Annotated in this window: 81 protein-coding genes, 1 tRNA gene and 1 riboswitch (2 of these 83 running past the window's edge); of the genes, 45 read left to right on the top strand and 37 right to left on the bottom strand. The window is 68.9% G+C overall.

Going from position 1 to position 115,343, the window contains the following annotated elements; all coding sequences use genetic code 11:
* Positions 1 to 997, bottom strand: the 5' portion of a protein-coding gene (locus tag V5F48_RS10260; RefSeq protein WP_394258607.1) for a GMC family oxidoreductase. The gene continues 674 nt to the left of window position 1, outside the view; only the first 997 of its 1,671 coding nucleotides appear in the window; it begins with the start codon at positions 995 to 997; the stop codon falls past the left edge of the window.
* Positions 998 to 1,799: 802 nt separating this feature from the next.
* Between V5F48_RS10260 and V5F48_RS10255 the strand changes: the two genes are divergently transcribed.
* From V5F48_RS10255 to pbpC, 9 genes are all read left to right on the top strand, one after another.
* On the top strand, positions 1,800 to 3,518 hold the full coding sequence (locus V5F48_RS10255; protein WP_394258606.1) for a SulP family inorganic anion transporter: 1,719 nt from the start codon (positions 1,800 to 1,802) through the stop codon (positions 3,516 to 3,518).
* Between the two features lie 224 nt (positions 3,519 to 3,742).
* Positions 3,743 to 4,717 carry a phosphate acetyltransferase gene (locus V5F48_RS10250; protein ID WP_394258642.1) on the top strand — a complete coding sequence of 325 codons (975 nt, stop codon included), beginning with the start codon at positions 3,743 to 3,745 and terminating at the stop codon, positions 4,715 to 4,717.
* Between the two features lie 2 nt (positions 4,718 to 4,719).
* Positions 4,720 to 5,931 carry an acetate/propionate family kinase gene (locus V5F48_RS10245; RefSeq protein WP_394258605.1) on the top strand — a complete coding sequence of 404 codons (1,212 nt, stop codon included), beginning with the start codon at positions 4,720 to 4,722 and terminating at the stop codon, positions 5,929 to 5,931.
* 112 nt (positions 5,932 to 6,043) lie between these two features.
* Positions 6,044 to 8,329 carry a DUF3141 domain-containing protein gene (locus tag V5F48_RS10240; protein ID WP_394258604.1) on the top strand — a complete coding sequence of 762 codons (2,286 nt, stop codon included), beginning with the start codon at positions 6,044 to 6,046 and terminating at the stop codon, positions 8,327 to 8,329.
* 26 nt (positions 8,330 to 8,355) lie between these two features.
* Positions 8,356 to 9,147, top strand: a complete 792-nt coding sequence (fabI, locus tag V5F48_RS10235) for an enoyl-ACP reductase FabI (protein WP_394258641.1) — start codon at positions 8,356 to 8,358, stop codon at positions 9,145 to 9,147.
* A gap of 108 nt (positions 9,148 to 9,255) precedes the next feature.
* The gene (locus V5F48_RS10230; protein WP_138401061.1) at positions 9,256 to 9,444 is read left to right on the top strand and encodes a hypothetical protein; all 189 of its coding nucleotides are present in this window, start codon (positions 9,256 to 9,258) and stop codon (positions 9,442 to 9,444) included.
* 227 nt (positions 9,445 to 9,671) lie between these two features.
* Complete coding sequence (locus tag V5F48_RS10225) at positions 9,672 to 10,277, top strand: glycosyltransferase (protein WP_394258603.1); 606 nt, start codon at positions 9,672 to 9,674, stop codon at positions 10,275 to 10,277.
* Between the two features lie 465 nt (positions 10,278 to 10,742).
* The gene (locus V5F48_RS10220; RefSeq protein WP_394258602.1) at positions 10,743 to 16,040 is read left to right on the top strand and encodes an alpha-2-macroglobulin family protein; all 5,298 of its coding nucleotides are present in this window, start codon (positions 10,743 to 10,745) and stop codon (positions 16,038 to 16,040) included.
* Positions 16,037 to 18,130: a penicillin-binding protein 1C gene (gene pbpC / locus V5F48_RS10215; RefSeq protein WP_394258601.1), complete on the top strand. Its 2,094-nt coding sequence runs from the start codon at positions 16,037 to 16,039 to the stop codon at positions 18,128 to 18,130. The genes V5F48_RS10220 and pbpC overlap by 4 nt, the downstream gene beginning before the upstream one ends.
* 117 nt (positions 18,131 to 18,247) lie before the next feature.
* Here the strand turns inward: pbpC and V5F48_RS10210 are convergent, their stop codons facing one another.
* Entirely contained in the window at positions 18,248 to 18,454 is a 207-nt protein-coding gene (locus tag V5F48_RS10210) for a hypothetical protein (protein WP_394110806.1), read from the bottom strand.
* Positions 18,455 to 18,692: 238 nt separating this feature from the next.
* On the opposite strand from V5F48_RS10210, the gene V5F48_RS10205 reads away from it, so the two are divergent.
* Positions 18,693 to 18,766: transfer RNA gene (locus tag V5F48_RS10205), tRNA-Gln, on the top strand.
* 1,240 nt (positions 18,767 to 20,006) lie between these two features.
* On the opposite strand, the gene V5F48_RS10200 is transcribed toward V5F48_RS10205, so the two are convergent.
* Positions 20,007 to 20,924, bottom strand: a complete 918-nt coding sequence (locus V5F48_RS10200) for an SDR family NAD(P)-dependent oxidoreductase (protein ID WP_394258600.1) — start codon at positions 20,922 to 20,924, stop codon at positions 20,007 to 20,009.
* Positions 20,925 to 21,111: 187 nt separating this feature from the next.
* On the opposite strand from V5F48_RS10200, the gene V5F48_RS10195 reads away from it, so the two are divergent.
* On the top strand, positions 21,112 to 22,263 hold the full coding sequence (locus V5F48_RS10195; protein WP_394258599.1) for a polysaccharide biosynthesis/export family protein: 1,152 nt from the start codon (positions 21,112 to 21,114) through the stop codon (positions 22,261 to 22,263).
* A gap of 13 nt (positions 22,264 to 22,276) precedes the next feature.
* Positions 22,277 to 23,614 carry a KpsE/RkpR family capsule polysaccharide export protein gene (locus tag V5F48_RS10190; protein WP_394258598.1) on the top strand — a complete coding sequence of 446 codons (1,338 nt, stop codon included), beginning with the start codon at positions 22,277 to 22,279 and terminating at the stop codon, positions 23,612 to 23,614.
* Between the two features lie 141 nt (positions 23,615 to 23,755).
* Here the strand turns inward: V5F48_RS10190 and V5F48_RS10185 are convergent, their stop codons facing one another.
* From V5F48_RS10185 to V5F48_RS10160, 6 genes are all read right to left on the bottom strand, one after another.
* A complete protein-coding gene (locus V5F48_RS10185) occupies positions 23,756 to 24,832 on the bottom strand; it encodes a hypothetical protein (RefSeq protein ID WP_394258597.1) in 1,077 nt (358 codons plus the stop codon).
* A gap of 12 nt (positions 24,833 to 24,844) precedes the next feature.
* On the bottom strand, positions 24,845 to 26,137 hold the full coding sequence (locus V5F48_RS10180; protein WP_394258596.1) for a KpsE/RkpR family capsule polysaccharide export protein: 1,293 nt from the start codon (positions 26,135 to 26,137) through the stop codon (positions 24,845 to 24,847).
* A gap of 1 nt (position 26,138) precedes the next feature.
* Complete coding sequence (locus V5F48_RS10175; RefSeq protein WP_394258595.1) at positions 26,139 to 26,954, bottom strand: class I SAM-dependent methyltransferase; 816 nt, start codon at positions 26,952 to 26,954, stop codon at positions 26,139 to 26,141.
* A gap of 38 nt (positions 26,955 to 26,992) precedes the next feature.
* Entirely contained in the window at positions 26,993 to 28,306 is a 1,314-nt protein-coding gene (locus V5F48_RS10170; RefSeq protein WP_394258594.1) for a glycosyltransferase family 4 protein, read from the bottom strand.
* Positions 28,231 to 29,226 (bottom strand): NAD-dependent epimerase/dehydratase family protein, encoded by a 996-nt coding sequence (locus V5F48_RS10165; protein ID WP_394258593.1) that lies wholly within the window; start codon positions 29,224 to 29,226, stop codon positions 28,231 to 28,233. The genes V5F48_RS10170 and V5F48_RS10165 overlap by 76 nt, the downstream gene beginning before the upstream one ends.
* Before the next feature lie 252 nt (positions 29,227 to 29,478).
* Positions 29,479 to 31,023 carry a glycosyltransferase family 4 protein gene (locus V5F48_RS10160; protein ID WP_394258592.1) on the bottom strand — a complete coding sequence of 515 codons (1,545 nt, stop codon included), beginning with the start codon at positions 31,021 to 31,023 and terminating at the stop codon, positions 29,479 to 29,481.
* 201 nt (positions 31,024 to 31,224) lie between these two features.
* Here V5F48_RS10160 and V5F48_RS10155 point away from each other — a divergent pair, with 201 nt between their 5' ends.
* The 3 genes from V5F48_RS10155 to V5F48_RS10145 are packed head-to-tail and all read left to right on the top strand — an operon-like array spanning position 31,225 to position 33,980.
* On the top strand, positions 31,225 to 32,505 hold the full coding sequence (locus V5F48_RS10155) for a KpsE/RkpR family capsule polysaccharide export protein (protein WP_394258591.1): 1,281 nt from the start codon (positions 31,225 to 31,227) through the stop codon (positions 32,503 to 32,505).
* A 9-nt stretch (positions 32,506 to 32,514) separates the two neighbouring features.
* Positions 32,515 to 33,171, top strand: a complete 657-nt coding sequence (locus tag V5F48_RS10150; protein ID WP_394258590.1) for an ABC transporter ATP-binding protein — start codon at positions 32,515 to 32,517, stop codon at positions 33,169 to 33,171.
* Positions 33,172 to 33,173: 2 nt separating this feature from the next.
* Positions 33,174 to 33,980, top strand: coding sequence for an ABC transporter permease (locus tag V5F48_RS10145; RefSeq protein ID WP_394258589.1), 807 nt, complete (start codon positions 33,174 to 33,176; stop codon positions 33,978 to 33,980).
* 42 nt (positions 33,981 to 34,022) lie between these two features.
* Here the strand turns inward: V5F48_RS10145 and V5F48_RS10140 are convergent, their stop codons facing one another.
* Together V5F48_RS10140 and V5F48_RS10135 are read right to left on the bottom strand one after the other, a co-directional pair.
* Positions 34,023 to 35,927 (bottom strand): glycosyltransferase family 2 protein, encoded by a 1,905-nt coding sequence (locus tag V5F48_RS10140; protein WP_394258588.1) that lies wholly within the window; start codon positions 35,925 to 35,927, stop codon positions 34,023 to 34,025.
* 28 nt (positions 35,928 to 35,955) lie between these two features.
* On the bottom strand, positions 35,956 to 37,113 hold the full coding sequence (locus V5F48_RS10135; protein ID WP_394258587.1) for a polysaccharide pyruvyl transferase family protein: 1,158 nt from the start codon (positions 37,111 to 37,113) through the stop codon (positions 35,956 to 35,958).
* A gap of 203 nt (positions 37,114 to 37,316) precedes the next feature.
* On the opposite strand from V5F48_RS10135, the gene V5F48_RS10130 reads away from it, so the two are divergent.
* The 4 genes from V5F48_RS10130 (at position 37,317) to V5F48_RS10115 (ending at position 49,520) form a co-directional block, all read left to right on the top strand.
* Positions 37,317 to 39,287: a glycosyltransferase family 2 protein gene (locus tag V5F48_RS10130; RefSeq protein ID WP_394258640.1), complete on the top strand. Its 1,971-nt coding sequence runs from the start codon at positions 37,317 to 37,319 to the stop codon at positions 39,285 to 39,287.
* A 32-nt stretch (positions 39,288 to 39,319) separates the two neighbouring features.
* On the top strand, positions 39,320 to 40,585 hold the full coding sequence (locus V5F48_RS10125; protein WP_394258586.1) for a glycosyltransferase: 1,266 nt from the start codon (positions 39,320 to 39,322) through the stop codon (positions 40,583 to 40,585).
* A gap of 236 nt (positions 40,586 to 40,821) precedes the next feature.
* Positions 40,822 to 48,192, top strand: a complete 7,371-nt coding sequence (locus tag V5F48_RS10120; RefSeq protein WP_394258585.1) for an SDR family NAD(P)-dependent oxidoreductase — start codon at positions 40,822 to 40,824, stop codon at positions 48,190 to 48,192.
* Positions 48,189 to 49,520: an aminotransferase class I/II-fold pyridoxal phosphate-dependent enzyme gene (locus tag V5F48_RS10115; RefSeq protein ID WP_394258584.1), complete on the top strand. Its 1,332-nt coding sequence runs from the start codon at positions 48,189 to 48,191 to the stop codon at positions 49,518 to 49,520. Before V5F48_RS10120 ends, V5F48_RS10115 begins: the two co-directional genes overlap by 4 nt.
* Here V5F48_RS10115 and V5F48_RS10110 read toward each other — a convergent pair.
* Both V5F48_RS10110 and V5F48_RS10105 read right to left on the bottom strand, forming a co-directional pair.
* The gene (locus V5F48_RS10110) at positions 49,471 to 50,694 is read right to left on the bottom strand and encodes a glycosyltransferase (protein WP_394258583.1); all 1,224 of its coding nucleotides are present in this window, start codon (positions 50,692 to 50,694) and stop codon (positions 49,471 to 49,473) included. The genes V5F48_RS10115 and V5F48_RS10110 overlap by 50 nt on opposite strands.
* Entirely contained in the window at positions 50,691 to 51,959 is a 1,269-nt protein-coding gene (locus V5F48_RS10105; RefSeq protein ID WP_394258639.1) for a glycosyltransferase, read from the bottom strand. The genes V5F48_RS10110 and V5F48_RS10105 overlap by 4 nt, the downstream gene beginning before the upstream one ends.
* On the opposite strand from V5F48_RS10105, the gene V5F48_RS10100 reads away from it, so the two are divergent.
* A complete protein-coding gene (locus tag V5F48_RS10100; protein WP_394258643.1) occupies positions 51,882 to 52,205 on the top strand; it encodes a hypothetical protein in 324 nt (107 codons plus the stop codon). The genes V5F48_RS10105 and V5F48_RS10100 overlap by 78 nt on opposite strands.
* A gap of 417 nt (positions 52,206 to 52,622) precedes the next feature.
* Here the strand turns inward: V5F48_RS10100 and V5F48_RS10095 are convergent, their stop codons facing one another.
* From V5F48_RS10095 to V5F48_RS10085, 3 genes are all read right to left on the bottom strand, one after another.
* Entirely contained in the window at positions 52,623 to 53,312 is a 690-nt protein-coding gene (locus V5F48_RS10095; RefSeq protein WP_394258582.1) for a fumarylacetoacetate hydrolase family protein, read from the bottom strand.
* 99 nt (positions 53,313 to 53,411) lie between these two features.
* Positions 53,412 to 53,864 carry a GNAT family acetyltransferase gene (locus V5F48_RS10090; protein ID WP_394258581.1) on the bottom strand — a complete coding sequence of 151 codons (453 nt, stop codon included), beginning with the start codon at positions 53,862 to 53,864 and terminating at the stop codon, positions 53,412 to 53,414.
* Positions 53,861 to 54,913: an L-threonylcarbamoyladenylate synthase gene (locus V5F48_RS10085; RefSeq protein WP_394258580.1), complete on the bottom strand. Its 1,053-nt coding sequence runs from the start codon at positions 54,911 to 54,913 to the stop codon at positions 53,861 to 53,863. Before V5F48_RS10085 ends, V5F48_RS10090 begins: the two co-directional genes overlap by 4 nt.
* Positions 54,914 to 55,064: 151 nt before the next feature.
* Here V5F48_RS10085 and V5F48_RS10080 point away from each other — a divergent pair, with 151 nt between their 5' ends.
* On the top strand, positions 55,065 to 56,855 hold the full coding sequence (locus tag V5F48_RS10080) for an acyl-CoA dehydrogenase (RefSeq protein ID WP_394258579.1): 1,791 nt from the start codon (positions 55,065 to 55,067) through the stop codon (positions 56,853 to 56,855).
* Positions 56,856 to 56,924: 69 nt separating this feature from the next.
* Here the strand turns inward: V5F48_RS10080 and V5F48_RS10075 are convergent, their stop codons facing one another.
* Positions 56,925 to 57,986 carry a hypothetical protein gene (locus V5F48_RS10075; protein ID WP_394258578.1) on the bottom strand — a complete coding sequence of 354 codons (1,062 nt, stop codon included), beginning with the start codon at positions 57,984 to 57,986 and terminating at the stop codon, positions 56,925 to 56,927.
* 20 nt (positions 57,987 to 58,006) lie between these two features.
* On the opposite strand from V5F48_RS10075, the gene V5F48_RS10070 reads away from it, so the two are divergent.
* From V5F48_RS10070 to V5F48_RS10055, 4 genes are all read left to right on the top strand, one after another.
* Positions 58,007 to 59,155: a Tim44 domain-containing protein gene (locus V5F48_RS10070; protein WP_394258577.1), complete on the top strand. Its 1,149-nt coding sequence runs from the start codon at positions 58,007 to 58,009 to the stop codon at positions 59,153 to 59,155.
* A 76-nt stretch (positions 59,156 to 59,231) separates the two neighbouring features.
* Positions 59,232 to 60,224 carry an ABC transporter ATP-binding protein gene (locus tag V5F48_RS10065; RefSeq protein ID WP_394258576.1) on the top strand — a complete coding sequence of 331 codons (993 nt, stop codon included), beginning with the start codon at positions 59,232 to 59,234 and terminating at the stop codon, positions 60,222 to 60,224.
* Positions 60,221 to 60,982 (top strand): ABC transporter permease, encoded by a 762-nt coding sequence (locus V5F48_RS10060; protein ID WP_394258575.1) that lies wholly within the window; start codon positions 60,221 to 60,223, stop codon positions 60,980 to 60,982. Before V5F48_RS10065 ends, V5F48_RS10060 begins: the two co-directional genes overlap by 4 nt.
* 38 nt (positions 60,983 to 61,020) lie before the next feature.
* Positions 61,021 to 61,479 carry a carboxymuconolactone decarboxylase family protein gene (locus tag V5F48_RS10055; protein ID WP_394258574.1) on the top strand — a complete coding sequence of 153 codons (459 nt, stop codon included), beginning with the start codon at positions 61,021 to 61,023 and terminating at the stop codon, positions 61,477 to 61,479.
* Between the two features lie 54 nt (positions 61,480 to 61,533).
* Here V5F48_RS10055 and V5F48_RS10050 read toward each other — a convergent pair whose 3' ends face one another.
* Both V5F48_RS10050 and V5F48_RS10045 read right to left on the bottom strand, forming a co-directional pair.
* Positions 61,534 to 63,012: an NAD-dependent succinate-semialdehyde dehydrogenase gene (locus tag V5F48_RS10050; RefSeq protein WP_394258573.1), complete on the bottom strand. Its 1,479-nt coding sequence runs from the start codon at positions 63,010 to 63,012 to the stop codon at positions 61,534 to 61,536.
* A 160-nt stretch (positions 63,013 to 63,172) separates the two neighbouring features.
* Complete coding sequence (locus V5F48_RS10045) at positions 63,173 to 63,394, bottom strand: hypothetical protein (protein WP_394110821.1); 222 nt, start codon at positions 63,392 to 63,394, stop codon at positions 63,173 to 63,175.
* A 200-nt stretch (positions 63,395 to 63,594) separates the two neighbouring features.
* On the opposite strand from V5F48_RS10045, the gene V5F48_RS10040 reads away from it, so the two are divergent.
* Positions 63,595 to 63,801: a hypothetical protein gene (locus tag V5F48_RS10040; RefSeq protein WP_394258572.1), complete on the top strand. Its 207-nt coding sequence runs from the start codon at positions 63,595 to 63,597 to the stop codon at positions 63,799 to 63,801.
* 12 nt (positions 63,802 to 63,813) lie between these two features.
* Here V5F48_RS10040 and V5F48_RS10035 read toward each other — a convergent pair whose 3' ends face one another.
* Positions 63,814 to 65,130, bottom strand: a complete 1,317-nt coding sequence (locus tag V5F48_RS10035) for a cobyrinate a,c-diamide synthase (protein WP_394258571.1) — start codon at positions 65,128 to 65,130, stop codon at positions 63,814 to 63,816.
* Positions 65,131 to 65,180: 50 nt separating this feature from the next.
* Here V5F48_RS10035 and V5F48_RS10030 point away from each other — a divergent pair, with 50 nt between their 5' ends.
* Positions 65,181 to 66,311 (top strand): cobalt-precorrin-5B (C(1))-methyltransferase, encoded by a 1,131-nt coding sequence (locus tag V5F48_RS10030; protein WP_394258570.1) that lies wholly within the window; start codon positions 65,181 to 65,183, stop codon positions 66,309 to 66,311.
* Between the two features lie 8 nt (positions 66,312 to 66,319).
* Here the strand turns inward: V5F48_RS10030 and cobM are convergent, their stop codons facing one another.
* The 3 genes from cobM to cbiE are packed head-to-tail and all read right to left on the bottom strand — an operon-like array spanning position 66,320 to position 68,885.
* A complete protein-coding gene (gene cobM, locus V5F48_RS10025) occupies positions 66,320 to 67,081 on the bottom strand; it encodes a precorrin-4 C(11)-methyltransferase (RefSeq protein ID WP_394258569.1) in 762 nt (253 codons plus the stop codon).
* On the bottom strand, positions 67,078 to 67,467 hold the full coding sequence (locus tag V5F48_RS10020) for a cobalamin biosynthesis protein (protein WP_394258568.1): 390 nt from the start codon (positions 67,465 to 67,467) through the stop codon (positions 67,078 to 67,080). Before V5F48_RS10020 ends, cobM begins: the two co-directional genes overlap by 4 nt.
* Positions 67,464 to 68,885: a precorrin-6y C5,15-methyltransferase (decarboxylating) subunit CbiE gene (gene cbiE, locus V5F48_RS10015; RefSeq protein WP_394258567.1), complete on the bottom strand. Its 1,422-nt coding sequence runs from the start codon at positions 68,883 to 68,885 to the stop codon at positions 67,464 to 67,466. The genes V5F48_RS10020 and cbiE overlap by 4 nt, the downstream gene beginning before the upstream one ends.
* Here cbiE and V5F48_RS10010 point away from each other — a divergent pair.
* On the top strand, positions 68,884 to 69,711 hold the full coding sequence (locus V5F48_RS10010) for a cobalt-precorrin-6A reductase (RefSeq protein WP_394258638.1): 828 nt from the start codon (positions 68,884 to 68,886) through the stop codon (positions 69,709 to 69,711). The two genes, cbiE and V5F48_RS10010, sit on opposite strands and share 2 nt — an antisense overlap.
* Here V5F48_RS10010 and V5F48_RS10005 read toward each other — a convergent pair.
* The 10 genes from V5F48_RS10005 to uraH form a co-directional block, all read right to left on the bottom strand.
* Complete coding sequence (locus V5F48_RS10005; protein WP_394258566.1) at positions 69,654 to 70,502, bottom strand: precorrin-3B C(17)-methyltransferase; 849 nt, start codon at positions 70,500 to 70,502, stop codon at positions 69,654 to 69,656. The genes V5F48_RS10010 and V5F48_RS10005 overlap by 58 nt on opposite strands.
* Positions 70,499 to 71,224 carry a precorrin-2 C(20)-methyltransferase gene (locus tag V5F48_RS10000; protein ID WP_394258565.1) on the bottom strand — a complete coding sequence of 242 codons (726 nt, stop codon included), beginning with the start codon at positions 71,222 to 71,224 and terminating at the stop codon, positions 70,499 to 70,501. The genes V5F48_RS10005 and V5F48_RS10000 overlap by 4 nt, the downstream gene beginning before the upstream one ends.
* Positions 71,221 to 71,856 (bottom strand): precorrin-8X methylmutase, encoded by a 636-nt coding sequence (locus tag V5F48_RS09995; protein ID WP_394258564.1) that lies wholly within the window; start codon positions 71,854 to 71,856, stop codon positions 71,221 to 71,223. Before V5F48_RS09995 ends, V5F48_RS10000 begins: the two co-directional genes overlap by 4 nt.
* 13 nt (positions 71,857 to 71,869) lie before the next feature.
* Entirely contained in the window at positions 71,870 to 73,174 is a 1,305-nt protein-coding gene (gene cobG, locus V5F48_RS09990) for a precorrin-3B synthase (protein WP_394258563.1), read from the bottom strand.
* Positions 73,171 to 76,536: a cobaltochelatase subunit CobN gene (cobN, locus tag V5F48_RS09985; RefSeq protein WP_394258562.1), complete on the bottom strand. Its 3,366-nt coding sequence runs from the start codon at positions 76,534 to 76,536 to the stop codon at positions 73,171 to 73,173. The genes cobG and cobN overlap by 4 nt, the downstream gene beginning before the upstream one ends.
* A gap of 12 nt (positions 76,537 to 76,548) precedes the next feature.
* Positions 76,549 to 77,586, bottom strand: a complete 1,038-nt coding sequence (gene cobW, locus V5F48_RS09980) for a cobalamin biosynthesis protein CobW (RefSeq protein ID WP_394258637.1) — start codon at positions 77,584 to 77,586, stop codon at positions 76,549 to 76,551.
* Positions 77,583 to 78,059 (bottom strand): DUF1636 family protein, encoded by a 477-nt coding sequence (locus V5F48_RS09975; RefSeq protein ID WP_394258561.1) that lies wholly within the window; start codon positions 78,057 to 78,059, stop codon positions 77,583 to 77,585. Before V5F48_RS09975 ends, cobW begins: the two co-directional genes overlap by 4 nt.
* Before the next feature lie 73 nt (positions 78,060 to 78,132).
* Positions 78,133 to 78,336, bottom strand: a riboswitch (cobalamin riboswitch).
* 163 nt (positions 78,337 to 78,499) lie between these two features.
* Positions 78,500 to 79,780, bottom strand: a complete 1,281-nt coding sequence (locus V5F48_RS09970; protein ID WP_394258560.1) for an allantoate amidohydrolase — start codon at positions 79,778 to 79,780, stop codon at positions 78,500 to 78,502.
* The gene (puuE, locus tag V5F48_RS09965) at positions 79,777 to 81,240 is read right to left on the bottom strand and encodes an allantoinase PuuE (protein ID WP_394258559.1); all 1,464 of its coding nucleotides are present in this window, start codon (positions 81,238 to 81,240) and stop codon (positions 79,777 to 79,779) included. The genes V5F48_RS09970 and puuE overlap by 4 nt, the downstream gene beginning before the upstream one ends.
* A 3-nt stretch (positions 81,241 to 81,243) precedes the next feature.
* Complete coding sequence (gene uraH / locus V5F48_RS09960) at positions 81,244 to 81,597, bottom strand: hydroxyisourate hydrolase (protein ID WP_394258558.1); 354 nt, start codon at positions 81,595 to 81,597, stop codon at positions 81,244 to 81,246.
* A gap of 373 nt (positions 81,598 to 81,970) precedes the next feature.
* Between uraH and V5F48_RS09955 the strand changes: the two genes are divergently transcribed.
* Positions 81,971 to 83,365: a nucleobase:cation symporter-2 family protein gene (locus V5F48_RS09955; RefSeq protein ID WP_394258557.1), complete on the top strand. Its 1,395-nt coding sequence runs from the start codon at positions 81,971 to 81,973 to the stop codon at positions 83,363 to 83,365.
* 56 nt (positions 83,366 to 83,421) lie between these two features.
* Here V5F48_RS09955 and V5F48_RS09950 read toward each other — a convergent pair whose 3' ends face one another.
* On the bottom strand, positions 83,422 to 84,348 hold the full coding sequence (locus V5F48_RS09950; protein WP_394258556.1) for a LysR family transcriptional regulator: 927 nt from the start codon (positions 84,346 to 84,348) through the stop codon (positions 83,422 to 83,424).
* A gap of 129 nt (positions 84,349 to 84,477) precedes the next feature.
* Here V5F48_RS09950 and V5F48_RS09945 point away from each other — a divergent pair, with 129 nt between their 5' ends.
* The 8 genes from V5F48_RS09945 to trxA all read left to right on the top strand — a co-directional run bounded on the left by V5F48_RS09945 (position 84,478) and on the right by trxA (position 99,368).
* Positions 84,478 to 85,701, top strand: coding sequence for a urate hydroxylase PuuD (locus V5F48_RS09945; protein WP_394258555.1), 1,224 nt, complete (start codon positions 84,478 to 84,480; stop codon positions 85,699 to 85,701).
* A gap of 87 nt (positions 85,702 to 85,788) precedes the next feature.
* Positions 85,789 to 87,030: a M20/M25/M40 family metallo-hydrolase gene (locus V5F48_RS09940; protein WP_394258554.1), complete on the top strand. Its 1,242-nt coding sequence runs from the start codon at positions 85,789 to 85,791 to the stop codon at positions 87,028 to 87,030.
* A 290-nt stretch (positions 87,031 to 87,320) separates the two neighbouring features.
* Positions 87,321 to 89,930 (top strand): PAS-domain containing protein, encoded by a 2,610-nt coding sequence (locus V5F48_RS09935; protein WP_394258553.1) that lies wholly within the window; start codon positions 87,321 to 87,323, stop codon positions 89,928 to 89,930.
* A complete protein-coding gene (gene tsaE / locus V5F48_RS09930) occupies positions 89,927 to 91,498 on the top strand; it encodes a tRNA (adenosine(37)-N6)-threonylcarbamoyltransferase complex ATPase subunit type 1 TsaE (protein WP_394258552.1) in 1,572 nt (523 codons plus the stop codon). The genes V5F48_RS09935 and tsaE overlap by 4 nt, the downstream gene beginning before the upstream one ends.
* Positions 91,499 to 91,590: 92 nt before the next feature.
* Positions 91,591 to 92,292: a nucleotidyltransferase family protein gene (locus V5F48_RS09925; protein WP_394258551.1), complete on the top strand. Its 702-nt coding sequence runs from the start codon at positions 91,591 to 91,593 to the stop codon at positions 92,290 to 92,292.
* A 121-nt stretch (positions 92,293 to 92,413) separates the two neighbouring features.
* Positions 92,414 to 95,461, top strand: coding sequence for a double-strand break repair protein AddB (addB, locus tag V5F48_RS09920; RefSeq protein ID WP_394258550.1), 3,048 nt, complete (start codon positions 92,414 to 92,416; stop codon positions 95,459 to 95,461).
* On the top strand, positions 95,458 to 98,961 hold the full coding sequence (gene addA / locus V5F48_RS09915; RefSeq protein WP_394258549.1) for a double-strand break repair helicase AddA: 3,504 nt from the start codon (positions 95,458 to 95,460) through the stop codon (positions 98,959 to 98,961). Before addB ends, addA begins: the two co-directional genes overlap by 4 nt.
* An 86-nt stretch (positions 98,962 to 99,047) precedes the next feature.
* Positions 99,048 to 99,368, top strand: coding sequence for a thioredoxin (gene trxA, locus V5F48_RS09910; RefSeq protein ID WP_282641562.1), 321 nt, complete (start codon positions 99,048 to 99,050; stop codon positions 99,366 to 99,368).
* Positions 99,369 to 99,500: 132 nt separating this feature from the next.
* Here the strand turns inward: trxA and V5F48_RS09905 are convergent, their stop codons facing one another.
* A complete protein-coding gene (locus V5F48_RS09905) occupies positions 99,501 to 99,842 on the bottom strand; it encodes a hypothetical protein (RefSeq protein ID WP_394258548.1) in 342 nt (113 codons plus the stop codon).
* A gap of 305 nt (positions 99,843 to 100,147) precedes the next feature.
* The gene (locus V5F48_RS09900) at positions 100,148 to 100,936 is read right to left on the bottom strand and encodes an SDR family NAD(P)-dependent oxidoreductase (protein WP_394258547.1); all 789 of its coding nucleotides are present in this window, start codon (positions 100,934 to 100,936) and stop codon (positions 100,148 to 100,150) included.
* Between the two features lie 236 nt (positions 100,937 to 101,172).
* On the opposite strand from V5F48_RS09900, the gene V5F48_RS09895 reads away from it, so the two are divergent.
* From V5F48_RS09895 to fhuF, 8 genes are all read left to right on the top strand, one after another.
* Positions 101,173 to 101,736 carry a sigma-70 family RNA polymerase sigma factor gene (locus V5F48_RS09895; protein ID WP_394258546.1) on the top strand — a complete coding sequence of 188 codons (564 nt, stop codon included), beginning with the start codon at positions 101,173 to 101,175 and terminating at the stop codon, positions 101,734 to 101,736.
* 462 nt (positions 101,737 to 102,198) lie between these two features.
* Positions 102,199 to 103,176, top strand: coding sequence for a FecR family protein (locus tag V5F48_RS09890; protein WP_394258545.1), 978 nt, complete (start codon positions 102,199 to 102,201; stop codon positions 103,174 to 103,176).
* A 179-nt stretch (positions 103,177 to 103,355) separates the two neighbouring features.
* Positions 103,356 to 105,914 carry a TonB-dependent siderophore receptor gene (locus tag V5F48_RS09885; RefSeq protein ID WP_394258544.1) on the top strand — a complete coding sequence of 853 codons (2,559 nt, stop codon included), beginning with the start codon at positions 103,356 to 103,358 and terminating at the stop codon, positions 105,912 to 105,914.
* Positions 105,908 to 106,714, top strand: a complete 807-nt coding sequence (locus V5F48_RS09880; RefSeq protein ID WP_394258543.1) for an ATP-binding cassette domain-containing protein — start codon at positions 105,908 to 105,910, stop codon at positions 106,712 to 106,714. The genes V5F48_RS09885 and V5F48_RS09880 overlap by 7 nt, the downstream gene beginning before the upstream one ends.
* Before the next feature lie 81 nt (positions 106,715 to 106,795).
* Complete coding sequence (locus tag V5F48_RS09875) at positions 106,796 to 107,548, top strand: sigma-70 family RNA polymerase sigma factor (protein ID WP_394258542.1); 753 nt, start codon at positions 106,796 to 106,798, stop codon at positions 107,546 to 107,548.
* Entirely contained in the window at positions 107,545 to 108,450 is a 906-nt protein-coding gene (locus V5F48_RS09870; protein ID WP_394258541.1) for an ABC transporter substrate-binding protein, read from the top strand. The genes V5F48_RS09875 and V5F48_RS09870 overlap by 4 nt, the downstream gene beginning before the upstream one ends.
* Entirely contained in the window at positions 108,437 to 110,431 is a 1,995-nt protein-coding gene (gene fhuB, locus V5F48_RS09865) for a Fe(3+)-hydroxamate ABC transporter permease FhuB (protein ID WP_394258540.1), read from the top strand. Before V5F48_RS09870 ends, fhuB begins: the two co-directional genes overlap by 14 nt.
* Positions 110,432 to 110,441: 10 nt before the next feature.
* Positions 110,442 to 111,197 carry a siderophore-iron reductase FhuF gene (gene fhuF / locus V5F48_RS09860; protein WP_394258539.1) on the top strand — a complete coding sequence of 252 codons (756 nt, stop codon included), beginning with the start codon at positions 110,442 to 110,444 and terminating at the stop codon, positions 111,195 to 111,197.
* A gap of 329 nt (positions 111,198 to 111,526) precedes the next feature.
* Here the strand turns inward: fhuF and V5F48_RS09855 are convergent, their stop codons facing one another.
* Positions 111,527 to 115,343 carry the 3' portion of an amino acid adenylation domain-containing protein gene (locus tag V5F48_RS09855; protein ID WP_394258538.1) on the bottom strand. It continues 296 nt past the right edge of the window, so only the last 3,817 of its 4,113 coding nucleotides appear in the window; its start codon lies off the right edge, out of view; its stop codon occupies positions 111,527 to 111,529.

Genomic DNA, 115,343 nt, shown 5'->3' with positions numbered 1-115,343 from the left:
TCAGCGCGCGGCGGGGCAGGGAATAATAGGTCTCGTTCAGGGTGCGGATGCCGGAGACCTTGTAGATGGCCCGCTGCTGCAGATGATCCTGCAGGTTGCGGCCCACCCCCGGCCGGTCGCGCACGGTCTCGATGCCGAGGGCCGAGAGCCATTCGCCGGGGCCGATGCCGGAGCGGTGCAGCACCTGGGTGGAGCCGATGGAGCCGGCGGAAAGAATCACCTCTCCGCGGGTGCGGGCCTCCATCAACCGGCCGTTCTGCAGGTAGCGCACGCCCACCGCCCGGCCGTTCTCGATGACGAGCCGATCCACCAGCACCCCTGTTTCCAGCCGCAGGTTGGGGCGGGACAGGGCGGGTTTCAGGAAGCCGCGGGCCGAGGACCAGCGCCGGCCGCGCTTCTGGTTGACGTGGAAATAGCCCACGCCCTCATTGTCGCCGGTGTTGAAATCGGGAACGGTGCGGATGCCCATCTCATCCGCCGCCTGCGCCACCTTGTCGAGCACCTCCCAGGCGATGCGGGGCGCCTCGATGCGCCAGCCGCCGCCGGTGCCGTGGATGTCGCTGGCGCCGAGGAAATGGTCTTCCAGCGTCTTGAAGGCGGGCAGCACATCGTCCCACCCCCAGCCCGTAAGGCCCAGCTGGCGCCAATGGTCATAATCCGCCGCCTGGCCGCGCATGGAGATCATGGCATTGATGGCGGAGCAGCCGCCGATCACCTTGCCGCGCGGATAGGCGAGCGAGCGGCCGTTCAGCCCCGGCTCGGGGTCGGTCCGGAACATCCAGTCCGCGCGCGGATTGCCGATGGCGAACAGATAACCCACCGGAATGTGGAACCAGATCCAGTTGTCGTGGCCGCCGGCTTCGAGAATCAGCACGCGTTTGCGCGCATCCGCCGACAGCCGGTTGGCGACGATGCAGCCGGCGGTGCCGGCACCCACGACGATATAGTCGTAATCCCCCTCCAGCGGTTCGGCGGCCGGTTCGTTCTGGCGCTGCATCTGGCGTTCCTCCTCGCGCTGGGTTTTGCCTTGATCCCAGCTTGCAGATTTGGACTCAAGGCCGAAAAATTCGGATCCATTGTGCAAAATTGTAGCTATTGGCGACGGATCCTGGTCCCATGGACTGGGACGACGCATGGATTGGATGAATTGCGCATCTTCCTTCAGCCGGCGCGCACCGGCCGGATGGCTGGGGGCGTGCTTTGGGGCTCGACGATATCACGGCGGGCCGCCGCGTCGCGGAGCCTGCCGTGGAGCCCAGGGAGGGGAGGGCGCGGGCCACGCCGTTGACGTGCTGCCGGAGAGCCGCCGGGAAGCCGCCGGGAAGCTTAGAGCGCAATCCGAGCAAATTGAACCAATTTGCTCGGTGAATCGCCCTCTCAACTTAAGGAAAGAGAACGCGTTATCCGATCAGATTGCGATGCAATCTGATCGGCGCGTGCTCTAGGGCCGGCGCTGCGCATCCCGCGACGGAAATCCGCCCCGTCCTCAGTTTGGGGGATGCGGCGGCTTCGGTGCTGGCGAAAGATGATCCCGCGCTGCACGAGACCTTCCGGGCAGCGTCGGCCGGGCCGCTTTCCCCGCACGCGGCCCGGCCGGGATTTTCCTCCAGGTTTGCCTTATGCCCCGCGCACCGGCGCGGGGCGCCCTTCCCGAGCGCCCTTCCCCGAGTCGCAAGTCAGTCGGCTATAAGGTCAGTCGGCTATCAGCCGTTCCCGTCCTCGGCTAGAGTGAAGGACGCCGTGTCCGCCCCGGGTCCCGGAGCGGCGCACGTCGAACCGGCAAGGCGAGGAGCGGGATCGTGCGTGAAGGCCTCAGGCACTGGGCCCCCGGGCTTGCCGCCCTGCTCGCCTATCGCCGGACGGATCTTGGCCCCGACCTCAGGGCGGGGCTCGCGGTGGCGGCGGTGGCGATCCCGGTGGGCATCGCCTATGCCGAGCTTGCCGGCTTCCGTCCGGAGGTTGGGCTCTATTCCAGCGTCTTCCCTCTTGTCGCCTATGCCATCTTCGGTTCGTCGCGCCAGCTGGTGCTGGGGCCGGATGCGGCCACCTGCGCCGTCATCGCCGCCGCCGTGGCGCCGCTGGCGGCTGGAGACGGGGCGGCCTATGCGGCGCTGTCGGCCCAATTGGCCCTGCTCACCGGCATCATCTGCATCCTTGCGCGGTTCCTGCGCCTCGGCGTGCTGGCCGATTTCCTCTCCAAGCCCATCCTCGTCGGCTTCATGAACGGCATCGCCATCACCATCGTGCTGGGCCAGCTCGCCAAGATGACGCGGATCGAGGGGGAGGGTGGTCATGTCCTGCATGCAACCTTCAACCTTGTCCTGCGTCTCGGCGAGACCCATCCGCCGACCTTGCTTGTTGCGCTTGGCGCGTTCGGCCTCATGATCGCGAGCGGGCGGCTTCTCCCGGCCTTTCCGGCGGCGGTGCTGGCCATGGCCGGCGCGGCGCTGGCGGTGTTCCTGCTCGGCCTCGACCTTTTTGGGGTGAAGACGCTGGGCGTGGTGCCGGCGGGCCTCCCGGGCGTCATGCTGGTGCAGCTTGATCCGGACGCCCTGGCCGCTTTGTTGCCGGCCGCCGGCGGCCTCGCCCTGGTGAGCTTCACCAGCATGATGCTCGCGTCCCGCTCCTTCGCCTCGAAGAACGGCTACGAGGTGGACCCGGACAAGGACTTCGCCGCCCTCGGCGCGGCCGATGTGGTTTCGGCCCTCACCCACGGCTTTGCCGTCAGTGGCGCGGATTCTCGTACCGCCATGGCCGATGCCGCCGGCGGGCGCACCCATGCCGCCGCCCTGTTCGCCGCCCTCGCGGTGGCGCTGGTGCTCATGTTCCTCACCACGCCGCTGCGCTACGTGCCGGTGGCGGCGCTGGGCGCGGTGCTGGTGATGGCGGGCCTCTCGCTGGTGGACCTTGCCACCCTGCGCCTCATCGCCCGCGCCGACCGGGCGGAGGCGGTCATCTCCATTCTTGCCACGCTGGGCGTGGTGGTGCTGGGGGCGACCCAGGGCATTCTGGTCGCGGTGGTGCTGGCCGTGCTGCGGTTTCTGCGCATGAGCGCACGCCCCCGGGTGGAAATCCTCGGCCGGGTGGCCGGCATGCCAGGCTTCCATGCCCTGTCGCGGCACCAAAGCGCCACCGCGCCCCACGGCCTCGTCATCTTCCGCTTCAACGGCCCGCTGGTGTTTTTCAATGCCGGGCATTTCCGCCACGCGCTGCTGGCGGCCACCAGCGCCGAAGAGGGGGCGCCGAAGGCGGTCATTCTCGACCTGCTACCGGTAACCGAGGTGGATGTGACCGGCCTTTTCACCTTGAAGGAGGTGTTCGAGGCCCTGAACCGGCGCGGCATTGCGCTCGTCGGCGCCGGCCGGCAGACCGAGTGGCGCAACTGGATGGTCACCCACGGCTTCAACCCGGATGGCATCGTCTTCCATCCCACCCTGCGCATGGCGGTCGAGGCGCTGGCGGCGGCGGATACGGACCAGTCCGGCAGCGATCAAGATGGCGATACGCAAGTGTCATAAATCCAAGGATTGATTTGTGTCATGGAAGACGAGTGCCTGAATTCGGCATAGGTTTTTGCACGAAATGGGCCTGAGCCTACCCCGGTAGAGGCATTCTTCTCCGCCCGTCTCGCGCCATGATCGCTGCGCGAGGGGAGATTGAGCCGCGGGTACCGGTGGGACGACAGGGAGAAACCTCGATGCCGTCCTCCATTGCCCTTGAGCCCATGTCTACCCTTGAGCCCATGTCTGCCCTTGAGCCTTTGTCGCCGCACGCCCAGTCGCCGCGCCACGAGAAGTACGATCGCCTCATCGCCGCCGCCCAGGCCTTGCCCACGCTGAGGGTGGCGGTGGCCCATCCGTGCGACGAGGCGGCCCTCAGCGCGGCGCTGGAGGCGGCCGAGCTTGGCCTTATCGAGCCGATCCTGGTCGGCCCGGCGGCGAAGATCGCGGCGGCAGCCCTGGCGGCCCGGCTGGATATTTCCGCTCTGCGGCAGGTCGGCGCCGCCCACAGCCACGAGGCCGCCGCCAAGGCGGTGGAACTGGTGCGCTGCGGCGAAGCCGACGCCCTGATGAAGGGTAGCCTGCACACGGACGAACTCATGGGCGCCGTGGTCGCCCGCGACACCGGCCTGCGCACCGCGCGCCGCATCAGCCACTGCTTCCTCATGGACGTGCCGGGCCATCCGGACGCGCTGATCATCACCGACGCGGCCATCAACATCGCCCCGTCGCTGGAAGACAAGCGCCATATCGTCCAGAACGCCATCGACCTGGCCCATGCGCTGAAGTTCGATGAGGCGCGCGTCGCCGTGCTCTCGGCCATGGAGACGGTGAACCCCGACGTGCCCTCCACCATCGAGGCTGCGGCCCTGTGCAAGATGGCGGATCGCGGCCAGATCACCGGCGGCATCGTGGACGGGCCGCTGGCCCTCGACAACGCCATCGACCTCGGCTCGGCGGCCATCAAGCACATCGTCTCGCCGGTGGCGGGGCGGGCCAACATCCTGGTGGTGCCGGATCTGGAAGCCGGCAACATGCTGGCGAAAAGCCTGACCTTCCTCGCCGGCGCCGATGCCGCGGGGATCGTGCTCGGCGCCCGCGTTCCCATCATCCTGACCAGCCGGGCGGATTCCAGGTCCACGCGGCTGGCCTCCTGCGCGGTGGCGGCCCTGCTTGCCGCGGCCCAGCGCGCGGTGACCAAGGCCGTGGAGGTCTGAGCATGGCGAAGGTGCAGCTTGTCCTCAATGCCGGCTCCTCCAGCCTCAAGTTCCAGGTGTTCGTGGACGATGGCGCGGATGTGCCGAACCGGCTCTATCGCGGCCTGTTCGAGGGCCTCGGCACCGATCCGCACTTCAAGGTGAAGGATCACGACGGGAGGGTGGTGGGGGAGGAACGCTGGCCCCACGCCGCCACCTACGGGTTCGAGGAGGCGCTGGCCTACCTCTCGGATTGGCTCGCGGACCATCGCGGCGGCCACCAGCTTGCGGCCGTGGGCCATCGCGTGGTGCATGGCGGGCCGAACTACAGCCATGCGGTGCGCCTGACGCCGGAGATCATCGCCGAGCTGGATCAGCTTTCCCCACTCGCGCCGCTGCACCAGCCGCGCAGCCTCGAGCCCATCCGCATCATCGCCCGGCGGATGCCGGGCCTGCCGCAGGTGGCGGCCTTCGACACCGCCTTCCACCGCACCCAGCCGGAGATCGCCCAGGCCTTCGCCATCCCGCAGTCCCTCACCGACGCGGGGGTGAAGCGCTACGGCTTCCACGGCCTGTCCTATGCCTATCTCGCCACCCAGTTTCCCCACGTGGACGAGCGCCTGGTGCACGGCAGGGTGGTGGCGGCGCACCTCGGCTCGGGCGCGAGCCTCGGTGCCATGGAGGCCTCGAAGAGCATCGCCACCACCATGGGCTTTTCCGCCCTGGACGGGCTGGTGATGGGCACGCGCTGCGGCACCATCGATGCCGGCGTCGTGTTCTATCTCCAGCGCGAGCTGGGCATGACCGCGTCGGAGGCGGAGCATTTCCTTTATACGAAATGCGGCCTGCTCGGCGTTTCCGGCATCTCCAACGACATGCGCGAACTGCGCGAGAAGGCCGAGGCGGAGCCGAGCGCGCAGTGGGCCATCGACCTGTTCGTCTATCGCATCAACCGGGAGTTGGGCTCGCTGGTGGCGGCGCTGGGCGGCATCGACGCCCTCGTCTTCACCGCCGGCATCGGCGAGAACGACGCCGCCACCCGCGCCGAGGTGATCGCGGCCGCCCGCTGGGCCGGCTTCGAGCTGGACCCGGAGGCCAACCGCTCCGGCGCGACCCGCATCACCAGGGGCAGCGGCCCGCAGGCCTATGTGATCCCCACCGACGAGGAGTGGACCATCGTGCGCGAGATGCGCGCGGTGCTGGCGCAGGACCGGCAGGCCGCCGGAGAGATCTGAGCGTTTTCGAGCGAGGCGGGGACCCGGCTCGTGGGAAGAGGGCGCGTTAGGACAATGGCCTGGAGCCGTTTCGCGGTTCAATGAAACGCGAGCGTGCTCGAAGGAGACGCACATGAACCCGTTGGACATGATGAAGGTGTACGGCCGGGTGGCGGAAATCTACCGCCTGCGCCTCGGCGAGGCTGTGTCGGCCTATGGCACGGCCATGCGCGGCGCGGCGAGCGCGTTTACCGCCGCCGGCCGCCCGCAGGATCCGGCGAGCGCGTGGCGCGACACCGTCTCCTACACGTTCGATGCGGCCCAGCGGTCCCTCATCTTCTGGGACACCATGCGCCAGCGCGGCAACAACTGGATCGCCCACGAGAAGGCCGGCAAGCCGCCGCTGCTCGCCTTCGCCTATGAGACGATCGCGGATGCGCGCACCTTTGCGCGCCCGGCCAACTACGCCCTGGTGCGCATCCTGCCGCCCGAGGGGGTGACGCTGGATCCCGACAAGCGGCCGTTCCTGATCATCGATCCGCGCGCCGGCCACGGGCCGGGCATCGGCGGCTTCAAGGCGGATTCGGAAGTGGGCTTCGCGCTCAAGGCCGGGCACGCCGTCTACATGGTCATCTTCTTCCCCGAGCCGGTGCCGGGGCAGACGCTGGCGGACGTGTCGCTGGCGGAGACCGAGTTCGTGCGCATCGTGCGCGAGCGCCATCCCACCCGCGGCAAGCCGGTGGTGATGGGCAATTGCCAGGGCGGCTGGGCCGCCATGCTGGTGGCCGCACTTGATCCCGAAAATGTGGGGCCCATCGTGGTGAATGGGGCGCCCATGTCCTACTGGGCCGGCAACGATGCCGAAAACCCCATGCGCTACGCCGGCGGCGTGCTGGGCGGCGCGTGGACGGCCTCACTCGCCGCGGACCTCGGCGGAGGTGTCTTCGACGGCGCCTATCTGGTGGACAATTTCGAGTATCTGAACCCGGCCAACACCTATTTCGGTAAGTATTACAACCTCTATTCCCGCATCGACTCGGAGCCGCCGCGCTTCCTGGAGTTCGAGCGCTGGTGGGGCGGCTACTTCCTGATGAACCGGGAAGAGATCAAGTGGATCGTGGAGAACCTGTTCGTCGGTAACAGGTTGGCCGCCGGCAAGGCGGAATGGGCGCCGGGCAGGACCTTCGACCTCAAGGCGGTGCGCTCGCCCATCATCGTCTTCGCCTCGCTGGGCGACAACATCACCCCGCCGCAGCAGGCCATCAACTGGGTGGCCGACCTTTATCCCACCACCCAGGCCCTGAAGGACGCGGGGCAGGTGATCGTCGGTCTGATGCACCAGAGCGTCGGCCATCTCGGCATCTTCGTTTCCGGTGCGGTGGCCAAGCGCGAGCATGCGCAGATTGTGGACCTTCTCGAATATGTGGAGGCGCTGCCCCCCGGCCTCTATGGCATGACCATCGAGGAGGATCATTCCGGCGCCGAGGTGAAATACGACGTGACGCTCACCGAGCGCCAGGTGGAAGACCTTGCCCTGCTGCAGAAATACAGCCGGAAGGACGAAATCCCCTTCGAGGCGGTGGCGAATGTTTCCGAGGTCAATGCGCGGGCCTATGAGACCTTCGTGCATCCCGTGCTCGCCGCCGTGGTGACGCCGGAGATGGGCCGGGCGATGCGGGCCGTGCACCCGCTGCGGGCGGTGCGCTGGGGGCTTTCGGACCTCAATCCGTTCCTCGCCGCTTTGGCGCCGTTCGCCGAGTTTGCCCGCGGCCAGCGCACCCCGCGCAACGAGGACGGCCCGCACGTGGCCGCCGAGCATTTCATGGCCACCGCCATCACCGCCGGCTTCGATCTCTACCGGCAGATGCGCGACGCCACGGTGGAGACGGAGTTCTTCCGGCTCTACGGCACCCTTGCCATGGTGGACCCCGACCTCACCGCGCCGGCGACCCCCGCCATCGTGGAGCAGTCGCCGGTGGAGGTGGCGTCCGCGCTCGCCGCCCTGCGCGAAGGCGGCTTCACCGATGCGGCGGTGCGCGTGGCGCTGCTCGCCCAGAAGCGCGGCGGCGGGCACCAGCGTCTCTCCACCCTGAAGCAGATCCGCGAACTGGTGGGGCAGGAGGTGGGGCTCCTCGCGCTGCCGGCCGATGATGCGCAGGCGGTGATCCGGCGGCAGTCCATCATCGTCGAGCATGCGCCCGACGATGCCCTCGCCACCCTGCCGGCGCTGCTGCCGACGCCGGAGGCGCGCGCCCACCTGCTGACCCTGCTGGACCGGCTGCTCGCGAACATCGCCTTCGGGCCGCAGGTGACCGACTTTGTCGCCGACGTGAAGCGTGTGCTGGCCGAAAGCCCGGCGGGGCAGGGCGCCCAGGGTCAGGTCATTCCATTTCCTTCCTATGCAGGGCAGGCCGTATGAGCGCGCAGGACACGACGACGGGTTCCATGTCTCAGCCGGACTGGGACCTGCTGGGAGCGGCGCTGAAGGGCCGCAAGGCGCTGGTGCTCGGCATCGCCAACGAGCATTCCATCGCCTATGGCTGCGCCCGGGTGTTCCGCCGGCTCGGTGCCGATCTGGCGATCACCTACCTCAATGAAAAGGCGCGGCCCCATGTGGAGCCGCTGGCGCAGGAACTGGGCGCCAGCATCTTCGCCCCCTGCGACGTGAGCCGCGAGGGCGAGCTTGACGCCGTCTTCGCCCGCATCGCTCAGGAGTGGGGCGGCCTCGACATCGCGCTGCATTCCATCGCCTTCGCCCCCAAGGACGATCTTCAGGGCCGGCTGGTGGATTCCTCGGCGGAGGGGTTCAAGGTGGCCATGGACATTTCCTGCCACTCCTTCATCCGCATGGCGAAGCTCGCCGAGCCGCTGATGACCCATGGCGGTACGCTGATGGCCATGAGCTATCACGGCGCCGACAAGGTGGTGCCCAACTACAATCTCATGGGTCCGGTGAAGGCGGCCCTGGAGAGCACGGTGCGTTATCTCGCCTACGAGCTGGGACAGAAGGACATCCGCGTCCATGCCGTCTCGCCTGGCCCGCTGAAGACCCGTGCCGCGTCCGGAATCAAGGATTTCGACGTATTGCTGTCCGAGGCCACCCAGCGCGCGCCCATCGGCGAACTGGTGGACATCGACGACGTGGGCCTCACCACGGCGTTCCTGGCCACCCCCTTCGCGCGGCGGCTCACCGGCATGACCGTCTATGTGGATGGCGGCCTCTCCATCATGGCGTGACGCACCCGTCCAGGCGGGGCTGCTGCACTGCGGCGGGCCTTCTTGATCACGATCCTCAAGGCGATCATACTGGCCACATTGTTTCGGCCAATTGCGTTGAGGTTCGCCATGCCTTTGAAGGAAGAGGATATTCAGCCCGGCAAGTGCTACAAGACCAAGGGCATCGAGAATTACAAGGTGATCGCCATGACCCGCGGCATCGTCACCTACCAGACCTGGACCTCGCCCCTGCGCATCAATGTGGGCGTCAAGCAGTTCGCCGATGCGGTCTATAAGGTCGTGCCCTGCCCGAAATAGCGCTGGCGTAACCGCCCGGCGGAAGTCCCCGAGCCTTCGGAGCCTTTGGGGTGTCGGCGCGCGGCTTCCGGCCGGTCCGCATCGATCCTTAGAGCGTTATCCGATCAGATTGCGATGCAATCTGATCGGCGCGTGCTCTAGCCGGCAGGCCGCAACAGATATCAGTTTTTGTGCGTTGCGGCATCGACGGCGCGCGGATGCGGCGGTATAGCTGGCGGGAACGCTCAATGAGAACGTTTCCCGTGCTCTCCGTCGTCATTGCAACGCACAATTCCGAACGCCAGCTCGTGCCGGTCCTGTCGGCGCTCGTTCCGGGCGTGACTGCGGGCGTGCTGCGTGACGTGACCCTGGTGGATTCCGGCTCCACGGACGGCACCCTCACCATTGCCGATGCCGCCGGCTGCGCCTTCCTCACCGGTGTGGACGACGTGGGCGCGCGGCTGCGCCAGGGGGCGGCGCAGTCGCGTGGGCGCTGGGTGCTGTTCCTGTCGGATTGCTCCATCCTGGAGGAAGGCTGGTCGCGGGAGGTGATGGCCTTCATCGAAACCTGCGAGCGGCGCGGCCAGGCCGAGCGCATCGCCGCCACCTTCCGCCTCGCCGTGGACGGCTACGGCATCGGTCCGCGCGTCGGCGAAGCGCTGGCGGTGGCGCGGCTGGCCCTGTTCGGCCTGCCGGCGCCCGGCCAGGGGCTGCTCATCTCCCGCACATACTACGAACGGCTCGGCGGCCACCCCTCCGGCGGCAGGGCGGAACGGCGGCTGGTGGCGCGAATCGGCCGCCGCCGCATTCACCTGCTGCGCCCCCATGTGCTGATGCCAGCCGGGGACGCCTGAGGGCCGAAGGTCTGCCGTTCGGGAAATTTCCCGGCGGTTCTCAACATCCCCCTTGGCGATCAGCCCCGGTTGCGCATAGATGGCGGCGCGGGGTCGGGCCGGCTTCTCTTGGGGAAGCGGGCGCCGGTCGGTCATTTCTCGTAAGGGGGCCGGTCGAACGATCAGCGGGCTTTGGAGCGCGATCCGTTCAGGTTGCAATGGCCTGCACGGCGGATCCGTCTCCGACTTCAGGACAGGGAACAGTTTGCCGGTCCGATTGTGATGCAATCTGACCGGAACCTGCTCCGGGACAGATCGGGCATGGTGCCTGATCGATGCCCCGCCTGAGGCCCGCGGCGCACGCCTCGCCTCCCGTAGCGGTGCCGCGCACCGAGGGAGCGGTCCATGGACCTTCGCCGTCTTTTCCTGTCCCGTCTTTTTCTGCGCCGTCTTTTCCTCTGCCGTGAGTCCTTGCGCCGTGATCCTTTGCAGCGCGAATCCCTGCGTCATCGCCTCCTGACGCTCGGCCGCATGGCCTGCCTTGCCGTCGCGGTTGCCAGCCCGGCGACGCTGGCCTTCGGGCAGGTGCCCCGCCCGCCGGCAAGCGTGCCCTCCGGCGCGCCTTCGGCCCAGCCGCAGCCGCCCGTGCCACCCCGCCCCGCCAGCCTCAAGACCTTTCAGCGCTCCGACCTGGTGAGCGCCGCCCGCCGCTACGAGCGGGTGCTGCGCCGTGAGGGGACCGCGCCCACCCAGCCCCTCGACAAGGTGCGCCGCGACGCCGCCCAGGCCTTCCAGCGCAACGATGCGCGCGCCGCCGCCGAGCTTTATGCCAGCCTCGCCATCGCCCAGGCGCAGGATTCGGGGGTGTGGCTGCGCCTTGCCCGCTCGCTCGCGGCCATCAAGCCCAACGACGACGAGGACGCCTCCGCCTTCATCGACAATGCCATGGGCGCCGCCTTCATCGCCTATCGCCGGGCGCAGACCCGGGCGGAGGAGGGCGAGGCGCTGTCCTTCATCGGCCACATCTATGCCGACCGGCGCCTGTGGAACGCCGCCATCGACACCATGAAGCTGGCCATCGACCTGCGCGACAACGCCGCCGACCGCACTTTCCTCGACAAGCTGAAGGAGGAGCACGGCTTCCGGCTGGTGGATTATTCCGTGGAATCCGACGCCGCCGCCCCGCGCGCCTGCGTGCAATTCTCCGAGGATCTGGCCGCCGGCATCGATTTCGCGGCCTTCGTGCAGGTGGGGGGAATGGACAAGCCGGCCATTACCGGCGAGGCGCGGCAGATCTGCGTCGAGGGCCTGAAGCACGGCGAGCGCTACACGCTGGCGGTGCGGCCCGGCATTCCCGCCGTCACCGGCGAGCGCCTGCGCAAGGCCACCGAGCTCACCCTCTATGTGCGCGACCGTTCGCCCAGCGTGGGCTTCACCGGCCGCAATTACGTGCTGCCGCGCACCGGACAGAAGGGCATCCCGCTGGTTTCGGTGAACACCAGCGCGGTGAAGGTCGACATCCTGCGCATCGGAGACCGGGGCCTGGTGCCCACCGCCATCCAGGGCGAGTTCCGGCAGGGCATCGAGGCCTATGCGCGCGAGCGGCTGGCCGAAGGCTCCGCCATCGCCGTCTATTCCGGCGTGCTGGAGGTGGACAATCCGCTGAACGCCGATGTCACCACCGCCGTGCCGGTCACCGAGGCGGTGGGGCGGCTGGAGCCGGGCGTTTATGTGATGACCGCCGAGCCGGAAAAGACCGCCGGCGACGACGATTATTCCACCAAGGCGACCCAGTGGTTCATCGTCTCCGATCTCGGCCTCACCGCCTTGTCGGGGCAGGACGGCGTGCACGTCCTTCTCCGCTCGCTCGGCAGCGCCGAGCCGGTGGCGGGCGCGGAAGTTCGCCTCATCGCCCGCTCCAATGAGGTGCTGGGCACGGTGAAGAGCGACGCCAACGGCTATGTGCGCTTCGATGCCGGTCTGTCGCGCGGCCCCGCTGGCCTGGGTCCCGAGGTGGTGACGGCGCGCACGGAGGGCGGCGACTACGCCTTCCTGTCGCTCAAGGAAACCGCCTTCGACCTCACCGATCGGGGTGTGTCCGGCCGCGACGCGCCGGGGGGGCTGGACGCCTTCCTTGCCACCGAGCGCGGCGTGTACCGCTCTGGCGAGACCGTTCACCTTACCGTCCTGCTGCGCGACGCGCAGGGCAATGCCGCGCCCGGCGTGCCCCTGACTCTCCAGCTCTACCGGCCCGATGGGGTCGCCGATCGCCGCCTCGTGGTGGCGGACCAGGGGGCGGGCGGGCGCACGGCGGACTTCGCCTTGCTCAAGGGCGCCATGACCGGCACCTGGCGCGCCAAGGCCCTCACCGATCCCAAGGCGCCGGCCGTGGGCGAGGTGACCTTCCTGGTGGAAGACTATGTGCCCGACCGGGTGGAATTCGACCTTTCCGCCCGCGAGACGCGCCTGCCGCGCAACCGGCCGGCCGAAGTGCTGGTGGACGGGCGCTTCCTGTTCGGCGCCCCCGCCGCCGGCCTGGACGTGGAAGCCGAGAGCCAATTGCGCGCCGCCGCCGAGCGCCCCGGCTTTGCCGGCTACCGCTTCGGCAACGGGGAGGACCAGGTGCTGGCCGAGCGCCAGCCCCTGGCGGATGCGCCCCAGACCGACGCGCGCGGCCGCGCCAGCCTGCGCCTTGTCGCCTCCGACCTGCCGCGCACGGCGCGGCCGCTGGAGATGGAAGCCTTCGTGCGCCTCGTGGAGGCGGGCGGCCGCGCGGTCCAGCGCACCATCGTGCTGCCGGTGGCGCCGGCGGGCAGCCAGATCGGCTTGAAGCCGCTGTTTGCCGACCGGGTGCGGGAAGGGGAGGTGGCCAATTTCGACGTGGTGGTCGCCGGCATCGACGACAAGCTTCTCGCCGCCCCCGGCCTGACTTGGAAGCTGTCGCGCATCGAGACGCGCTACCAGTGGTATCGCGTCAGCGGCTCGTGGGACTATGAGCCGGTGAAGACCGTGACCCGCGTGGCGGACGGCCGGCTCGACACCAAGGCGGACGGTCCGGCGCGCCTTGCCATGCCCACGCAATATGGCCGCTACCGCCTCGACATCATCGGCGATGGCCTGCCGCTCACCAGCCTGGCCTTCGAGGCGGGTTTCGCCGGCGAAGGCAGCGCCGATACGCCGGACCGGCTGGATCTGACGCTGGACCGCGCCGCCTATGCCACCGGCGACACGCTGGACGCCACCATCACCGCCCGCGCCGCTGGCACCGCCAGCGTGCTGGTGCTGAACGAGGGCCTTCTGGAGCAGAAATTCCTGACCGTTTCGCCTGGCGCCAACACCGTGAGCTTCAAGGTGGGGGCGGGCTGGGGGCCGGGGGCCTATGTGGTGGCCTTCATGCACCGGCCCCTTGATGTTGCAGCAAGCCGCATGCCCGGCCGCGCCATCGGTCTCTCATGGTTCTCCGTGAACAAGGACGCGCGCACCCTGAAGGTGGAGCTTTCCCCGCCCGCGCAGATCCGCCCCAACACCACCCTTTCCGTACCGGTGCGCGTCGCCGGCCTCGCCGCGGGCGAAAAGGCCTATGTGAGCGTGGCGGCGGTGGACGTGGGCATCCTCAACCTCACCGGCTACAAGCCGCCGGCCCCCGATGCGGTGGTGTTCGGCCAGCGCCGGCTGACCTCCGACATCCGCGATTTCTACGGTGCGCTCATCGACGGCATGCAGGGTGCGGCCGGCCGGCTGCGCTCCGGCGGCGACGGCAGCGAGACGGTCATGCTCGCGAGCCCGCCCAATGGGCCGCCGCTGGCGCTGTTCTCCGGCCTGGTGGAGGTGGGGGCGGACGGCACCGCCACCGTATCCTTCCCCATCCCCGCCTTCGACGGCACCGCGCGGGTGATGGCCATCGCCTGGAGCGCGGGCAAGCTCGGCCACGCCGCCGCCGACGTGGTGGTGCGCGACAAGGTGGTGATGCTCGCCACCCTGCCGCGCTTCCTCGCCTCCGGCGACCGCTCCAGCCTGAACCTCGACCTCACCAATGTGGAAGCGCCCGACGGCGAGTATCGCCTTGATGTTTCCGCCACCGGTGCCGCCACCGTCACCCAGCCGGCCGGCCCGGTGACGCTGGCGGCAAAGCAGCGCCAGTCCCTGCGGCTCGCTCTGGAGGGCAAGGCTGTGGGTCCCGCCACCGTCACCGCGCGGCTGAGCGGGCAGGGGCTCGACATCACCCGCAGCTTCGAGATGAACGTGCGCCCGGCCTATCCGGACATCGAGCGGCGCACGGTGCGCACGCTCGCCCCGGGGGAGAGCATCACCCTGTCGCGCGATCTCCTCGCCGACCTCTTGCCGGGAACCGGCAGCGTGGCGGTGAGCGCCATGCCGTCCAGCACCATCGACGTGCCGGCCCTGCTCGCCGCCCTCGATCGCTACCCCTATGGCTGCACCGAGCAGATCACCAGCCGGGCGCTGCCGCTCCTGTCCTACAACGAACTCAGCGTGCTGGCCGGCCGCGCCACCGATCCGGAGGCCGACCAGCGCATCCGCGACGCCATCGTGCGGGTGATGGCCCGGCAGGGCTCGGATGGCTCCTTCGGCCTGTGGTCGGCCGGCGGCTCCGACACCTGGCTCGACGCCTATGTGGTGGATTTCCTGAGCCGCGCCAAGGAGAAGGGCTTTGCCGTGCCGGAGGTGGCCTTCTCATTGGCCCTCGACCGGCTGCGCAACGTGGTCAACCTCGCCGGTGCCGACATGCGGGCGGAGACCGAGAACCTCGCCTATGCGCTCTACGTGCTGGCCCGCAACGGCCGCGCGCCGCTGGGCGACCTGCGCTATCTCGCCGACACAAGGCTGAAGGACCTCGGCACCCCCCTCGCCAAGGGACAGGTAGGGGCGGCGCTCGCCTTGCTCGGCGATCGCACCCGGGCGGAACGGGCCTTCAACGTGGCCATCGAGGGCCTGCCGGCCAATCCGGGCGCGCCGGTGGCGGGCCGGGCCGATTTCGGCTCGGTGCTGCGCGATGCGGCGGCCCTCACCGTGCTCGCCCGCGAGGCGGGGCTGGAGAAGCTCGCCGACGTGGCCCTTGCCCGCGTGGACGCCGCGCGGGTGCGCACCGAGCGCACCTCCACCCAGGAGAATGCCTGGCTGCTGCTCGCCGCCCGCACGCTGGCGGCCAGTGCCGCCAACATGGGGCTGGAGGTGGACGGCAGGCTGGTGCGCGGCCCATTCGGCCGCAAGCTCTCGCGCGCCGACCTGGAGCGCGGGCCGCTGACCCTGCGCAATGCCGGCGCCGAGCCGGTGAAGGTGGTGATCGGCATCAATGGCGCCCCCGTTGCGCCGGAACCGCCGGTGGCCAAGGGCTTCACCCTGGAGCGGCGCTATTTCACCCTCGACGGCAAGCCCGCCGACCCCTCCAAGGCGGTGCAGAACCAGCGTTTCGCCGTGGTGCTCTCCTTCACCGAGACCCAGAGCGCGCTGGCCGACGTATTGCTGGTGGACTACCTGCCCGCCGGCTTCGAGATCGAGAATCCCAGCCTCGTCCAGGGTGGCGACGGCGGCTTCACCTGGCTCGACGAGACCAGCGAGGCCGGCCATGTGGAGTTCCGCGACGACCGCTTCGTCGCCTCGGTGACACGGCAGGAGGGCGACGACGCCTTCATCGTCGCCTACACGGTGCGGGCGGTCGCGCCGGGGCGCTATGCCCATCCCCCCGCCATGGTGGAGGACATGTACCGTCCCGACCGCTTCGCCCGCACCGCCGCCGGCACGCTGGAGGTGGCGCCCGCCCGATGAGCGCGACCGGACCATCCGGGCCGTTGCCCGCCGCTCCCGCCCGTTGCCGGCCGTGGTGGCGGGTGGCGGCCGGCCTCGTGCTGGGGGCGGGGTTGCTCGCGGGCGGGGGCTTTGCCGGCCTCACCTACGTGCGCGCCCACACCCCGCCGGCGCCGCCGCTGAAGGTCTCGGCCGAGGTGGTGGATCGCGAGGGCCGGCTGCTGCGCCCCTTCGCGCTGCCCGACGGCCGCTGGCGGCTTGCCGCCACGGTGGCGGACGTGGACCCGCGCCTTCTCACCATGATCCTCGCCTATGAGGATCGCCGGTTCGAGCGGCACGGCGGGGTCGATGCGCTGGCCTTGCTGCGGGCGGCGGGACAGGCGGCGGCATCGCTGCGGGTGGTCTCGGGCGGCTCGACCCTGACCATGCAGGTGGCGCGCCTGACGCTGCCGCCACGCCCGCGCACCCTTGCCGCCAAGCTCGCCCAGATGCGCCGGGCGCTGGAGCTGGAGGCGCGGCTTTCGAAGTCCGAGATCCTCGGGCTCTATCTCACGCTGGCCCCCTATGGCGGCAATATCGAGGGGGTGCGGGCCGCCGCCCTCACCTATTTCGGCAAGGAGCCGCGCCGGCTCACCCTCGGCGAGGCGGCTTTGCTGGTGGCCCTGCCGCAGGCGCCGGAATCGCGCCGGCCGGATCGCTTCGCGGCGCGTGCGCGGGCGGCGCGCGACCGGGTGCTGGACCGGCTTTTGTCCCAGGGCCTCATTGCCGCCGACGAGGTGCGCGTGGCCAAGGCCGAGCCGGTGCCGATGGCGCGGCGCCCCTTGCCGCAGCTGGCGCCCCATCTCGCCGAGCAGATGGTGGCCGAGCGGCCGGATCTCTCGCGCCATCTCTCTACCCTCGACGCGCCGCTGCAGGAAAAGCTGGAGGAGCTGGTGCGCGAGCGCACGCGGGCGCTGGGCCGGGGGCTGTCATCGGCCATGGTGGTGATGGACAATGACAGCGCGCAGGTGCGGGCCTATGTGGCCTCGGCGGACTACCTCGACAGGGAGCGGGCCGGCGCGGTGGATCTTGCCCGCGCGGTGCGCTCGCCGGGGTCCACGCTGAAGCCCTTCATCTACGCCCTCGCCTTCGAGGACGGCATCGCCCATCCCGAAACCCTGATCGAGGATCGGCCCGCCCGCTTCGGCGGCTGGCGGCCGGAGAATTTCGACCGCGGCTTCCAGGGCACCCTTTCGGTGCGCAAGGCGCTGCAACTGTCCTTGAACGTGCCGGCGGTGCGGCTCTTGGATGCGGTGGGGCCGCAGCGTCTCGCCACCCGCCTCCAGCAGGCCGGGGCGCGGCTGGAGCTGCCGCCGGGGGCGGCGCCGGCCTTGCCCATGGGCCTCGGCGGCGTGGGCATCCGCCTGGTGGACCTCACCATGCTCTACGGGGCGCTGTCACGCGGCGGCGAGGCGCATCCGCTGGTCTTCCGTCGTGAGGGCGGCGCGGTGGCGGTGCCGCGTCGGTCCCGGCTGGTGGATCCGGTGGCCGCTTGGTATGTGGGCCAGTGTCTTCTGGGCACGCCGGCGCCGGACAATGCGCTGGGCGGGCGCATCGCCTTCAAGACCGGCACCTCCTACGGCTATCGCGACAGCTGGGCCATGGGCTTTGATGGGCGCCGCACCGTGGGCGTCTGGGTGGGCCGGCCCGACGGGCAGGCGGTGCCCGACCTCACCGGCCGGGGGGCGGCAGCGCCGCTTTTGTTCGACGCCTTCGCCCGCATCGTCCGGACGCCGGCGGGGCTCGGCCCGGCGCCGCGCGGCGCGGTGATGGCGGCGAATGCACGGTTGCCGGTGCCACAGCGCCATTTCGGCCGCACCCGGCAGGAGCAGCCCTTGCAGGTGGTCTATCCGCCGGACGGCGCGCGGGTTTCCGGCGCGGAGGCGGAAACCCTCGCGCTCAAGGTGGATGGCGGCACCTTCCCGCTCACCTTGCTCTTGGACGGCCGTCCGGTGGCGCAGGTGGAGGACCGGCGCACCCTGTCCTGGACGCCGCAGGGGCGCGGCTTCGCCCGGCTGACGGTGATCGATGCCGACGGGCTCTCCGACAGCGTGACGGTGCGGGTCGAGTAGGACCACCCCCAAAAGAAAGTCCCGCGCCACCTTGCGGTGGGCGGGACAGGCACTGGGAGGAAACGTAGAAGATGTCACGCTCCGGGCGAACGAGCCCGGAAACCGGAGCCGGAAAACTCAGAGGCCGCGGACAACCAGCTGGGCGATCTCGTCGCGGCTGCAGCCGAGCTTGGCCAGTTCGCTGTTGGGCATGCGGCGAAGCTGTTCGTAGCGAGCCGCCATCTGGCGGGCTTCCACGATGGCCGATGCCACCTGGGAAACCGCGGCGCCCATGCGCCCGAACAGCCCGAATTCGCGGGAAGGAGTTGCAGTGATTGTGGCCATTTTCGCCTCCGCTTGGAGATCGGCTCCAAATTCAATGTCCGCACCTTAGGCCAGGAGCGTGCACTGCAATAGAGCAAATTGTGCATGGCACCAATGCGGATACCGTATACCATTGCGGGTCGCAGGCTGTGGATGGCGCGAAAGCCTATTGAACCGGGGCGGAGAATTGCGTATAGACCCCACCTGCCTTTCGGGGCACGCATCCTCGGCCGCTTCGGCGCCCGTCAGAGGACAGCGTTGGGGGATAGTTCAACGGTAGAACCGCGGACTCTGACTCCGTTAATCTAGGTTCGAATCCTAGTCCCCCAGCCAATCTAAAATTTGACAATAAAATCAGAGACTTAAACTTTTGCGAGCGTAGCAGCTCGTAACAGTTGGTCGGTGCATTTCGTCGTACTGCGACGGTTTGCGCGGCCATTGAAATTTCAGCCCTGAACGGGCTTCAAAAACTGGCGCTATAAAAGCTGGGTTGCGGAAACCGCAACAAATTTGCTTGTGTAGGAAAATTCCTACGCGCATATTTTGCGTCGAAAATCGTGTCGGAATCCAACTTGAGAAAGTTGGATAATGCGGCGTTCCGCAAACAAATCCGAACGAAAAGAAAGGGCGCCGGCTAATGCCGACGCCCCTTCCGAGGGCAGGCTAGGTCTCGACGCGAATCTAGGCCCTAGCTTCTGCCGTCACCTCAGTGGACTGCTTGGCCTACCGGCTGGGCAGTCCACGGCAGTGCTCGCACACGCTTTCCTCGCGACCGAACCGAATCCGCCGGTACCGGCGGACAAGAACCGGCTTCGGAAAGTTGCACTTGCTGGACATAACACGCGCCTTTCGATTTCACCTCGGGTTAACCGAGGGCTCCGGGCTCCCGCCGAAGCTCGTCGGTGGCGGGGAGGCGGGCGCCGGGTGCATCGATTGGCGCGGTATTACGCCGCGCATGAAAAACACTAGTTAGAGTCTGGCCCTTGGGTCAAACCAGATTTGCCTTGATCTGGGGCCTCAAACCCACTTGGCATACCATTGATGGTGTGTTTGCCGGGTTATCAAGGCCCTAACGGGCCTTTACACGGCTCGATCTTCGCGGCTTCGCGACCTTTCTACCGGTGCGGCGCGAGAAGTGGCGGTTATCACCGTCGTCCACAGGCTGAAGAACGTTACGGGAACCTGGGCTCGATCTCTGTGCCCGCTATGAACCGCCGTGCATCGGCAAGGCGCCTGCGGATCAAGCTCGTCTAGAATCAAAAAAGGCGGCACCGGGTGAAGGTGCCGCCTCGGTCCGGTGGATAAAGCACCGGCTAGCGCTTAGCTGCGTCAGCCTTGATCTCACGCGCCATTCGACGCACGAGCCATTCGATGGGCGTGGCTTCATCGCCGTGAACCGCTCCGGGTTTACCGGAGGCCATTTGGTTTAAGTTACGCCGCCATTCTCTGCTCGCTGAGCAGATCGTAGTAGCGTTCCTCGGCTTCGGCCAGCGGGATGTTGCCGATGGGCTCCGGAGAATCCGGAGCGGTTCACGGCTCCCGCGACCAAGAATAGCCAGACTCCGGACCGGCATCAGCTCTTCACTGCGCGGCGCAGTCGCCGCATCTGCGTGGAAGCAAGGCGATCGGACAAGAAGCCCTGCAGCCGTGCGATGGCGCCGAGCCGCCAGCCGGGCGCTGAAAGGAAGCGACCGCGTTCGGCACTGCGGATCATGTGGCGGGCCACCACCTCCGGGGATAGCGGACGCCCCGCCCCGGCGAAGGCTGCGATGACGCCGGGCCGTAGCCGCGCCTCGTACGCAAGCTGGGGCGTGTCCGTGTCCGGCGGCACGGCGACAGTGACCTGTATCCCCGCCTGCGCCAACTCAATGCGAAGCACTTCGCCGAGCCCGCGCACCGCGAACTTGCTGGCGCAATAGCCGGAATAGCCTGCCACGCCGAACAGCCCGGCACCGGATGAGACCAGGACCACATGCCCGCGGCCCGCCGCCGCCATGGCCGGCGCCGCCGCGCGGACCACATGGAAGGTGCCGAGGAGGTTGGTGGCGACCTGCTCCTCCATCCGGGCCGCGTCCTGCTCCAGAAAGAAGCCGGGCTCGACAATCCCTGCCGCCGTCACCACCCACAGCGGGGGGCCCTCGTGCGCGATGAGATCGGCAACCATGGCTTCGGTGGCGCTCCGGTCCCGCACGTCCAGCGGGCGGGCGATGACGCTCAGTTCCTCGCCCGCCAGGCGGGCCTCGGCGGCGGCGAGGCGGGCCGGGTCTCGCGCAAGCAGGGCCACCCGGCATCCCTTGCGCCCGAGTTCGCGGGCGGCAGCCAGCCCGATCCCGCTCGATCCTCCGGTGACGATGGCGAGGGGTTGTCGGGCGAGCGATCCTCGGGCGAGGGGCCCTCGGGCGAGCGATCCTGGGGCGAGCGGTGCTGGCGAAAGCGGCTCGCCGGCGGGGGGCAAACCATCGGCTGTCGGATCCACGCGCACTGCCTGCATCACCCGCCCCGCTCCCGTTCCTGCGCCGGCCGGCCCGTGCTCGAAAACGGCTCCGCTGTGCCGCATCCGCCGGATATGTTGCACAGCCGCAACGCTCTCTTAAACGTTGTGCCGCTAGGTCGCTATGGATGCCTGCGGCATGTATAACCTCCTGACTCTTTGTTGGGCGTATCAGAAGCGGAATCGAATGACGGGCTGGGTTCGATTTGTCGCCATGGGTCTCCTCGCGGGGACGGTCGCCGGTTGCACCGTGCTGCCGTCGTCGGGTCCCTCGCGCACCGAGATCGAAACGCAGCAGCCGGTCGATGACCAGCGCTACCTGCTCATCGACGTGGACGACCGCACGCTCTATCTGATGCAGCAGCAGCGCTCGGCCACCTTCGGCGGCCGCTTCGGCGACTATCGCCCGCCGAGCCGCTATGTGGTGGGCGTGGGCGACACCATCTCCGTCACCATCTGGGAAGCCGCCGCCGGCGGCCTGTTCTCGGGACCGATCATCGACCGGCTTGGCACCGGGTCGCGCAGCGCCGCCATTCCCGAGCAGCAGGTGGCACAGGACGGCTCCATCACCGTGCCCTATGCCGGCCGCATCCCGGTCGCCGGCAAGACCACCTCGCAGATTGAGCAGACGGTGGTGGACCGCCTGGCCGGCAAGGCCATCGAGCCACAGGCGGTGGTCGTGGTGACGCGCAGCGTGAGCAATTCCGTCACCGTGCTCGGCGAGGCGACCACCGGCGCCATCGTTCCCCTCTCCCCGCGCGGCGACCGGGTGCTGGACGTGATCGCGGCCGCCGGCGGCATCAAGGTTCCGGCCCATGAGGTGTTCGTGCGCCTGAGCCGGAGCAACGCCACCGTAACTCTGCCCCTGCAGCGGCTGCTCAACGATCCGAAGGAAGACGTCTATGTCCGCCCGCTGGACAAGATCGTCGTCATCCGTGATCCGCAGACCTTCACCGTGTTCGGCGCGGCGGGCAATCCCACCGTGGTTCCGTTCGATGCGGTGGGCATAACGCTTGAGGAATCCGTCGCGCGCGTCGGCGGCCTCCTCGACAACCGGGCCGACCCCTCGGGCGTCTATCTCATGCGCCTGGAGCCGGTGCGTTTCACCGAGCAGTTGCGACCCGATGCCCGGCCCCTGGAGGCCTACGGCCATGTCCGCGTGATCTATCGCTGGAACATGCGCGATCCCAACTTCATCTTCCTCGCGCGCGGCTTCCAGATCCGTAACAAGGACGCGATCTACGTGGCCAACGCGCCGCTCTCGGACTTGCAGAAGATCACCTCCGTGTTCAATGCCGTCGCCCAGCCAGTGGTCAGCACGGCGGCGGTGGTTCCCTAGGGACGCGCCGGCCATGATCTCCCCGGCCCAAGCGTCCAGCGAGATCCAGACGGCGCCACCTCCCGGGGCCGAGGTGGTCGCGGCCTCCCTTCAGTGGCCCGCGCGGGTGCGCGGCGCTCTTGCTCCGCTCACCACGCGCCTGAAGCGCCTGCTCCCGGCCCGGGGCACGGGTCTGCGCACATGGCCGGTGCCGGCCCTGGCCCAAGTCCGCCGGCAAGTCCGCCGGCATGTCCGCCGCCCGGGCCTGAGGCTGACCCGCCTCAACCTCGCCATCGTGTCCTTCGCGGGGGTGGTGGCGGTGCCGTCGGTGCTGGCCTTCCTCTACCTTGCCATGGTCGCGGCACCGCAGTTCCGCTCCGAGACGCGGTTCGTGGTGCGCGGCAATCTGGAAACGGTGTCGGGCGGCGCAAGCCCGGTGTCGGGCTCCAGCACGGCGCAGGTGCCCAACTCCCAGGAAGCGCGCGTGGTGGTGGACTATCTGCGCAGCCGGGCCATGGTGGACGCCCTGCAGCAGCAGCTGGACCTGCGCCGGGTGTTCGGCGTCTCCGGCCGGGATCCGGTGTTCGGCCTGTCGCCCGACGCGAGCGAGGAGGATCTCCTCGCCTACTGGAACCGGCAGGTGCGGGTGAGCCTGGAATCCCTGTCGGGCGTCATCCGGGTGCAGATCCACGCCTTCAGCCCCGAGAGCGCGGCGCTGCTCGGTGCCGCCGTCGTGCGGGAAGCCGAAGCCGTCACCAACGCCCTCACCACCCGCAATCGCGGCGACCGGGTGCTTCAGGCCGATGCGGAAGAGCGCGAGGCCTTCACCGAGCTTGCCGTGGTGCGCACCTCGCTCGAAGGCTTCCGCAATGCGCAGGGCACCCTCGATCCCACGCGCAGCGCGCTGGGTTCCTTTGCGGTCATCGCCAAGCTGCGCGACCAGCGCTCCGTACTCAACACCGATCTCACCGTCGCCCGCGCCCGCATGGATGAGGAATCTCCCGTGGTGCGCGCGCTGAAGGAGCGGATGCGCTCGCTGGACGAGAAGATCGCGACGCTGGACTCCGACCTCCTCGGCCCCGACCGGGATCAGGCTGGCAGCAGCGGCAACCTGAAGGCCGCCGCCGAGCTCGAAGTGGGCCGCCGCCTTGCCGAGCAGCGCCTGAACCAGGCTGAGACCGAGCTTCTGGACGCTCGGATGCAGCAGGCCCAGAAGCAGGTCTATATCCTGACCTTCATGGCGCCGACCTTGCCGGCGGAAAAGACATTTCCTTCGCCCCTCGTGAACGCCGCGGCGGTCTGCGGCATCCTGTTCGCGGCCTGGGCGGTGGTGGCCCTCTATGTGGGCAGCGTCTACGCCCGCACCCGCTAGAGCGCGATCCGAGCAAATTGAACCAATTTGCTCGGTGAATCGCCCTCTAAACTTAAGGAAAGAGAACGCGTTATCCGATCAGACTGCGATGCAATCTGATCGGCGCGTGCTCTTGCCCCAGCCCCGCGCCGGCCTCTCCGCTCAGGCCGGTGCCGGCTCCACCGCGGCTTCGTCCGTCACCTCGTCGGCACGCCGGATAGCCTCCCCGAGGTCGGCGAAGATCTGCACGTCGGCGGCAAGCAGATCCTGCGCCGCCGGCCACTCGCGCACCCGCGCCTCCAACTCGCCGACCTGCTTGGAAAAGGTGAGCGCGGGCAACGGCGGCAGGTCGATCTCCAGGACCGCGCGCAGGGTGTCCCAATAAGTCTCCACCGCGTTGAAATGGCCCACCACATCCATGTCGGCCAGGGTCTGGAGCGCCTGCTCCACGGCGGCGGCCTCCAGATGCTCGTCGGAGCTGCGGCAGGTGAGAAGACGGGCCAGGGGGCTGGCGAGCAGCGAGCGCTCGAACGGGGTCAGCGCGCCGAGCCAGATCTCCAGGTCCGCCATCTCGGAGAGGTCCGCCTTGCCCAGGCTCTCCACCAGCGGCCGGTAGGTCTCGCTCAGCACCGAATAGGCGAGGTTCGGGGTCTTCACCGCCCAGCGCAGCGCGAGCAGTTGTTCAGCCAGCTCCTCGAACGGGTCGCGCACCAGCACCGAGCACTTGAAGCCGCGGTCCCGCAGCAGTGGTTCGTAGGTCCGGAAATAGAGCCGGCCGGCGCAGAAGATGGACGGCGAGAAGGCGATGCCGAGGATGGAGCGCACCGCCTCTTCCGGCATCCGCTCCAGCCGGGTGAAGGCCATGTGGAACAGATCCTGGAACGGCTCGTTCAGCGCCGATTGCGGCACCACCCGGGTTTCCAGGCGGAACAGCTTGAGGTCCGCCTTGGCGGTGGGCGGCCTCCGACGGTAGATGCGGATGTTGGTGGCCTCGTCATACAGTTCGAGGTCCGCCATGTCCTGCAGGTCGGCCACCGCATGCTGGTCCACCACGAAGCCGCAGATGCCGGTCTCGTGCAGGCCCTGCTCGCGCAGCAGCGGGCGCAAGACGGTGGCGCGCACCACCTTGCGCATCTGCCCGCCGGTGAACACCGCCACATGCGGCGTGCTCGACGGGTTGTCGGGCATGATCCACCCCACGATGCGGGTGCCGGCATCCTCGTCGATGCTGAACAGCACGCTTGCGCCCCCTCAATGACGATGATCGCGGATGACCGCGACGAGGATCATGGCATTGATCCAGAAGATGCCGGCGAGGGTGAAGACGAACAGCCCCGTCTTCCACCACACCGGCTCGGAGGCCGTGGACGGCAGGCTCGGCGGCACGAACACGTTGACGAAGGCGCTCTGCGCCCGCGCGCGACGCTCCGCCTCCTGTAATCCCGCCACGGCGATGGACTGCATGGTCTCGGCGAACCGCACTTCCAGCTCGGCCTCCTCATAGGCGGCCAGAGCGCTGACCGCCGTGCTGCCGGACCCGGACCGCGCGAGGCGCAGCTTGAAGTCGGCGATCTCCTGGTCGAGGGCATGGACGCGGTCGCGCAGCACGCCCGATGTGGGGCCGTCGGGCGCGGAGAGCCGTTCGAGGGCCCGCATCTCGCGGTCGGCCGCGATGCGCTCCTGTTCCAGGCGCAGCAGGCTCTGGCCGAGGGCGTCGGCGGCCTGTACCGGATCAACGGCACGCTGGCGCGCCCGCCATTCCTGCTGGCGCACCAGGGCCTCGGTGTAGCGCATCCGCGCGCGGTCGAGCTGTTCCCGGGCGCGCCCCACGCTCTCGGCCCGGCTGTGGGCGACGATGTCGTTGAGGAGGGTTTCGCCGTCCTTCAGGATGCGTTCGGCGATCAGGTGGGCATCGTCCGCCGAAAAGGCGCGCACCTTCAGGAGCACGATCTCGGACCGCCGGTCCACCGCCGCGGTCACATGGCGGTTCCAGAAGCGCCAGCGCTCCTCCAGGCTCGCCTCGCGGCTGAGCGCGGAGAGGGGATCGATGCCCGGCCGCGAGAACGCGCGTTGCAGCAGGCCGTCCGCATCGAGCCGGGCCACGTAGGCGCGGCTGGTGACGAAATTGGTGAGGATGAAGGGCGCCTGGCTCTGCGCCGACCGGCCCGCCCCGCCCAGCAGGCTGGACAGGGACTGAAGGATGCCGGAGACCGCCCCGCGCGCGCCCTGCTGTCCCTGCGTGCCCTGGTCCATCACCGTGCGGCCGCCGAGGGATTCGCGAATGGCAAGGCGGGCTTCCGACACATAGACCGGTGTCGCCACCAGACCCGAATAGAGCGCTGCGATCAGCGCCGGCAGGACCACCACGACGGCGAAGGTGAGCCGAAGCAGGCGGAACCAGCGCACCGAGGCGGAGGCGCCGGTGCCGTAGGTGCGCGGCAGCCGCCGCCAACTCAGCATGGGACGCACGAAGGGCAGAACCGCGAAGGCGCGGCTGCGTTCGATCAGGACCCGGATGGGCTGGGCGACGGGAAGCCCGGCCATTCTAGCGCGCCCTCAGGACCACGACGTCCTGGAAGTCGTGCAGCGCGCCCGCGCCGATGGCCGCGACCTCGAAGCGCTTGCCCCATTCGGTCCGCACATAGTCGTGCGAGACGAAGGTGATGCCGTAGTCATAGGCGGCGCTGGTGAGGTGGCCGTTCTGCCGGATGAAGGCGTAGCCCCGGCCGCCGTCGACGCTGTCCGCCGCTGCCTGAAGGGCATCGGCCGGGATGTCGAGCATGGCGAAGATGCGCTCCTCCTCCCGTGCCCGGTGGAGCGCGCGCTCGCCATGCACCGACAGGAACAGCACGGCGCCGGGCGCCGCCACCCGCGCCAGCTCGTCGAGATAGAAGAGGTGGTCGGCCTCGCTCAGGTGGCTGAACACGGAAATGGAGATCACCGCATCGAAGCTGCGGTCGGGCGCGGGAAGCCGCCGGCGCGGCTTGGTCCTCACCGCTTCCACATGGGCGAGGTTGCGGTCTACCCAGGCGATGTGGCGGTCGTCCACGTCCATGCCCACATAGCGGCCCTGAAAGCCGTGGAACAGCCGCGCCACCCGCCCGACCCCGACGCCGAAATCCAGCACCGCGCGGAAGTGGCGCAGCGCGATGGGGCTCAGCCCGTTCAACGCCCGCATGAACGCCACGCCATGGCTGGCGAAGTCGCGCGGCGCGGTCAGGCCGGTTGTATTGTGCATGAGGTCGGCCGGCGGGAAGGGCGCAATGCCCTCGGGCGGGGCGTTGGCATCGGGCGGCAGCAGGTTCTGCGCGAGCCAGGCCTCGAAATCGCCTGCGATCCCCTCGCTCCCGGGTATCGGCACTGCCAGCGATCGTTGTCCCTCGCGACCCATCATCTCACTCATAAGATACCGCAGGCGCGGGCGTAGAAGTCCGCCACATCCGCCACCATATGGCGGGAAGTTCGTTCATAATGCGTCATCAGGCTCATTGCACGCGCAAGGCCGGGGTCCTGCGCGAACGGCTTGAGCCGCGCGGCGAGGTCGGCCACCGAGCCCTTGGCGAAGGTGAAGCCGTTGCGCCCCACCTCCACGAACTCGCTCATCCCCTCCACGTCCGCCACCAGCACCGGCGTGTGGGTGGCGAGCGCCTGGAGCAGGATCAGCGGGCTGTTCTCCACCCAGGTGGAGGGAATGACCAGGAGGTCGATCCTCCCCAGCACGTCGGCGATGCGCTCAATGGAGAAGGTGCCGCGGAAGGCCACATCGAGCCCATTGGCGAGGCCGCGCACCTGTGCGGCATAGGCCGGGTCCATGCCCTCGTCGCCATGGACATCGAGGGTGAAGGCCCCCGGCGGAACGTCCCGCAGCGCCTTGAGCAGCAGATGCAGGCCCTTGTGCGGGGCGAGCTGGCCGATGAAGCCGAGCCGCGTCGGCCCGCCCGTCGGCTCGGGCTTTGGCGCGCGGTCGATATCGATGCCGAAGCGGCTGAGTTCCAGCGGCACACCGATGCTGGTGCGCTTGTAGGCTTCCATCAGAAAACGGGTGGGCGTGAGCGCGCCGGCATAGGTGCCGTAGGCCGCCGCCAGATGCTCCGGCCGATCCTTCAGCGCCGAGATCGTCCGCTGCCATCCCGGGACCAGGATCGGCAGGTGGGTGGCGCCGGCCGAAACAAGGCGCGCCAGGAGATGCCGGGCGGGATTGCGCGCCGCCGTGCCATCGGCGAACAGGGAACAGGCCACGCAATTGGAGCGCGATGGATTGGGCCCGGCGCACAGGCTGCCGTCGGCGGCGCTCAGCTTGTTGTTGAAGCAGAAGCCGAAGAAGTCCGTGAACGTCGCCACCGTGGGCAGCCCGAGCCGCCGCGTCACCTCCAGCAGAGCCGTGGTGTGGTTGATGAGATGACAGACATGGACGATGTCCGGCTGGATGGCGCGCAGGACCCGTTCATGCACGGCGCGCAGGCTCGGCAGGTCATAGGTGTCGCGCAGGCCGGTATTGGGATGAACATTCCGGTCGATCCGGACAACCGGCACGCCATCGAACATATAGCGTTCAATGAGATCCTGCTGGGGAGGCTCGCCGGGAAAGGTCGCGGTCACCACCACCGGCTCGTGCCCCAGTGCCGACAGCTCGCGCGCTAAAGTCCGAGTATAGCTTTCCGTGCCGTAAAAATGCTCGGGATAGTAGCAATGGACGAAGAGCGCGACCCGCATTCCGATTCCAGTTCACTGCGCAATTCAGCCAGCAGCAGTTCAATGCCAAGGTCGAGACTGATCGTCGGCGTCCAGCCCAGCCTGTCCTGGGCGCGGGTGACATCAAGGACGGAGGCCGAGACGTCGAACATACGGGGCGGCGCCTGGTGCACGTCGAAACGGTGGTCCAGGGCGGCCTCGAGCCTCGCGATCACCTCGCGCACCGAGTAGCCGACGCCGGAACCGATATTGATGGGACCGGTCACGTTGCGCCGTTCGCCGGCGGCGATCATGGCGTCCACCACGTCATCCACGTGGATATAGTCGCGCACCACGTCGCCGGTGCCGAACAGCTTCAGCGGCTCCCGGCGCAGCCCGGCGCGGGCGAAAAGGGTAACGGCGCCCAACCCCTTCTGCGCCTGCTGGCGGGCGCCGTAGCAATTGCTGATGCGCAGCGCCACGCCGTCCAGGCCATACAAGGCACGATACTTTTCGAGATAATGCTCCACCATGAGCTTGGAGATGCCATAGGCACTCACCGGCCGGGTGGGGTGTGCCTCGCTCACCGGCAGGCATTCGGGCGCGCCGTAGACGCTGCCGCCCGACGAGGCGAACACGATGCGCAGGCCGGACGCGCGCCGCGCCGCCTCCAGCATCCGCACCGTGCCGACCACATTCTCAAGAATATCGCGCGCCGGGTCGGGATCGGCGCTGGCGGGAATGGTGGACCAGGCGAGGTGATAGACCGTGTCCACCTCCTCGAACACCTTGTCCCAGCCGTCGAACGTTGCGAGATCGATCGCCTTCCAGCGTACCCGCGGATGCGAATAGAGGCCGGTCATCCGCCGCGCTGTCGCGATGACGCCGCCGCCGCCCCGCGCCAGCCGTTCGGACAGGCGACGACCGATCAGCCCACTCGCCCCCACAATCAGTGATGTCATCTCTATCCCACGGTGCACTGCAAAAATTTTGCCTCGCGCCGACCGCCCCTGCTGACACCAAAACTCAACTTTCGCGAAACTGGAAATGCAGCCATACAACCCATAAAAGTGTTGACTAGCCTTATTTCGCAGAATGCAAAAGCCGCTGAATTTCTATTTTTAACTGTCGGCGAAAATAGTAACAAAATGCAACCACGGGCACGCCTTTTTCGAATGCACTGCGGCAATTCGATCGCCCTTGAGGGTAGAAAGTCACACTTCGCGGTATAATTGTGCCGGCGGGAAGCCGGGCATCAGGTCCGCGTTCCGGCCGAGCGCCTCGGCATAGATTCGGGCATAAGCCGAAATCATGCCATCGAGCCCAAAGAGCGCGGCCCGCACGCGGTTGGCCGCCCCGAGGGCCGCGAGACGCTTCCTGTCGTCCAAAAGGGCGACGAGGATATCTGCAAGAGCCGCGGGGCTGGTGCCCAGCGTGGTGGCGCTGCCGAGGATTTCCGGCAACGCACCGACCCTGTAGCCGGCAACGGCCTGCCCCATGGCCATGGCGAACGGCGTCACTTGTCCGAAGCTCTCGCGGACCACCGGCGCCACGAACAGGCGGAACCTGCGGTAGATCTCCGGCAGCGCATCGAAGGGCACGGTGCCGGCAAACTCGAAATTGTGCCGCACGCCGGCCCTGGTCGCCCGCGCATGAAAGACCGGCAGCAGTTCGCCGTCGCCGACGATGAGAAAGCGCGTCGTCGGGCGGCGCTTCGCCACCTCGATGAGCGGCATGATGGATTCGTCGTCCAGCTTGTCGCGGGCAAGGCGATAGACCATGCCGACCGTATCCTCCGCGTCGGGGGCGAAATCGCGCGGCGAGAAGCGGTCGAGATCGATGCCCGGATGCACCACCTGCCCGTTGGCGATGTCCGGGGCGAAAGCCTGGCGAATGTAATCGGAAACAAACACATAGGTGTGGATGCGCGGGTCCCGCAGCGGCGCCACCGGGGTATTGACGTTCTCCACCAGCACGGCATCGGTGTCGCGCGCCGCCGCAAGCGCCGCCTCGTACCAGGGGCGGTCGCTCTCGCCCCAGTAATGCAGGTGGACGATATCCGGACGCACGGCGGACAGGAGATGGGCGAACGCCACCGGTGGACTGCCCAGGGGCAGGTGGTGCAGCACCATGCCCTCGTGCCGGCCGTTCGGCGGCAGCCCGGCCGTGACCACCTGCATCTCGTAGCGATGGCCCAGCCGCTCCAGGAGGTCCACCACCAGCTGCGTCGAGCCCCCCACATAGACATTGGGAATGACGTGCAGCATGCGCGGCCGTATCGCCAGCGGCGGATGGTGGGGCCGCACCCGGTAGATCACCGACCGGCGTCCGAACAGGAGGGCGGAGAAGTCGCGCGCCAGGTTGCGGGCAATGGCCAGCGGCCGCCGCTTCAGCCGCCAGCCGCCGGCCCCGTCCGCCACCACGCTGGCGCCGGTGACCACACCGGTGCACGCCATGTCCTTCAGATAGGCCAGGGAGGGTCCAGGCGCGGTAATGAGTTCCCCCAGTCGCACCAGCGGCAGCGGCAGCGCGAGCCCGGACAACAGGCGTCGCCGGCGTCCCGCATGCATCTCCTGAACCATCTGGCCGACCAGATTGGCATGGTCCTGCAGGGCGGCGATCTGGGTCCCGAGGGCCGCCTGCGCCGCCATCAGCGCCGCGTTCTGCTGCTCGATCCGCTCCAGTTGGGCACGGAGGGCGGCACATTCTGCCTCGGCTTGACCGGTGCCGTGTTGATCAGGAACGCCGCCCGCCGTCACCTCCACCGCCTTTCGTCATCAGGACACGCGCTTCGACCGGAAAACCGGGTCGGGTCATCGGGAGCAGTCGAATTCATGCTGTTTTGCGGCAGCGCCACCAAGCGTTAGGATAGACATGGAAAGCTGCGGAATGCTAGGTGCCGCAGGGGTTCGAGAATTGACTGAAGATTTCGTCCCGGCTCGGTGGAAGAGGTTGGCGCGGTGAACCAGACCGTCGCACGGGTTCAATATCTGTCGGGGTCGCCCGCGTCCGCCGGGGCTCTCGTCAAGCGCAATGCGCGCCTGCGCGAGGAGCTTAGGCACCAGGCGCGCGAGGCACGTCTGCGACAATCGGTCGTTCGGCCCACCAGCGCCGCCTTCTGGAGCGCCGAGGTGCGCGCCATTGCCGCGTTCAGGCTGCCGCTGATGGCGAGCTTCATCGCGATCGTGGTGGTGCCGTCCCTCGTCGTCGCCGTCTATTTCATCTTCTTCGCCTCCAGCCAGTATCTCTCCGAGGCGCGCTTCGCGGTGCGGACCTCCGAGCATGCGGGCATCGAGAACCTCGCCGGCGGCAGCGCCTTCCAGGGCCTGTCGGAGGTGCAGGATTCCCTCATCATCGCCAATTACGTAAAGAGCCTCGCCGTGGTGGGTGCGCTGGAGGAGCGCGTGGGCCTGCGCCGGCTGTTCTCGCGCCCAAGCATCGACTGGTTCTCCCGCTTCAACCCGGACCGCCCCATCGAGCGGCTGGAGCGCAGCTGGCGCAGCCAGATCGACACCGCCATCGAATCCACCTCCGGCATCATCACGGTGAAGGTGTGGGCCTTCTCGCCGGAGGATTCGCTCACGATCGCCGACGCCATCGTCGGCCTCAGCGAGGACATGGTGAACAAGCTCGGCGAGCGCACCCGCAAGGATGCCATCGCCCAGAGCCAGTCCGAGCTGGAGCGCGCCGAGGCCCGCCTGCGCAAGGCCCGCGCGGCGGTGCGCGACCTGCGCAACGAGGTGGGCGTCATCGATCCCGCCCGCACCAACGAGGGCATCGCCAAGCTTTTGGGCGACCTGGAGAGCGACCTCGTGCTCATCGACCAGGAGCTGAGCACCGCCCGCCGCACCTTCAGCCCGGACGCGCCGCAGTTCGGCCTGCTGGAGGCGCGCCGCCACGCCATCCGCGAGAACATCACCGCCCTGAAGGCGCGCCTCACCACCGCCGGGGGGCCCGACAAGGACACCCTGTCCGCCATCATGACGCGCTACGACACCCTCGACCTCGAGCGCCAGATCGCCGAGCGCCAGTACACCGCGGCCGCCACCGCGCTGGAGCAGGCGCGCGTCGCCGCCGAGCGGCAGGGCATGTATCTCGCCACCTTCGTGAAGCCCGTGCGCGCGCAGGAGAGCGACTGGCCGCACCGCTTCTGGATACCACTGGCGGCGGCGCTGGCCTTCTGCCTCCTCTGGCTCGTCATCGTCTCGGCGTTCGAGCTGATGCGCCACCTGAAGGCGTGAGGCCTCCCGATGATCATCACCGACCGGCTCACCAAGACCTACTGGACCCACCTGCGGCGCAAGGTGGTGCTGAGCAACGTCTCCGTCACCCTCGATCCGCGGGTGAGCTACGGGCTGCTCGGGCAGAACGGGGCGGGCAAGTCCACATTCCTGAAGCTGATCGCCGGCACCGAGGCGCCCACCTCCGGACGCATCTACCGCTCGGTGCGCCTCTCCTGGCCCTTGGGCTTTGCCGGCGGCTTCCATCCGCAGATGACGGGGCGGGAGAACATCCGCTTTCTCGCCCGCGTCTACGATGCGGACATTGCCGAGGTGACCGATTTCGTGGAGGATTTTTCCGAGCTGGGGCGCGACCTGGACATGCCGGTGAAGACCTATTCCTCGGGCATGACCTCGCGCCTCGCCTTTGCGGTGTCCATGGCCATCGAGTTCGATTTCTATCTGGTGGACGAGATCACGGCGGTGGGTGATTCGCGCTTCCAGCTGAAGTGCGTGCAGGCCTTTGCCGAGCGGCGGACGCGCGCGGGCATGATCATGGCCTCCCACTCCACCGGCACCATCAAGGATTTTTGTACCGCCGGCATGGTGTTGCAGAAGGGACGCCTGATGATCTTCGAGGATGTGAATGACGCCATCGAGGTTCACCGCCAGGCGATGGAGGCCTGAGCATGACGGACACCCCCCGCCCCACCCGCTTCGCCGGCGAGAGCTGGCGCACCGCCTCGGCCATGCACGCCCGCGTGGTGGGCGCGGTGATCATGCGCGACCTGCAGACGCGGTTCGGCGCCGGCTATTTCGGCTTCCTGCTGGGGCTTTTGATGCCGCTTGGGCATCTGGGAATTGTAATTCTAATAACAACGCTACTTAAACGGCCAATTCCGCTAGGCCGAGAAACGCCCGTCTTTGTAATGACCGGAGTTCTTCCATTTATAATATGGCTATATAGCCACAGACAAATCATGTTAACTGCCATTCAGAATCGGCCACTATTATATTTTCCAAGCGTCGACTTTATCGATCTATTTATAGCCCGAATTATTATTGAAATCATAGCTGCAACCATTGTTGTTTTTTCAGTTTTATCTACAATATCCCTTCTTGGGTACGATTTAACGATAAACAATCCAAGTCGATTCGTTTTAGGTCTTATTTTAGCATGGGTTGTTGGGATAAGTACTGGATTAATAATTGGATTATTAGGTTTTCTCGTTCCTATATTCACAATATTTGGAAATATAATGGGAACGATATTTTGGATAACATGCGGAATATTTTTCCTACCAGACTTTTTACCTGAAAGCATAAGAAATATAATATTTTTTAATCCACTAAGTCATATCATAGACCTCATTAGAGAGGCCGTTTACTCTGAATATATTGGCTCATTCTATGATGCGAACTTTCTGATATCATCTATTCTTATTTTATTTGCAATCTCAATGCTACTCATGCGCATTGTGAGAAAATATACATGATATATGTGCGATCTTCCCTGTTTACTCGGATCCAACGCCAATTCAGTCCGCAGAAACCGCCCAAAGGGCCTTGCTGTTTTCGACCCCAATTTGCCGTAGACGACACGCCATATCATCGATGAGCAAAGCGTCCTGACGCATAAAACGCGCCCTGTACGCATCCTCACCTTCTACTATGAATGCAGCTAGCCGATTTGATTCGGCTGCATTTTTTAGATTCTCTGCATTATCAACATCGAGATATGGCCGCAATTTATTCAACGAGTGGCTCAACATTAAATCATATGATTTATAATGAAAGTGTAGATACGTCAGATTCGTCTGAACCTTTTCCGCAGAGCATTTAGTTTCGCCAACATGATATCCATGATCCATAATTTTAAATGTACCAGATCTAAATAGAGTTTTGCGATGGTACACACGTACAAACTCATTCAATCTCCAAAGAACGTTATTATATGCTGCAGAAATACCTAATGGCGCGACTTCATTCGCAAACTCTCCCAAATGATCCAATATATCATCTTTATTCACGCTAACATGACCTGGAGACATCTCCATTGCCAGAAACTCATCACAATCTACGGGGATGAAAAAATCATAATTACCGGACAGCTCAAGTTCTTGTATCTTTTTTCCAAGAATGACACCCTTACGTCGAAAGTCGACTCCAGATTGAGCGGAATAGTCGACATTCAACCCAAGTTTTTCATATTCATATAAAGTATTTAGTACGCTGCTTTCTTTAGACCCATTATCCCATACGTATAGATTTTCCAGTCCAAACTGGTTTCCGTAATATTGGATCCATGGCACCAGAAGCGACGCCTCGTCACGCTGCATCATTAGAACCGCAAGGCGGGGTTTGGTGGGCGGATTATTCGGCTTGGATTTGGCTAGCCGGCTTCGAGCAACCAAGCCTCGCTCCAGAAACGCCGCACGTAGCGCCGACAACTGGACCAACAAAAGCCGCTCTCCTTCGGTTCCTGTAGTTGTATTCCGCAATAAATTGCTGGGGCGCCCAGCCAGCGCAAGTGAATATGAAGCTAGAAAGGTATAGCTTTCATAGGGATCTGAAAAGAACCTCTGTTCTGAGTTTTTCTTGAATGTAGACAGAAAGTGATTATTCAAATAATCGTGATTTTCTTCAATATTTTCCGCACACCGCCTGTCCCAGGTAACACCAGAGCGCACCATCTCAATGGGCGCCCCGGCATAAACGGAATGCTCTATCAGCCTTCCCTGAACAACAGAGCCCTGACCAACAATGGTATGGGCCCCAACCTCTGCCCCCTTATTGATAGTCACAGCACGCGAAATCCACACATGCGGATGCAGAATAACAGGCCTAGCGTGATTAATCCGACCGCGAGTCTCAAGATCATAAATTCCATGAGAATCGCTTGTTCGAATAAAAACCTGCGTAGATAGCATTGAATCGCTACCTATTATTATATATGAATTTTCTTGTATACAAAAATTACTTCCACTCTGGACCGTAACACCCGGCGCCGTTACGCAAAATCCAAATTTTCCATATATATGGACAAACAATCCCTCTATTCTGCAATTGAATCCGAACACTAATACATTTTTTTTGGAGTGACAAGCGATGTCGCAATTCGCCATAAACGAATCTCGACCAATGAATATGTACGCTTCATTCGACCCGCTTATCGATACCTTCTGAAAAGAACAGTTTTTACCAACAAAAACCCTTGCCTTTGGATTATTTATAGACAGTCCGACTGTTTCGACATTTGTTACCTCAATATATTCTTGAAGTGGCTCTAGATTAATTCCACCCCTCCCTCCATCTGTATATAATAACATGATTTGTGATATAATATACGATGCAACTGCAGTATTTTCATCCTCTGATTCAAAAATATTCCAGACAAGCGGAGCTGTACTCTGTATCAGAGATAATAACTGATCTGAGCTCATCGAGATACTCCAGTCATCGCCTTTGGTATCAATCCGCCAAGACGTTAGCGCTTGATGATGTTTTGACACCTGCCCCGCTAAGAATAGCGATATAAGACTTGGCCAAGCGTTTGCGTTTCGTCCGATACCCCTCTACATCGAAGGGGAAAAGCTCCGGCAACATTTTGCGTGTCAGAACCTTGGGCATCTCACTTGCCGGGCGCGCGGGAATGCCCATGGTGTCGCAAAGCTCGGCCGTCCGGCTGTCATGGGTGATGCACCCGCCCGGAACGCCTGCCTGGATCGCTAGCATGATGCCGTGGAAGCGTGGCCCCACCACGAAATCGTGCCGCTTGAGCCAATTCATCCAGTCCGGCACGGTGCCGAAGCCCAGCATGTTGCGCCGGCACCACAGCGCGAACTCATCCGTTGAAAGGCGCGGCCGGAAATAGGCGCGCAGCAGCTCGACGTCCTTCTCCGACATGGTCGCAAGCTCGCCCTGTCCCAGATCAACCATGATCTGCCCATGCTGGACGATGCAGGACCCATCACTCTCGTCGACGAGATCAAGGACGGCACGCTCGATTTCGGCCAGTTCCCGCCAGTAGGGCTGTCCCACGGCTGCGGCGACACGGCCCACCGGAACCTCGCGACGGGCCGAAACGAGCGCGGCAATATCGGTTGGATTGATGAAATTGGACGGGCAGCCCATGACGATGCCGCGGTCGCCGCAGCCAAGGCGCTCCAGCTGACGCAGGGTGTATTCGCCGCGCACGCCGATGTTCGGCGCCTTGCCCGGTGCAAGCCGGCCGATGACTTCCAGCCACTTCTTCGTGCCGTCGGGAATCACCGCCTCTTCGTCGCGGCTTGCCGCCTGCGCTCCAAGCCCCAGCGCCACCACGGGAAGCCCGATGGCTTCGAGATTGGCCGCATGGGTGCCAAGGTCGGTATGCGGCCCAAGCTGGTTGGCGCAGGCCAATACGATAAGATCCGCCGTCCCCCTCAGATCCGCCGCCGGAACGTGCCAAGGCACGACGCGCACCGGCTCCGGCGTTCCGTCCGTCGCCACGCCACCAAGATGGCTGGCGATGGCGTAGACAAAGGCGAGGTTGCCCGTGTTCCCACCGAGCATCCCGTTGAGCGTTTTCCCATCCAGTCGGTAGGCATGTTCCACGCCCGGCGAAGACCCCATGACAACGATTCGCAAGCCCGTCTCCCCTGTCCGCTTGATCCAGTGCATAGCGCAGACCGGCCCGAATTCTAAATCAGGAATTTCACACCCCTCCCGGCACGTCGGGCCGGAGGGAAAACTCGAACTGCTGTGTCGCAATATGCAAATTGACGTCACCTTACGCGAGTTCTAATGGACGTCTTGGGGATTGTCGGTGGTGGTGCCATCGCGGGTTGGCCATGCTGGGGCTGGTTAAGATCATGTCGTGGTTTGCAAATCGTGTTCGGCCGCAGCCAGCCGCCAGCCCGGGCGCCGCCGAACCCGACATCCGTGAACCCGACGAACGTCTTGAACCCGTCGCCGACACCACCCCGCCGGCGCAAGTACCTGAAGAGACAGAGCCTTTTTGGCAGCGCCCCGTCGAAGGTCCGGTCTGGCCGCCGCTGGTGCAGACCGACTCAGCCGGCACCAACCGGGACGGGGCGGGCCTCGACCGCCTGTATTTCGACGGCGAAATTCTGGTCCTCACCGGCTGGGTCTGCGGCGACGCAACCCTCGGATTTTACAGCGGAAACGATCCCGTCGCGCCGCTCCTGCGGGTCGAGGTTCCCCGCCCCGACGTGGCCACCGCCTATGCCTTTTCCAATCCGGTCACCGGCTTCCTCTGCCTCTGGCGCGGCCCCTTCCCCGAGGGCGCGAAGGTCCACGCCAAAGCCGGCGGGCGGAAGAAGAAAAGTATTGCACCGCAAGGCTTTGCGGCCTCCGAGCTGGAGCCGGACCTATCCCGCATCCTGCGCGAATACGCCCCCGCCCGCAGCGTCCTGTTCGATGCGCTGCGCGATTCTCCCCAGCTTCTGCGCACCGTCGCCTGGTCCGCCACCCCCTCCAACCGCCCCGGCGACCCCCGCGGCTACATCGACATCCTCAAATCCGTCCCCGACGCCGGCGGCCTCTGCGTCGGCTGGTCGCTGGGCCGCGCCGACTTCTTCCTGGTCGACGACAAGGGCGCCTGCCTCGATCTGGCGGGCGCGCTGCGCTGGAATCGACCCGACATTTTCGACGGCTTTTCAGCGGATTACGGTGCCGATTGCGCCGAGGCCGGCTTCCTCCAGGCGCTGCCGCCGGTGGAGCGCGGGGGCGCGCTGGTGCGCCTTCTCGCGCGGGCCGGCGACGACCTGATCCTGCTCCACGAACGCACCAGCGAGCCCGCGCCCCTCGATGCGGTGGGGTACGCGCGCTGGGCCTTCAGCCTGCCGGTCCCGCCCGAACGCATGGTGGAGCGCTTCGCCGCCCACGACGGCGCCCTGCTGCAACGCCTCATCGCCCGCACGCGCCAGCGCCCCCCAAGCCAGCCCCTGGTGCGGCGCATCGGCCCCGTCCCGGCCGAGCCGGAGGTATCGCTGCTGGTCCCGCTGTTCGGCCGCTACGACTTCGTGGACCACCAACTCCTTGAATTCGCGGACGATGACTTCATCCGAGAGCGCTGCGAGGTGCTCTATATCGTCGACGATCCCAATATCGCCCAGCCGGTGCAGTCCGCCATGGAACGCTGGTGGCAGCTCTACCGCGTGCCGCTGGCCGTGATCTGGGGCGGGCGCAACAGGGGCTTCTCCGGTGCCAACAACCTGGGCCTGTCGGTGGCGCGCGGACGCAAGGTTCTGTTCCTGAATTCAGACGTCATCCCCATTGCGCCCGGCTGGCTCGACGGCCTGAGCGCGCGGCTCGACGATCATCCCGACTACGCGCTGCTTGGTGCGCGGTTGCTGTTTCCCAGCGGCGGCGTGCAGCACGACGGCATGACGTTCGAATACAGCCCAGCTTACGGTGTCTATCTCAACCAGCATCCCGGCAAGGGCCTGGCGGCCGGGCCTGCGCCGGAAGGCGCCGTTGTCGACCACGCCGCCGTCACCGGAGCGTGCCTCCTTGGCCATCGGGCCGAATTACAGGCTTTCGGCGGCTTCTGCGAGGACTACCTCATCGGCGATTTCGAGGATTCCGACCTCTGTCTGACGGCGGAGGCGGCGGGCCGGCGCGTGGGTTTGTGCCCGGACATCGCATTGACGCACCTGGAGCGGCAGTCCCTTGGCCTTTTCGGTTCCGGCGATTTCCGGGTGCGGGTAATGCTGTTCAATGCCTGGCTGCATCAGGAGCGCTGGCGCGAGGCGCTGGGCCGACATGCGTCGTATGGGATGGCAGGAGAGAGTCTTTGACCGGGACCATTCTCGTCATTTCCCACGGCCATGTGGATTTCAGCGCGGGCGGAGCCGAGGTTGCCGCCTATCAGCTGTTCGCGGCCCTCGGCAAGGCAGGTTCGGCGCGCAAGGTTGTCCTGCTCGCAGGCCATCACGGGACCGAGCAATCGGGACTGATCACCGTGCTGCGGAACAACGAGTACCTTTGGCGCACGGGCATGCGCGACTGGTTCAAGTTCCAGTCCGGCGTGCGCGACGCTGTGACCGGTTCATTCCGGCGCTTTCTCGGCGGGCTCAGGCCGGACATCGTATTCGTCCATCACTACGCCCATATGGGACTGGAACTGCTGCGGGAGATCCGCCACACGTGTCCCGAGGCGAAGATCGTTCTGACTCTCCACGAATTCCAGGCGATCTGCGCCAACAACGGCCAGATGGTGAAGCGCGGCTCCGCCGAACTGTGCTTCGGCGAGAGCCTTCAGGCGTGCGTGGGCTGCTTTCCGGATCGCAGCGAGGAAGACTTCTGGCTGCGCAAGCATTTCATTCGCCGCCATTTCGATGCGGTGGACCGGTTCATCGCGCCGTCCGAATTCCTGCGTCAGCGTTATATTGCCTGGGGCCTGCCCGCGGAGCGGATCGCCGTCATTGAGAACGGGCAGCCCGACGGTGCGCGTCTCGCACCGCGGACGTTGGCTCCCAGCGGATTGCGCAACCGCTTTGCATTTTTCGGGCAGGTCACGCCGTTCAAGGGGGTGGACGTGCTGCTGTCCGCCCTCGCCAACCTGCCCCGCAAGCAGCGCAAGGACATTCACGTCGAGATCCACGGGGCGAATCTCGAACACCAGGACGAGGCCTTCCGCAACCGGATCGAAGCGCTGCGACGGCCGTTGATGGAGGAGGGCGTGCTGCACTGGCCGGGAGCTTACCACCGGGACGATCTGGCCCGCCGCATGGCCCGTATCGACTGGGTGGTGGTGCCGTCCGTGTGGTGGGAGAATTCACCGGTCGTCATCCAGGAGGCATTCCGGTTCGGCCGCCCCCTGTTGTGCTCCAACATCGGCGGCATGGCGGAACACGTGCGCGACGGAATCGATGGCCTCCATGTGGGCGTCGGAAACACCTCCGACTGGGGCGAGACACTGGTGTCCGCCGCCGCGGACATGGAAGGCTGGGACCGCTTCTATCGCACCATGAAGACGCCGCTGCCGGTGGCGAAGGCTGCCGAGCGCTATCTGTCCTGGGCGCTCGAAGGGGCCAGCCCCAGCCATGGCGCTTGCCCCGCCTTGTCGCCGAGATCTGATCTGACCTTGGCCTGACCAGGATGGTCGGCGTTTGCGCCTCCCACGGCTTACTTCTGCAAAATGCAAAAAATTACAGCCGGAGCGCTTTTTCTCGACCGGGTTGCCGCAGCGCGATATATGTAGGCTCAGTGTCGAAGCATGATCGCGTGAAGTAGAATTTATCGCCCCGGTCGAAAAAGCAATTTGCGAAACGTGGCCTCAGAAAGTGGTAAAAGACGGATGTTGGTTCCTTTCCGCGGATGGACGAAAGATTGATACGCCTTTCCACTTGTGATCTTGCGATCATCGGTCTCGCCTGCCGCCTTCCGGGTGCCGCCGATACTGTGTCCCTCTGGACACTCCTCACGCAAGCACGATCTGCCATCCGGGAGCTTCCGACCGGCCGCTGGCCTGTCGAACTCGGACTGCATCCGCGCCGCACCGAGCCCGGCTTCGCCTATACGTTCGCCGGTGGCTACCTCGACGCACCCTTCGCGTTCGACCCCACAGCCTTTGGCATTTCGCCGAGGGAGGCACAGCAGATCGATCCGCAGCAACGCCTGCTGCTCGAAGTGGTTTGGGAGGCGCTGGAGGATGCCGGCCTGCCCGCGTCCTCACCGGCACTCGGTTGCGTTGGCGTGTATGTGGGTGCCTCCAACGTCGACTACCAGATGGGCGCCTCCGGCGATCCGGCGGCCATCGAGAGCCACTTCATGACAGGCAATTCCCTGTCGATCATCTCGAACCGCATATCCTACGTCTTCGACTGGCGCGGCCCGAGCTTCACCATCGATTCCGCCTGCTCGTCGTCGTTCGTCGCATTGGCGCAGGCGGCCATTGCGCTGGAAGCAGGACTGATCGACACCGCTGTGGTGGCGGGCGTGAACCTGCTGCTGTCGCCAGCCCCCTTCATCGGGTTTTCGCGGGCCTCCATGCTGTCGCCGACCGGGCAGTGCCGGCCGTTCTCCGCGGCGGCGGACGGCTATGTGCGCTCGGAAGGCGCGGTCGCCATCATCCTGCGCCGGAGCACGGATGCCCGCGCCTGCGGCCATCGCGTTCGTGGCCATGTGGTTGCCGCCGGCGTCAATTCGGATGGTCGTACCGCCGGCATCTCCTTGCCCTCCGTGGAGGGTCAGGCACGGTTGATCGAGCAGACTTACAAGGCCGTGGGGATCGACGGATCGAGCCTTGCGTTTGTGGAGGCGCACGGCACGGGCACGCCGGTGGGCGACCCCATCGAGGCGCAGGCCATCGGATCGGCTCTGGGCCGGGGCCGGGTCACGCCGCTGCCTCTGGGCTCGGTGAAATCCAACATCGGCCATCTCGAGTGCGTCTCCGGCCTCGCCGGGCTGGCGAAGGCGACGCTTGCGCTGGAGCACAGGCTCTATCCGCGCACGCTCCATCTCGATGGCCTCCACCCCCACATCGCGTTTTCGCAGCTCAATCTCGCGCCGGCGCTGGCGCATGTGCCCCTCGATATCGGGCAGACGCCCTTTGCCGGCGTCTGCAACTATGGCTTTGGCGGCACCAATGCCCATGTGGTCCTGCGCGCTGCGGAGCCCATGCCAGATGTAAGGCCGACAGAAGCGCCGGCCCGGCTGCTGGCGTTGTCCGCCCGGTCCCAGGAGGCCCTGCGGGATCTCGCCGGCGCCTATGCGACCCGCCTTGAGGCCGCCGACGCGACAGGCAGTGCGAGCCCTGCGGACCTCGCCGCCGCCACGCGCCACCAGCGCGATCTGTTCGACCTGCGCCTGGCGCTACCGGTCGGCCCTGCCCGTGACATGTCGACCGCGTTGCGCGGTTTTGCCCAGGGCGGCCCGCAGGAGGCCATCGTTGCCACCGGGAAGGCCCTGCCGCTGCAGGGCAAAGTCGCGTTCGTCTACAGCGGCAACGGTGCCCAGTGGGTGGGCATGGGCCGGACGGTGCTGGCGCGCAGCGCCGCCTTCCGCTCGGCGTTCGAAACCGCCGACCAGCTCTATCGCAAAGTTGGAGGCTATTCGCTCACCGACGTGCTGGGTGCTGTCGACCTGGACGCGCGGATCGGCAAGACCTCGGTGGCCCAGCCCTTGATTTTTGCCATCCAGGTCGCGCTGACCTCGGCATTGGCCGAAGAGGGGCTCACGCCGGACATGGTCCTCGGGCACAGCGTCGGCGAGGTGGCCGCCGCGGTGGCGAGCGGGGCGCTCGACCTTGAAGCCGCGATCCATCTCATCCATCACCGCAGCCTCAGGCAGGAGCCGTTTGCCGGCCGCGGGCGGATGCTCGCCCTGGCCGCGGGAGAATCGCAGGCGCGCGCTTTCCTGGAAAACCTCAACCAGCCCGACCTCGATCTGGCGGCCGTGAACGGCCCGCGTTCGGTTACCATCAGCGGCTCCGCCGTGTCCATCGCCCACGCCGAAAAGTCGGCGCGGCTCCAGCGCATCGCCCACATGGCGATTGGTGTCGACTATCCTTTCCATTCAAGCATTCTGGACGAGGCCGAGGCAGGCATCCGCGCCGACCTCGAACACCTCGCCCCCACCGCGACGCGCCTTGATTTCATCTCTACGGTCACGGGCACGCTGCTGCCCGGTACCGTTCTCGATGCCGGCTACTGGTGGCATAACATCCGAGAGCCGGTGCGCTTTGCCAATGCCATCGTCGTGGCGGGCACGCGCGGTGCCACGCACTTCATCGAGATCGGCCCGCGCCCCATCCTCCTCTCGGCGGCGCGAGACACGCTGAAGGAGGCGGGCTTTACTGCGGAATGCCTTGGCAGCCTGTCCGAGCGTGACGATGGCGAGGAGGCGGACCCGGTACGCGCCACCGTCGCCGGCGCCTTCGTGCGCGGCACACGGCTCGACACCGCGCGCACCTTCGGCGCAGCCCCCGCAGCGCCCCTCCATTTGCCGTCCTACCCGTTCCAGCGGCAGGACTTTGTGCTGCCGCGGACCAGCGAGGCCCTCGACCTCTTCGGCAGCTTTTCCGGATCGACGCCGACCCATCCCCTGCTGGGGCGGCGCGTGAGCCAGAACATCCCGGACTGGCGCTCCTTCATCGACCCGCAGATCGTCCCCTACCTTGCCGACCACAGAGTGGAAGGCGAGGCGGTGGTGCCCGGCGCGTCGCTCGCGGAAATGATGCTGGCGGCGGGTCGCGACGTCTTCGGCGCAGGACCGCTTGAACTCCTCGACTTCGACATCCTGCGCCCGCTCACGCTTGCGGACGGGACCATGCGCGAGGTGTCCACCCGCATCGACGACGTTTCACGGACCTGCGAGATCCGCGCCCGGCGACGGCTCAGCGGCGGCGCGTTCCTGCTCCATGCGGTCGGCCGCATCGGCCTCGCGTCGGGCCGGCCGATGCGTATGAGCCTCCCGGACGCCGCGACGCTGAGGACAGCGACGCCCGAAGCCGTCTATGCGGCGGCGGAGCGCTGCGGCCTCGGCTACGGACCGAGCTTCCGCAAGATCCTGGAAGTTGAGCGCAATGACGACGGGGCGGTCGCGCGCCTCTCCACGCAACCGCTTCCGACCGGTCTGTTCGCCGACGTCCATGTGATTGACCCGACCAGCCTCGACGCCGCCCTGCACTCGCTCTTCCTCGACGCCCATCAGGTGGCGGGCGAGACGCGGACCCACCTGCCGGTGCGGATCGGCGCGCTGCGGGTCTGGCAACCGGCGGTGCCGGTGGTGGAAACCATCCTGCGCCGCGTCCATGAAAGCCGCTTCACCTCGCGCGTGGACATCAGCCTGCTCGCCGCCGACGGTTCGGTGGTGGCCGAGGTGGAAGGCCTCGTCCTGCGCGAGGTCGTGTTGTCGCGCCGCGACGACGCCGAACGCCAGTTTCGGCTGGAGTTCGAGCCGCTGGGCCATGCGGCTGCGCCGGCCCCCGATCTTGAGGCCCTTGCCGATTTCACCGCGGCGCCCATCGACGCTGTCCTGCTGCTGCGCGGCTTCGTGCGCTCCTTCGTCTTTGAAACCGTGCACCGCATCGCCGGCGGGCGGGAGGTCGCACGACCGGCGCTCATGGCGACCCAGCGGATCGGGTCCGGAGCGCAGGACCATTTCGCCCACCTGATGGCCTATCTGGAGGCGTTCGGGCTTGCCGAAGCCACGGCTGGCGGCTGGACCCTTCAAGAGGCGCAGTTGCCGGCGTCGGAGGCCATCTTTCGGACCCTCGTCGCGCGCTTTCCCGCGGCCAACGGCGAGATTCGCCTTGCCGCCCATCTCATGGCGACGCTGCCCGGCGGGCTTGAAACCGGCGCCTGTGGCCCGCTGCCGGCAGCGATCGCCGAACTGTTCGAGGAAGACGGCCTGGTCTTTCAGGCGGGGCTCACGGCACTGCGCCGGGCCATAGCGCAGCAGATCGCCGCCGCCGCGCCCGCCCGGCCCCATGTGGTCGCAGTACAGCCCTGGACCGGCGGCCTCGTCCGCACCCTCTTGCCCTTCGCGCGGGAAGGCACGGCACACATTACCTTCGCCGGCGGCAATACGGCGGCCTTTGAGCGCATCGCCGCACGGCCGGGTGCGGACGACTTCGCCTTTCTCGATACCGGGAAACCGGACACGCGCCGCGCACCGGTGAACCTCGTGGTCGGGCTTACAGCCGGCCGCCCGTTCGACGGCAGTCCCGGAGAAGCCCGGCGCATCGCCGAGATCTGTCACGGCGCCCGAATCGTCCTTGCCCATCCCACGGCCGACGCGGCGATGGAGCTGCTGTCCGGCAACTGGACGGCAGCGGGCCACGATAGCATATCCAAGCCTCAGCTGGACGCTCTGCTCGGCGAGATGGGTTGCACCCGGATCGAAAGCACACCGCTGCCGGATGGCCTCACGACCCTTGTGGGTGCCGTGCTCCCGCCGGTCGCGCAGAGCGGCAGCGATCCGCTGCCCATGGTGCTCGGCAATGCCACGACCCCGGACTTCTGCCGCATCCTCGCCGGCGATGGCGACGTTGTCGCGCCGGCCGGTCCCCTTCCCGATCCAGATTGGGATGGCGCTCCGCGGGACGTGATCTTTCCCGCCGTCCTTGATCCCGCGATCGCGCCGCGTGCAGCCCTCTCCGCTTGCCTGCTGGAGCTGAAGCGCAGTGTTGGCTGGGCCGCGGCCAGCAAGGGCGTGCGCCTGTGGATCGTCACGGCGCGCGGGCGGCCGCTGGAGGGGATCACCCTCGATCCGTCGGCTGTGGCCATCTGCGCCTTCGGCCGGGTGATCCTCAACGAAAATCCGGAACTCGACCTGCGCCTCGTCGATGTGGATGCCTTCGACGCCGACGCTGCGCTTCGCCTTCGCCGGATCCTCGACAGCGCGGGGCCGGAGACGGAAATCGCCTGCTACCCCGAAGGCACGTTCGGCGTGCGGGTGTTCCGCGGCGTCCGCGAGGAGACGGGCGCAGTGGACGCCTCCCGTCGCGTGCGCCTCCACGTGCCGCAGCAAGGTGCACTCGGCTCCCTCGGCTGGATCGCGGACGAGCGAAAGGCGCCGGCTGCCGATGAGATCGAGATCGAGGTGGCCGCCACCGGCCTCAATTTCCGCGACGTGATGCTGGCGCTCGGCGCGCTCGACGACGACATCCTCGGCCCGGGCCTCACCTCCGCCTCGCTGGGCTTCGAGTGCGCGGGCACCGTGGTGCGCGTCGGGTCCGATGTTGCCCATCTCAAGGCTGGCGACGGCGTGATGGGCTTTGCGCCGGACGCCTTTGCCTCCCACGTCACCGTGCCGGCCTGGTACGCCTTCAAGGCGCCGGACGGCCTTGCCCTCGAAGCAGCCGCAGCCATTCCCGTGGCGTTCGCCACCGCCTGGTACGGGCTCGTGGACTGCGCGCGCCTTGCCCCGGGAGAGCTGGTGCTGATCCACGGGGCGGCCGGCGGTGTCGGCCTCGCCGCGGTGGACATCGCGCTGGCGCGCGGGGCGCGGGTCATCGCCACGGCGGGCACCCCCTCCAAGGCGGCGCTGCTGCGGGCGCTCGGCGTCGAGGCCGTGTACAATTCGCGCGATCTCGCCTTTGCCCGGGAGATTGCCCGGGACCACGGCGCGGTGGATGTGGTTCTGAACTCCCTCGCCGGCGACGCCATGGCGGCAAGCCTACGCCTGGTGAAGCCGTTCGGCCGCTTCGTGGAACTGGGCAAGCGGGACTTCCTCGCCAACACCGCCATGGGGTTGCGCCCCTTCGCGCGCAACCTCAGCTATTTCGGCGTGGATCTCGACCAGTTGCTGGCCCACGATCGCGAGCGGGCCAAGCGGGTGATGGCCGACATCGGCGATGCGTTCGGCGCGGGCCAGCTCCATCCCTTGCCCTATCGCGCGGTGGATGGCGAGAATGTGGGAGAGGCCTTTCGCCAGATGCAGGGCGCGCGCCACATGGGCAAGATCGTCGTGCGCCCGCAGCAGAGGGGCCGGCTGGCGGTGCCCGCCAGAGGCGAGCTCGCAGTGCGTGAGGGGCTCCATCTGGTGATCGGCGGTACCGGAGGCTTTGGCCTCGAAACCGCCCTGTGGCTCGCGGCCCGAACGAATGGCGTTGTCGCGATCGCCTCCCGCAGGGGCGTGCGCGATGGCGAGGCCGCTGCCCGCATCGCCGCGGCCAATGAGGCCGGAGCCCGCATGGTCGTGGAGGTCGCCGACGCGCGCGACGGCGATGCGCTTGCCGCTCTCGTGGACCGCCTGGTGGCCGACCACGGCCCGCTGCGCAGCATCATCCACACCGCCATGGTGCTGGAGGACGGGGTGGTGGCGAACCTCACCGCCGAGAGCCTTGCCACCGTGCTCGCCCCCAAGGTGGACGGCGTGCTGGCCCTCGACCGCATCACGAAGGCCCATCCGGTGGACCATTTCGTGGTCTATTCCTCGGCCTCGGCCATGATCGGCAGCCCTGGACAGGGCGCCTACGTGGCCGCCAACGCCTTCCTTGAAGGGGTGGTGCGCAATCGCCGCAGCCGCGGGCTTGCGGGACTTGCCGTGGCCTGGGGGGCCATTTCCGATGCCGGCGTGATCGCCAAGCAGGAAGCGCTCGGCCAGCGCCTCGCCCGCGCCACCGGCGTCGCTGGCATCGCGTCCGGCGAGGCGCTCGACTTCCTCGGTCGCCTGATGGCCCGAGGACGGGAGGCCGGACCCGTGGCGGTCTATGCCCAGGTGAACCAGACGGCGATCGCAAGCCAGCTCGCCGTGCTGAAGACGCCGACCTTCCCGCGCCTCTTCTCTGCCGCGGCCAACGAAATGGGGGGCGAGGGCGATCCCCTTTCCGAACGCCTTATCGGGTTGAGCGAGGATGCCGCCCGCGACCTTCTCGGCGCATTGCTGGCGCGGGAGATTGCCGGCATTCTGCGCCTCCCCGCCGAGACGGTGGATGCGGGCACACCCCTCTCCGCGCTCGGCATGGACTCCCTGATGGCACTGGAGCTGCGGCTGACGCTGGAAAAGAAATTTGGTCTGGAACTGCCGCTCCTCGCCATCGGCAGCGGCCGCAGCCTGGCGGACCTCACCGGCGTCGCCCTGGCGAGCCTGCGCGGAACAACCGCCCCGCCCTCCGAGGCACCGGAGGCCGAACCGGACGCAACTGATGCAGCGCTTCTGGAGCAGCACGGCGTCAGCCTCGCCCCGGAAGACGGCAGCGCCATCCTCAAGGCCATCGGGGCCCGGCGCGGCGCCACGGGGCGACGGGCATGAGCGGTGGTGGCCGCCTCTCGGACGACGAGTTCGCCCGGCTCATGGCCGAGATGAGGACGCCCACCCCGGCGGCGGCCCGGCCACCCGAGCGCACGGACTACGGGCCGCAGGTGGCCTTCGATACCTTGCCCCGCTTCACGGAACTCAGGACGCAGCGCGCCGCGGCGGATCTGCTGGGATTGCAGAGCCCCTATCACCGCCTGCACGAGATGCGCGCAGGAGCCGTTTCGAGGATCGAGGGGCGGGATGTGGTGAATTTCGCATCCTACGACTACCTCGGCCTCAACGGCGACCCGCGCATCACCCGCGCCGTTGCCGATGCGGCCGCGCAATGGGGCACCAGCGTCTCGTCGAGCCGCCTGTCCGCGGGCGAGCGTCCGGCCCATGGGGCGCTCGAAGCGGGGCTCGCCGCCGTCTACGCGGCCGAGGCGGCCCTCGCCTTCGTGAGCGGCCACGCCACGGCATTGGCGGTGATCCCGACACTGATGGGGCCGAATGACCTGGTCGTGACCGATGCTCTCATGCACAATTGCGTGCTGCTCGGCGCCCAGTACAGTCCCGCCACCCGCCGCACCTTCCCCCACAATGATCTTGATGCGCTTGAGGCCATGCTGGCGCGGGACCGTGACCGGTTCGGCCGTGTCCTGATCGTCAGCGAAGGCCTGTTCTCCATGGACGGGGACGGGCCGGACCTGAAGCGCCTCGTGGCGCTGAAGGATCGCTTCGGGTGCTGGCTCATGATCGACGACGCCCATGGCCTCGGCGTGCTCGGTGCCACCGGGCGGGGCATCGCCGAGCATGCGGGCGTCGATCCGCGGGCGGTGGACATCTGGTTCGGCACGCTCTCCAAGTCACTGGTGAGCTGCGGCGGCTATATCGCCGGGCCGACAGCGCTGGTCGACTATCTCAAGGCGTTCGCGCCGGGCATGGTCTACAGCGTCGGCATGCCGGTTCCCGTGGCGGAGGCCGCCCGCGTCGCGCTGGAGCTGATGGTCGCGGAGCCCGAGCGGGTGAGACGCCTTTCGGCCCACGGCACGCGCTTTCGCGCCGAGGTGGTGGCCCGCGGCTTCGATGTGGGAACCGCCTGGGGCTGCGGCATCGTTCCAGTCATCGTTGGTGAAACCATCAAGACCGTGCAACTCGCCCAGAGGCTTCTGGAGCGCGGCATCAATGTCTTCCCGGTGCTGCCGCCGGGTGTGCCGGACCGCTCGGCCCGACTGCGCTTCTTCCTTTCGGCCGCCCATACCGACGCCCATCTCGATCAGGCCCTGGACGCCCTCACGCAGGAGGCCGCCGCCCTCGGCCTGCCACTTCCGCGATCCGGCTGACGGCATCGAGCCACGCCTCGAAGGCCGGCTCCCAATCCAGCACCTCCCGCTCGGCGGCGAGGGCCGCACCGAGACGGCCTGCGAGCGCCCTGTCCTCCATGAGGCGGGCAAGCTGGGTCACGAAGTCACCGACATTGCCGGGCTCAAACAGCAAGCCATTCTCCCCGTGGCGAACCTGCCCCGGAATGCCACCGGCATGCGGGGCGATGACAGGCACGCCGCTCGCCAGTGCCTCATAGACGGCGAGGCTCGCATTCTCGCAGCGGGAGAAGGTGGCATAGGCATCGCTGTTGGCGAGAAGCGCTCCGAGGTCTGCATGCGGCACCGCGCCCAGCACATGCGCGCGGGGCAGACGCGCCGCCAGATGCTCCACATGAGACCGCAGTGACCCGTCGCCGGCAATGACCACGCCGAGGCCCGCGCCGAGACGCCGGGCCAGCGCCGGCAGCGCCTCGCCCCAGGACGACCAGCCCTTGTCCGGTGTCAAGCGTCCGGCAATGATCATCACCGGCCGGCCGTCGAGAGCGGGCAGGCCCCAGTTCCGCCCCCAATAGCCGGGGGTGCGCAGGGACGGCGAGAAGCGGGCCGTGTCGACACCGTTGAAGCGGCCGCAGACCCCATTGCGCAGCCCGAAGCCGACGAGACGGCGATGGGTCTGCGCGCTCGGCACCAGGGTGGCGTCAAACCTGTTGTACAGTGCCGTCACAAGCCGCCAGCCCATGGCCTTGAGCGGGTCCAGCACAGGCACCAGGCGGGGGCTGCCCTGTCCCCAATAATCGACGAAATTGGTGTGGAAGAACGCCACGGCCGGGATGCCGTGGCGACGGGCGAAGGCGACACCCGGCAGGCGCCTGATACCCCAGGCAAGCCGCTCGGGCTCGTCCACATGGATGAGGTCCGGACCGAAGGCGGCGAGCGCCTGCTCGATCACCTCATGGGCGGCGGGACCGGGATTGAAATCCCCCGCCGCGGCGCCGAACGGCGTTCCCGGCAGGCCGGCGAAGGCAACCCCATCGGGCAGGCCGGCCGGACGCCGCAGATCGTCCGCACGCCGGGGCGCGAGCAGAAGAACATCGTGCCCGCGCGCCGCCAGCCGCTGGACCCGCGCAGCCACGCTGACGGTGACGCCATCCAGCACCGGCAGATAGCCAGAACAGAGAATGGCGACCCTCATGCTGCGCCAACCGCCGGCGGCGGGCTGTCTCCGAAGCGGGAATAGAGGGCCAGCACCTCCTGCGCCATGTCGCGCTCGGTACGTGGATAGGCGGTGGAGGCGCTCATGCGGCGGGCGAGGTCCGGGGCCTCCACGAACCGGCGCAGGACCACGGCGAGCGCTTCCACATCGCCGCGCGGGAAGGCGAAGCCGTCGATGCCCTCCTGGATGAACTCGGTCATGCCCGGCACGTCGGAGACCACCACGGGGGTATGGGTCGCAAGCGCCTTGAGCAAGGTGAGCGGCCCGTTCTCGAACCAGGTCGATGGCAGCACCAGAACGTCGATCCGGGAGAGGACCTCGGCCATCCGGTGTTCCTCGAACGGTTCATGGAAGGTGACCGGCATCGGCGCGGCGACGCTCCGCAGGTCCCGCGCATAGTCGGGATAAAGCTGCTCGGAGCCCCAGATATCGAGGGTAAAGGCGTCCGCGGGCAGCAACCGAAGCGCCTGGAGCAGCAGATGCGGCCCCTTGTGCATCAGAAGCTGGCCGATGAAGCCAAAGCGCACCGGGCGACCGGTGGCAGGCGGCTTGGGGCAACGATCAATATCGATGCCGAAGGCACTGTGGACCAGCGGCAGGGTGATGCCGTTGGCCTCGAAGGTATCCTTCAGATAGCGCGTCGGCGCGATGGCGGCCCGGTATCGCCCCATGGCCGCCCTGAAAACCTGCGGCCGGTGGATCACCGCCAGGGCATCGGTTCCAAGCGGTGGCGGCAGGAGCGGGGCGAGGTACGTTCCGGCAAGGGCGGCGAGATGGTGCACGGCCGGGTGCGCCAGCACCGTCCAGAACGGTTTCACTCGCTCGGACCGACGCATCAGGATGCCGCATGTCATGCAGTTGAGGCGCCGCGCATCGGGGCCGGCGCACAGGCCCCCGCCGGGAAGCTGAAGGAGGCTGTTGAGGCAGAGGTTGAAGAAGTCGGTCAGCGTCGCGAAGGTCGGAATGCCCAGGGCCTGTGTCACCTGCGGCAGGACGACGGAGAAATTGCCCAGATGGCAGACATGGACTACATCCGGCCGGATCTCCCGCAGGAGGCGCTCCAGTAGCGGAGCAAGGGCCGGCATGTCGTACTCTTCGCGCGCATTGCGTGGCGGCGTCGCGTTCCGATCGATACGCAAAACCGGGATGCCGCCGACGACATAGCGATGGACCTCGCAGCCCTGGGCTGGGTCACCCGGGCTGAGCGCAGTGACTATGACTGGGTCATGACCGAACGCGCGCAATTGCCGTGCAAGTGCGAGCGTATAGGATTCCGTACCGTAGAAGTGGTCTGGAAAGAACGCATGGACAAAGAGCGCCACCCGCAGGGGGCGGGCTGGGAGGGGCGGCTCGTCGGCAAACTGGCGCATGACCTCTCAGGCTACATGATTCAAATGCATGAGGTTCACCTTACCAGAGGCAGTCCGGTTTGTTCTGGGCGATTGGCGGCGCGTGAATCGCCCCGGTTTGCCGGAGGCTGGTTCGTTTGAGTTACGCCGCCAGTGAGCCATGCCGCAAGTGAGTCACGCCGCCAGTGAGATCGGTTCAAAGCGCTGGTATATTTTGCGCTTCTGCAGCGGTATTTCAGGCGGAATACCGAAGTTTATTTGATCTGGAAAGATATGGAAATGAAAAGCCATATCCGTAAGGGTCCCCAGTCACATTGCGGACCGGACAATTGGTGATTCCGATGCCAGGCTTGGCACATTAAGCGCCCCATTGAATCGCGTTGGCAGATGGCGTCCAAAGGGGAGGGTGCGCGAGGCCCCCCCGCCATCTGCGATCATCGTTGCCCGTTGAAGATCGCAGCCGGGCCTCGCCGGGGGGCCGAGGTCTCCGCGCCTGCGCGGCTTCCCGGCCATTGCAGGACGATCCGGCCGTGCGGAGGCGCCGGCCGGATCCGTGCCTCAGACCACGGTGAGGCGGAGTTCGCCCACGCCTTCGACGCCGCCTTCCAGCACGTCGCCCTTTGCGATGGGGCCGACGCCCGCCGGGGTGCCGGCGAAGATGAGGTCGCCGGGGGCGAGCCTGAACAGGGTGGAGAGGGTGGCGATCATCTCCGGAACCTTCCAGATCATCTGGTTGAGGTTGCCGTCCTGCTTCACCGCCCCGTTGATCTTGAGGAAGATGCGCCCGGCATCGGGATGGCCGATGGTCGCCGCCGGCACCAGGGCCGAGCAGGGCGCGGCCTCCTCGAACGCCTTGCCCACTTCCCATGGCCGGCCAAGCTTCTTGGCCTCGCCCTGCAGGTCGCGGCGGGTGAGGTCGAGGCCCACCGCATAGCCGAACACGCAGTCCAGCGCCCGCTCCAGCGGAATGTCCTCGCCGCCGGCCTTCAGCGCCACCACCAGCTCCACCTCGTGGTGCACGTCCTGCGACATCTTCGGATAGGCGATGGTCGCGCCGTGGGGCACCAGCGTGTCGGGATTCTTCTGGAAGAAGAAGGGCGGCTCCTTGTTGGGATCGTGGCCCATCTCCACCGCATGGTCGGCGAAGTTGCGGCCCACGCAATAGATGCGGTGGACCGGGAAGTGGTCGTCGCTGCCCACGATCGGAAGGGTGGGGACGGCGGGCGGCGCGAAGACGTAAGCAACCATGGCAAGGCTCCGGAGAGGGGTCCCTTTCCATAGGACGCAGGCGGCGGGGAGAAAAGGGTATCCTGCGGCCCCTGCCGGCGCGCTTGCGCCCGAAGCGTTCTATTTCCCGTCGAGGCGGCGGGAGAAGACGACGCGCGGCTCTTCCAGATAGCCCACGGCGGCATAGAAGCCGCGCACGGCCGCGTTGTCCGGGCGCACCAGCAGCATGAGCTTGGGCACGGCGCGGGTCCGCAGCCAGTCCTCGGCGGCGGTAAGCAGGGCGCGGCCGAGGCCCTTGCCCTGCAGATCGGGCTCCACGGCGAGGTAGTAGATCCAGCCGCGGTGGCCGTCGTGGCCCACCATCACCGAGCCCGCGAGCGCGCCGTCCCGCCGCGCCACCAGAATGGTGGAATGCGGTCCGCGCCGGGCAAGGGCGATATCGGCGAGGGGATCGTTCCATGGCCGGGTCAGGCCGGTGCGTTCCCACAGGGCCTTGAGGGCCTGCGTGTCGGTGTCCTGCGCATGGCTGAAGGCAAAGCCCTCAACGGCGGTGGCGGCGAGCGTCTCGGTCATGCGGGGATCTCGCTTGTGGACGTGTTCTGGGACGGGCGGGGCGCGGCGGCGCGCTGGAGGCGGTCGTATATGGCTTCGCCCAGGCCGGTGCGGGGCAGGGGCACTACGGCGATGGCGGCGGCGCCGGAGGCATCGAGCGCCCGTAGCGCCCCGTACAGCCGGGCGGCCGCCTCGGTGAGGTCGCCGGACGCGCTGAGGTCGAGCAGGCTTCCGGCATCCTGCGTGCCGTCCGGCGCCGCGCCGGCGAAGGTGAGCAAGGCTTCGCCCGGGGCGACCCGGGTGGCGTCGAGCCGCAGCACGGCGCGGGGCGCATAATGGGAGGCGAGGCGGCCGGGTGCCATCGGGCGGGCGTCATCGGTGGCGCCGGGCCGCGCGACGGCATGGCCAAGAGCAGCCTCGATCTCTTCCCGCGCCAGTCCGCCGGGACGCAGCAGCACCGGTACTTCACCGGTAACATCGAGAATGGTGGATTCGACCCCCACCGGGGTCGGACCGCCGTCCAGCACCGCGTCGATGCGGCCTTCGAGGTCGTCCATCACATGGGCGGCGGTGGTGGGGGAGACATGGCCGGAGCGGTTGGCGCTGGGCGCCACCACCGCGCCGCCGAAAGCGCCGATCAGCGCCGCCGCATCGCCATGGGCGGGCACGCGCAGGGCCACCGTGTCGAGCCCCGCCCGCGCCAGCTCGCAGACGCCGTCGCCGCCGGCATAGGGCACCACCAGCGTCAGCGGCCCCGGCCAGAAGCGCTCCGCGAGGATGTTCGCCGCCCGGTTGAAGGTGCCGAGCCGGCGGGCAGAGGCGACGTCCTGGGTGTGGGCGATCAGCGGGTTGAAGGCCGGGCGCCCCTTGGCGGCATAGAGGGCGGCCACGGCCTCGGGGTTGGCGGCATCGGCGCCGAGGCCGTAGACGGTCTCGGTGGGAAAGGCTACGAGGCCGCCGCCGGCCAGAAGCCGCGCCGCCTCGGCGACCGCGCCGGGGGCGGCGGCCGGCAGAAGGCGCGTCGGGTGTGGACACGTTGGCCGTGGGTGCGGCGGGGCGGGAGAAACCATGATGCCTTCTATCCGCGCGTGTCCGACCAAAGGGCCACAATACGCCTCTTGACGAAGCCGGCCGGCGCCGCGATGTGGGAAGCCGAACGTCGCGTGCTTAGAGCGCGCCCCGCGGGGCCGGTCAAGCGCATGGCGCACACGGGAGGGTCACATGAGCTATCGCGCGCCGGTGGAAGAGGTCGCCTTTTTTCTCAAGACCTGCACGACACTTCCCCAGCTGATGGAGCAGGGCCTTGTGGACCTCTCCTTCGACGTGGTGGACCCGGTGCTGGAAGAGGCCGGCAAGTTCGCGGCCGCGGTCATCGCGCCCCTCGACAAGGTGGCCGACAAGCAGGGCTGCACCCTCAAGGACGGCGCCGTGACCACGCCCGAAGGCTGGCGCGCCGCCTATGAGGCCTGGGCCAGCGCCGGCTGGAGTTCGGTTGCGGCACAAGAGGCGTTCGGCGGCCAGGACCTGCCCACCTCGGTGACCTCGGCGCTGACGGAGTTCTGGAATTCGGCCTCGCCCGCCTTCGGCATCGGCGGCGTGCTCACCATGGGCGCCATCGAGGCGCTCACCGCCCACGGCGCCCCCGAACTCCAGCAGACCTTCCTGCCCAAGATGGTGGCCGGCACCTGGACCGGCACCATGAATCTCACCGAGTCGCAGGCGGGCTCGGACCTCGCCGTGCTGCGCGCCAAGGCGGTGAAGCAGGCGGACGGCACCTACCGCATCTTCGGCACCAAGATCTTCATCTCCTACGGCGAGCACGACATCGCCGAGAACATCGTGCACCTCGTGCTCGCCCGCCTGCCGGATGCGCCGGCCGGCACCCGCGGCATCTCGCTCTTCGTGGTGCCGAAGGTGCTCGTGAATGCGGACGGCAGCCTCGGCGCGCGCAACGACGTGGTCTGCGCCGGCATCGAGCACAAGCTCGGCCTGCACGGTTCGCCCACCTGCACCATGGCCTTCGGCGAGAGCGGCGAGGGCGCCATCGGCTACCTCGTGGGCGAGGAGAACAGGGGCCTCGCCTGCATGTTCACCATGATGAACAACGCCCGCCTCGCCGTGGGTGTCCAGGGCGTGGCGGTGGCCGAGCGCGCCACCCAGCGCGCCTTCGCCTATGCCAAGGAGCGCCGGCAGGGCAAGGCGCCGGGCTTCGAGGGCTCGGCCCCCATCATCGCCCATCCGGACGTGAAGCGCATGCTGCTCACCATGCGCGCGGAGACCGACGCCGCCCGCGCCATCTGCCTGAAGACCGCCGACGCCCTTGATCGCGCCCACCGCCTGCCCGACCCCTCCGCCCGCGCCGCGGCGCTGGCCGAGGCGAGCCTCCTGACCCCGGTGGCCAAGGCCTTCTCCACCGACATCGGCATCGAGGTGGCCTCCACCGGCGTGCAGGTGCATGGCGGCATGGGCTATGTGGAGGAGACCGGCGCGGCCCAGCACCTGCGCGATGCGCGCATCTTCGCCATCTATGAGGGCACCAACGGCATCCAGGCCATCGACCTTGTCACCCGCAAGCTGCCGCAGGAAGGCGGCGACGTGGTGAATGCGGTGATCGCGGATTATCGCGACATCGCCGCCGAGGTGGCCGCGCTCAACGCCCCCGATTTCGGCCATACGGGGGTGCGGCTCGCCGAGACCGTGGATGCGCTCGCCCGCGCCACCCGCAAGATGCTGGACTGGCTGCCGAGCGACCAGGCCAAGGCGCTGGCCGGGGCCACGCCGTTCCTGCGCCTGTTCGCCCGTGCCGCCGGTGGGGCCTATCTCGCCAAGGTGGCGCTGGCCGCCTACGCCGAGCGGGCGGCGGGCGGCACCGACCCGCGCCTTGCCGCGCGCATCGCCCTCGCGCGCTTTTTCGCCGAGAACCTCGCCACCGAGGCGAAGGGTCTGGAAGAGACCGTCACCAGCGGTGCCAATGGCGTGCTGGAGGCGGAGGCGGTGCTCGCCGTCGCCTGATGCGGCTTAGAGCGTTTTCGAGCGAAGTGGGTACCGGTTCGCGTGAAGAAAACGCGTCAACACAAGGCTCTAGCGGCTGGCGAAGCCGTCGAAGATGTAGTCCGGCGCGCTGGTGTTGTGGCGGGACGGCACCAGCCGGCCTGCCCACAGCATGGCGACGTTGTCGGCATCGGTGAAGCTCAGGATGGGGGCCTCGCCGATGCTGGCAGGTGCCCCGCTTTGGGATGCCCCGGTTTTCGCGAGCGTCCGCCAGGAGACGCGGGCCACGTCCGCATTGCCCTCGGTCACGTACATGGAGCGCAGGGCAGCGAAGGTGCGCGGGGCCGTGCCGTCGAATTCCGCTTCCAGGGTCAGCGCGTCGCGATCCAGCCCGGCGAGCTTCAGCCGGGCCTTGCCGCCATCGGCGAAGGACAGGGTGAAGGTGCGGGTCTGCGGCGCGAAGCCGATTTCCTTCAGCCGCACCAGCGGGCGCTCGGCCTGCTCCACCGGACCCAGCAGGAAGGATGAGCCATAGGCGGTGCTGGAAAGATGCGCCGGCGAGAGCGGCCGGGCGCGCCAGTAGCCATCGGGGGGATAGACCACCAGCACCTCTTCCGGCTGCTGGTTTTCGCCGCGGACCCACAGTTGCACCATGTGCAGGCCCTGCGTCACCTCGGTGCCGACCCGGAACGGCACCGTGGCGGCCCGCCAGAACGAGGGGAAGATGAAGCCGGTGAGCCACAGGTCCGGCGTCTCGTAGATGGTGATGCGCTTAGGCGCCGTGGCGGCGGCGGGCGACGTTCCGGACGGTGCGGGGGTGGTGGCCGGCACCGCCGGGTCGCCGGAGAAGTCGCAGGTGTCGAAATCCGGCTCGGTCCGGTCGACGCGCAGCATGCCGGCATAGGCCGGATGGCGGGCGATGATGCGGAAGCGGCTCACCTTGTCGGAGACGAAGGAAAGCGTGACGTTATCGGTTTCGGCGCAGGTGGCGGCCACGCTCTCGTTGCGCACGGTGACGCCGATGGGCTCGGCCAGAGCGGCAACCGGCGCGGCCAGAAGGGCGCAGCAGGCGAGAAGGCGCAGGATCGGCTTTGCAAACGCATGCCCTGCAAAGGCATTTCGGGACAAGGCACGCACGGCAAGGACGGGCATGGGGGCTCCGGGAAACGTCGGTGCGTCAGGCGGGCGACCTTACCAGCGCGCGGCGCAGTGGCAAACGCGGCGCCGAAGCCCTCGCAATCGGCGCCGGCCTTTCCTATATGATGGGGCATGTGACGTTGCGGCATTTGCCCGGCGTCGGGGAGGACCAGATCGGCATGTCCATGTTTCGCAAGCGGACGGTTATGGCGGCTTTGGCCGTCGCTGGTGCGCTGACGCTCGTCGCCGCGGACCATGCGGAGGCGCGCCAAGGCGGCTCCTTCGGCAGCCGAGGAACCCGGACCTACCAGACCCCGGCTGCCACCCCCACGACGCCGGGCGCGGTGGCACCCGTCCAGCGCTCCACCACTTCGCCGCAGACGGCGCCGTCCAGCGCGGCCCGCCCGCAGGCTGCCGCGCCGCGCTCCTCCATGTTCGGCAGCGGCTTGGGCGGCTCGCTCATGCGCGGCCTGCTCATCGGCGGTCTCATCGGCATGCTGATGGGGCAGGGGCTTGGCGGCCTTGCCGGTATCCTGGGGCTACTGCTTCAGGTCGGCCTTGTCGTCGGCGTCGTCATGCTGGTGATGCGCCTGCTGCGTCGCTCCCAGCCGGTTCCCGCCGGTGCGGGCTCTGGCTCTGGTGCAGGCTCCGGCGGGCCGCGTCCCGCGGCGCCCGGCGACTGGCGCGCCGCCAGCGCACCGCCGACCGCCGCTGCCCCGCCCGCCGGCTCCGGGCGGACGCCCGGCGTGCAGGATGAGATCGGCCTCTCCGCAGCCGATTTCGATGCCTTCGAGCGCCTGCTCGGCATCATCCAGGGTGCCGTCAGCCGTGAGGACCAGGCGGAGCTTCGGGCCAATACCACGCCGGAGATGTTCGGCTACCTCGCCGACGAACAGCGGGAAAACGCCGAGCGCGGGGTGCGCAACGACGTCTCCGACGTGAAGCTGCTCCAGGGCGACCTGGCCGAGGCGTGGCGGGAAGGCAACCGCGAGTACGCCACCGTTGCCATGCGCTATGCCAGCCGCGACGTGATGCTGGACCGAGCGAGCGGCCGGGTGGTCTCGGGCAATGCCGCGGGCGTGGGGGAAAGCACCGAGGTGTGGACCTTCGTGCGCGACCGCATGGCCGGTCCCACGGGTGGGCAGGCTGGGGCTTGGCGCCTCAGCGCCATCCAGGGCGCCTGAGCGGCCTCTCGCATATGCGTGAGGGGCAGGCGGCGGGGCTTCCCGCCGCCGCCGCGACGTGGTCTAAAGCGCGCCCATGAGCGCTCCTGCGACCCGCGACTCCTTCAAGAGCGACTCCTTCGGGAGCCCCTCCACCAGCGTCATCACCGTCTCCGGCCTCGGCAAGACCTATGCGACGGGGCATGTCGCCCTGAAGGATGTCTGCCTCGACATCCGGCGCGGCGAGATCTTTGCCCTGCTCGGGCCCAATGGCGCGGGCAAGACCACACTCATCTCCATCATCTGCGGCCTGGTGAACGCCACTGCCGGCAAGGTAGAGGTGGCAGGGTACGATATCGTCGCCGATTACCGTGCGGCGCGCTCCCGCATCGGCCTGGTGCCGCAGGAGCTGACCACCGATTCGTTCGAGAGCGTGTGGGCCACCGTGAGCTTCTCCCGCGGCCTGTTCGGCCGCAAGGCGGACCCCGCCCATATCGAGAAGGTGCTCCGCAGCCTGTCCCTGTGGGACAAGAAGGATGCGCGCATCATGACGCTCTCGGGCGGCATGAAGCGGCGCGTCCTCATCGCCAAGGCGCTGTCGCACGAGCCGGAAGTGCTGTTCCTCGACGAGCCGTCCGCCGGCGTGGACGTGGAGCTGCGCCGCGACATGTGGCGCCTCGTGCGCGAGCTGCGCGACGAGGGCGTCACCATCATCCTCACCACCCACTATCTGGAGGAGGCCGAGGAGATGGCCGACCGGGTGGGGGTGATCGCCAAGGGCGAGCTGATCCTGGTGGAGGACAAGGCGACGCTCATGCGCAAGCTGGGCAAGAAGCAGCTCACCGTCGAGCTGACCACGCCGCTTTCCGCCCTGCCGCGGGCGCTGGCGGACTTCGGGCTTGCCCTGTCCGCCGATGGAACCCGCCTCACCTACACCTATGCGACCAATCGCGAGGGAGACGACGACGGCCTCTCCATCGCCGGCCTGCTCGCCGCCCTGTCGTCCGAGGGCATCGCCTTCAAGGATCTCCACACGGAGCAAAGCTCCCTCGAAGACATCTTCGTGAGCCTGGTGAGGCGCGAGCCGTGAACCTGCAAGCCATCCGTGCCATCTACGGCTTCGAGATGAACCGCACCCGGCGCACGCTGGGGCAGAGCGTGGTCTCGCCCGTCCTGTCCACGTCGCTGTATTTTGTCGTGTTCGGCTCGGCCATCGGCCCGCGCATGGCAGAGGTGGGGGGCGTCGCCTACGGCGCCTTCATCGTGCCGGGGCTGATGATGCTGACCCTGCTCACCCAGTCCATCAGCAACGCGGCCTTCGCCATCTACTTCCCGCGCTTCACCGGCACCATCTACGAGCTGCTGTCGGCGCCGGTCTCGCCGTTCGAGATCGTGGCGGGCTATGTGGGGGCGGCGGCCACCAAGTCCACGGTGCTGGGGATCATCATCCTGGCCACCGCCTCGCTGTTCGTGCCGCTGGAAATCCGCCATCCGTTTTGGGTATTGGCGTTCCTGGTGCTCACGGCGGTCACCTTCTCCCTGTTCGGCTTCATCATCGGCATCTGGGCCGACGGGTTCGAGCGGCTGCAACTCATCCCCATGCTGGTGATCACGCCGCTGACCTTCCTCGGCGGCACCTTCTATTCGCTGGACATGCTGCCCCCGGTGTGGCGGACGGTCACCCTGTTCAACCCCGTGGTCTATCTGGTGTCCGGCTTCCGCTGGAGCTTCTTCGGCCATTCGGACGTGCGGGTGGAGGTGAGCTTCGCCATGACGCTGGCCTTCCTCGTCGTGTGCCTCTTCACCGTGCGCTGGATGTTCCGCACCGGCTACCGGCTGAAGAGCTGACAGTGGACCCTGCGATCTGCGAACCGAAAGGAAGCTGTGTGGCCGATCCCTTGTCCCGCCCCACCTATAAGGCCTTCACCGAGCGCGCCCCGGATGTCTATGCCGGCCTGTCCGCCCTCACCAGGGCGGTGGATGCCGCAGGCCTCGACAAGGGGTTGACCGAGCTGGTGAAGCTGCGCGCCTCCCAGATCAACGGCTGCGCCTTTTGCCTGAAGTTCCACCTGGGCGTGGCCCGCAAGGCCGGCGTGCCGCAGGACAAGCTGGACCTGCTCGCGGCGTGGCGGGATGCGCCGTTGTTCTCGGCGCGGGAGCGGGCGGCGCTGGCCTATGCGGAAGAGCTGACGCAGCTGGAGGCGGAAGCCGCCTCCGATGCGGCCTGGGCGGCGCTGCTGCAGGAGTTCTCGGAGGACGAGGCGGTCTTCCTGACGGTGACCATCGCTTCCATCAATGCCTGGAACCGCATCGGCATCGCCCTGCGCTTTGCGCCACCGGCCTGATGCGGGGAGCCCCGGGCGGCGAACCGCCCGAGGCTTGCCCAGGGTTTGGCCGGCTCAAAGCCCGCCGACGCACATGTACTTGATGTTCAGATAGTCGTCGCAGCCGTACTTGGAGCCTTCCCGGCCCATGCCGCTTTCCTTCACGCCGCCGAAGGGGGCGACCTCGGTGGTGATGACGCCGGCATTGATGCCCACCTGGCCGTATTCCAGCTTCTCCGCCACGCGGAAGGCGCGGCCGAGGTCCTTGGTGAAGAAGTAGCAGGCGAGGCCGTATTCCGTCGCATTGGCGTAGGAAACGGCCTGCTCCTCGGTCTCGAACTTGAAGAGCGGGGCCAGCGGGCCGAAGATCTCGTCGCGGGCAAACGCCATGTCCTGGGTGGCGCCGGCCAGCACCGTGGGCTCGAAGAAGGTGCCGCCCATGGCCGGCTGCTTGCCGCCGGTGAGCACGGTGGCGCCCTTGTCGAGGGCATCCGTCAGCAGGCGCTCCACCTTGGCCAGCGCGCGCTCGTCGATGAGCGGGCCGGCCACCACGCCTTCGTCCAGGCCGTTGCCCACCTTCAGCTTCTTCGCAGCCTCGGCGAATTTGGCGGCGAAGGCGTCATAGATGCCAGCCTGAACGTAGAAGCGGTTGGCGCACACGCAGGTCTGGCCCACGTTGCGGAACTTGGAGGCGATGGCCTGCTCCACGGCAAGGTCAAGGTCGGCATCGTCGAACACCAGGAACGGCGCGTTGCCGCCCAGTTCCATGGAGATCTTCTTCATGGTGTCGGCGGACTGCTTCATCAGCAGCTTGCCCACGGGGGTGGAGCCGGTGAAGGTCACCTTCTTCACCAGCGGGTTGGAGGTCATCTCCCCACCGATGGCCGGGGCCTCGCCCACCACGATGTTGACCACGCCGGCCGGGATGCCGGCCATCTCCGCCAGCACGCCCCAGGCGAGGCCCGAATAGGGGGTCAGTTCGGAGGGCTTGGCCACCACCGTGCAGCCGGCCGCCAGCGCCGCCCCGATCTTGCGCGACAGCATGGAGGAGGGGAAGTTCCACGGCGTCACCGCCGCCACCACGCCCACCGGCTCCTTGGTGACGAGGATGCGGCGGCCCGCCCAGGGGGAGGGGATCACGTCGCCGTAGAGGCGCCGGGCCTCTTCCGCGAACCAGCGCACATAGCCGGCGGAGGCGCCGATCTCGCCCTTGGCCTCGGCCAGCGGCTTGCCCTGCTCGGTGGTGAGGATGGCGGCCAGCTCATCCGCATTCTGGGTGATGAGGTCGGCCAGCTTGTGCAGCTTCACCGCGCGCTCGGCGGCGGTGGTGGCGCGCCAGGTCTTGAAAGCTTCGGACGCGGCTTCGATGGCGCGGCGGGTCTCGGCGGCGCCGGCCTTCGGGATGGTGCCGATGATTTCGCCGGTGGCCGGATTGTTGACCGCGATGGTGGCGCCGGAGTCCGCGTCCACCCAGGCGCCGCCGATCAGCATCTTGTCGCGCAGCAGCGTGAAATGCGCGGTTCCGGAACGGGAGATGGGCTGGGGTGCTGCCATGGGAGGCTCCTGAGGGCATGAAGGGCCGGGGCGATCGAACGCCGGCGTTGGATATACGATATAGGACGGCGCTGCCAGCGGGACAGGGGCGACGCCTCAGCGCACGCAAACCTCAGCGCACGCAAACCTCAGCGCACGCAAACTTCAGCGCACGCAAACTTCAGCGCACGCAGGTGATGGAGTGGAAGGGAACCACCTGTTCCTTCTGCCCCGCCCCGGCGGCCACCTGGCACCTGAGATAGTCGCGGCCCACGCTCAGGGGCGCGAAGCCGGTGAGGGTGTTTCCACCGATCACCTGGATGATGATGGCCTGCCCATCCTTGTGGCTGACGATGTCGAGGATGGCAGCACGGAAGTCGTCTTCCTTGAACTGACACTGCATGACGTCCCTCCCGGGGATCGGCGGCGCGCCCTTCCGGCGCCCGGCGGCGCGCCTGCAGATGCGACTATAACCCGCAAAGGCCGCTCCCGGTCATGCGGTGAATGCATGCGACGCGACCGGCCCATTCACAGTTGATCGGTGTCAAAAGCGGACCCAGCGGAAGGGCGTATCAAGGAGCGTCTGCCGCGGGAACCCCCACCATGCTCAAGATTGCAATCCTCGTCTGGCTCGTGCTCGCCACCACCTTTGCCGGCGCGGCCATCATGTTCGTGCTGGCCATGCCGTCTTTGGCGGGGCAGGACATGCAGCTCATCCCCATCGCGGCGGCCATCGGCGCGGTCGTCGCCATTCCGGCGGCCTATGTGGTGGCCAAGCGCATCCTCGCCGTCACCGCCAAGCAGGTGTGAACGACACCCGCGTCAGCCCCTTGCGATGGCGTGGAAGAAGCCGCCCGTCAAGGTGCCGCGCCGGCTGCCGGCGGGTCCCAGCGGGCGGCCTTCGGCATCGGACAGCTCGGCGAGGGGATCGTCCCCGCCGCGGGTGATCACGGTCGCGTAATGGAACTCATGGCCGCGCACCGTCTCCCCTGTCGTCCCAAGGGGCGAGGGGGCGACAAGGCGCGCCACCCGGTAGCCGAGGTTCATCTTGCGGCGGGCAAAGCTGGTTTCCAGCTCCAGCAGCCCGAGCATGGCGTGGGTGGTGCCGTCCGCGTCGGTGAGCGTCTGGCCGAGGGCCATGTAGCCACCGCACTCGCCGTGGACGGGCTTTGTCTGGGCGAAGCGGCGCGTGCCTTCGAGGAAGCGCTCCGCCGCCGCCAGCCGGCCGGCATGAAGTTCCGGATAGCCGCCGGGCAGCCAGCACACGTCGCAGGACGGGTCGGGCGCCTCGTCGGCCAGGGGTGAGAAGGGCAGGATTTCCGCCCCCCGCGCCCGCCAGCCCGCCAGCATGTGCGCATACATGAAGCTGAAGGCCGCATCCTGCGCCAGCGCGATCCTTTGGCCCGGCGGCGGGATCAGCGCGTCGGCGTCCCCCGCTGCAAGGCCCAGCGGTCCGGCGGCGGCGCGGATGCCGTCAAGGTCGAGATGGCGCTCGCCGAGATCGGCCAGGGCTTTGAGGCGGGCGGCGAGATCGTCGGTTTCGCCGGCCTGCACCAGGCCGAGATGGCGCTCGGGCAGCGCGATGGTCGCCTCGCGCGGGACCGTTCCAAGGATCGGCACGCCCAGCGGGGCGATGGCCTCGCGGATCATGCGCGTGTGCCGCTCGCTGCCGAGCTTGTTCAGCACCACGCCGGCGATGCGCACGCGCGGATCGTGGTTGAGGAAGCCCCGCAGTACCGCTGCCGCCGTCTGGGACTGCCCCGATACATCCAGCACCAGCAGCACCGGCAGGCCCAGGCGGGCGGCGATGTCGGCCCCCGCGCCGGTGCGGCCCGGCTCCGTCGCCACCCCGTCGAACAGGCCCATGGCGCCTTCCGCCACCAGCAGCTCGGCACCCTCCGACGCCGTCGACGCGAGGTGGTCGACGAGAGCCGGCGGCATGGCCCAGCTGTCGAGATTGAGCCCCGGCCGGCCGGTGGCGGCGGCATGGAAGGCGGGATCGATATAATCCGGTCCCGATTTCGCTGCCCGCACGGCGACGCCCCGCCCCGCCAGCGCCGAGAGCAGGGCGAGGGTGATGGTGGTCTTGCCCGATCCGGAGCGCGGGGCGGCGATGAGGAGGCCGCGGGGGGCGTTCAACGCCGGGTCCCCCCTTCCGCAGTCGGCTCGGCCTCTCTATCAAGGCGGTCATGAGCGACGTGCCGAGCGACCTTCCCGAGGGCGCCCCCACCGACCGGCCGCTGAAGCGTGGCTGGACCACGGGCACCTGCGCCGCCGGCGCGGCCAAGGCTGCCTTCGCGGCCCTCGTCACCGGCGCCTTTCCCGATCCGGTCGAGGTGGAACTGCCCAACGGCGCCCGCCCCGCCTTCGCCCTCGCCGTTCAGGACCTTGGCCCCGATAGCGCCATGGCCGGCATCGTCAAGGATGCGGGCGACGATCCGGACGTGACCCACGGCGCCCTCGTGCGCGCCGCCGTCCGGCGCGGCGCGGCGGGTGCCGGCGTCACCTTCCGGGCTGGCGAGGGGGTGGGCATGGTCACACGGCCGGGCCTGCCCATTGCGCCGGGTGAGCCGGCCATCAATCCGGTGCCCCGCCGCATGATCGCCGCCGGCATCGCCGAAGTGGCGCGGGCGGCGGGCGTTGCGGCCGATGCGGAGGTGGAGATTTCCATCGCCGATGGCGCGCGCCTCGCGCTCAAGACGCTCAATCCGCGCCTCGGCATCGTCGGTGGCCTCTCGGTGCTGGGCACCACGGGCATCGTCGTGCCCTATTCCTGCGCGGCCTGGATCCACTCCATCCATCGCGGCATCGACGTGGCCCGCGCCATGGGGCTGGATCACGTGGCCGGGGCCACCGGCAGCGCATCCGAACAGGCGGTGCAGAAGCTGCACGGCCTGGACGAGGTGGCGCTCATCGACATGGGCGACTTCGTCGGCGGCATGCTGAAATATGTGCGCACCCATCCGGTGGCGAAGGTGACCGTGGCCGGCGGCGTCGCCAAGATGACCAAGCTCGGCCAGGGCTTCCTCGATCTCCACTCCAAGCGCGGCCGTGCCGACATGGCGGCCCTTGCGGCGCTGGCAGCGGGCGCCGGCGCGCTGCCGGACCTCGCAGCACGCATCGGCGCCGCGCACATGGTGGCGGAGGCGTTCCAGATCGCCCGCGCCGAGGGCTTCCCGCTGGGCGATTGCGTGGCCCGCGCCGCCTGGGCCACCGCCGCACGGGCGCTCGGCCGGGCCGATGTGGCACTGGAGATTGCCGTGTTCGACCGCGACGGCACGCTCATGGGCCGTGCGCCCTTCGCCCCCGCGCAGGCCTGAACGCCGCCTCATTCCCCGCCCCCGCGGAAGCGGCGGACATAGGCGGTGTCGTAGAGCGCGCTTTCGCGGAAATCCTGCGCCGCCAGCGCCCGCCCCACCAGGATCAGCGCCGTGCGCGGGATGGGGTCGGCTGCAAGCTGGCCGGTGATGTCGCTGAGCGTGCCGGTGACGATGCGCCCGTCCGGCCAGGAGGCCTTGGCCACCACCGCCACCGGGCAGTCGGCGCCCAGCACCGGGATCAATTCCGCCACCACCCGATCAAGGGCGTGGATGGCGAGATGGATGGCAAGCGTCGCCCCCGTGGCAGCGAAGGCCGTGAGTTGCTCGCCCTCCGGCATGGCCGAGGCGCGACCGGAGACGCGGGTGATGACGAGGCTCTGCGCCACCTCCGGCACGGTGAATTCCCGCTTCAGCAGCGCCGCCGCCGCCGCGAAGGCCGGCACGCCTGGTGTCAGCGTATAGGGGATGGAAAGCCGGTCGAGGCGGCGCATCTGCTCGGCCACCGCGCTGTAGACGGAGAGGTCGCCGGAGTGCAGCCGCGCCACATCCTCGCCCGCCGTATGGGCGCGCACATATTCGGCTTCGATCCGGTCGAGGTCGAGGGGGGCGGTATCGATGATACGGGCGCCGGGCGGGCAATAGTTCAGCAGGTCCGGCGCCACGATGGAGCCGGCATAGAGGCAGACCGGACAGCGGGCGATGAGATCGCGCCCGCGCACGGTGATGAGGTCCGCCGCGCCCGGACCGGCGCCGATGAAATGAACGGTCACTCTTCTACTTCCTCCCGCCGGGCGAGGGCGCAGGTGACGGGGCCGAGCGCGAGGCGCGGCCCCAGAAGGCGCGCCTGTGCGCCGGCAGCGGCAAGGGCCGCCGTCTCGGCGGCCGAGGGCACGCGCAACAGGGCGATCACCCGCTCCGAGCGGGTCATGGTGCGGTTGGAGGCGGCTTCCAGCTGGGTCTGCGGCACCAGCACCAGCGGCAGGCCGAGCCTGGCCGCCGCCTCGCTGATGCCGGCCTCGCCCCCTTTCACCGCCGGCGCGGCGATGAGGGCCACGTCGTCCCGCGCCAGCGCGGCGCGCGCGAGGGCCGCGTCGAAGGCGGCGAGCACCTCGTCCACGCTCACCCCCCGTTTCGAGCCGATGCCGGCCACGATCATGTCCCGCCTCCCTCTCCCTCGGGTGGCTTGCCTTCAGGTGGCTTGCCTTCGAGTGGCTTGCCATAGCGCCACTGGGTGACCGGCATGGCGGGCCGCCATCCGGTCATGCCCTTCACCGGCACCGAGCGTGCCAGAGCGATGCGCACGAGGTCGCCGCCGAGCCTCGCATGGGCGGAAAGGAGCACCGCTTCCGTCTCCAGCGTCACCGCGTTGGCCACTAGCCGCCCGCCCGGCTTCAGCGCCGCGAGCGCCATCTCGAACACGCCCGGTTCCGAGGCGCCGCCGCCGAGGAAGATGACATCCGGCGGGGGCAGGCCGGCAAGGGCGCCGGGTGCCGCACCCTCCACCACTTTCAAATGCGGCACGCCGAGGCGCCCGGCATTGCGGGCGATGCGGGCCGCGCGGTCGGCGTGCCCTTCGATGGCGATGGCACTGAGCGAGGGGTGGGCCAGCAGCCATTCGATGGCGATGGAGCCCGCCCCGGCGCCGATATCCCACAGCAATTCGCCCCGTCGCGGCGCGAGGGAGGACAGGGTGAGGGCGCGGACCTCGCGCTTGGTGATCTGCCCGTCATGCTCGAACAGGTCGTCGGGAAGGCCGCTGGCGAGGGGCAGGAGGGGAGCGTCGGCGCCTGCTACCACCTCCAGCGCCACCACGTTGAGCGCGGCCACGTCGGTGAAGGCAAAGGCATCGGCCCGCGCCTCGCGCACCCGCTCGGACGGTCCGCCCAAAGCCTCCAGCACCACGAGGCGCGAGGCGCCGCAGCCGAGGGCGGTGATGAAATCCGCCACCTGTCGCGGCCCGTCCTCGTCCGAGGTGAGCAGGATCAGCCGCGCGCCATCCTGCAGGAAAGGCCGCAGCCGGGCCAGCGGCCGGCCGTGGAGGGAGACGAGGTCCGCCTCCTGCAACGCCCAGCCGAGGCGGGCAGCCGCCAGCGCGAAGGCGGAGGGCGCGGGGAAGGCGGACATCTCGTCCGCGGGGACATGGCGAGCAAGGCTTGCGCCCACGCCGTAGAGGAAGGGGTCGCCCGAGGCGAGGACGCAGACGTTCCGCCCGCGCGCGGCGAGGACGCCGGCAAGGCTGAAGGGGCTCGGCCACACCTGCGCTTCACCGGTGACGAGGTCGCCGGCAAGGGCGAGGTGGCGCGCCCCGCCGAACACGATCTCGGCGGAGGCGATGGCGGCGCGCGCGGCGGGGCAGAGGCCGTCCGCCCCGTCCTCGCCGATGCCGACGATGGACAGCCAGCGCCCGGCTGGGGCACTTATACCAACGGGCGATGAGCTTGACTCGTCGCCCGTTGGTATAAGCCCGCGCGGCGCCTGAGCGAAACCCTCCCGGCGCCGGTCAGAGACCGGGGCCGTTGGTAGTATGTCCGCCATGACCGATCCCTCCGTCTCGACCCCCGCCGTTTCAGCCATGGTCCCGCGCATTCTCCTGCTCGGCGGCACCAGCGAGGCCAGCGCCCTCGCCAAACGCCTGGCCGCCCGCTTGGCCGCCCGCATCGCCGACCATGCCGGTCTCGACGTGGTCCTGTCGCTGGCGGGGCGCACGGAACATCCCGCGCCCCAGCCGGTGCCCGTGCGCATCGGCGGCTTCGGCGGCGCGGCGGGGCTTGCAGACTACCTGAAGGCGGAGCGCATTGCCGCCGTGGTGGATGCGACCCATCCCTACGCCGCCCGCATGTCCTTCAATGCGGCCGAAGCTTGCGCGGCGGCGGGCGTGCCCCTCCTCGCCCTGCGGCGCGGGCCGTGGGTCCCCGTTGCCGGCGACCGGTGGCGGGAGGTGGCTGACGTGCCGGCGGCGGTCGTCGCGCTGGGGGATGCGCCCCGGCGGGTGTTCCTCGCCCTCGGGCGCAACGAGGTGCGCGCCTTCGAGGCGGCGCCGCAGCACGCCTATCTGGTGCGCAGCGTCGATCCGGTGACCCCGCCGCTGGCGGTGCCCGACGCCGAATATGTGCTCGGGCGCGGCCCGTTCGGCGAGGCGGACGACCGCGCGTTGCTGGAAGCGCATCGCATCGACACCATCGTGGCCAAGAACAGCGGCGGCGCGGCCACCTCCGGCAAGATGGCGGCGGCCCGCGCGCTGGGCATCGGGGTGGTGCTGATCGAACGGCCCGCCGTGCCCGCTGTCCCGGCGGTGGAGACGCCGGCTGAGGCCGAGGCATGGCTGCTCGACCGGCTTGGCGCTCACGGAGCGGACTCTTCGGCACAGGAAGCGGAGCCCTCTCCCTCTCCCGGCGCGTAGTCCTCTCCCGCTCGCGGCGCGGGCCTGTCCGCCGCGCGCGGCGCATAGACGAGGGGCGGCAGGCCGGGGCGCGGGACGATGCGGGTGTCGGCGGTGCCGATGATCACGCAGGTGGCCATGTCCGCCTGCGCCGGGTCGGCCTCAGCCAGGGTGGTGAGGGCGATGCGCTCGTCCTCGCGCCCCGCCGCCCGGCCGAACACCACGGGCACGTTGCCGGCAAGGCGCTCGCGCAGGATCTCGAAGGCCCGCCCCAACTGCCACGGCCGCGCCCGGCTGATGGGATTGTAGAGGGCGATGACAAAGCCCGCCTCCGCCGCCAGCAGCAGGCGCCTTTCCACCAGCGCCCAGGGCTTCAGATTGTCGGAGAGGGAGAGGGCGCAGAAATCGTGGCCCAAGGGCGCCCCGCAGCGCGCCGCCACCGCCAGCATGGCGGTGACGCCCGGCACCACCTCGAAATCGAGGGCGCGCCATGCGTCCGGGCCGTGCTCGATGGCCTCGCACACGGCGGCGGCCATGGCGAACACGCCGGGATCGCCCCCCGAGACCATGGCGACCCGCGCGCCCGCAACGGCGGCATCCAGCGCGGCCGAGGCGCGGGCGATCTCCTCGCGATTGTCGGACGGCCGGCGCTCCTGCCCCGGCCGCTCCGGCAGGCGGGCGAGATAGGGCGCGTAGCCGAAGACGAGGTCCGCCGCTTCCACCGCCGCCGCGGCCTCAGGCGTCATCTGCCGCGCCGCGCCGGGGCCGAGGCCGACCACGGTGAGGCGCCCCACCCTGTCGCCGGTGTTCATGCCGCCCGCTCCCAGCCGGGCACCAGCACGATGGAGAAATAGGGCGCGCGCTCGTCCGCCCGCTCGGCCAAAGGCACCAGGGCGCAATCGGCCATGGTGCCGCGCTCCACATAGAGCGCGCGGTCGAGCCGGCCGGCAGCGGCGAGCGCCCGGCGGATCTTGGGCAGGTTGCGGCCGACCTTCATGATCACCGCCGCATCGGCCGTGGCGAGGCGGCGCGCCAGTTCGTCTTCATCCAGCGTGCCGGGCAGCACCATGAGCACGTCGTCGCCCTGGGCGATGGGCGCCCCCGCCTGCGACCAGCAGCCGGACATGCCGGTGACGCCGGGAATGACCTGGGTGGGGAAACGCGGCGCGAGGCGCACATGCAGGTGCATGTAGGAGCCGTAGAACAGCGGGTCGCCCTCGCTCAGTACCGCCACCGTTCGGCCGGCGAGGATATGCTCGGCGACCCGCGCCGCCGAGGCGTCATAAAAGGCCCCGATGGCAGAGCGGTAGGCATCGTCGTGCCGGTGGATCTCGGTGGTGACCGGATAGAGCAGGGGCAGTTCCACCGTATCCGGGCGGAAGTGCGCCTGGGCGATGGTGCGCGCGTGGCTGACATTCCCGGCCTTGGCGAAATAGCCCACCACGTCGGCGCCGGAGATGGCCTTCACCGCCTTGAGGGTCATGAGATCGGGGTCGCCGGGGCCGACGCCCACGCCGATGAGCTGGCCTCTCATAGCCCGGCCCTCGCCAGCGCGTTGACGGCGGCCGAGGTGATGGCGCTGCCGCCGAGCCGCCCGCGCACGATGGCGAACGGCACGCCGCGCGGGTCGGCCGCCAGCGCGTCCTTGGATTCGGCCGCGCCCACGAAGCCCACGGGCATGCCGAGGATGGCGGCGGGGCGGGGCGCGCCCTGGTCCAGCATCTCCAGCAGGTGGAACAGGGCGGTGGGGGCATTGCCGATGGCCACCACCGCGCCGGCAAGCTGCCCGCGCCACAATTCCAGCGCCGCGGCCGAGCGGGTGGTGCCGAGCTTTTCGGCCAATGCCGGCACGGCGGGATCGCGCAGGGTGCAGACCACCTCGTTGTTGGCGGGCAGGCGGGCGCGGGTGATGCCATGGGCCACCATCTGCGCATCGCACAGGATGGGCGCGCCGGCTTCGAGCGCCGCGCGGGCGGCGGCCACCGCGCCGGGGCCGAACACGAAGTCCCGCGCCGCCTCCACCAGCCCGCAGGCGTGGATCATGCGCACCGCCACGTCTTCTTCCTCGGTGGAGAAGCGCGACAGGTCCGCCTCGGCACGGATGATGGCGAAGGAGCGCTCGTAGATGGCGGTGCCGTCGCGCACGTAATCGAAGGGGAGGGTCATGCTGCGCGGCTCGTCACGTCTTCATCATCGGTCTGTCGTTTCCTTCGCGCAGCCAAAGGCCCGCCGGTAAACCTGCCTCTTGCATGCGGGCCAGAAGCCCGCGTCCGGTCTCGCCGGGCGCGCGGGGCGTCAAGGCCAGCGTTGCGAGCCTTGCCGCCAGCGTGTCCACCGCGATCACCGGCCCGCGTGCCCCGGAGGGTGCGCCCTCATGCACCAGAGCGATCCCCTCGTCCATGCCCACGAAGGTGAGGGTCGCGGGCGCGGGATGGGCGCAGCCCTTGGCGCAGGCGGATAGGTGTACCGTCACCGTGCCATCCAGCAGCGGCGCGAGGGCCTCGGCCACCATGGGCGCGAGGTCCCGCGCCGGGAAATGGGCGCAGACGCAGGCCGGCGCGCCAGGGCAGGCGGCGACGTAGGCGCGCGGATCGTGGGGGGCCACCAGACAGCCGAGCCGCCGCGCTTCCACCGCGAAGGCAGGGGCGCCCTCCGCGTCGAGGCCGGTGGCGAGGAGCACCCGCTCGGTCGCCGGCCGCAGGTCGCTGGCCCCGGCCGCTTCGGCCGCATCGGCGAGGGCCGTGAACAGTTCCGCAGCACCGGCGCCGAAGGGCAGGCCGATACCGCAGGCAAAGCGGCCATCGGCGAGCGGGAAGGTGCCCAGCGGGGCGGGTGGCTTGTCATGATCGCCTTGCGCGGCGTCGCATCCCGGCAGGTCGGTGGCGCGGGCGCGGCGGCCGAGGGCGGCGATCCGCGACAAAGCGTCGAGGGCCAGCGCGGTCGCCTCAAGTTCCGTCAGCAGCTCCGGCGCGCCGCCGCCGATGGTGACGGACCACATCACGTCCGCGCCGGAGCGCAGGGCGACGAGCCGCACATCCGCCTTCTGGCCGCCAAGGCTGATGGCGCCGCCGCCGTCGATGACCACGGACACCTTCGGCCCGAGCTTGCCCGCAAGTCCCGCCGCGCCCTCCCGGATGCGCCCGGCGAGGGGGCGTGCGTCGGCAACCTCCCGGGGATCGAGCCCCGAGAGCGGAGAGATGTCGATGGCGAGGCCCAGGCGCGGCGTGATGCCGAGCGCCAGCACCGCATCCTGAAGCGGCGCCACCGTTTCCGCCGTCAGCCCGCGCACCTGGAGGCTGCCACGGGCGGTGATCTCCATCATGGAATTGCCGAACGCCGTCGCCGCGCGGGCGAGGCCACGCAGCTGGTCGGGGGAGATGGCCCCCTCCGCCGGCACGAGGCGCAGGATCAGGCCGTCGCCGGTCTCCATGGGCGCGAGGAAGGCCGGACAGGCGCCCCGGCGCGCGGGCGGGCGGGGGCTCATTCCGCCGCCTCCTTGGGGGCGGTCACCTGCGCCTCGGTCGCCTCGGCGAGGAGCGCGTCGAGATCAGCGTCGAGGGCGTTGCGGCGGCTGTGCCACAGGCCACGGCGGCGGGCATCGGCGAAGCGGCGGGCCATGGCGCGGGCAGCGGCGGGGTTCTGGTCGAGCAGGAAGGCGCGCACGGCCGGCTCCGCCAGATAGGCGTCGTGGAGGCGGTCCAGCAGGGCGCTCGCCACCTCCTGCGTGGTCTCGGCGAAGGCGACGAGGCGGTCCACCGTCTCCGCCAGTTCCGCCGCCCCGCGCGGGCCGTGGCGCATCTGGCCGGTGATGAAGGTCGGCGAGGCGCGCCCGTGCACCAGCCGCGCCAGCGCTTCGGCGAGGGGGCGGGCGCGGGGGCGGTCGGGGTCGGTGGTATCGAGCACCACCAGATGGGCCTTGCGCCCCAGCGCCGCGCCGGCGGCTGCAAAGCCGCCCATGAAGGCGGCGTCCTCGCTGCCGTCCAGCAGGTCGCGGGCGGCATCGTCCGCGCCGTGGATCAGGGCATCGGCCGTGGCGATCCGCCCGGCGAAGGCGCCGGGGGCGGGCCGCGCAACGCCATCCACCCCACCATAGGCGTGGGAGGCGGCCGCGAGATAGGCATGGCCCAGCTCGGCGCGATCCTCGAAGGCGCCGCGCTGGAGCTGCGCCTCGATGCCCGCGCCATAGGCGCCCGGCGCCGAGCCGAACAGGCGGGACAGGTCCTCGCCCCGGCGGCGGGCGGCGGCCAGCGGGTTCTCGGCGTCGTCCTCGTCCCGCGCGGCCACGGCGCGCACGGCAGCGTCCAGAAGCGCGATCTGCGCCGGGAAGATGTCGCGGAACAGGCCGGAGATGCGGAAGGTCACATCGATGCGCGGACGCCCCAGCACGGCGGGGGGCAGCACCTCGATGCCGGTGACGCGGCCGCTCGCCGCTTCCCACATGGGCCGGCAGCCGAGGAAGGCGAGGCCCTGGGCGATCTCCTCGCCGCCCGTGCGCAAGGAGGCGCTGCCCCACAGGTCCAGCACCAGCGCGCGGGGCCAGTCGCCCTGCTCCTGCAACAGCAGGCGCAGGGCCTCGTCGGCCGCCTTGCGGGCGAGGTCGCAGGCGGTGGGGGTGGGCAGGGTGCGCGGATCGGCGGTGTAGAGGTTGCGCCCGGTGGGCAAAACATCCCGCCGTCCCCGCGCCGGCGCCCCGGCGGGACCGGCCGGCACGAAGCGGCCGTCGAGGGCATCGAGCAGCGCTTGGGCCTCAGTGCCGGCGCAGGCCATGCGGGCGGGGTCGGCCTCGTCCTCCGGCACATGGCCGAAGATGTGGAGGCCATCCTTCACCGCAAGGTCCTTCAGGTCGCACAGCCAGGCATCGATGCGGCGCAGGGCCTCGTCGGGATCGGTGGCGGTGGTGACGCCGGCGGTGGCGGCAAGCCCGGTCTCGCCGGCGGTTTCCACGATGAGCTGGGCGAGGCGCTCGCGGCGGCGGCGGTCGAGGCCGTCCGCCTGCGCGTATTCATCCACCAGCCGCTCCAGCCTCTGCTCGGCCTCCGAAAGTCCGGCGGCGGCCAGGGGCGGGGGCAAATGGCCGATGGTGACGGCGGCAAGCCGTCGTTTCGCCTGCGCCGCCTCGCCGGGATTGGAGACGATGAAGGGATAGACCACCGGCAGCGCGCCCATGACCACCTGCGGGAAGCAGGCCGGCGTCAGCGCCACCGCCTTGCCCGGCAGCCATTCCAGCGTGCCGTGGGCGCCGAGATGGACCACGGCGTGGGCCTCCAGCCCCTCGCGCAGCCACAGGCCGAAGGCGATGAGGGCATGGCGCGGCGGCAGGGCCGCGTCGTGATAATCCGCCCGCCGGTCCAGCGCCGCGCCACGATCGGGCGCGAAGGCGAGGGTGAGCGCGCCAAAGCGGGCGATGCGGAACTGGAAGGCGCCGTCCTTCAGGTCCGCGTCGGCTTCGGGCGCGCCCCATGCTGCGATCACCGTCGCACGGGTTTCGTCCGGCAGGCGGTCGAACGCGCGGCCATAGGCATCGAGGGAGAGGGCCGGCGCGGGCGCGATGGCGGCGAGCAGCGCCTTCGCATCGGCGGGCACCGGGCCGGTGGCATAGCCGGCGTCGCGCAGCGTTGCCATCAGCCGCCGCGCGCTTTCCGGAACATCGAGCCCCACCGCATAGCCGGAGCGGCCTTCGGCGCCGGGATAATCGGGCAGGATCAGCGCCAGCCGCCGTTCCGCGCGGGGCGTGGCGGCAAGGCGCACGAGGCCGGCGACGCGGTCCGCCACATGGGCCACCAGGTCCGGTTCCGGCCGGTTGATGGCGGGAGCGAAGGCAAGGTCCGTATCGGCCGGCGCGAAATCCTTGAAGGAGAGCGCACCGGCCAGCACCCGCCCGTCCAGCTCCGGCAGCACCACATGCATGGCGAGGTCGGCGGCCGAAAGCCCGCGCGGGCTTTGCGTCCAGGCGGCGCGGGCGGTGGTGGCGGGGGCGGCCTGAAGCACCGGCGGCCCGCCGGCCGGGAACAGCTCCGCAGCATCCCCCGCCGCAAACGCGGTGGTGGTGACGATCACCGCCGGCTTGAGCGCGGCCAGCGCATCGCGCACGGCGGCGCGGGCTTCGGGCGCCTTCAGGCTCGGCACGAACAGGGGCACGGCGGCGATGCCGCGCGCTTCAAGGGCGGCGGCGAGCGCATCGATGGCAGCGGTATCGGCCGCGAGCCACTGGGAGCGGTAGAAGAGGATGAGGGCGCTCCGCCGTCCCTCCGCCCGCGCGGCGGCAAAGCTGGCCTGCGGTTCCGCCAGCCCCGCGCCGGGGCGATAGAAGGCGGTGGCGGGAACGGGGCGCGGCGGTGCGATTTCGGTGGGCGTGGCAAAGCCGGCCGTCGCGGCCATGCGGGCGAGGAGCACCGCCATATTGTCCGGTCCGCCGGCGCGAAAGTAGGCGAGCCATTGGGCCAGCTCGTCCGCCGGCACGGTGGAGAGGGCGGCGAGGCGCGGGTCGTCCTGGTCCTCGCCCGGCAGCAGCGCGAGGGCGATGCCGCGCGCTCGGGCGAGGGCGGAAAGCTGTTCGGCGCCGTAGCGCCACCAGTCGAGGCCGCCGAGCTGGCGCACCAGCACCACCTTGGCGTGGCGCGCCACCTTCTCCACCCACAAATCCACGGACATGGGATGGGTGAGGTCCTTCAGCCGGGCAAGGCGCAGGCTGGGCAGGTCATGGCGCCGCGCCCGCCAGGCGGCGGACAGGGCCAGCAGGTCGCTGTCGGTGAAGGACAGCGCCACCATGTCGCCGGGCGGCTGGGCGAGATCGACCGGCTCGGCCAGATCCTCCAGCGTCGTCGATGTGGTGGCGAGGATGTGCATGATGCCCGCCGCTCAGCCGAGGATGGCCCGCTCCACCGCCGCGCGGTCGAAGCCCTTGAGGCCGATCACCACCAGCGCCCCGCGCCGCGCCTCGTCGGCGCCCCACGGCCGGTCGAAATGGTGCGAGACGCGCGGGCCGACCCCCTGCACCAGCAGCCGCATGGGCTTGCCGGCGACCGCCGCGAAGCCCTTCACGCGCAGCACGTCCGGCGTCTCGGCCGCCACCACCACGCGGGCGGCGAGGGCGGCGGCATCGGCGATCTCGGGGAGTTGGAGGACGATGCTCTCGAACTCGTCGTGGTCGTGGTCTTCCTCGTCGTCGTGATGGGTGCGGCGGGCGTCGATCTCGTCTTCCACGCCGATGCCGAGGCCCAGCAGCACGGCGAGGTCCACCTTGCCGGCGGTGGCGCGCACCAGCTTCACCGCGCGGGGCAGGCTCTGCGCCACCGCCCGCTCGGCGATGGCGAAGCCGGCGTCGTCCATCAGGTCGCTCTTGGAGAGGATGACGAGGTCGGCGCAGGCGATCTGGTCCTCGAACACCTCTTCCACCGGGTCGTCATGGTCGAGGCTTGTGTCTTCCGCACGCTGGGCGGCCAGCGCCGAGAGGTCGGGCGCCACGCGCCCTTCGGCGAGGGCCGGGCCGTCCACCACCGCCACCACGCCGTCCACCGTCACCCGGCTCTTGATGGCCGGCCACTGGAACGCCTGCACCAGCGGCTTGGGCAGGGCGAGGCCGCTGGTTTCGATGAGGATGTGGTCCACCCGGGGCGTGCGCGACAGGATGAGGTCCAGCGCCGGCACGAAATCGTCGGCGACGGTGCAGCACAGGCAGCCGTTGGCCAGTTCCACGATGGTGTCCTCGGAGCAGCTCTCGATGCCGCAGCCCTTCAGGATCTCGCCGTCGATGCCCACGTCGCCGAACTCGTTGACGATCACCGCGAGGCGCTTGCCGCCGGCATTCTCCAGCACATGGCGGATGAGCGTGGTCTTCCCCGCGCCGAGGAAGCCGGTGACGATGGTGCATGGCACGCGGGCAAGCGAAGTCATCAGGGCTCCTCGGGCAGGGACAGGGGCGGGATGCGGGCGACCATGCCGCGCTTGAGGCTGTCGGGCCGTCCGCGCCAGGGCATGAGGCCGTCGCCGGAGGACGCCAGCAACGCCGCGCCGGCGATCAGGTCGGGGGCGGCGTCGGCGGAAAGGTCGCCGAAGACGTAGGTCCAGCCGTCGCGGCGGACCATGGCGGCGGAGAGGGCGCGCTTGCAGTTGGCGAGGCAGCGCACGCCTTTCACCACCACGCCGTCGGGCAACGGGGCCGCTGCGACCGCGTCGGCGAGGGCTAAGCCATCGACGGGCGAAGCGCCTTCGCCGGGGCTGCGGCAGGTGGTGCAGATGAAGACGGTCACGGCCGGCGGATCATTCCGCACAACGGCCGGTGCGTCACGCTCGCCGGCGGTCGACCCGGCGGGGGGCTCCGCCGTGCCGGCATGGCCGGAGATGTCCGCAAGCTCGCCGCGCTCCACCATCAAGATCCACGGGTGCGCGGGCCGCCCGCGAGACGCAGGCTTGAAAGGGACGCAAACCGGAGCACCCCGCCCGGCGCGGACCTTGTCGAAGGCAGGTCTCCTGGCTCGCGGTTCGACGCCCCTGCCGCCTTCCCGGCGCCTTGCGGCTCCAGTGGCGTCTGGCAGGGGCTCACCGCTTACAGTTGCGGGGGCAGCCGCGGCATGGGGAGGCACCTCCCGCACCGCATTCCCTTTTGCGCCCGTGTGGGACCACGGGACCTTCGACTGGGGCACTAAAGGCAGGGTGGGGGAGAATGTCAAATGGGGGACGGGGCGGGCGGCCGGCCGGCAGGGATGGCGGTATCGCGGCCCGAAACACCTTCCCCTCGCTCCAGCCTGACGGATGGAGCGGAGGATGGCCGGGGCGACGCATACGGCACCCCAAGCGGATACAATCCCGCTCACACCTCCCCGGCGGTCTTCAGCAGAAATGCGTGGAGCGCTTCGGCGCCGAGGCCGATGTCGGCGGGGGTGGCATATTCGCGCGGGTTGTGGCTGCCGTTCTGCGACCGCACGAACAGCATGGCCATGGGCATGATGCCCCGGAACACCATGGCGTCGTGGCCGGCGCCGGAGGGCAGGCGCAGCACCGGCAGGCCGAGGCTCTCCACCACCTGTGCCATGCGCTCCTTCAGGACGCCGTGGCAGGGCGCGGCCGGTACCTCGTGGCCGATGTCGAGCACGGCACGCACGCCGCGCCGTTCCGCGATCTCGCCGATGGCGGTGCGGATGTCGGCGACGGCGCGCTGGCGCAGCTCGTCGGAGAGGGTGCGTACATCGAGGGAGAATTGCACCTCGCCCGGCACCACGTTCACGGCGCTGCCGGCGATGATCATGGTGCCAACCGTGGTCACCAGGGCGTCCGCATCGGCCCGGCCGCGGGCTTCCACGGCGAGGATCATCTCGGCGGCGGCGGCCAGCGCGTCGTGGCGCATGGGCATGGGCAGGGTGCCGGAATGGCCGGCCTCGCCGCGCACGCGCACATGCCCGCGCGAGGCCCCGGCGATACCGGTGACGATGCCCAGCGGCGCGCCCGCCGCCTCCAGCACCGGCCCCTGTTCGATATGCACTTCCACATAGCCGATCATGTCCGCCGGATCGCGCCGGCATTCGGCGACGCGATCGGTCGGCGCGCCGAAGGAGCGCAGCGCCTCGGCGCGGGAGATGCCTTGCTGGTCCACGTCCTCAAGGCTCCTGGGATCGAAGATGCCCGCCATGGCCTTGGACGAGGTGAGGGTGGAGAGGAAGCGCACGCCCTCCTCGTCGGCGAAGGCTGCCACCTCGATGGCGAACGGCAGGCGGAGGCCTTGCGCGTTCAGGGCCTCCACCGCCGCGATGGCGGTCAGCACGCCCAGATTGCCGTCATAGATGCCGGCGTTGCGCACCGTGTCGATGTGCGAGCCGATGAGCAGGGTCTTGGCGTTGGCCCGGTCGGCCGCATAGCGCCCGACGATGGTGCCGGTGGCGTCCATGTGGACCTGGGTGAGGCCGGCCTCGCGCATCCAGTGGGACACCTGCGCCGCTGCCCGCTTGTGGGACGGGGTGAGGGTGAGGCGGGTCAGTTCGCCCGGCACGTCCGAGAAGGCAGCCAGCTCCTTGAGGCGGGCGGTGATCGCTGTGCCGTCGAGGGGGGCGAGGGTGGGGACGGGGGCAGGTTGGGGCACGGGGAAGACCTTGTTCATGCGGCCTCCGGGAGCATCTGGTCCAGCCGGAGCCGGGCGATGCGCTCGATCTGTGTGAGGGCCTCGTTGATCTCCTGGTCGCGATCATGGGCAAGCCGGCGCTCGAAGGCGTCCAGGATCTCGCCCTTGGTGCGGCCGCGGATGGCCATGATGAAGACGAAGCCGAACTTTGCCACGTAGGCGTCGTTGAGGGCGGTGAAGCGGGCCTTCTCCTCCGCCGTCAGCCGGTCGAGGCCGGCGGAAGCCTGCTCGGCGGTGGACTCGGCGGTGAGCAGCCTGGCTTCGGCGAGCTTGCCGGCCAGGTCGGGATGGGCGTGGATGACCCCCATCTGTTTCTCGATGGGGGCGGCGCGCAGCACGGCGGCAAGGGCCGAGTGGAGGCCCGCGGCGGTGTCCTCCAGAGGGGTGAGGCCCTTGTCGAAGGCGCCTTCCGCGATCCAGGGCGAATGCTCGAACACGCCGCCGAACCGCTCCACGAACAGGCCGCGCGGCATGAAGGTGGGCCGGTAGCCGCCGGCGGGGGGATGGGTGGCGATCCAGTGGCGGGCGATGTCCACGCGCCGGGCCACCCATACCTTCTCATGGCCGGCGATGTAATCAAGGAAGCGGGCGAGGGCCTGGGCGCGGCCGGGCCGGCCGGCGAGGCGGGGGTGAAGGCCCACGGACATCATCTTCGGCGCGCTCTCGCCCTCGGCATAGAGCAGGTCGAAGCTGTCTTTCAGATAGTCGAAGAAGTCCGTGCCGGTGCCGAAGCCCGCCGCCACCGAGAAGCGCATGTCGTTGGCGTCCAGCGTGTAGGGCACCACGAGTTGCGGGCCCTTGGCGCTCTCGATCCAGTAGGGCAGTTCGTCGGCATAGCTGTCGGCGGCATAGAGGAAGCCGCCTTCCTCCATCACCAGCGGCACCGTGTGTTCAGCCGAGCGGCCCTGGTAGAAGCCGAGCGGCCGCGCGCCGGTCACCTCAGTGTGCAGGCGGATGGCCTCCGCGATGTGCTCGCGCTCGGCGTCGCGGGTGAAGTCCTTGTATTCGAGCCATTTGTAGCCGTGGCTCGCGATCTCCCAGTCGGCCTCCTTCATGGCGGCGACGGCATCCGGATTGCGGGCGAGCGCGGTGGCGACGCCATAGACCGTGACCGGCATGGCACGTTCGGTGAACAGGCGGTGCAGCCGCCAGAAGCCCACCCGCGCGCCGTATTCGTAGATGGATTCCATGTTCATGTGCCGCTGGCGGGGCCAGGGCTGGGCGCCGATGATCTCGGACAGGAAGGCTTCCGAGGCATTGTCGCCGTGGAGGATGGAATTCTCGCCCCCCTCCTCGTAATTCACCACGAACTGGACGGCGATGCGCGCCTCTCCCGGCCAGCGCGCATGGGGCGGGGTGCGCCCGTAGCCGATCAGGTCGCGCGGGTAGGGCCGGCCGGTGATGGGATCGTTGGGCACCCGGGTGGAGGGTCCGCTCATGGCTCAGGAGCCCCGATAGGTGGAGTAGCTCCACGGCGAGCAGAGCAGCGGCACATGATAGTGCCCGTCGTCGGCCAGCGCGAAGCGCAGCGGCACCACGTCGAGGAAGGGCGGATCGGACGCCGGCGCGCCGGTGGCGCGGAAATGCGCGCCGATATGGAACTGCAGCTCGTAGGTGCCGGCCTTGAACTCATCGCCCGCGAGCAGGGGCGTGTCGGTGCGCCCGTCCGCATTGGTGCGGCGCTCGGTGAGGAGCGTGCGCGTGCCATCCGGCTCCAGGCGGTAAAGCTCCACCGCCACATTGGCTGCCGGTCCACCGGCGACGGTGTCGAGTACGTGCGTGGACAAGCGCCCCATTTTTCCCTCGCAGGCCGGAGCCGGACCCGGTCAGATTGGCACAATCTGACCGGTGAATCCGTCTCCAAAATCCAAGAAAGAGAACGCGTTACCCGATCAGCTTGCGCCGCAAGCCGATCGGCGCGTGCTCTTGCGGGCAAAAGCTCCGCTGCACGGCAGCATAGCCCGGTCGGGGACGATCCATTTCCCAAAAATATTGGAAGATCTTCCGATTAACCAACGGTTTTCACCGCGGGCATTTTGATCTTTCATTAGGCATGCCGATACGTTGGGCAGACCCGCCGGACCGGTACCCGCGCCACGCGCAAAGATGGCGCCAATAAACGAAAACGCCCTTCCGCACCTGACCCGATTGCCTCTCCAGGGGGACCTCATGTCCGAAGCCGTTCATCCCGTAGACGAAATACTGCCAGCTCCGAAACTCGCCGTGCTCGGCCTCCAGCATGTGCTCGTCATGTATGCCGGCGCGGTGGCGGTGCCGCTCATCATCGGCCGCGCGCTCAAGCTGCCGCCCCAGGATGTCGCCTTCCTGATCAGCGCCGACCTGTTCGCCTGCGGCCTCGCAACGCTGGCCCAGTGCCTCGGCTTCTTCGGCGTCGGCATTCGCCTGCCGGTGATGATGGGCGTCACCTTCGCCTCGGTCGGTCCCATGGTCGCCATGGGGCAGGATCCGTCGATCGGCCTTCTGGGCATCTACGGCTCGGTGATCGCGGCGGGCATCTTCAGCATCATCGTCGCGCCCTTCGTCTCGCGGCTCCTGCCTTTGTTCCCGCCCGTGGTGACCGGCACCATCATCCTCATTATCGGCATCTCGCTGATGCGGGTGGGCATCAACTGGGCGGGTGGCGCACAGCCGTTCCTGCCGCCCCGGATCATCGATGGGAATGTCGCGTTGGTGGCCAATCCCAATTACGCTCAGCTCCAGGGCCTCGGCATCGCCTTGTTCGTGCTGTTGGTGGTGCTCGGCCTCATCAAGTGGGGCAAGGGCTTCCTCGCCAATGTGGCGGTGCTGCTCGGCATCGTCGCCGGCGCGGTGGTCTCGACGTTCCTCGGCATCATGCATTTCGAGAAGGTGGCGGAGGCGCCCTGGTTCGACGTGATCCTCCCGTTCCACTTCGGCATGCCCACGTTCCACATCGTGCCCATCATCACTATGTGCATCGTGATGATCGTGGTGATGATCGAGTCGGTGGGCATGTTCCTCGCGCTGTCGGACATCACCGGCAAGCCGGTGGACCAGAAGGCGCTGACCAAGGGCCTGCGCGCCGACGGCGTGGGCACCTTTCTCGGCGGCATCTTCAACACCTTCCCCTACACCTCCTTCTCGCAGAATGTGGGCCTCGTCGGCGTCACCGGCGTGCGTTCGCGCTGGGTGACGGTGACGGGCGGCGTCATCATGCTCGGCCTCGGCCTGCTGCCGAAGATGGCGGCGCTGGTGGAGGCGGTGCCCCAGGTGGTGCTCGGCGGGGCGGGCTTGGTCATGTTCGGCATGGTGGCGGCCACCGGCGCGCGCATCCTCACCGGCGTCGACTTCAAGACCAATCGCTTCAACCTGTTCATCGTCGCGGTGTCGGTGGGCTTCGGCATGATCCCGCTGGTCTCGCCCAACTTCTTCAAGAACCTGCCGCACGAGCTGCATCCGCTGCTGGAGAGCGGCATCCTGCTGTGCGCCATCGTCGCGGTGCTGCTCAACGTCTTCTTCAATGGCGTGAAGCAGACCTCCACCGAGGAGATCGTCGCGGCGGCCAAGCAGGCCGAGGCCCACTGACGCGGGGCAGGGGGCGGCAGAAGATGAGCGTGGTCAAGCTAGACTTGGGTTTGCGCTCAGGCGGACAGCGGCTCCCCGATCTTCCCCAGTTCCCGGGCGATGTAGCGGCGGCCCTGGTCCACCAGCATGTCGGCGAAGGCCTTCACCTTCAACGGCACCAGCTGGCGGGCGGGGTAGAGCACGGCGAGGGTCGCGGGCTTCGGCGGGTTGGCCTGAAGCACCGGCACCAGGCGGCCCTCGGCCAGCGCGTCCGCCACCTCGAAGCGGGGCTTCACCACGATGCCCCGCCCCTCAAGGGCCCAGACGGTGAGCACGTCGCCGTCGTCGGCCTCCAGATGCCCGGTGACGGGGACGGCGAGGTCGCGGCCCTCGTCGGTCAGCATCCAGCGCAGTTCCCGAAGGCTGGCAAATCTCAGGAGCAGGCATTGGTGCGACAACAGATCCTGCGGGCGCAGCGGCACTCCCGCCCGCTCCAGATAGGCCGGGGAGGCGCACAAAATGCGTTCCACCTGCGCCACCTTGCGCATGATCATGCTGGAATCCTCGAAGGTGGCGAGGCGCAGCGCCACGTCGATGGATTCAGCGATGAGGTCGAGGGTGTGCTCGGAGAGGCGCAGGCGCACGTCAATCTCCGGGTGCGCCTCCTGGTAGCGCGCCGCGACCTGCGCCACCAGGCGCCGGCCGAGATGGAGCGGCGCGGTCACCCGAAGCGCGCCGCGGGGCAGGGCGCCCAGCTCGGACACATTGCTCTCCGCCGCGTCGATGAGGCGGAGCGCGTCGGTGATGGCCTCGTAATAGACCCGGCCCTGCTCGGTCAGGCTCATGCGGCGGGTGGTGCGGTTGAACAGCCGGCAGCCCAGGTGCTTCTCCAGCATCTGGATGCGGTGGCTCACCACGTTGGCGGACAGGCGCAGCCGCCGCGCGGCTTCCGAGAAGCTCTCGCTCTCCACCGACATGGCGAAGGCCTTCATATTGTCGAGCACGATGCCGCGTCCTTTGACCTGAACCCTCACAACGATAAGCAAGCGGGACGGCGGGGCCAATGGCGCCGCAAGATCCCTCATACCGGAAGAAACGCGCCTTCGCCTTCCAGCTACGGGACCTGAGCGGACATGGAACCTATCCTTCACGAGTGGGGCAGCCTGTTGCTGCGCTGGACGCATATCATCGCCGGCATGGCGTGGATCGGCTCGTCCTTTTATTTCATGCATCTCGACGCCAGCCTGAAGGCGACCCCCGACATTCCCGCCGGCAAGGGCGGCGAGGCCTGGGAGGTGCATGGCGGCGGCTTCTACCAGGTGAAGAAGTATCTGGTGGCGCCGAGCTTCCTGCCCGATGAGTTGGGCTGGCACAAGTGGCAGTCCTACGCCACCTGGCTCACCGGCTTTTTCCTGCTGATCTGGATCTATTACTACCAGTCGTCCATCTATCTCATCGATCCGGCGGTGATGAACCTGAAGCCGTTCGTCGCCTTCGCCATCGGCATGGGCGGGCTGGCTGTGGGGTGGATCGCCTACGACCAGCTGTGCCGCTCCAGGCTCGGCGACAATCCGCTGGCGGTGGGGGTCATCGTGTTCGTCGGCGTGGTGCTGGCGGCCTTCTTGTTCCAGCAGGTGTTCTCGCCCCGCGCCGCCTTCATCCATACCGGCGCGCTCATGGCCACCATCATGAGCGGTAACGTCTTCTTCGTCATCATTCCCAACCAGCACAAGGTGGTGGCGGCGCTGAAGGCGGGGCAGGTTCCGGACCCCTATTACGGCAAGACCGCGAAGCTGAGGTCGGGGCATAACAACTACTTTACGCTCCCCGTCGTCTTCCTGATGATCTCCAACCACTATCCGCTCACCTATTCCACGCCCTATGCCTATGTCATCGTGGCGCTGTCGCTCGTGGTGGGCACGGTGATCCGCTATTATTACAATGAGCGACACGCCGGGCGTGGCGACAAGCTGTGGTGCTGGCTGGTGGCTGCGGTGTGCCTCGTGCTCGCCATCGCCATCTCGGCGACCACGACCCCCGTGGGCCGCACCGCCCTCGGCCTGCCACCGCTGGTGACGACGGCCTTCGCCCGGAGCGGGCCGCCGGTGGAGGTGCCGGACGAGGTGCAGAATATCGTCATGGGCCGCTGCTCCATGTGCCACGCGGCCGAGCCGCTCTATGAGGGCATCGCCATCGCCCCGCGCGGGGTGCTGCTGGACACGCCGGAGCACATTGCCCGCAACCGCGACCTCATCGTGGTGCAGGCCGGCCTCACCCACGCCATGCCGCCCAACAACATCACCGAGCTGTCGCAGGAAGACCGGGCGGTGCTGAAGGCCTGGGGGGCGGGCAAGTAGCCAGCCCTGCCTCTTCCGGGACGAGGCCGGCCATGGCGGCTGGCCCGTCCCATTATCCGAACATGGTCCAACCCCGAGGAAAGCCCCATGACGACCCCTGACGCCGACACCCTGCGCCACCTCATCGCCGAGCGCGCCGATGCGCAGCATGCGTTCCTGGCGGAGCTGGTGAAGGTGCCGTCCGACAATCCCCCCGGCGATTGCGCGCCCCATGCCGCCCGCGCCGCCGAACTGCTGGAAGGGCTCGGCCATGTGGTGGAGCGCCATCCGGTCCCGGCCGACCGGGTGAAGGCGGCGGGCATGATCTCGGTCACCAACCTCATCGTGCGCCACCGCTTTGGTGACGAAGGGGACTCGGGGCCGGTGATCGCGCTCAACGCCCATGGCGACGTGGTGCCCCCCGGCGAGGGCTGGACCAGGGACCCTTACGGCGCCGAGGTGGTGGACGGGCGCATGTATGGCCGCGGCGTCGCCGTCTCCAAGTCCGACTTCGCCACCTATGCCTTCGCCCTCGATGCGCTGAAGCGCTCCGGCCTGCCGCTCAAGGGCACGGTGGAGCTGCACTTCACCTATGACGAGGAGATCGGCGGCGAGGTGGGGCCGGGCTTCATCCTGGAACAGGGCCTCACCAGGCCGGATTTTGCCCTCTCGGCGGGCTTCACCTATGGCGTGGTGGTGGGCCACAACGGCTGCCTGCACCTGGAGGTGGAGGTGAACGGCAAGTCGGCCCACGCAGCCCTGCCCTTCACCGGCATCGACGCGCTGGAGGCGGCCAACCACATCCTCACCGCGCTCTATGCCTATCGCGGGACCCTGAAGGACAAGGTGTCCGAGGTGGCGGGCATCGGCTCGCCCCAGCTGACGGTGGGGCTCATCTCCGGCGGCATCAACACCAATGTGGTGCCGGACCGCGTCACCTTCCGCCTCGACCGGCGCATCGTGCCCGACGAGAGCCCGGAAGCGGTGGAGGACGAAGTGCGCCAGGTGATCTCGGACGCCGCCGCAGCCTTCCCCAAGGCGCGGGTGGAGGTGCGGCGTATCCTGCTGGCGCGGCCGCTGGTGCCGAGCGAGGGCACGACGCTTTTGTCGTCGGTGCTGTGCCGGAACGCCTCGGCCGTGACCGGCGAAGAGGTGAAGGAGACTGGCGTTCCCATCTACACCGATGCGCGGCTTTATGCCGAGGCCGGCGTGCCGGTGGTGCTCTACGGCGCGGGTCCCCACACCATCGAGGAAGCCAACGGCCACCGGGCGGACGAGAACCTGCTCCTGTCCGACCTCGACAAGGCGACCCTCGTCGTCGCCCTAACCCTGCGCGACCTGCTGGCCTAGGGGCAAAAGGGGAGAGGGAGGGTAGGGTTCCCCACCCGGCCTTCCCGCTCGTTCTCCCCTCTCCCCTCGCGGGAGAGGGGGAGCGGCCTTTTGTGCCTGCGGTGGGCGACTTTCGCAGAGCGCTCGCTTGCAGAACGCATCCGTGCCGCCAACGTCACGATGCGCCTGTGTGCTGTGGCCGGCGCGCCCTTCAACGTCCGCCGCCCCTTCGGTAGACTGGCCCGAGTGATTCGCGGGGCGCCGGAGGAAAGCTGCGGCGCCCGTCGGGCAGGGGAAGGATACCGGGGCGAATGGCGGACCGCATCCGGACCAGCGGCGTTCCGCGCCGAAGGCGCGGGCGTGAGCAAGGTGGTGCTCGCCTGACGGCGGGGCTGCGTCGGTTCGCCTTGCCGGGTGGCGCGACCCGTCGCGCCAGCGCCGGGCTCGCCTCCGCCCGCCTCGCCTCCGCCCGCCTCGCCGTGGTCTTGCTCTCGTCCACCCTGTTCGTCTCCCCCGCTGCCGCCGGCTGGGACACCGCTTCGACCGCGGCCGGCGCGCTGTGGCCGGTAGCGGGGCTTGCCGCCGCAGCTATCGCCGGGCTCGCCGCCCTGCGCAGCCATCGCGTGGCGGGGGATCTGCGTGGCCGCATCGAAGTTGCCGAGCGCGCCGCCGCCGATGCCGCGGCGTCCGCCGCCCGGGCACGGGCCGAGGCCCAGGCCTGCCGCGTCCTGCTCTGCGAGGGTGCCCCGGCCTTCCTGCTGTGGACGGGGCGGGAGGCGCCGGCCGACCTGTTCGGTCGCACCCCCGAAACGCTCCGCGCGGAACTGGGCCCGGCCGCGCCGGCCTTCGAAGCCGCGCTCGCCCGCCTGAGGGCGGAGGACGGCGCCTTCTCCCAGACCCTCGACACGCCCACAGGATCGCTGCGCCTCGACGGCAAGAGCCGGTCCGGCGTCGGCATCCTGCTGCTCGCGCCGGTGGCCGGAGATGCCTCCGGGCAGGTGGTTGGGCAGGTGGCTGGGCAGGTGGTCGGGCAAATGGCGTCTGGTCGGGCGTCGGGTTTGGCGTCCGGCCTTGCCGCCTTGCTCGATGCGGCGCCGTCCCCGGCCTGGTTGCGGGGGGCGGACGGCGCGCTGTCTTATGTGAACCCCGCCTTCGTGGCGGCGGTGGGTGCCGCCTCGGCGGAGGAGGCGCGGACCCAGGGCCTCGACCTGCTTGACGGCAAGACCCGCGCCGCCGCCGCGAGCGCGGAAGGGACGGACGGGCATTTCCGCCAGCGGGTGAAGGCCGTTACCAAGGGCCAGCGCCGGCAGATGGAGGTGGTGGAGGTGGCGGGGGCCTTCGGTACCGCCGGCATCGCCATCGACGTCACCTCCGAGGAGGACGCGCGGGCGGAGATGAAGCAGGCGGTGGCCGCCCATCGCCGCACCCTCGACCAGCTCACCACGGCGGTGGCCATCTTCGGCGCCGACGAGCGCCTCGTGTTTCACAATGCGGCCTACGAGCGATTGTTCGACCTTTCCCCCGCCTTTCTCGACCAGCACCCGGCGGAAGGCGAGATCCTGGAAGACCTGCGCACCCGCCGCAAAGTGCCGGAGCAGGCCGATTTCCGCGGCTGGCGTGCGCAAATGCGCGACGCCTACCGCGCCATCGAGCCGGTGAACGACTGGTGGCACCTGCCCGGCGGGCAGATGCTGCGGGTGGTGGTTACGCCCAATGCGGAGGGCGGCGTCACCTATCTGTTCGACGACCTGTCCGAGCATGTGGCTCTGGAAAGCCGCTACAACAGCCTCATCCGCATCCAGGGCGAGACCCTGGACGGGCTGGCGGAAGCGGTGGCCGTGTTCGGTTCCGACGGGCGGCTCAACCTCTACAACCACGCCTTCCTCGCGCTGTGGTCGCTGGATGCCCGCGCGCTGGGCGAGAAGCCCCACGTGGACGCGGTGGCGGCCCTGTGCCGGCCGCTGCATGGGGAGACCTCCGCCTTCGCCAGTATCCGCCATGCGGTGACCACCATCGGTCCGCGGGAGGCGGTGCGGCTGCGGCTGGAGCGCCCGGACGGCCGCGTGCTTGATGGCGCCACCCAGCCGTTGCCGGACGGCGGCACCATGGTCACCTTCCGCGACATGACCGACAGCGTGAAGGTGGAGCGGGCGCTGATCGAGCGCGCCGAGGCGCTGGAGGCGGCGGACAAGCTGAAGAACGCCTTCGTCGGCCATGTCTCCTACCACCTGCGCACGCCCCTCAACACGCTGCTGGGCTATGCCGACATGCTGCGGGATGGCCTCGCCGGCCCGCTCAACACCCGCCAGCAGGACTATCTCGACCACATGCGCCAGTCCTCGGACCTGCTGCGCGCGCTGATCGACGACATCCTCGACCTCGCCACCATCGATGCCGGTTCCATGGAGCTGGACCTGTCCGAGGTGGACGTGGGCGAGACCGTGCTCGGCGTGGCCGAGGCGGTGCGCGATCCGGTGGCGGAGGCAGGGCTGAACCTTGCCGTCAGCATCGGTCCGGACGCCGGCCATTTCGTCGCCGACGGGCGGCGGGTGCGGCAGATCCTGTTCAACCTCCTGTCCAACGCCATCGCCGTCTCGCCCGCCGGCGGCACGGTGAGCCTCGGCGCGGTGCGGCGGGACGGGGCATTGGTCTTCACCGTGCGGGACGAGGGGCCGGGCGTGCCCACGGAGGTGGCCGATACCCTGTTCGAGCGCTTCGAGAGCCGCAGCGCCGGCCCGCGCCATCGCGGGGCGGGGCTGGGCCTTGCCATCGTGCGCTCCTTCATGACACTCCACGGCGGTTCCGTCACCGTGGCGCCGGCCGGACGCGGGCCGGACGCCCGCGGCAGCGACACCCAGGGCACCATCGCCACCTGCATTTTTCCCTTGTCCGGCGAAGGCCGGAGAGAGGCCGCCGAATGAGCCTCGTCATCGAACGCCTTGCCGGCCAGCCCGTCGCCTGCCGCGTCGTGCTCCAGGATATCGCGGCGACGGCCCGCCTTGCCGGCTGGCTCTCCACCTGGTTCGGGCCGAGGGACACCATCACCCTCACCGGCGACCTCGGCGCGGGCAAGACGGAGTTCGCCCGCGCCCTCATCCGCGCCTTCGCGGAAGATGCCGGCGTGGACGTGCCGAGCCCCACCTTCCCGATCCTGATCGCCTATGATTTTCCCCGCGGCCGGGTGGTGCACGCCGACCTCTACCGCATCATCGAGACCGACGAACTGGACGAACTGGGCTGGGACGAGCTGCGGGAAAATGCGTTGCTGCTGGTGGAATGGCCGGACCGGGCCGACGACCGCCTGCCGGCGGACCGCCTGGACGTGGAGCTGTTCCACGCCGCGGGCACGGATTTTGGCGCGGGTCTGGGGCCGGAGGCGCGGGTGGCCATCCTCACCGGTCATGGCAGCGTCGGCGCCCGGCTCGACCGCTTCCAGGTCGCCGATGGCCTGATCGAGCAGAGCGGGTTCGCCGCCGCCGAGCGGGTGTTCCTGCAGGGCGACGCCTCCAGCCGTTCCTATACCCGCCTCGTGGCGCCCGGCCGTTCCGCGATCCTGATGAACGCGCCGCGCCAGCCGGACGGGCCGCCCCTGCGCCGGGGCCTGCCCTACAGCCAGCTGGTGCATCTGGCCGAGGATGTGAAGCCCTTCGTGGCCATGGACCGGGCCTTGCTGGCGCAGGGCCTGTCGGCGCCGCTGCTGTATTCAGCCGACCTCGATGCGGGCCTGCTGGTGCTGGAGGACCTGGGGCGGGAGGGCGTCGTCGCCGGCACGCCAGCGGCGCCGGTGCCCGAGCGCTATCATGCGGCCATGGAGGTGCTCGGCGCGCTCCACACCCGCAACCTGCCGCGCACGCTGAATGTGGCGCCGCGGGTGGAACGGGCGCTGCCCACTTACGACGTGGCAGCCATGCTCACCGAGATCGACTTGATGCTGGACTGGTACCTGCCGGCGCGCGGGATCCGGCTGGACGGCGTGGTGCGCGAGGAATTCCACCTGCTCTGGCGCAGCGCGCTCAACCCGGTGCTGGCCGAGCCGCCCACCTGGGTTTTGCGCGACTACCATTCCCCCAACCTCATCTGGCTGCCCGGCCGGGAGGGGCTGCGCAAGGTGGGCCTCATCGACTTTCAGGATGCGGTGATGGGGCCGGCCGCCTATGACGTGGTCTCGCTGGCGCAGGACGCGCGGGTGGACGTGCCGGAAGAGCTGGAACTGCAACTGGTGAGCCACTACGTGAAGCTGCGGCGCGAGGCCGATCCCACCTTCGACGTGCGCGGCTTCGCGCGGTCCTATGCGCTGATGGGCGCGCAGCGGGCGTCCAAGGTCCTCGGCATCTTCACCCGGCTCAACGATCGCGACGGCAAGCCGCACTACCTGCGCCACCTGTCGCGCGTCCGCCGTCATCTCGCCCGCTGCCTCAGCCACCAGGATCTCGGCTCGCTCCGGATGTGGTACGAGGCGGTGTTGCCATCCAAGGATTTCGCCGCGTGACGGACAAGGGACAGGCTGGGCTTTCGACGGCCCCGATTTCCGATACACGGATTTCCACTGCCGGGATTTCGACCGCCGGGATTTCGACCGCAATGGTGCTCGCTGCCGGGATGGGCACGCGCATGCGCCCGCTTACCGACACCCGGCCCAAGCCGCTGGTGGAGGTCTACGGGCGCGCCCTCATCGATCACGTGCTCGACCGCGTGGCCGATGCCGGCATCCCCCGCGCGGTGGTCAACCTGCACCACCATGCGGACATGCTGGAGGCGCACCTCACAGCCCGGGGCGGAACGCCGCAGATCGTCCTGTCCGACGAGCGGAGCGAATTGCTGGAGACCGGCGGCGGCCTGCGCAAGGCGCTGCCGCTTCTGGGGCCGGAGCCATTCCTCGCCATCAACTCGGACACCATCTGGATCGAGGGCATGCGGCCGAACCTGGTGCGGCTGAGGGAGCATTTCGATCCGGAGCGGATGGACGGGCTGCTGCTCCTCGCCTCGGCCGCCCATTCCATCGGCTATGACGGCATGGGCGATTTCCAGATGGACACGCTCGGCCGGCTGACGCGCCGGGCTGAACGCACGGTCGTTCCGTTCGTCTATGCCGGCGCCGCCATCCTGAAGCCGGAGCTGTTCGAGGGCACGCCGGACGGCGCCTTCTCCCTCAACCGCATCTTCGACAAGGCTGCCGAGGCCGAGCGCCTGTTCGGCCTGCGCCTCGACGGCATCTGGATGCATGTGGGCACGCCCGACGCCATCGCCCTCGCCGAGGAAGCGATCCAGAGGTCCAGCGACTGAGCGCAGAAACGCTTTCGAGCGTGGGCGCCGGTTCGCGTGAAGAAGACGCGTTAAAGTAATGATCTAGCGGTTGTCGTGAGCTGGGGCGAACGGGACGCGATCTGGACAGAAAGGGACGGCCGTGCCGCGCGTGCTCACCATCCCGTCCTCGGCGCCCTTCCTGCCGACACTGGCGACGGCGCTGCTCGACGGCACGCTGGTGGAGGGCTTCGCCCCGCGCACCGATCCCCTCGCGTTGGCCTCCGCCACCGTGTTCCTGCCCACCCGCCGTGCCGGGCGCCTGTTCGCCGAGGCGCTGCTTCAGGCCTCCGGCGGCGCGGTGCTGCTGCTGCCGAAGATCGTGCCGCTTGGCGACGTGGACGAGGATGCGCTAGCCTTCTCCGAGGATGCGCCGGTGCTGGCCGCGCCCCACGCCATCGCGCCGGTGCACCGCCGCCTGGTGCTGGCGCGGCTGGTGGCCCATTGGCGTGATACCCTCGCCAAGGCGGCCGAGCGGGAGGCGGTGGCCGCCGGCACCGCCGCCACGTTTGCCCTCGCCGATGCCCTTGGTGCCCTGTTCGACGACCTCACCACGGCGGGGCTCACCGTGGACGGGCTCGACGGCCTCGTGCCGGACGAGCTGGACCGCTATTTCCGCGTGGGGCTGGATTTCGTGCGCATCGCCCGGCGCGCCTTCACCGAGTATCTGGACGTTGCCGGACTGGTGGAGCCGGCCGCCCGCCGCGACGCGCTGGTGGATGCGGAAGCGCGCCGGCTCGCCACGCTGGGGCTGGACGCCGGCCCGGTGATCGCGGCGGGCTCCACTGGCTCCATGCCGGCCACCGCGCGGTTGCTGGCCGCCATCGCCGGCCTGCCGAAGGGCGCCGTGGTGCTGCCGGGCCTCGACCAGGATCTGGACGCTGCCTCCTTCGCCCGCATCACCCATGGGCGGGAGGCGGCGCCTGACCATCCCCAATACGGCCTCGCCCGCCTGCTGCCGCGCCTCGGCGTGGCGCGCGACGATGTGCTGCCCCTGGCCGCACCGGCCCCCTTCGGCCGCGAGCGGCTGATGAGCGAGACCATGCGGCAGGCCGAGACCTCCGACCTCTGGGCCAGCCTCTCCGATCGTCTGCCGCCGGCCGCGCTGGGCACGGCCATGGCCGGCATCAGCGTGGTGGAGGCGGACGACCCGCGCGCCGAAGCCCTCGCCATCGCTTTGCTCCTGCGCGACAGCCTGGAGCGGGTGGGCGAGACCGCTGCCCTCGTGACCCCCGACCGCGATCTCGCCCGCCGGGTGGCGGCGGAAATGGCGCGCTTCGGCGTGGCGCTGGACGATTCCGCCGGCACGCCGCTGGCCGACAGTCCGGCAGGGCGCCTCGCCGGCCTGCTGGTGATGGCGGCGGCGGAGGATCTGGCGCCGGTGCCGCTGTTTGCGCTGCTCAGCCATCCTTTGGCGCGGTTCGGGCTCGATCCCGAGGCGAAGGCCGATGCGGTGGCGGCGCTGGAACTGGTGGCCCTGCGCGGCCCGCGCCCGCGCGCCGGCATCGACGGGTTGAAGGACGCCATCGCCGCCTTCGACCGGGAGGATTATCGCGGCGCTGACCCGCGCCGGCGCATGGGGGAGGCGGCGCTCAACCGCGCCCGTGATCTGGTGGCGCGGCTCGACCGGGCGCTGGGCCCGCTGCTGGCCCTCGGCGCGCAAAGGGGCGCGGCGCCCCTCTCGGCCCTCGTCGCCGCCCACCGCGCAGCCTGGGAGGAGGCCGCCGGCCCCCTCGACCTCGACGCGGAGGATGCGGCGGAAGCCGCGCTGGCGCGCACCTTCGAGACGCTGGACGGGGCGGCGGGCGATGGTCCCGCCCTCGACCTCGGCTCCTATGCGGATGCGGCCGGCGCCCTGTTTGCCGACGCCATGGTGCGTCCGCGCGCCGAGCCGCATGCGCGCATCCGCATCCTCGGCCCGCTGGAGGCCCGCCTCATCCATGTGGACCGCATGGTGCTGGGCGCGCTCATCGAGGGCAGCTGGCCGCGCATCGCCGAGACCGACCCATGGCTCAGCCGGCCCATGCGCGGCGACCTGGGGCTGGATCTGCCGGAGCGGCGCATCGGCCTGTCCGCCCACGATTTCGTCCAGGGCTTCGGCGCCGCCGAGGTGGTGCTGACCTTCGCCGCCAAGGTGGGCGGCACCCAGAGTGTGCCGTCGCGCTTCGTGCAGCGGCTGAAAACGGTGGCGGGCGAGGCGGAATGGACCGCCGCCCGCGCCCGCGGCGCGGTGTGGGTCAAGGCCGCGCGCCGGCTGGACGATGCCCCCGCCGTGCCCCGCGCCACCCGTCCCGCGCCGGCCCCGCCGCTGGCGCTCAGGCCCCGCCGGCTTTCGGTGACGGAGGTGGAGACCTTCCTGCGCGATCCCTATTCCATCTATGCCCGCCACGTTCTGGGCCTCATCCCGCTCGATCCGCTGGACGCCGCGCCGGGCGGGGCGGAGCGTGGATCGGCCCTGCACGAGGCCATCGGCCGCTTCACCCAGGCCCATCCCCGCGAACTGCCGCCCGATGCGCTGGGAAAGCTGCTGGAAGAGGGCCGGCGCGCCTTTGCCCCGCTGAAGGCCTTCCCCGCCGAGCATGCCCTGTGGTGGGCGCGGTTCGAGCGGGCGGCGGGGTTTCTGGTCGCCTTCGAGCGGGAGCGGCGGATGCATCTCGACCATGTGGTGGCGGAAGCCTCCGGCAGCCTTGAAATTCCGCTGGGCGGCGCCACCTTCCGCCTCACCGGGCGGGCCGACCGCATCGAGGTGCGCCGCGACGGCCAGCTCAACATCCTCGACTACAAGACCGGCACGGCGCCGAGCGCCCGGCAGGTCGCCTCCCTCTCGCCCCAGCTGCCGCTGGAGGCCGCCATGGCCCGGCGCGGCGCCTTCCCCAACGTGCCGGCCGCGGAGGTGGCGGACCTGCTTTACGTGGAGCTGAAGGGTGGCGCGGCGGGGGGCGAGGAAAAGCCCATCCGCATCAAGGACCGCGACACCATGGACCTCGCCGAGACCGCGCTTGCCGGCCTCGAAAGCCTGCTTATGGCGTTCGAGAATGAGGCGCAGGGCTATCGCTCGCTGGCGGCGCCGCAATGGTCCGGCACCTTCGGCACCTATGATCATCTGGCCCGTGTGCGCGAATGGGCGCTCTCCGGGGAGGAGGGCGAATGAGCGCCGATCCCGCTCTGGATGCCGCCCGCGACCCCGAGGCGACGCCCAAATCCGAGGCGACGCGCCGCCAGTCGGATGCCTCCCACCCCGCCTTCTCGGCCTGGGTGTCGGCCAACGCCGGCTCGGGCAAGACCCATGTGCTGGCGCGCCGCGTCATCCGCCTGCTGCTCGCCGGCACGCCGCCGGGGCGCATCCTATGCCTCACCTATACCAAGGCGGCGGCCGCCAACATGGCCAACCGGGTGCTCGCCATCCTCGGCCGCTGGGTGCGCCTGCCCGATGGCGAGCTGGACGCCGCCATCCGCGAGACGGTGGGCTCGGCCCCCGACGCCGCCCTGCGTGCCCGCGCCCGCCGGCTGTTCGCCGCCGCGCTGGAGACGCCGGGCGGGCTGAAGATCCAGACCATCCACGCCTTCTGCGGCGCGCTGCTCCATCGCTTCCCGTTCGAGGCGGACGTGGCCGCCGGCTTCGGCGAGCTGGACGAGGTGGGTCGGCAGGAATTGATGGCCCGCATCCGCGCCGACCTCGTGGTGGCCGCCACCCGCGTGCCGTCCGCGCCCTTGGGCGAGGCGCTGGCGCGGCTGACGGAAGACATGTCCGACAGCGGCCTTTCCGGCCTGCTGGAGGCCGCCATCGCCCTGCGCGCCCGCATCCAGCCGCTGGGCGACACGGCCCAGGCGCGGCGGGCGGCGGTGGCGCGGGCGCTCGATCTTCCGGGGGATGCCAGCGTGGCGGACCTGGAAGCGCAGATGCTGGCAAGCCCCCATCTGCCCTATTCCGAATGGGCGGGCGCGGCGGCGGAGCTGGCCGCCTCCGACAAGGCCACCGACCGCACGCGGGGCGATGATCTTCTGGCCGCCGCCGAGGCGGGGGACATGGCGTCCGGCCTTGCCGCCTGGCGGCGCGTGTTTTTCGGGGCGGACGGGCCGCGCTCGGACCGGAACCTCTTCACCAAGGGCTTTGCCGACCGTGCCCCCGGCCTTGCCGCGCGGCTTCGGGACGAGCGCGACCGCCTTGCGGCCCTGTCCGACCAGCTGCTGGGCGCCCGCACTTTGGAGCGCACCGAGGCGGCGCTCACCCTCGCCGCAGAAGCCGTCCGCCGCTACGAGGCGGAGAAGGCCGCGCGCGGGCTGCTGGATTTCGACGATCTCATCGTCAAGGCCGCCCAGCTGCTCTCGGACCAGCCCACCTTCGTGCAGTACAAGCTGGACCAGGGCATCGACCACATTCTGGTGGACGAGGCGCAGGACACCAGCCCGCAGCAATGGCGGGTGGTGCAGGGCCTCGCCGACGACTTCTTCTCCGGCGCCGGCGCGCGGGAGGACGTGACACGCACCTTGTTCGTGGTGGGGGACGAGAAGCAGTCCATCTTCTCGTTCCAGGGCGCCGATCCGCGCGCCTTCGGCGAGATGCGCGCCACCTTTGCCCGCAAGGCGGGGCCGGATGCCCTTCGGCGGGTGGAACTGCCCCATTCCTTCCGCTCCGCCCCCGGCGTGCTGGAGGCGGTGGACCAGATCTTCTCCCGCCCCGAGGCCCATGATGGCCTCACGCTGGATGCCGTGGCCCCGGTGCATGCCGCCATCCGCGCCGATGCGCCGGCCCTGGTGGAGATCTGGCCCACCACCACGCCCGAACCCGCCCCCCAGCCTGACAACTGGCGCCGGCCGCTGGACGAGGTTCCGGCGGACGATCCGGTGAGCCGGCTGGCCCAGCGCATCGCCGGCTTCATCCAGGCCGGCATCGCCACCGGCCTTGCCATTCCCTCCCGCAATGGCCGGCCCATGCGGGCGGGCGACGTGCTGGTGCTGGTGCGCCGGCGCGGGCGGGTGTTCGAGGCCGTCATCCGCGCGCTCAAGGAGCTGAAGGATGCGCAGGTGGAGGTGGCGGGCGCCGATCGCCTGGTGGTGGCCGAGCATATCGCCGCCCTCGACCTGATGGCGCTGGGCGACGCTTTGGTCTCCCCCGACGACGACCTGGCGCTGGGGGCTTTGCTCAAGAGCCCGCTGTTCGGCCTTACCGACGACGATCTCCTGGTGCTGTGCCCCGGCCGGGCCGGGCGGCTGGTGGATGCGCTCAAGGTGGCGCCCGATCCGCGCCATGCGGCCATCTGGGCCCGGCTCGCCGCGTGGCGTGGCGAGGCGGCCTTGCTGCGGCCGTTCGATTTCTACGCCCGCGTGCTGGGCCGCGACGGCGGGCGGCGTGCCATGCTGGCCCGGCTCGGCCCCGAGGCGGCGGACGTGCTGGACGAGTTCATGGCGCTGGCCCGCGCCTACGAATCCACCGAGCCGGCCAGCCTTGCCGGCTTCCTCGCCTATCTGCGGCGCGGCGGCGCCGAGACCAAGCGCGACATGGAGAGCGGCCGCAACGAGGTGCGGGTGATGACCGTGCACGGCGCCAAGGGTCTTGAGGCGCCCATCGTCATCCTCGCCGACACGGTGGACATGCCGAAGGCGCGCTCCGCCGGCGGCCTCATCTGCGTGCCGGGGCCGCAGGGCGAGGTGCCGGTGCTGGCCCCGCGCAAGGCGGAAGACCCCGAACGCCTCGCCACCGCCCGCGCTGCCGCCGCCGCCCGCGAGCTGGAGGAGCACCGCCGCCTGCTTTATGTGGCCCTCACCCGCGCCGAGGATGCGGTGATCGTCTGCGGCGCCGAGACCCGCGCGCCCGCCAAGGACAAGGCCCATGCCCGCCCGGAGGGCTGCTGGTATGAACTGGTGCGCGCCGCCCTCGCCCCGGAGGCTCAGGAGCGGGACGCCATCGGCTTCGCGGGCCAGGTGTTGCGCTGGAACAAGGGGCCGGGCCTCGCCGTGGCCGGGCCGGCGGCGCCCTCGTCCGCGACCGGGGCGGAGCCGGCGCTGCCCGCCTTCCCCCATCCCCCGCCGCCGGAGGATGCGCCGCGCCTGCTGCGCCCCTCCAAGACCGAAGCCGCAGGCCCTTCGCCTTTGCGCACGCCGGCGCCCGAGACGGCGCTGTCGCCCCTGGTGCGGGGCGATCTGGTCCACCGCCTGCTCGCCGGCCTGCCCGACCTGCCGGCGCCCGAGCGCGCCACGGCGGGGCTGAGGCTGCTGCGGCATGCCGCGGACAAGGTGGCGGACGACATCCATCAGGAGGTGCTGGAGGAAGCGCTCGGTGTCATCGGCCATGCGCCGCTCGCGGACCTGTTCGGCGTGGGAAGCCGGGCGGAAGTGCCCGTCATCGGCCGGCTGAAGGCGCGGGAGGGCGCGGATTTCCACGTTTCCGGCCGCATCGACCGGCTGGCGGTGACGCCTGAGCTGCTGATCGTCGCCGACTTCAAGACCGACCGCACCCCGCCCCAGCGGCCGGAAGACGTGGCCGAGGCTTATGTGGCACAGCTCGCCGTCTATGGCGCTCTTCTGTCGCAGGTGTTCGCCGGGCGCGCGTTCGAGGCACGGCTGGTCTATACGGCGGGTCCTCGCGTTTTCCGGCTCGAATCCGCCCGCCTGCAGGCTGCGCTGGTGCGGCTCGGTCTCACCTCGCCGTGACGGCGCCTTGACGAGGAGGGGAGGGGCTCCCTACGTTCGGTCCCAACATTCAGTGGTTTCCCGGGTTTCCCCCTACGAGGTCTGCCATGTCGGTCGAAAAGGTTTCGGATCAGAATTTTGAACAGGACGTGCTCCAGTCCAGCGCGCCGGTCATCGTGGACTTCTGGGCCGAATGGTGCGGCCCCTGCCGCATGGTGGCTCCCATCCTGGAGGAAGTGTCCGGCGAGATGGGCGAGAAGATCCGCATCGTGAAGCTGAACGTGGATGAGAATCCCGCCACTGCTTCCAAGTACGGCATCATGTCCATTCCCACCCTGCTGCTGTTCAAGGACGGCAAGATCGCCTCCCGCCAGGTGGGCGCCGCCCCCAAGGCGAAGCTGGTGCAGTGGATCAACGCCGCGATCTGAGACCGGCTGATTCCGCAAGACCAGGCCGCCGGTGTCCTGACGGGCAGCGGCGGCCTTGTCGTGCCGCACTTGTCCCCGGACGGTGCCATCCGCGGGCCGTGCCCCAGTCTCAGAACTGCGCCATCGTCAGAGCTACGCCATCGCATGGGCGAAGGATAATCGCTTGATCTCGAAGGCGGATGCCGGCATCTCCCGCCAGGGCCGGTCCAGGCACGGGCTCGCATCGTTGAGGCGGGCCGCCTCGGCGCTCGCTTCGCTCTCGCTGGCATAGCGCCGCGCCTCCCTGGGGAAAAACGCGCCGCCGGGAATGATGAGGTCGGTGCCATCGGCGGTGATCATGCGGGTTTCGCTGCCGTCGAAGAAAACCCAGCCGCACGGCGCCGCGGGGACCAGCCGCGCCACCATATGGGTCGTGGGACGGGCGGGGGCCTGCGGCGGAGTGCGCCGGGCGTGGAAGCGAAAGCCGAACATCATCACACGTCCTCTTCTGCCGTTGGGACGCGCAGCGCGTGTCCGTGGGGGCTTGAAGAGGGAATGCCGCTGCAGGGGAGACGTTCCCTGCTTGTCGGGCGGCAGGGCTTACAAAAGGTTGATGACCGCACCCGGAGGGTGTCGCTCTGGTGCCGCGCGGGTGCCTCACTCGAGCGTTTTCGAGCGAAGTGGATACCGGTTCGCGTAAAGAAAACGCGTAAACTCAATAACCTAGAGCATTTCCCCGATTCAGTGAAACGGGGAAATGCTCTAGCGGCCGATGAGGCAATCTCAGCGGTCCATGGCTGTCACCCGTTGCGGCGGGCACCGCGCAGGGTCGGCAGGCCGATGCCGGCGGCGTCGAAGCCACCATCCACCGCCAGTTCCTGGCCGGTGATGTAGCTGGCGCGATCGCTGCACAGGAAGAAGATCGCCTCCGCCAGTTCCTGCTCCAGCCCGTAGCGATTGAGCGGGATGCTGTCGTGATAGTCGGCGCGGATCGCGGGGGTGTGCACCTCCTTGGCCATGGCGGTTTCCACCGGGCCGGGCGCTACCGCATTGACGCGGATGCCGAGGCTCGCGAGTTCCACCGCAAGCTGCTTCGTCAGATGCGCGAGGGCGGCCTTGCTGGTGCCGTAGGCGGTGCGCAGCGTCGAGGCCCGCAGTCCGGAGATGGAGGTGATGTTGACGATGGCCCCGCCGCCCTGCTCGCGCATCAGCGGCGCCGCGGCCCTAGTGCAGATGAAGGGGCCGCTGAGGTTCACCTCGAACACCCGGCTCCATTCCGCGTCGTCGATCTCCAGCAAAGGCTTGAACACCGCGACGCCGGCATTGTTGACCAGCGCATCGAGCCGCCCGAACCGCGCCACCAGAGCGTCAACGGCGGCGGCGATGCCCTGGGCATCGGAGACGTCGCAGGTCAGGGCTAGGGTGCGGTCGGCCTCGCCGAGGCTGGCGACCGCCTCCTCAAGCAGCGCGCCCTGGATATCGAGCAGCGCCACGCGCCAGCCTTCGGCGAGGAATTTCTTCGCCACGGCAAGCCCGATGCCGCGCGCGGCGCCGGTGACAAGGGCGACCTTCTGATCAGTGGAGGACATGAGCGTTTCGCTTCCCCGATTTTGGTTCCTCTTATCCCGGTGCGCGTGGAAACGAAATGCCCAAGTGCGCGGCAGGTAGTGCGCAGCGGATAGTGCGCGGTGGGTGGTGCGCGGCGGGCGCGCCCTGTCTCGCGCGCTGCGGCTTGCCGGCGGCCGGTCTGCAGTTGCGAATGCATTGCATCGATCCGGCCTATGCTCTATTTTACCAGAATTGATTGGCTGGTCTGATTATTGGAATGAAAGCGTCGCCCGCTCTTTCCAATGCTGACAGGAAGTTTCGGGTTGTGGAGCCGAAAAATAGAATATTTCTATTAAGCGCCTTCGCACGGCATTACGATGATCTGCTGCGTCATGTCGCGCGTCGCATTGGCAATCCGGCCGCGGCGAGCGACGTGGTTCAGGACACGTTTTTGCGGATTCATGCCTGCACACCCACCGCCGAGATCGCAAGCCCGGCCGCCTATCTGTTTCGCGTCGCTGACAACATCGCCATCGACCATCTGCGGCAAGAGGCCGTGCGATCACGTCTGGTCGCGGCGGATGTCGAATATGAGGGTGTGGCCGCGCCCGAACCGTCTCCCGAGCACACGCTGGACTACAAGCAGCGGCTGGGGGTGCTCGACGCCGCCATCGCCGAGCTGCCGCCGAAGTGCCGCGAGGTGTTCCTGCTGCACAAGTTCGATGGCCTGAGCCATGGCGAGATCGCCGAGCGCCTCGGCATCAGCCGCAGCATGGTCGAGAAGCATGTGATGAAGGCGCTCGTCCACTGCCGCGACCGGCTTGCGGACCTGCTCGACTAGAGCACGCGCCGATCAGATTGCATCGCAATCTGATCGGATAACGCGTTCTCTTTCCTTAAGTTTAGAGGGCGTTTTCCGCTCGCCTAGGCTCACGGTAGCCGCTCTAGACTCTTGTGTTGACGCGTTTTCTTCACGCGAACCGGCGTCCACTTCGCTCGAAAATGCTCTAACCTTTTCCCGCCAAATCGGCCGTGTTCTGCGCGGCGTTGGATCGCAACCCACGCGGCATCGGTCGAAGACCGGGGCAGACCGCCCTAGGCGCATGGCGACAGCTGTCGGATACCGTCATTCCCGGCGATGGGACTTGGGGATCGCCGCCGTTGTGGCCGAAGCAATGCTTGGGGATCGTTTCTAGAAAATTTCTAAATCTTGAGGTGAGGTGCAGGCCGGTCTATTTCGTCAGGAGAGACAGAGCGGTGAAAAACGGATCTTCGCCGCACGGTTCGTTCCACAGGTGCCGGTGTGCGCAAATCGCAAGTTCGAGACACGACAGTCCGACCCACGGCCCGCGACGCAGCGCTGGGCTGGTTCGTCAAGATGCGCTCCGGCGAGGTGACGCCGGCGGAGGCCGTGGCGTTCCAGAGCTGGATCGCCGCTGCCGCCGAGAACCGCCGGGAATATGAATCGCTGGAGACGCTCTGGGGCGACCTCGACCAAATGGGCGATCCGCGGCGGGCGGCGGCGGCGGGCGGTTCGCCCGCTTTCCGTGCATCGGGGGGCATGATGTCGCGCCGCGGCCTGTTCATCGGGGCCACGGGCATGGCGGCGGCGGTGGTGGCCGGAGTGGCCCTGGGCGTTCCGGACTGGTTCGACGGCGCGATCCGCACCGGCGTCGGCGAGCAGCGGCAACTGACGCTGGCGGATGGCTCGCGGGTGGACCTCGACGCGGATTCCGCCCTGTCGCTCCAGTTCACGCCGCAGGCGCGGCTGCTCACCTTGTTGCGCGGCCGCGCCTTCTTCGATGTCGCCCCCGATCCGGCGCGGGCCTTCTCGGTGACGGCGGCGGGCGGGGTCACCACGGCGAGCGGAACCCAGTTCTCCGTGCACCTGTGGTCGAACGAGGTGACCGTGGCGGTCACCGAGAGCGCGGTTTCGATCCGGGCCGGCGCGGCCGCGCTGGCGCAACTGCGGGCAGGCGAGGCGGTGAGCTATGATGCCTCCGGCATCGGCGAGACGGAACAGGTGAGCGATGTTCAGGCCTCGGCCTGGCGGCGCGGCAAGCTCATCTTCGAGGATCGTCCGCTTCGGCAGGTGATCGCCGACGTGAACCGCTACCGGCCAGGCACCATCATGGTCACCGACAGCACCCTGCTGCGCCTGCGGGTCTCCGGCATTTTCGACATCCGCCAGCCGGACGGCGTCCTGGAGGCCATCACCCGCAGCCTGCCGGTGCGCTCCATGGCGCTCACGCGCTATCTCGTGCTGCTCTACCCCGCCTGACGATGGCGGAAAGTCCAGCCGCCGATTTTTTCTCCCGATCGAGGTGAGGTCCCGGCCACCCGCGTCCGTCTTTGAGATATCGCGGCGCTCGGTCCCGGCTGCTCGGGTCGGCGCCGCCGCACAGCTCATCGGGCTTTCGGGGTGTCATGCTGGACTATCGCTGTCGTCGGCCGTCGCGCGTGAGCGGCAAGGTCATCCGTCTCGGCCTGGGCTTCGGTCTTCTGGCGAGCACGGCCATTTCGTCGGGCTTTGCCGTTTCGCCCGCCATGGCGCAGCAGGCGGCGGCGGTCCCGTTCTCCATCCCGCCGTCGTCCCTCACCACGGCGCTGACCGCGTTCGGTGATCGCGCCAATCTTCAGGTGCTCTACACGGCGGATCTGGCCCGCGGGGTCAGGTCACCGGGCGTGTCCGGCACCCTTGCGCCGGCGCAGGCCCTGTCGCGCCTGCTGGCGGGCACCGGCCTCACCTACCGCTTCACCAGCGCCAACTCGGTCACCATTGCCCGGCCGGCGGCGAGCGGCGGCGGCACGCTGCCGGAAGGCGGTGTCCAGCTCGACACCGTGACGGTGGAGGCCGACGGTGTCGCCGGGCCGTTCGTGGCCGTCGACACCTCCACCGGCATGAAGATGGACGTGCCGCTGCGCGAGGTTCCGCAGTCGATCTCGGTGGTCACGCGCCAGCAGATGGATGATCGCGGGGTGCAGACCCTCAGTGACGCCATCGGCTATTCGGCGGGCGTCTCGGCCTCGCCCTACGGGCAGGACAATCGCTTCGAGCAGTTCGTCATCCGCGGCTTCGACGAGAACCTGCTGGGCATCTATCGCGACGGCATGCGCATGCCCACGGCTGGCTTCGCCGGCTTCCGCCAGGAGCCCTACGGCCTTGCCCGGGTGGATGTGCTGCGCGGGCCGACCTCCACGCTTTATGGCCTCAACAATCCCGGTGGCCTCGTCAATCTGGTGTCCAAGCTGCCGGTGGTGGGGTCGCAGTTCGGCGAGATCTGGACCTCCTACGGCTCGTTCGACAATATCCAGACCGGTTTCGACATCAATGGCGCGGGCGTTGACGGCTCGAACCTCACCTATCGCTTCACCGGACTGGTGCGCTGGGCCGATACCCAGGTGGACTATGTCTCCAACGACCGCATCTATCTGGCGCCGACCCTGACCTGGACGCCGAACGCGGACACCACCTTCACCGTGTTTGCCAACCTGCAGCAGGATCGCACCGGCGACACCTACCAGCTGCTGCCGGCGGAAGGCACGCTCTACTCCAGCGTCTACGGCAAGATTCCCCCCTCGCGCTTCCTCGGCGTGCCGGACTGGTCGAAGTATGATGCCACCCAGTATTCGGGCGGCTATTTCTTCGAGCACCGGGCCGACAACGGCTGGACGCTGCGGCAGAACCTGCGTTACGCATCGGTGGACGTGGACTATCGCACCGCCTACCCGACCGCGGCCTATGGCGACACCTCCACCCTGCTGCGCACCGCGCAGGAGAATGACCAGACGCTGGGCGTCTTCACCATCGACAACCAGGCCCAGTACGACAGCGATCTGGGGTTCGCCAAGAATCAGGTGGTGTTCGGCCTCGATTATTCCAACACCCAGCAGGACGGCACCCAATATGGCGGCACGCTGCAGAGCCTCATCACGGGCTCCTCGCCGGTGGGGCCGATCAATCCCTATTTCCCCGTCTACGACAGCACCGTCGCGCCGCTGATCAACACCCTGAACACCTCCCAGGAGCTGAGCCAGACCGGCATCTATGCCCAGGACATGTTCAAGCTTCACGACAAATGGGTGTTCACCTTCGGCGGCCGCTACGACTGGGTGCAGACCGAAAGCTCGACCCAGAGCCCGGTGCTCGCACAGCTCGCGCCGCTGCTGAATTATTATTATGGCGTCAACGTTCCGAGCACGTTCCAGACCAGCGCCAACAACGGCGCCTTCAGCGGCCGGGTCGGTCTCTCCTACCTGTTCGACAATGGCCTGACGCCCTATGCCAGCTATTCCAGCTCGTTCAACGTGATGCCGGGCTTCACCCAGTCCAGCGTGACGGTGGAGACGGACTATGGCCCGCTGCCCATCAGCTACGCCATGGAGCCGCTGGAGCCGGAGACCGGCGAACAGTATGAAGTGGGCCTGAAGTACCAGCCCAACAACGGAAAAAGCTACATCCAGACCTCGCTCTACCAGCTCACCAAGCAGAATGCGGTGAGCTTCGACACCACCGACCCCATGCAGCAGGCCTATTACCAGACCGGCGAGATCCAGGTGCGGGGCTTCGAAGTGGAAGGCGCGGTGGACTTCGAGAACGGCTTCAAGCTTCTCGCCGCCTACACCTATCTGCACGCCGAGGTGACGGCGGACACGCCGCCCGAGGGGGCGCAGAGCATCGTCGGCAATACGCCCGAGCGAGTGCCGGAGCATCTGGCCTCGGCCTGGCTGGACTACACCTTCCAGGACGGCGCTCTGAAGGGCTTCGGCCTGGGCGGCGGCGTGCGCTACGTGGGCGCCACCTGGGGCGACCGCGAGAATACCATCTATGTGCCGAGCTACACGCTGGTGGACGCGGCGGTGCGCTACGCCAAGGACAGCTGGCTGTTCTCGCTCACCGCCAAGAATCTGTTCGACAATGCTTATGTGGGCACCTGCTCCAGCATCGCGGATACTTATATCGGCTGCTCCTACGGGCAGACCCGTACCATCACGGCGCAGGTCACCTACAAATGGTAGTTGACGTGCCGATGGCGGCGGTGGAGCCGAAGGGCTTTGTGCTCGACGGGGTCGGCTTTGCCGCCGAAGGGCGCCCGCTGCTGCGCGACGTGTCCTTCACCCTCCGGCCGGGCCGGGTGGTGGGCATCATCGGCCATAACGGGTCGGGCAAGAGCACGCTGTTGAAGCTTCTGGCGCGGCAACAGGCGCCAAGCGCGGGCACGCTTGTCCTCGATGGGCAAAGCCTGTCGTCGTGGAGCAGTCGGGCGTTTGCCCGCATGGTCGCCTATCTGCCACAGACGCCGCCGTCGGCGGGCGCGCTCAAGGTGCGCGAACTGGTGGCGTGCGGCCGCTATCCCTGGCACGGCGCGCTCGGCCGCAAGAGTGCGCGCGACGGCGAGGCGGTGGAGACGGCGCTGGCGCTGGCCGACGTGGGCGGCTTCGCCAACCGGCTGGTGGAGACCCTTTCGGGCGGTGAACGGCAGCGGGCATGGCTCGCCATGCTGGTAGCGCAGGAGGCGCGTTACCTGCTGCTGGACGAGCCCACCGCCGCCCTCGACGTGGCCCACCAGGTGGAAGTGATGGCGCTGGCGCGCAGGCTGGGCCACGCGCACGGGCTCGGCGTGGCGATGGTGCTGCACGACGTCAACATGGCGGCGCGTTACTGCGACGAACTGGTGGCGCTGCGCGGCGGGCGGCTTTTGATGCGCGGCCCGCCGGGCCAGGTGGTGACCGCCGATGCGCTCGCCGAGATCTACGGCATTCCCATGGCGGTGATGGCGCACCCGCACGGCGGGTGGCCGGTGAGTTTCGTTCGCTGACACTTCCCCACGGCTTAAGGGCGGGGGCTGGATGTGCCGGGTTGCGCGGGTGATTCCGCCGGTCGGCGGAAAGGGGTTCCCATGACCGCGCCGCTGCGCATTACCTCTGCTTCCGTGGCGCTTTCAGGCGCGGCGGCGAGCGTCCCCCTGTTCGACACCCTGCTCGCCCACCGCGCCCGGCTGGTGCGGATGGCGTTTCGCATCGTCCAGTCCCGGCATCTGGCGGAGGATGTGGTCGAGGACGTGGCGGTCAAGCTCTGCGAGGGGGAGGGGATCATCGCGGCGGACCATCCGGCGCCGTTCCTCTACCGTCTCGTGCGCAACCTGGCCATCGACCGGGCACGGAGGCTGAAGCGCGAGCGCAGCCTTGCCGGCAGCGCGGAGGAAGCCGCCCACGTGGCCATGCCCTGCGCCTGCCCGCTGGAGCGCCTGGAGCAGCGCGAGATGCTGGAGGCGGTGGTCCGTGCCCTCGACACCCTGCCGCCGCGCACGCGCCTCGCCTTCCTGCGCCACCGCATCGACGGCGTGCCGCAGAAGGACATTGCCGAACATCTCGGGGTGTCGCGCACGCTGGTGAATTTCATGGTGCGCGATGCCACCAAGACCTGTCGCGACGCCATCGACGCCTATTGCGGGCGGACCACCGCGCATTGTCCCAAGGCAAGCTGCCCCAAGGCGCGCGCGGCCAAGGCGGACTCTGCCAAGACGCACTCTGCCAAAACGCGCGCTCCCGACAAGGCGCAACTGGAGAAGACGCATCGTGCCGTCGCGCGCTGCCCGGCGGCGGAACGGCAGACCAGCGTCCGCCGCGTGGCGCCGAAGGTGGTCGCATGAGGGATGTTCTTTTCTCCCGCCGTGCGTTGATCGCCGGCGCGGCGGCTTTGCTCGCCAGCCGGGCGATGGCCGCTCCCGTGCCGCGGGTGGTGGCGTTCGACTGGGGCATGGTCGAGACCCTGCTCGCCCTTGGCGTGGTGCCGGCGGGGGTGGCGGAAGGCGATGGCTATGCGCAATGGGTGCGCGAACCGGCGCTGCCGCCGGGCGTCCCCGATCTGGGGCTGCGTGTCGAGCCCAATCTGGAGGCGGTGGCGCGGTTGAAGCCGGACCTCATCGTCATCACCCCGCAACTGGCCTCGTTCGAGCCCATGCTCGCCCGCATCGCGCCGACCCTGAGCCTCGCCATCTTCGACGCGGACGGCGAGGTGTGGACGCGGGCGCGGCAGGTGGCGCTGGCGCTGGCCGCCGCCACCGGGCGCGAGGAGGCGGGCGCGCGCCTTCTGGCGGACGCAGATGCCGTGCTGGAGGAAGCGCGCTCGAAAGTGGCGCCGCTGACCGTCCGGCCGCTCTATCTTGCCAGCTTCGTGGATGCCCGGCACGTGCGCGTCTATGGCCGCGGTTCCCTGTTCGACGCGGTGCTGCCCCGCCTTGGCATCGCCAATGCCTTCACGGGGGCCGCGAGCTTCTGGGGCTTCGCCACCTTCGGGCTGGAGCATCTGGCCGCCGCGCAGGATGCGGCGCTGCTGGTGTTCGAGCCGGTGCCGCCCGAGGCCCGGGCAACCCTGGCGCACGGGCCGCTGTGGCAGCGCCTGCCCATGGTCGAGGCCGGCCGCGTTGGCCTTTTGCCAACCGTGTGGTCGTTCGGCGGCCTCGTCTCCGCCATGCGTTTTGCCCGCGTGCTGGCGGACCATGCCGCCGCGCCTGCCATCTCCGGCGCGGGGCGGGGGGATGCCCGTGGCTGAAGGTTCCGTCCGCCTGTTCCGCCCCGCCACGCTGGTGCTGGTTCTCGCGCTGTGCGCCGCCGCCCTGAGCGCGGAGAGCCTTCATGCCCGCATCGGCACCGGCTCCCTCTTGCAGGCGCTGGTCCGCCCCGGCGCCATGGGCGAAGTGGTGGTGCATTTCAGCTGGCTGCCGCGCCTTCTCGTGTCGTGGCTGTGCGGGGCGGCGCTGGGCCTGTCAGGCGTGCTGATGCAGCAGGTGCTGCGCAATCCGCTCGCTTCGCCCACCACCCTTGGCGTGTCCGCCGGCGCCCATCTCGCTCTGGTGGTGGCAACCCTTGCGCTGCCAAGTCTTGCGGTACCTGGCCTTGCCGGGTTCGGGCGCGAGGCGGTGGCGCTCGCGGGCAGCGGCGTTGCCGCCGTGCTGGTGTTCTCGCTGGCCTGGAACAAGGGACTGGCGCCGCTGGCGGTGGTGCTGGCGGGCATGGTGGTGAGCCTTTATTTCGGGGCCCTCGGCGCCACTCTGGTGCTGTTCAACCAGAATTATCTCGCCGGCCTGTTCATCTGGGGCGCGGGCTCCCTTGCCCAGCAGGACTGGGGCGTGGTGCTGCATCTGGCGCCGCTGGTGGCGGTGGCGGGTCTCGGGGCGGCCCTGATGGTGCGCCCGCTGGCGCTGCTGGACCTTGATGAAGAGGGCGCGCGCAGCCTCGGCGTGCCGCTGGTGGGGCTGCGCGGCGCGGCGCTCGCGGTAGCCGTGGTGCTGGCGGCGGCGGTGGTGAGCGCGGTGGGCGTGGTGGGCTTCGTCGGCCTCGCCGCGCCGGCGCTGGCGACGCTGGCCGGCGCCCGCACCTTCGGCGCCCGGCTGGTGTGGGGACCACTCATCGGCGCGGCCCTGCTCTGGTTCACCGACCAACTGGTGCAGCTTCTGGCCGGGCTCTATGGCGATCTCGTGCCCACCGGCGCGCTGACGGCCCTGTTTGGCACGCCGCTGCTGCTGTGGCTGCTGCCCCGCCTTCAGCGCGATGTCCGGCCGCCGCGCATGGCCGCCCCGGTGCTGGAGCCGCGCCTGGAAAGGCCGGCCCTCGCCCTGGGGCAGGTGGGTGTCGTGCTCGCGGTCCTTTTGGTGCCGGCGCTGCTGCTGTCGCACGATGCGGGCGGCTGGAGCCTCGACCTGTCCGGCGATTTCCTCGACTGGCGCTGGCCGCGGGTGGTGGCGGCGCTTGCGGCCGGCGGGCTGCTCGCCATGGCGGGCACCGTCACCCAGCGCGTCACCGGCAACCCCATGGCGAGTCCGGAGGTGCTGGGCCTCACCTCCGGCGCGGCGCTGGCGCTCATCGTGGTGGTGATGGCGCTGCCCGGCGCCGACCGTTCCACCGAGATCGGGGCAGGCGCGGCGGGAGCGGCGCTCACCACCTTCGGCCTGCTGGCATTGACCCGCCGCGCCGCCTTCGCGCCGGACAGTATCCTGTTGGCCGGCATTGCGCTGGGCGCGTTGTTCGATGCGCTGGTGGTGGCGGTGACGGCCTCCGGCGATCCCCGCGCCATGACGCTGCTGGCCTGGCTCGCCGGCTCCACCGCGCGGGTGGGGGAGGCGGAGGCGGTCACCGGGCTCGTTGCCCTTGCGGTGTTGGGGGCGGCGGCGGTGCCATTCACCCGCTGGCTCGATTTGTTGCCGCTGGGCGCGGTCACCGCCGGCGCGGTGGGGGTGAACGTGAAGCTGGCGCGCCTGCTGCTGCTGCTGCTCACGGCGGTGATGACCGCCACCGCCACGCTGATCGTGGGGCCGCTGACCTTCGTGGGCCTTCTGGCGCCGCACTTGGCGCGGCTCGCGGGCTTTTCCCGGGCGCTGCCGCATCTGATCGCGGCGGCCTTGATCGGCGCCGCGGTCATGGTGGGCGCCGATGTCCTGGGCCGCACGCTGATCTATCCCCGGCAGATCCCCACCGGCCTCCTCGCCACGCTCATCGGCGCGCCTTATCTGCTGTGGCGGATCCGGCGGCTGTGAGGGACACCCCATGATCCCCGCCCTCGCGCCCATCTTCCACGGCCCGCTCGAACCCTATGCGGACACGCTGGTGCTGCCCGGCGCCAAGCCCGGCGCCTTTCCCCTGCCCGAACTGCTTGATCCCGCGCGGCTCGACGCGGTGCTGGACCTTGTGGCCGCCCATTTCGGCGGCGAGGACCCGCGCGCCCTCGCCTCGCTCTTTTCCATCCACTACGTGCACATCCTGATGCCGGTGGTGGTGGTGGCCCATCTGGTGCTCGGCCGCCACATGCCGGTTGCGATCGACGACCTCGCCATCGTGTTGGACGAGGAGGGCCTGCCGGACCATTTCGTGCTGCCCCACGATGGGCATGTGGATGGCGAGGCCGACCCGTTCGTGCGCTTCAAGCCCTTGGTCTTCGATCATCTGGAGCCGGTGTTTGTGGCGCTGGCGGCGCGCTCGGGGCTTTCGACCAAGGTGCTTTGGACCAATGCGGCCAACCTGTTCGAAGCCATCCTGCGGGAGCTGGAGGGCATGGGGCAGGCCCCGTCCGCCGTGGCGGCGTGCGATCTATTGGTGGCGGCGCCGCGCTGGCCGGGCGGCGCACGCAATCCCTTCCACGCGCCGGTGCGCTACGAGCCGGGACCGGGCGGCGAGGGACGGTGGCGGCGGGTGTGCTGCGTGCGCTACCTGCTGCCGGAGCGCGGCTATTGCAGCAACTGCCCCCATGTGCTCGCCGGTGACAAGACGTCTAGAGCGTTTTCCGCTCGCCTAGGCCCACGGTAGTCGCTCTAGACTCTTGTGTTGACGCGTTTTCTTCACGCGAACCGGCGTCCACTTCGCTCGAAAGCGCTCTAAAGGCAAGGCAACGCGTGGGGCAACCGTGCCCTGAGGGCGTGGCTCTGGCGAAGAGCTGCCAAGGCAGCGTGACTCCGGCCAAGAGCTGCCAAGGCTGAGGCCGAAGGGACGGATAGCCCCTCCCGCAAGGTTCACGGCGCGGGACCAGCCACCGAAGCTTGCATCGCGCAAGGGTGCGGATGCCCGGCACACGGCCGGGTCTGACGGCGGGACTGCGGACCGGCCGTTCAAGGCTTGCCGGGCCTCCCCCAGACCTCTCATTCCGCCGCTCCGGCCAGCGCCGCGGCGCGCGGCGTGTCCCAGGCCTTGGCGAGGCTGCGGGCGAAGCTGTCGTGGAAGCGGGCGCTGTCCACGATTTCGCGATGGGTGACGCCGGCGATCACCTCCACCTGGTCCACGCGGGGCGAGTAGCGGCTCCAGTCCACGAGGTCGAGCCCGCGCGCCACCGAGTTTTCCGCCAGCCACACCCGCACCGGCACGTCGAACGGGGCCATGCGGAAGCGCCGGTAGAGCAGGGTGTTGTCGATGAAGGTGAAGAGCTCGTATTCCCGGCTGCCGAGGCCTGGCCCGTCGGTGGGCAGGTCGCCGCCAATGGTCTCCACATAGCGCAGGAACTGGGTGAACAGGGTGTCGTCCATGCGGGCGAACAGGTTCTCCCACTCGGCCCGCATGGGGGCTAGGTCGAGCCAGGCCGCGACCTGCGCGGCAAGGCGGGCGCGGTCGGCGGACGCGATGTCGGCGAGCCGGCCCACGGCGAAATTCACGTCGAGATTGCACACGTCCAGCATGCCGACGAAGCCGATCTCCACCTCGCCGGCCAGAAGCCGCGCGGCCTCGAAGGCGAGCACCCCGCCCCACGACCAGCCGAGCAGCGTGGCGCGGCCGCCGGCGCATTCGGCGCGGATGTGGGCGGCGTAGCGCGCGGCGATGTCCTCCACCGACACCATGCTCTTGCGCTCCTCCGTGAGGGAGTAGCAGACGAAGCCGGTGACCGGCTGGTCCGGCCCCAGCCGGCGCACCAGCGGGGCATATTCGCGGGTGTTCACCATGAGGCCCGGGAAGCAATAGAGCTTGGGCCGGCTGCCGCGCGGGTTCAGCCGCACCACCTGCGTCGTGCCCACCGCATCGGCATCGATGGCGGCGGCAAGGCTCGCTACATCCTGATGACTGAACAGCAGCGGCACGCCGATGGTCTTGTCCGGGAAGCGCATCTTCAGGGCGTTCAGCACCCGCAGCGCGGCGAGGGAATTGCCGCCGAGGTCGAAAAAGTTCTGGTTGGCGCCCACGCTGGCGCGTCCCAGCACGTCGCACCAGATGGCGGCGACGGCCTGCTGAGTCTCGCCTTCCGGCGCGACGATCACGTCCTGCGTTTCCGCAGGCGCGGGCAAGGCGGCGCGGTCCAGCTTGCCGTTGGGGGTGACGGGGAAGGCGTCGAGAACCACGATGCGGCCCGGCACCATGTAGTCCGGCAGTCGGCGCAGCAAGGCAGCGCGCAGCGGGGCTTCCTCGGCCACCGCGCCGTCGGCGGGGGTGACGTAGGCCACGAGCCGGGGGGCGGCGCCATCGGTGCGGAGCATCACCACCGCCTCGCGCACCGTCTCCTCCTGCCGGAGCTGGGCCTCGATCTCACCGGGCTCGATGCGGAAGCCGCGCAGCTTGATCTGCTGGTCGGCGCGGCCGAGATATTCCACCGTGCCATCGGCGAGCCAGCGGACCCGGTCGCCGGTGCGGTACATGCGCCCGCCGGATTGGCCGAAGGGGTCTGGCAAAAAGCGTTCTGCGGTGGCGCCGGGGCGGCCGAGATAGCCGCGCGCCAACCCCTCTCCGCCAAGATAAAGCTCCCCCGCGACGCCGATGGGCACGGGCTGGAGCGCCCCGTCGAGCACATAGGCGCGGCGCAGACCCACCGCGCGGCCGATGGGGGCATAAGGCCCGTCGAAGCTCTCGGAGGCCGGCACCCGCCAGGCCATGGGCGAGATCACCGCCTCCGTGGGACCGTAGCCGTTGATGAGGACCTGCGGCCGCAGGGCGCGTTTTACCGCCTCGAAGCCGGCACGCGGCATGGCCTCGCCGCCGAAGGAATAGACCGTCACCGGGGGCGGATCGCCGGCGCCCTCCACCCATTCGGCGAGTTGGGTGAGATAGGCCGGCGGGAAGCCGGCGTGGGTGACGTGGTGGCGGGCCAGGGCGTCCCGCGTCTCCTCGGCACTCCACAGGCCCTGGTCGCGCAGCACGATGGCGCCGCCGAAGGCCAGCGGCACCATCCAGCGCTCGTGGGCGCCGTCGAAGGCGAAGGAGAGGAAGTGCAACTCCCGCGTGTCCTCGCCCGTGCCGTAGAGCGCCCCGGTGGCGCGCACATGCATGGCAAGCGCGCCGTGGGGCACGCCGACGCCCTTGGGTCGTCCGGTGGAGCCGGAGGTGTAGATCACATAGGCCAGCTGCCCGGGATGGATCGCCACCTCCGGCGCGGTGTCGGGCAGGGCGTCGAGATCGAGCCGTTCCGGCACCAAAGCGGTGACGGCCTGCGGCAGCGCCGGCCCGTCCGCGTCCACAAGGGCGAAGACGGCGCCGGAATCGGTGACCACATCCGCGATGCGTTCGGCCGGATGGTCGGGATCGAACGGCACGAAGGCCGCCCCCGCCTTGAGCACGCCGAGGAAGGCCGCCACCGCGCGCGGTCCGCGCTTGAGGCCCACCGCCACTCGCGTCTCCGGCCCGAGGCCGAGGCGCAGGAGATGATGGGCGATGCGGTTCGCGCTCCGCTCGAGTTCGGCGAAGGACAGGGTTTCGCCGCCGCAGATCACCGCCGGCGCATCGGGCCGGCGGCGTGCCGCCTCGGCAATCAGCCGGGGCACCAGCCCATCGGCGAGGGGCAGGTCCCCCGGCCAAGGGGCCGAGAGGCGGTCGAGCATTGCCGCGTCCACCAGCGGAAAGTCGCCGATGGCAGCGTCGGGCACGGCGAGGCAGCGCGCCGCCAGGGCGAGGAAATGTTCCGCCATGCGCGCCACGCTCTGCGATCGGAACAGGTCGCGGGCATAGCCGAAGGCGGCGACGATGGCGCCGTCCGGCTGCTCCGTGGTTTCCAGCACGAGGTCGAAGGCGATGGCGCCGGTGTCGCGCGCCACCGGCGAGAGGGTGAGGCCGGCCATGCGGGCGGGGCGCTCGTCCACCAGATGGCTGTGCATCACCTGAAGCAGCGGGCTGCGGGCAAGGCTGCGCTCGGGCTGCAGCGCCTCCACCACCTCCTCGAAGGGCGCATCCTGGAGCGTCTGGGCGTCGAGCATGGCGGCCCGAACCGTACCGAGCAGGGCGCGATAGCTGGTGGCGCCGGTGACCTCCGCGCGGACCACCAGCGTATTCACCAGCAGACCGACGAGGTCCTGCGTCTCCGGCCGGTCGCGGTTGGAGGCGGGGATGCCGAGGCGCAGGTCGCGTTCGCCCGTGAGGCGGAACAGCAAAGCCAGCAGTACGGCCATGAGCCCCATGGCAGTGCTGGCGCCGGCCTGCTGTGTCACCGCGCGCAGGCGCGCGGTCAGCTCCGCCGGCAGGGTTATGGCATGGCGCCCGCCGCGATGGCTTTGGGTGGCGGGACGCGGCCGATCCGCTGGCAGGGCGAGGAGCGCGCCGCCGTCGCCGAGGCGGGCGCGCCAGCCCTCGATCTGCCGCGCCATCTCGCCCGCGCCGAGCCAGTTGCGTTGCCAGGACGCGAAGTCCGCATAGTGCAGGGCTGGTGGCGTGAGCGGGGCGGGCGTGCCGGCGCGCCGGGCGGCATAGAGCGTCATCAGGTCCCTGAGCAGCACGGAGAGGGATGCGCCGTCGGAGATGATGTGATGCTGGGTCAACAGCAGCACATGGGTTTCCGGCGCAAGGCGCACCAGCGTGGCGCGGGTGAGCGGCCCGGCGGCAAGGTCGAATGGCCGGGTGGCGTCGGCATCGGAAAGGGCCTTCAGCCGCGCTTGCGGATCGGCGGTGCCGGAGAGGTCCATGTTTTCGAGGGCGATGGGCGCCGTGTCATGGATCACCTGCTCGGGCACCCCGTCCGCAGTCATGGCAAAGGTGGTGCGCAGGGCCTCG

This window comes from Xanthobacter autotrophicus ATCC 700552 (assembly GCF_043194565.1).
GTDB classification, from domain to species: Bacteria; Pseudomonadota; Alphaproteobacteria; order Rhizobiales; family Xanthobacteraceae; genus Xanthobacter; species Xanthobacter autotrophicus_F.
The sequence above is the reverse complement of the archived record's forward strand: the minus strand, read 5'-3'. Positions and strand labels throughout refer to the sequence as shown.

What these genes read in the sequence shown, in the direction of transcription:
- V5F48_RS10250 (WP_394258642.1), top strand. Translation starts at nt 3,743, where the DNA reads ATGTCTGCCCTTGAGCCTTTGTCGCCGCACGCCCAGTCGCCGCGCCAC.
- V5F48_RS10245 (WP_394258605.1), top strand. Translation starts at nt 4,720, where the DNA reads ATGGCGAAGGTGCAGCTTGTCCTCAATGCCGGCTCCTCCAGCCTCAAG.
- V5F48_RS10240 (WP_394258604.1), top strand. Translation starts at nt 6,044, where the DNA reads ATGAACCCGTTGGACATGATGAAGGTGTACGGCCGGGTGGCGGAAATC.
- fabI (WP_394258641.1), top strand. Translation starts at nt 8,356, where the DNA reads ATGTCTCAGCCGGACTGGGACCTGCTGGGAGCGGCGCTGAAGGGCCGC.
- V5F48_RS10230 (WP_138401061.1), top strand. Translation starts at nt 9,256, where the DNA reads ATGCCTTTGAAGGAAGAGGATATTCAGCCCGGCAAGTGCTACAAGACC.
- V5F48_RS10225 (WP_394258603.1), top strand. Translation starts at nt 9,672, where the DNA reads ATGAGAACGTTTCCCGTGCTCTCCGTCGTCATTGCAACGCACAATTCC.
- pbpC (WP_394258601.1), top strand. Translation starts at nt 16,037, where the DNA reads ATGAGCGCGACCGGACCATCCGGGCCGTTGCCCGCCGCTCCCGCCCGT.
- V5F48_RS10210 (WP_394110806.1), bottom strand. Translation starts at nt 18,454, where the DNA reads ATGGCCACAATCACTGCAACTCCTTCCCGCGAATTCGGGCTGTTCGGG.
- V5F48_RS10200 (WP_394258600.1), bottom strand. Translation starts at nt 20,924, where the DNA reads ATGCAGGCAGTGCGCGTGGATCCGACAGCCGATGGTTTGCCCCCCGCC.
- V5F48_RS10195 (WP_394258599.1), top strand. Translation starts at nt 21,112, where the DNA reads ATGACGGGCTGGGTTCGATTTGTCGCCATGGGTCTCCTCGCGGGGACG.
- V5F48_RS10190 (WP_394258598.1), top strand. Translation starts at nt 22,277, where the DNA reads ATGATCTCCCCGGCCCAAGCGTCCAGCGAGATCCAGACGGCGCCACCT.
- V5F48_RS10180 (WP_394258596.1), bottom strand. Translation starts at nt 26,137, where the DNA reads ATGGCCGGGCTTCCCGTCGCCCAGCCCATCCGGGTCCTGATCGAACGC.
- V5F48_RS10170 (WP_394258594.1), bottom strand. Translation starts at nt 28,306, where the DNA reads ATGCGGGTCGCGCTCTTCGTCCATTGCTACTATCCCGAGCATTTTTAC.
- V5F48_RS10165 (WP_394258593.1), bottom strand. Translation starts at nt 29,226, where the DNA reads ATGACATCACTGATTGTGGGGGCGAGTGGGCTGATCGGTCGTCGCCTG.
- V5F48_RS10150 (WP_394258590.1), top strand. Translation starts at nt 32,515, where the DNA reads ATGATCATCACCGACCGGCTCACCAAGACCTACTGGACCCACCTGCGG.
- V5F48_RS10145 (WP_394258589.1), top strand. Translation starts at nt 33,174, where the DNA reads ATGACGGACACCCCCCGCCCCACCCGCTTCGCCGGCGAGAGCTGGCGC.
- V5F48_RS10140 (WP_394258588.1), bottom strand. Translation starts at nt 35,927, where the DNA reads ATGAGCTCAGATCAGTTATTATCTCTGATACAGAGTACAGCTCCGCTT.
- V5F48_RS10130 (WP_394258640.1), top strand. Translation starts at nt 37,317, where the DNA reads ATGCTGGGGCTGGTTAAGATCATGTCGTGGTTTGCAAATCGTGTTCGG.
- V5F48_RS10115 (WP_394258584.1), top strand. Translation starts at nt 48,189, where the DNA reads ATGAGCGGTGGTGGCCGCCTCTCGGACGACGAGTTCGCCCGGCTCATG.
- V5F48_RS10110 (WP_394258583.1), bottom strand. Translation starts at nt 50,694, where the DNA reads ATGAGGGTCGCCATTCTCTGTTCTGGCTATCTGCCGGTGCTGGATGGC.
- V5F48_RS10100 (WP_394258643.1), top strand. Translation starts at nt 51,882, where the DNA reads ATGGACCTCGCAGCCCTGGGCTGGGTCACCCGGGCTGAGCGCAGTGAC.
- V5F48_RS10095 (WP_394258582.1), bottom strand. Translation starts at nt 53,312, where the DNA reads ATGGTTGCTTACGTCTTCGCGCCGCCCGCCGTCCCCACCCTTCCGATC.
- V5F48_RS10090 (WP_394258581.1), bottom strand. Translation starts at nt 53,864, where the DNA reads ATGACCGAGACGCTCGCCGCCACCGCCGTTGAGGGCTTTGCCTTCAGC.
- V5F48_RS10085 (WP_394258580.1), bottom strand. Translation starts at nt 54,913, where the DNA reads ATGGTTTCTCCCGCCCCGCCGCACCCACGGCCAACGTGTCCACACCCG.
- V5F48_RS10080 (WP_394258579.1), top strand. Translation starts at nt 55,065, where the DNA reads ATGAGCTATCGCGCGCCGGTGGAAGAGGTCGCCTTTTTTCTCAAGACC.
- V5F48_RS10075 (WP_394258578.1), bottom strand. Translation starts at nt 57,986, where the DNA reads ATGCCCGTCCTTGCCGTGCGTGCCTTGTCCCGAAATGCCTTTGCAGGG.
- V5F48_RS10065 (WP_394258576.1), top strand. Translation starts at nt 59,232, where the DNA reads ATGAGCGCTCCTGCGACCCGCGACTCCTTCAAGAGCGACTCCTTCGGG.
- V5F48_RS10050 (WP_394258573.1), bottom strand. Translation starts at nt 63,012, where the DNA reads ATGGCAGCACCCCAGCCCATCTCCCGTTCCGGAACCGCGCATTTCACG.
- V5F48_RS10045 (WP_394110821.1), bottom strand. Translation starts at nt 63,394, where the DNA reads ATGCAGTGTCAGTTCAAGGAAGACGACTTCCGTGCTGCCATCCTCGAC.
- V5F48_RS10040 (WP_394258572.1), top strand. Translation starts at nt 63,595, where the DNA reads ATGCTCAAGATTGCAATCCTCGTCTGGCTCGTGCTCGCCACCACCTTT.
- V5F48_RS10030 (WP_394258570.1), top strand. Translation starts at nt 65,181, where the DNA reads ATGAGCGACGTGCCGAGCGACCTTCCCGAGGGCGCCCCCACCGACCGG.
- V5F48_RS10020 (WP_394258568.1), bottom strand. Translation starts at nt 67,467, where the DNA reads ATGATCGTGGCCGGCATCGGCTCGAAACGGGGGGTGAGCGTGGACGAG.
- V5F48_RS10010 (WP_394258638.1), top strand. Translation starts at nt 68,884, where the DNA reads ATGGTCCCGCGCATTCTCCTGCTCGGCGGCACCAGCGAGGCCAGCGCC.
- cbiE (WP_394258567.1), bottom strand. Translation starts at nt 68,885, where the DNA reads ATGGCTGAAACGGCGGGGGTCGAGACGGAGGGATCGGTCATGGCGGAC.
- V5F48_RS10005 (WP_394258566.1), bottom strand. Translation starts at nt 70,502, where the DNA reads ATGAACACCGGCGACAGGGTGGGGCGCCTCACCGTGGTCGGCCTCGGC.
- V5F48_RS10000 (WP_394258565.1), bottom strand. Translation starts at nt 71,224, where the DNA reads ATGAGAGGCCAGCTCATCGGCGTGGGCGTCGGCCCCGGCGACCCCGAT.
- V5F48_RS09995 (WP_394258564.1), bottom strand. Translation starts at nt 71,856, where the DNA reads ATGACCCTCCCCTTCGATTACGTGCGCGACGGCACCGCCATCTACGAG.
- cobG (WP_394258563.1), bottom strand. Translation starts at nt 73,174, where the DNA reads ATGAGCCCCCGCCCGCCCGCGCGCCGGGGCGCCTGTCCGGCCTTCCTC.
- cobN (WP_394258562.1), bottom strand. Translation starts at nt 76,536, where the DNA reads ATGCACATCCTCGCCACCACATCGACGACGCTGGAGGATCTGGCCGAG.
- V5F48_RS09975 (WP_394258561.1), bottom strand. Translation starts at nt 78,059, where the DNA reads ATGGTGGAGCGCGGCGAGCTTGCGGACATCTCCGGCCATGCCGGCACG.
- V5F48_RS09970 (WP_394258560.1), bottom strand. Translation starts at nt 79,780, where the DNA reads ATGAACAAGGTCTTCCCCGTGCCCCAACCTGCCCCCGTCCCCACCCTC.
- puuE (WP_394258559.1), bottom strand. Translation starts at nt 81,240, where the DNA reads ATGAGCGGACCCTCCACCCGGGTGCCCAACGATCCCATCACCGGCCGG.
- uraH (WP_394258558.1), bottom strand. Translation starts at nt 81,597, where the DNA reads ATGGGGCGCTTGTCCACGCACGTACTCGACACCGTCGCCGGTGGACCG.
- V5F48_RS09955 (WP_394258557.1), top strand. Translation starts at nt 81,971, where the DNA reads ATGTCCGAAGCCGTTCATCCCGTAGACGAAATACTGCCAGCTCCGAAA.
- V5F48_RS09945 (WP_394258555.1), top strand. Translation starts at nt 84,478, where the DNA reads ATGGAACCTATCCTTCACGAGTGGGGCAGCCTGTTGCTGCGCTGGACG.
- V5F48_RS09940 (WP_394258554.1), top strand. Translation starts at nt 85,789, where the DNA reads ATGACGACCCCTGACGCCGACACCCTGCGCCACCTCATCGCCGAGCGC.
- V5F48_RS09935 (WP_394258553.1), top strand. Translation starts at nt 87,321, where the DNA reads ATGGCGGACCGCATCCGGACCAGCGGCGTTCCGCGCCGAAGGCGCGGG.
- tsaE (WP_394258552.1), top strand. Translation starts at nt 89,927, where the DNA reads ATGAGCCTCGTCATCGAACGCCTTGCCGGCCAGCCCGTCGCCTGCCGC.
- V5F48_RS09925 (WP_394258551.1), top strand. Translation starts at nt 91,591, where the DNA reads ATGGTGCTCGCTGCCGGGATGGGCACGCGCATGCGCCCGCTTACCGAC.
- addA (WP_394258549.1), top strand. Translation starts at nt 95,458, where the DNA reads ATGAGCGCCGATCCCGCTCTGGATGCCGCCCGCGACCCCGAGGCGACG.
- trxA (WP_282641562.1), top strand. Translation starts at nt 99,048, where the DNA reads ATGTCGGTCGAAAAGGTTTCGGATCAGAATTTTGAACAGGACGTGCTC.
- V5F48_RS09905 (WP_394258548.1), bottom strand. Translation starts at nt 99,842, where the DNA reads ATGATGTTCGGCTTTCGCTTCCACGCCCGGCGCACTCCGCCGCAGGCC.
- V5F48_RS09900 (WP_394258547.1), bottom strand. Translation starts at nt 100,936, where the DNA reads ATGTCCTCCACTGATCAGAAGGTCGCCCTTGTCACCGGCGCCGCGCGC.
- V5F48_RS09895 (WP_394258546.1), top strand. Translation starts at nt 101,173, where the DNA reads ATGAAAGCGTCGCCCGCTCTTTCCAATGCTGACAGGAAGTTTCGGGTT.
- V5F48_RS09880 (WP_394258543.1), top strand. Translation starts at nt 105,908, where the DNA reads ATGGTAGTTGACGTGCCGATGGCGGCGGTGGAGCCGAAGGGCTTTGTG.
- V5F48_RS09875 (WP_394258542.1), top strand. Translation starts at nt 106,796, where the DNA reads ATGACCGCGCCGCTGCGCATTACCTCTGCTTCCGTGGCGCTTTCAGGC.
- V5F48_RS09870 (WP_394258541.1), top strand. Translation starts at nt 107,545, where the DNA reads ATGAGGGATGTTCTTTTCTCCCGCCGTGCGTTGATCGCCGGCGCGGCG.
- fhuB (WP_394258540.1), top strand. Translation starts at nt 108,437, where the DNA reads ATGCCCGTGGCTGAAGGTTCCGTCCGCCTGTTCCGCCCCGCCACGCTG.
- fhuF (WP_394258539.1), top strand. Translation starts at nt 110,442, where the DNA reads ATGATCCCCGCCCTCGCGCCCATCTTCCACGGCCCGCTCGAACCCTAT.